Below are 114,150 nucleotides of genomic sequence, written 5' to 3' on the forward strand. Positions count from 1 at the left end.
CCCGGCAGCGCACCAGATCGTCCCGGCAGCGCGCCAGGTGGCCCCGGCAGCGCACCAGATCGTCCCGGCAGCGCGCCAGGTGGCCCCGGCAGCGCACCAGATCGTCCCGGCAGCGCGCCAGGTGGCCCCGGCAGCGCGCCAGGAGGTGCCGGCTCACGGGCGGCGGCGCAGCACCCACCACAGGCCGCCCGCCGCGAACACCGCCAGCCCGGCCGCCACCGACGCGGCCGGCAGGGTGAGCGCCAGCACCACGCACAGCGCCAGCCCCACCACCGGTACCGCCCGCGGCGGCGCGCCCTCGTCGCGGGTCAGGGTGAGCGCCGCCGCGTTGGCCACCGCGTAGTAGACGAGCACCCCGAACGACGAGAACCCGATGGCTCCCCGCAGGTCGACCGCCAGCACCAGCACGATCACCGCCGCGGCCACCGCGAGCTCCGCCCGGTACGGCACCTGCCGCACGGGATGCACGGCGTCGAGGAATCCGGGCAGGTCGCGCTCCCTCGCCATCGCGAAGGTGGTCCGCGACACCCCGAGGATCAGCGCGAGCAGCGCGCCGAGGGCCGCCACCGCCGCGCCGGCCCTGACCACCGGCGCGAGCCATCCGGCGCCCGCCCCGATCACGGTGTCGACCAGCGGGGCGTGGGACGTGCCGAGCCTGGCAGGACCGAGCACGCGCAACGTGGCCAGCGCGACAAGCGTGTAGACGACGAGGGTGATGCCGAGGGCGATCGGGACGGCCCTGGGAATGGTCCGCTCGGGATCGCGCACCTCCTCGCCCAGCGTGGCGATGCGGGCGTAGCCGGCGAAGGCGAAGAACAGCAGCCCGGCGGCCTGCAGCACCTCCCAGGGGGCCACGGGGGCCTGCGGGACGGCAGGCAACGCGGTCGACGGCGCCTTGCCGCCGGTCAGGCCGGCGACCACCACGGCCGCCAGCACGGCGAGGACCAGCGCCACCATGATCCGTGCCGCCATGGCCGAGCGCTGGACGCCGAGGAGGTTGAGCACCGTCAACGCCACCACCGCGCCGACCGCCAGCGGGACGGCCAGGCCGGGGGCGACGTACGCGCCGAAGGTCAGCGCCATCGCCGCGCACGACGCCGTCTTGCCGACCACGAAGCCCCACCCGGCCAGGTATCCCCAGAACGGGCCGAGCCGCCGCCTGCCGTACACGTAGGTGCCGCCGGACTCGGGGTGGCGGGCGGCGAGCCTGGCCGAGGAGGTCGCGTTGCAGTAGGCGACGACGGCGGCGAGCGCGAGCGCGAGCAGCAGCAGGGGGCCCGCGGCGGAGGCGGCGGGCGCGAAGGCGGCGAAGACCCCCGCGCCGATCATGGCGCTGAGCCCCACGACGACCGCGTCGCCGGTGCCCAGCCGCCGCGCCAGTCCTGACGTCATCCGCCGTCCCTTCCGCAGAGCCCGCGACAGCACCCGAGGTCCGGGCGGGAACCACTGTGCCTCATCGCGTCTCACCGCCCCGGAGGCGGGGCGGGGTCAGGCCGTGGTCCCCGGCGGCTCCGCCGACGACACGCCGGACTTCGGGGACTCCTTCGACGGCACACCGCTCTCCCGGGACTCCGCCGACGGCACGCCGCTCTCCGCGCCCTCCGGGGACGGCACGCCGCTCTCCGCGCCCTCCGGGGACGGCACGATCAGCACGGGCCGTCCGGCGTGGTGCAGCACCCGGTCGGAGGTGCTGCCCAGCAGCAGCGACCGCACCCCGCCCAGCCCCCTGGTCCCGGTCACGATCAACGTGGCGTCCAGTTCCTGCGCCACGTCCACGATCGTCGACCACACCGCCGGCGAGTCGGGCTCGCAGCGCGCGGTGGCCTCCAGCCCCGCCTGTCTGGCCAGCTGCGCCCCCTGCTCGGCCAGTTCCCTGGTGGCCTCCTGGATCGCCGCGTCCTCGGCCGTGGTGTCGATCGGCACCATCATCCCCGCCGAACCCCTCATCGAGGCGAGCGCCAGCCGTTCCCACACGCTGAGCACGACGGCCCGCTGCCCCTTCAGCAGGCTGCCCGCGTAGGCGATGGCCGCCTTGGCGTCGTCCGAACCGTCATAGGCCACCAGAATGGTCATGTCCGTCTCCTCCCCATGTGGATCTCCACTCCTCCTATCCCGCGCTCCCCCTTTCACGCGCACGGCGGGCGTTCGTTTCAGGCGTGGTCGGGGGGTAGGCGACCTCCATGACCGTGACACAGTTCCGCGACCTCCCCCTCGCCGACCGCGACAGAGAATGGGACGCCGACGAGGCCGACAAGCGCGTCCGCGCCTGGGCGAAGGCCGAGGACGAGCCGAACGCGCAGTACCGCCAGGCCTTCGTCTGGTACGACGGGGACAACGCCGACGAGTTCGGCGCCTACAAGCTGCCCGTCGCGGACGTCATCGGTGGCTCGCTGAAGGCCGTCCCCAGGGCGGTCATGGCGGCCGGCGCCGTCGTCCAGGGTGCCAGGGGCGGGGTGAAGATACCGAAGGGCGAGGTGGACCGGGTCAAGTCACACCTCGCCAAGTACTACGCCTCGATGGGGGAGACGCCCCCGTGGGAGCGCTGACCATCTACGCGGCCAGCGACCGCGACGTCTGGACGGGAGCCGGCGCCGCCGGAGCGGCGTGCTGGACGGACACCAGCCGGTGAGCGCGGTGGCCGGTCGCGTGCGGCAGCCGTACCAGGTGGAGGCTCAGGAGCAGCAGCAGGCCGACCTCGGAGACCACCACGAGCCGCTGGGTGAGCCCGGCGGGGATCTCGGCGTTGCTCAGCGGGATCCCGAGCGTCCTGACCACGTAGGGGATGACGACCAGCACCAGCGCGGCCAGCGCGACGCCGCTGAGCGCCTTCATCGCCCGCGGGTAGCACACCTTGGCCCTGGCCAGCAGCAGGCCCGCCGCCGGCATCACGAGGAAGGCGACGAATCCCGCGTAGCGGTGGATCCCGCCGGACAGGGACAGCGGCAGTCCCGGCCGGTCGGTCGGGAAGACACCGATGAGGAACATGCACACGCCCCATGCCGCCACCAGGGCCACGACCCTGCGGTCGGCGCCCGACCTGCGCAGCGCGGCGGCGACGAAGGCCGCCCCCACGGCGAACAGCGTCAGCGACGCGGGGAGCAGCCACCCGATCGGGTGGAAGGCGTACTCGCTGATCAAGGTGTGCATCGGGTCGAGCCCGGCCTCGGTCTGCAGCGTGAGCATCGCGCCGGCGCCCGTGCCGAGCGCCGCGAATCCACCGATGAGCAATCCCTTCATGCCCTTTACGCTCGCGGAACACGGCTCCGCCGAGTATCGGAGATCGGCCCCACGCGGCCCCTGAACCGACCCTTACGACCGAGGGAGGATCATCCCCCGCATCACCCCGATGACCTGGTGCGAGGCGACCCTGGGTAGGGTCCGCCCCCTCAGGGTGGGTACAGCCGGCCACCGGCGGTTTGACTTCGAGCGCACTCGAAGGGCGACCCTGGAGTCATGACGGCGTCGCCTCCCGGATCGCCGAGCTGACCCAGGACCTCGAGGTCCTGGACTACAAGATCAACCTCTACCAGGAGATGTCATGACCTCCAGGATCGGGCTCGGCTGCATGGGCATGTCCGAGTTCTACGGCACGGCCGACGACGACGAGTCGATCGCCGTCATCCACCGCGCCCTCGACCTTGACGTGAACTTTCTCGACACCGCCGACATGTACGGCATGGGGCACAACGAGGAGCTCGTCGGCCGAGCCATCAAGGGCCGCCGCGACGAGGTGTTCCTCGGCACCAAGTTCGGCGTCAGGCGCGAGGGCGGCACGCGCAGCATCGACAACACCCCCGCCTACATCCGCCAGGCCTGCGACGCGTCGCTGCGGCGTCTCGGAGTCGACCACATCGACCTCTACTACATGCACCGCCGTCACCCGGACGTCCCGATCGAGGAGTCGGTCGGCGCCATGGCGGAGCTGGTCGAGCAGGGCAAGGTGCGCCGTCTGGGCCTGTCGGAGGTGACGGCCGACACCCTGCGCAGGGCGCACGCCACGCACCCGATCCACGCCCTGCAGAGCGAGTACTCCCTGTTCACCAGGGGCATCGAGGCGGAGATCCTGCCCACCGCGCGCGAGCTGGGCGTCAAGCTGGTGGCCTACTCCCCCATCAGCCGCGGCCTGCTGAGCGGCGCGCTGCCGCCCGCCGACCAGCTCGCCGCCGACGACTTCCGCAGGGTCAACCCCCGGACCTCGGGCGAGGCCGCCGCGCACAACGCGCGGCTGGTCGAGCGCGTCGCCGCGGTCGCCGCCGAGGTGGGCTGCACGCCCGCGCAGCTCTCGCTCGCCTGGCTGCTGGCCCAGGGCGAGGACGTCATCCCCATCCCCGGCACCAAGCGGCTGAGGTATCTGGAGGAGAACGCCGCGGCGGCGGCCGTCACGCTCACCGCCGGCCAGATCGACGCGCTGTCGGGTCTGGCGGAGGCCGTCGAGGGCGCCCGTTATGCCGATATGTCATCGGTAGAGAACTAATGTCCGTCTAGCGGGTGATGTCGGCCCCTGGAGCAGCGCCTTACAGTCGGGACCCATGAGGCTCGACTGGGCGATCGCCGCCATTGTGGCCGTGTTCTCGCTGGCCGAGGAGATCGGCGGCCGTACCGGCGAGCCCGACCGCACCCACCCGGCGCTGTGGATCGGGCTCGCCCTCGCGAGCGCGGTCCTGGTGGCCGTACGGCGCCGCATCCCGTTCACCGCGCTGGCCGTCTACAGCGTGGCCGGTGGCCTGGCCATCCCGCTGTCACAGGAGATGCTCGGCGCCTGGCAGTTCTACGTGGAGCTGGTGCTGCTCTTCACCGTGATGGCGGAGGTCCCGCGCGCGAACTGGCGCGCGCCCGCGGCGCTCGCGCTGGCGCTCGGCTTCCTCAGCCTCATGGTCTTCGCCGACACCGCGCCCGTCGGTCCAGGCGATGTGGCCATCGCCCTGGTGATGACCGGCGTGGCGGCGGGAGCGGGCGTGGCGGTCCAGCGTTACCGGGAGGTCGCCGCCCAGGCACAGGAGCGCGGGGCCCTGCTGGCCAGGGAGGCGGTCAACGAGGAGCGCAACAGGATCGCCCGCGAGCTGCACGACATCGTCGCCCACAGCGTCAGCGTCATGGTGATGCAGTCGGGTGCGGTACGCCGCCGCCTGCTCGAGGAGCAGGCGCGCGAGCGGGAGGCGCTGACGGCCGTCGAGGAGGCCGGTCGCGAGGCCGTCCACGAACTGCGACGCATGCTGGACGTGCTGCGGTCGGGCCCCGAGAGCGCGGTCAACGTCCCGCAGCCCAGCCTCGCCCGGCTGGAGGAGCTGGTGGAGCAGGTTCGCGTGGCGGGCCTCGACGTGAAGCTCGACGTGCGCGGCGCGCCGGTGCCGCTGTCGGCGGGGCTCGAGCTGTCGGCCTACCGGATCATCCAGGAGGCGCTGACCAACACGCTCAAGCACGCCGGACCGACCAGGGTGCTGGTCGCGGTCGCGCACCGGCGCGGGGAGCTGGCCCTCGAGGTCACCGACGAGGGGCCGGCGCCGGGCCACGAGCCGCCCGAGCGGCGCGGGCTCGGTCAGGGGCTCATCGGCATGCGGGAGCGGGTGGCGCTGTTCGACGGGCGGCTGGAGGCTCGTCCGGTGCCCGGCGGCGGGTTCACCGTCCGGGCCACGCTGCCCGCCTGATCAGGCTCGTCGCCGCCACCAGCCCGGCTGTGACGGCCGCGATCAGCGGCACGGCGACGGGGGTGGCCGCGGCCAGGAGCACCAGGACCGCGGCCAGGAGGAAGGCGGCGCTGTCGGCGCGGCCGTAGCGGTGCGGGCGGATGTGCAGCGCCCACACCGCGATCAGGAAGATCGCGACGGGGACGGCCATCGCCAGGCCGGCCTGCGTGCGGGTCAGCGCGCTCTCGCCGGTGACGAAGGCGACCATCACCTCGATGCCCCCGCCGACGGCCCCCACCGAGGCGAAGATCACGTAGTGGCCGTAGCCCCAGCGGAGCGCCGCCTTGCTGGAGGTGAGGATCTCGTGGGTCTCGGGCTCGAAGTAGATCCACCACAGCGAGAAGACGATCACCAGCGCGGCGGCGGCCACCACGATCAGCGACGGCTTGGCGCCCTCGTGGGACAGCGCGTTCTGCACCGAGACGGTGGCACCCAGGACGTTCTCGCCCATCATGATGATCGTGAACAGGCCATAGCGCTCGGCGATGTGGTGCGGGTGCCAGGAGGTGCGGGTCCCCCGCTCCCCCCACACCGGTACGGCCAGCTCGATCACCACACCGAGCGCGAACACCGGCAGCACCAGCGTCGCGGGCGTCACGAACAGGACGGCCCAGTAGACCATCGCCAGGCAGATGCCGAGCGCGTAGCGCCGCGCCGCCCGCCGGTGCGGAAGGTCTCCGGCGGCCGCGCGCAGCCACTGGCAGGCCATGGCCGCCCGCATGATCAGATAGCCGAACCAGACGATCCGGTAGTCGTGCCGCTCGAAGGCCGCCGGTACACCGGCCGCCAGCACCAGCACGCCCGACATCTGCACCAGCGTCATGACGCGGTAGACCCAGTCGTCGGTGTCGTAGGCGGAGGCGAACCAGGTGAAGTTCATCCACGCCCACCAGATGGCGAAGAACGCCGTCAGGTAGCCGGTGAGCGCCTCACCCAGGTGCCCGGCCGACAGCGCGTGCGCCAGCTCGCTGACCGCGAAGGAGACCGCGACGACGAAGAACAGGTCGAAGAACAGCTCCAGCGGGGTGGCGACGCGGTGCGGCTCGTCGGTCGCGCGTCCTCGCATGGAGCGCAGCAGGATCATGCCGCCGCCCTACCAGGTCACCCCGGCCGGTCGAAATAGGCGCGTACCACGGTCGCGCCCTCGCGCGTGTGGATGCGGACCAGGTCGCTGAGCAGGTTGACGATCAGCAGGCCGCGCGAGCCGGGGGTGCTGGGATCCACGGGCCGCCGGCCGGCGAGCGGGTCGGTGATGTGCCCCGCGTCGCTGACCTCGCAGACCATGCGGCCCTCTTCGTGCCACAGCCGCAGCACGCCCGCGCCGCCCCCGTGGTCGAGACTGTTGGCGCCCAGCTCGGAGACCGTCAGCTGGACGTCGTCGAGGCGGGTGCCGGTCAGGCCGGCCGCCGTCGCCCACTCGTTGGCCAGGTGCCGTACCTGGCCCAGGTTGGTGCTGTCGAAGCTGAGCGCGACGGCGGCGGGCGGCTCGTAGAGCGGCACGTTGTAGCCCTCGATCACGCGCATGGGGGCGTAGGCGGTGCTCGCCCGCTCCCCTTCGGCGTCCTGGAGCAGGGGGTGGGTGAGCGCGGCGTCGTCGAGGATCTCGGGCTCGAGCCGCTTGGCGTCGTAGGGGCAGACGATGGTGGCGCGGCGCCCCTGGAAGGCCAGGTTGATCAGCGCCTCGTGCTGGGCGCAGGCGGGGTACTCGGTGCCGGTGCGGCCCGCCCAGATGGGCTCGCCGACGATCCGTACGTGCCGGTCCGGATAGTGGTCGGCGAACTCGCGCAGCACCCCGGGAATGATCCGGCCCGGATTGCGCCCCACGACGGTCATGTCCAGCATGCGCACCCGCTGCGCCTCGTCGCCCAGCTCGTCCCTGATCAGCTCGAGGTTGGGGCCAGGTACGGAGACCGCGACCGGCTCACCGGCCGCCAGCCCAGCGCGGATGAACGGTACGGTGCCCGAGAGGTACTCCCGGTCGTCCTCGTAGAAGAACGCCGGGTGCACGAACGCCATACCTGTGACGTTACCGCGAGAGGGTGAGTTACACCTGATCATCGGGTAATACAGTGGTACGTCCCACTGGAAGGATTCCACTAGGTGAAGAAGCTCCAGCTGGTCCCCCGGCCGCGGCCCCCACGCCGCCCCCTCCCCCTCGACCTGCGCACTCCCTCCGGCAGGCCCCTCCCCTTCTGACCCCCGAGCGATCCGATGACCGATCGACGGATACGCGCGCCCGACGCCGGTCGCGAGCGGGTCGCGCGTGGCGGTCGCGGTCAGCGCGGCCGGCACGAGCGCGAGGGGGAATGACCGCCATGTCACGGCGTCCAGCCGTGGCGTAAGTCGGTGTGACGGGTGATGTAAGCGCGATGTAAGTGAATATCAAGTCTGCCCCCATAATGTCCCTTCTGCTGGTCATCCAACGAAGGGCACAGAATGCGTTTCCTCAAGCGGGCCATCACCGTTTCCGCGGCCACGCTGACCCTCGCGGGGCTCACCGCCTGCGGCGCCGTGGGCACCGCCGTGGACTGCACCACGGCGTCGAACGAGGCCACCAAGATCATGAACGAGTGGTCCGGCAGCCTCGCCAAGGCCGTCACCGACCCGGCCGCCATGGAGAAGGCGTCCACCGAGGCCGCCGACAAGACCAAGGCGCTCGCGGCCAAGTACGACGGCGAACTCGCGTCGGCCCTCAACGACCTGGCCTCCAGCTTCGACAGCATCAAGGGGCTCCAGGACGCCTCGAAGCTCACCGAGTTCACCACCAAGATCAACGGCTTCAGCACCAAGATCCAGAGCGCCTGCTCCTGATGAAGCTCCCGGCCGCCGCACCGCCTGCGGGGGGCAGTGCGGCGCGGCGGCCGCGGTCCGGCGCCCTGCTTGTCTACCCTTGTCCGCTGTGCTGTCCCTTGTGCGCCTGACGACCCCTCCCCGCCTGTGGCTGTCCCTGCTCTGCGCGGCCGCGGCCGCCGCCTACTCCCTGCTCGGACTGGTCAGGCTCGCCACCTTCCACGCCACCACGTTCGACCTGGTCATCGTGGACCAGGCGGTGCGCGGCTACTCCCGTCTCGGCCCGCCGTACATCCCCGCGGTGGGCAGCTTCCACGGCCGCGGCCTCGACTACCTGCAGCTCGCCGACCACTTCTCGCCGATCTACGCGCTGCTGGCGCCGCTGTACTGGATCCATGACGGCCCGGCCACGCTGATCATCGCCCAGGCCGTCCTGTTCGCCGCCGCCATCCCCTTCCTGTGGATGTTCACCCGCAGGGTCCTCGGGACGGTTCCCGCCTACCTCGTCGCCTTCGCCTACGCCGTGTCGTGGCCGATCGCCCAGGCCGCCGCGTTCGACGCGCACGAGGTGATGTTCGTCCCGCTGCTGACCGCGATCATGATCGAGCGCTACCACGCGGGCCGGCCGCTGCCCGCGTTCCTGGCGCTGCTGGCCCTCCTGCTGGTCAAGGAGGACATGGGCCTGGTGGCCATCGGCGCCGGCCTGTGCCTGGTGGTGCTCGGCGACCGGCTGCGCGGCCTGCTGTGCGTCACGGTCGGCCTGGCCTGGACCGTGCTGGTGCGCGGCGTGCTGATCCGGCTGGTCGGCGGCGACACCGGCGACTTCTGGGCCTACGGGCACCTGGGGCCCGACGTGCCGAGCGCCCTGCTGCACATGCTGGGCGACCCGCTCGGCACGCTGGCGCTGCCGTTCAGCGAGGAGGCCAAGGTCGACACGCTCCTCCTGCTGGCCTGGCCGACGCTCATGCTGTGCCTGCTGTCGCCGATCTCGCTCATGGCGCTGCCGCACATCCTCGAACGCATGCTGTCCGACAGGTCGCCGTGGTGGCAGGCCGACTTCCAGTACAGCGCCTTCACCGTGATCATCCTCTTCTGCGCCGGCGTCGACGGGCTCTCCCGGCTGCTGCGCTGGATCAAGGGCCCGGACGCGCTGAAACTCGCGTGGTCGGTCGGCGTCGCCGCCGTCGCCCTCACCCTGGTCCCCCGCTTCGCCCTGGATCAGCTCGCCCGCCCGGCCTTCTACCGCGCCGACCCCGAACACGTGCGGGCCGCCGCCGAGGCCGTCTCCCGGGTGCCGTCGGGCGTGGTCGTCGAGGCCGCCAACTCGCTCGGCCCCGCCCTGACCTCGCGGGCCACCGTCCTGCTGTGGGACCACCAGCCCCGCTGGGCGCCGTGGGTGGTGGCCGACGTGGCCCGCTGGGAGTATCCCCACGGCTCCCCCGCCGCCCAGGCCGAGCGCGTCGCGCTGCTGCTGTCGTCGGGCTACGAGAAGGTCTTCGAGCGCAACGGCTTCGTCGTGCTGCGCAAGACGGACGGCACTCAGCCGATGGCCGACGAGTAGCAGCGCTCGAAGCCCTCCAGGATCAGCGGCCACGATCCGGCCGTGGGCGGCGTGGCGCGGTTGTGCTCGGCGATGGACTCGCGCAGTGCGGTGTCGGTCGACAGGCGGACCACGGCCGACACCAGGTCGTCGAAGGAGCGGCCGAGCAGCCCTTCCTTGCCGTGCTTGACGAAGTCGGCCACGCCGCTCTGGCTGCGCGCCACCACGGGCAGGCCCGCCGCCCGCGCCTCCAGGGCGGCGATCCCGAACGACTCGCGGGGCGCGGGGGCGATGAACAGGTCGGCCGAGGCGAGCACCTTGGCGATCTGCGCGCGGGTGTGACGGCCGGGCAGCGAGACCCAGGTGTTCATGCGGTTCGCGGCGAGGAAACGCTCCATGGAGCCGCGCGCCGGGCCCTCGCCGATGACCGTGGCCCGCATCGGGACGTGGGCGGGCACCCTGGCGCGCGCCTCCCGCAGCAGCCTCAGCAGGCGGACGGGCTGCTTGCGGGGCGCGAACCTGCCGACCGCCACGATGTGCACCTCGCCGTCCTGCGGCGGGCCGCCGCCCACGGGGCGCCAGCCCGAGACGTCGAGCCCGTTGGAGACGACGTGGACGGGCGTGCCCCGCCCCGCCACCGCGCGGATCGGGGCGGCCGCCGCGTTGCTGACGGTGGTGGCGACCAGCCCCCACCGATGCCACTCGAAGACGAACCTGAGCGCGGTGTAGAGGGCGCGGGTGGCCGGGTCCCACATGCTGTGCACCGTCACCACGACGGGCAGGCCCGCCCTGACGGCCGCGCGCACCCCCATCCACGCGAACGGCGAGACGGCGCCGGCGTGCACGTGCACCACGTCCGGCCGGCTCGCCGTCATGAGCCTGGTGAGCTTGCCCACACCTCGAGGGTGCACGGGCAGGTCGAACGGCATCCTCGCGACGATCCTGTGGACGCCGGGAAGCGCCTCCCCCCTGGTCGCGGTGGCCACCTCGACGGTGTCGCCGGCCTCGCGCTGCATCCTGACGAGGTCCGCGACCTGCACCTCGATGCCCCCGAGCCGTGGAAGGTAACAGTCGCTGACGTGAAGGATCCGCACCCGTCCCACACTAATCTGACCTTGTGCCACCACGTACCGCTGTGTTCTTCCACGCACACCCCGACGACGAGGCCCTGCTGACAGCAGGCACGATGGCGATGCTCGCGGCCGAGGGCCACCGGGTGGTGCTGGTCGTGGCCACCGCCGGAGAGCGCGGCCTGGCCGACACCGAGAAGGGCGAAGCGCTCGGCGAGAGGCGGATCAAGGAGCTGTACGAGTCCGCCGCGGTGCTCGGCTGCGCCCGCGTGGTGTGCCTCGGCTACGGCGACTCGGGGCTGAGCCCCACGGGCGGCATCGCCGAGGAACGCCCCGACAACGCCTTCATCGACGCCGACTCCGAGGCGGCCGCCGAGGCACTGGCCGCCGTGCTGGAGGAGGAGAAGGCCGACCTGCTGTCGATCTACGACCCGGCGGGCGGCTACGGCCATCCCGACCACGTGCAGGTGCACCGGGTGGGCAGGCGGGCCGCGCAGATCGCGGGCACGCCCATCGTGCTGGAGGCCACCGTCAACAGGGACCCGCTCCTTCGGGCGCTGCGGCTGGCCGGCAAGGTCTACACCTTCCCTCCCGAGTTCGACCTCAGGACCTTCGAGAGCGCCTACACCGCGGGCGACCAGATCACCCACCGGGTCAACGTCAGGAAGTTCGCCCGGCAGAAGAGGGCCAGCATGACCGCCCACGCCTCGCAGGCCAGCGGCGGCGACAGCGACAGGACGCTGGCCGTCCTGCTGAAGATCCCCGGGCCGCTCTACCGGCTGGTCTTCGGCACCGAGTGGTTCGTCCGCCGCGACCTGCCTCCGGGCACCCGGCTCAAGCACCCCTTCGACGAGGCACCGTGAGAGACGAAGCATCGTGAGAATCGCCCGTTTCCTCCTTCAGGACGACGCTCAGCACCCGCGAGCCGGGGCAGGGTGGTATCGATGAAGAACTCATGGCTCCGGATCACCCTGTCGGTCGTCTCGCTGGGGCTGGCGGCGACGCTCGTCGTCTACCTGCCGCAGATCGTCCAGACGCTCACCGGCAAGAAGGTCTCGTGGGCGGAGATCGGCGCGATCTTCGCGGCGATGCACCCCGGTGTGATCGCGCTGATGGCCGCGGTGTGGCTGGCGAGCCTGTTCGCCTACACCTTCGTGCTGACGAACTCGCTGCCCGGCCTGAACAACCTGCAGGGCCTCACGCTCAACGCCGCGGGCAGCGCGGTCAGCAACCTGCTGCCCTTCGGCGGGGCCGCGGGGGTGGCGCTGACCTTCGCCATGGCCAGGAGCTGGGGTTTCGGCAACCGGGCCATCGTGGTGATGACGCTGGTCAGCGGCATCTGGAACACCATGTTCAGGTTCCTGCTGCCCGCCGTCGGCATCATCGCGCTGCTGATCGCGGGCGAGGCGCCCAACCCGACCGTGGCCAACGCCGGGTGGATCGGCGCCCTGTCGATCCTCTCCCTCGTCGCGGTCGTGGCGGCCGCGCTGTACTGGGATCGCGCCGCCGCGCTGCTCGGCCGCGCCCTCGACGCGCTGGTACGGCCGACCCATCTCAAGTTCTCGGCGTCCGCCGCGCTGGAGCGGCTCCGCAGGGACACCGCGGGCGTCGTCAGGACCCGGTGGGCGCGCCTGTCAGCCGGCATGACCGCCTTCCTGGTGCTGCAGTGGCTGATCATGATCTGCTGTATGCAGGCCACCGGCGCGTATCCTGGTCTTGCACAATCGATCGCAGTCTTCGCGCTGTCCCGGGTTCTCACCGCGGTCCTGGTCACACCCAGTGGCGCGGGGCTCATGGAGGGGGGTGTCGTGTTGCTGCTGACGACCGCCTTCGGCGTGGACGTCGCCGCCGCCACGGCCACCGCGCTGCTGTTCGGTTTCTGGACGTACACTGTCGAAATCCCTTTCGGCGGGCTGGCTCTCGGCGCATGGGCACTGCTGGGCAGGAACCGCAGGACTCGTCAGGAGAGCCGACACACGAACATGGAAACGCAGCCGTGACCATCGCGAACATGACAAAGACCTTGTGCGTGATTCGGAAGCACACATAGCGTGGCGGCTGACATGGTGGCGTTCCGGGTTCTGGGGCCAGTCGAGGCGTACGAAAGCACCAGCGACGACGAACTCGACCTCGGCGGGTTGCGGCAGCGGGCCGTACTCGCCCGCCTTCTCGTGGCCAGAGGGCAGGTCGTGCCTGTTGACACCCTGCTCTACGACCTGTGGGACGACGACGCGGCCAAGGGCGCGCAGTCGGGCCTGCAGGTCTACATCTCCCGCCTGCGCAGGGTGCTCGAGCCGGGCAGGCCGCGCGGCGGGCCCAACAGGCTGCTGGTGACCGTCGCCTCGGGCTACGCGCTGCGGGTGGCGCCTGAGCAGGTCGACGCGCTGCGCTTCGAGCAGCTGGTCAGGGCGGCGGGCGAGTACCTCGACACCGACGACCCGCAGTCGGCCAGGGCCAGCCTCGGCAAGGCGCTCGGGCTGTGGCGCGGCACGCCGTACTCCGACTTCGCCGACCAGCCGTGGGCGGAGGCCGAGGTCAACAGGCTAGCCGAGCTGCGGCTGGTGGCGCGCGAGCGCTACGCCGACACGGGCCTGCGCCTGGGCATGCACGCCGAGACGGTGCCGGACCTGGAGGCGATGACCGGCGAGAACCCGCTGCGTGAGGAGGGCTGGCGGCTGCTCGCCCTCGGCCTCTACCGGTGCGGCCGGCAGGGTGACGCGCTGGCGGCGCTGCGCAGGGCGCGCGGCATCCTCGCCGACGAGCTGGGCATCGACCCGGGTCCCGCGCTGCGCAAGCTGGAGTCCGACATCCTGGCCCAGGCGCCCGACCTCGAACTGGCCGCCGTGCCGCGGCCCGCCAGGCAACCGGCGCCGGTCGCCGACACGTGGCCGCCGCGGGCGACCACGGCGGTCGAGCCGCCCCCGCTGGAGCCCGAGCCGTTCATCGGCCGTGACGCCGAGCTGTCCAGGCTGACCGGCGCGGCCGCCAGGACCGGGCGCTTCGAGGTGGCGATCGTCGCCGGCGACGCGGGCGCGGGCAAGACGACGCTGCTGCGCCAGCTGGAGAGCAAGCTCAAGGGCGACGGCTGGACCACCGCGTCGGGCGCCTGTCCCGACTCCAGCGCGACCCCGCCCGGCTGGGCGTGGGTGGAGATCCTGCGCAGCCTGGTCGAGGAGAACGGCGCCGGCGAGTACGGCCAGCTCCTCGCGCCGCTGCTCGACGACAGCGAGAGCGACCCCGACGAGGACGAGGCGTCGGGCGGGTTCCGGCTGCACCGCGCGGTCGGCGGCTACATCGCGGGCGTGGCTCGCCGCTCGCCCGTGCTGCTCACGGTGGAGGACCTCCACTGGGCCGACGACCAGACGCTCGCGCTGCTCAGGGCGCTGCCGAGCCTGCTGGCCACCAGCAGGGTGCTGCTGGTGGTGACCTGCCGCGACAGCGAGCTCGACGACCGGCAGTCCGACGTGCTGGCCGCGCTGGCCCGGCTGGGGCCGGTCAGGGTGAGCCTGTCGGGTCTCGACCCGAAGGCGGTGGCCGAGCTGGTGCGGGCCACCTGCATACGCGAGGTCGACGAGGACGCCGTCGAGTCGATCGTCGAGCGCACCAGGGGCAACCCGTTCTTCGTGCGTGAGACCGTGCGGCTGCTCGACGCCGAGGCGGTCGGCGAGCGCGCGACCGCCGCCGAGGTGGCCTCCCAGGTTCCCTCGGGCGTGCGCGACGTGCTGCGGCGGCGCATCTCGCGGCTGCCGGAGCGGGCTCAGCAGATCCTGCTGCAGGCCGCGGTGATCGGCCGCGACGTGGACGTCGACGTGCTCGTGGAGGTGTCGGGCGACGAGGACGCGGTCGTCGACGCCGTCGAGGCGGCGCTGCTGGCCGGCCTGGTCACCGAGCCGGGCCCCGGGATGCTGCGCTTCGACCACGACCTGGTGCGCGACACCGTCTACTCCGACGCCTCCCGGCTGCGCCGCACCAGGCTGCACGCCGCCGTCGCCAACGTCATCGAGCAGCGCAGGCCCGCCGAGGTGGCGGCGCTGGCGCACCACTTCTTCGTCGCCGACGTCGCCGACAAGGCCGTCCACTACGCGGGGCTGGCCGCGGAGCAGGCGGAGCGGCGCTACGCCCACCGCGAGGCCGCGACGCTGTGGGAGCAGGCCATCGCCGCCTTCGACCGCACCGGCAGTCGCGACACGGCCGAGCGGCTCAAGCTGATGCTCGCCCAGATCAAGGCGCTGGCGCTGTGCGGCGACATGACGGCGGCCAGGCTGAAGCGGCGCGAGGCGATGGACCTGGCGCTGCCGCTGAACAACCCGGTGCTGACGGCCAAGGTGGCCGCGGCGCTGGCCGTACCGCACAAGGGCATGGCCCGCGACTTCACCCGGACGGCGTGGGAGATCGTCGACGTCACCGAGCGGGCGCTGATCGAGCTGCCGGAGGGCGAGCAGACGCTGCGCGCCAGCCTGCTGACCACCCTCGCGCTGGAGCTCGAGGGATCGTCGGCGCCCGAGCGCGGCCGGCAGGCGTCGCTGGAGGCCCTGGAGCTGGCCAGGCAGAGCGGCGACCCGACGCTGCTGGCCGCGGCGCTGAGCGGCCGGCTGCGCCAGTCCTACGACATCCCCGCGGTCGACACCCGCGAGAGCATCGGCCGCGAGCTGCTGGAGGTCGCCCAGCGCTCGGGGCAGATGGCGGTGCAGGCGCTGGCCCACCTGGTGCTGCTGGAGTGCGCCGCGGCGCGCGGCGAGTTCTCGGTCTCCGACGAGCACGCGCGGGCCGCCGAACGGCTGGCCAAGCAGTACGACCTGTCCGCTCCGGCCGCGGTCGTGGCCTGGTACGAAGGGCAGCGGCTGATGATCGCCGGCGACTACGCCGGCGCCGAGCGGGCCTACCGCGAGGCGGCCAGGATGACGGCGCGGGCCGGCATGCTGGAGGGCCGCCAGGACCTGCCGCTGATCACCACGTTCTGCCTGCACCTGGTCGACGGCAGGGCCGCGGAGACGGTCGACCTCCTCGGCGAGGCCCACCAGCGCGGCGCCAAGTGGACCCTCGACGCCTACGCGCTGGCCCTGGCTTCGGCGGGCCATCTCAAGGACGCCAAGGCGGTGGCCGCGACCAAGCCGCCGGTGCGGCCCGACTTCCTGTACGAGCTGGCCATGACCTGGCGGGCGCTGGCGGGCATGCTGCTCGACGACCGCGAGCGGATGGTCGACTGCTACGACAAGCTGAAGCCGTTCGCCGACCGCATCGCGGGCGCCGGCACGGGCGTGGTGGCCCTGTGGCCGGTGGCGCTGACCCTCGGCGACCTGGCGGTCAGGCTCGACCATCCCGCCGCGGCCCGCGACCACTACCACAAGGCCCTGGAGGTGGCCAGGAGGGTCGGGGTGCAGCGGTGGGTGGAGGCGGCGCAGCGGGCCGTCAGCAACTCACCAGGATCCGATCCGACCTGATCGGCCGTTCCGTGCCGGCGACGCGCAGCTCGATGCGGTACCAGCCCGGGTTGTCCTGGACGCTGAGCTGCCACTTGACGGTCCTGCGCGCGCCGGCGAAGCCGGCGTGCTCGGCCTGGTAGGTCCTCCACGATCTGGTGGCCGCGCTCCATCTGGTCAGCCGCCAGTGGTACATGAGGGTGCGACCCGCCTCGGGGTTGATCACCACGGAGCGGGCCAGGAAGTCCCTGTCGCAGGCGGCGCCCCTGCCGCTGAGCGGGCTGACGGTGATGGTGCCCGCCTCCGGATCGGCCTGCTCGACGATCGGCAGGACGGTGGCCGAGAGGGCCACGGTGGTCGTGGGTCGCGGCGTGGAGTTCGCGATGCCGTAGGCCGATGCGCCGGCGTAGGCGGCGGTGAAGGCGAGCGCGCCCACCAGGAGCCTGGCCGCCGTGGAGGATCCGGTTCCCAGGACCGCCTTGCTTCGCGTCCCCATGATCGCACCTCTTCTCGTTCAACCCTTTTGTACGGGAGAAGGGTTGAGATCGACTTGATGGCGGCTTGCAGGTGTCAGGGCGCTCCCCCTCGGCAGGTCCAGGGCGCGAGCCCGGGTAGCGTGGGAGGCGGGTGGCGCGGGTCGGCCAGATGACCTAAGGTTAGGCTGGCCTAAGAAATCTTTCGGGTGGTGGTGTCTGGTTATGCGGCAGATTGCGATCGCCATCCCCGACCCGACCCGCGCCTCGCTGTTCGGCCTGCCGTACTGGCTGATCGTGGTGGTCGGGGCGGTCGCGCTGTTCGGCGCGTTCCAGGCCTACTACTGGATCGGATTCAAGCTCGGCGACAAGCTGTACGAGTCGAGGTTCGGCGCGAAGCTTCCCCGCGAGCGCATCCGCGCCGTCGAGAGGGTCGTCGAGAAGTGGGGGGCGCTCGCCGTCTACGCATGCTTCTGGGTCCCCGTCCTGCGCCACACCCTGCCCTGGGTGGCGGGGGTGTTGCGCATCTCCTATCCCTGGTACGTCGTGGCCAGCGCGCTGGGCTGCCTGACCTGGGTGCCGGTGACCTCGTTCGCGCTCTACTCGGTGATCTGGGGCTGGCTGGAGCTGGCCACGCACTCCCCCCTCGCCGCCGCCGTCGCCGCGGTGATCGTGGTGAGCGCCGTCACGGCCTTCGTCATGTGGCGCAGGCGCCGCAGGAGCGAGAAGGCCCTCGCCGCCTGACGAGGGCCGGGCGCTCAGACCGCGGCGAGCGTCGTGTCGTCCACCGTCGCGTCGGGGGCGTTCTTGCGGACCGACTCGATGCCGTTGATGCAGGCCGCCTTGGTGGTGTACCCCTCGCTGACCGCGATGGTCTGGCCGTTGCCCGCGACCAGCTTGAAGCGGAACTCCCCGCGCCCGTCCTTGGTGATGACGAACTTGCCTGCCATGGCGATCTCCCCCGATATGACGGTTCTAGGGGTCAATTACCCGCGTCTCCGACCGCGTTTTCCCGCCATAGGGTCAAGTTCCGCATATCAACCGGTGATCACCTGTCACGATGTCTGTCATGCGTATAGGGGGTATTCGACTACTGACCGCCGCCGCGGCGCTCACCCTGCTCGTGGGGTTCTCCCCGCCGACTCAGGCGGCGACACGTGCGGCCGGCGCGCCGCAGGTGAAGGCGCGGATCGGCTACGTCGTGGACTCGGCGGGGACCGTCCACGTCGCCAAGCGGGAGACCCGCAGGGTGCCCGTCGCCAGCCTGGTCAAGGTCATGACCGCCTACGTCGTCCTGCGCGAGGGCGACCTGGGCGACGTGGTCACCATCACCAAGGCCGACGTACGGCACGCCGCCGACAACGGCGCCACCAGCGCGAGGCTGCGCACCGGCGAGAAGGTGACGGTCAGGGATCTGCTCTACGGGTTGATGCTGCCCTCGGGGGCCGACGCCGCCAACGCGCTCGCCCGCACCTACGGCCCCGGCACGGCCGCCTTCGTCGCCAAGATGAACGCCGCCGCCCGCGGCCTGGGCCTGGCCGACACCCTCTACACCAACGCCGACGGCCTGCCGGCGCCCAGGAACGGCGGCTACTCCACCGCCGTCGACCAGGCCAGGCTCGCGAAGGTCGCGCTGGAAAACGCGACGTTCAGGACCGTCGTGTCCCAGAAGACCTACAAGCTCGCCAAGACCGCCGTCCACCGCGCCCACACCTGGACGAACACCAACAAGCTGCTGGGTGAGAGCGAGGGTGTGATCGGCGTGAAGACCGGCTACACCGCCAAGGCCGGCTTCTGCCTGCTGTTCGCCGCCGAACGCCAGGGCCGGCGCGTCATCGGCGTGCTCCTGGGCGACCAGGACTCCCGCCGCTTCGCCACGGCGGCCTCGCTGCTCGACTACGCGAGCGAGCAGATCGCCACCACGAGCCCCTGACGGATGACGGCGCGGCGGCGGCACCGAGCGGGTCGCCGCCGCGCCGGGACCTCCACGGGCGATCGTCATGCCGAGCGACCGCCGCGACGGCACCCGGCGCCATAATCTGGAGACAGCTCAAGCGCACGCCATCGGGATCCTGGAGACGCGGCCGGAGGAAGACGTGCCATTGGGAGCGCGCAAGCAGTCGTCGAGGAGCTCGGGATGGAGCGCTCCCCGCAGGCAGTGGCCGGACCGGGTGGCCGCTGTCGTGATCTCACCCTTCAGCGTCATCTGGATCTCACGGGGCCCGTCACGGCGGGTGCGGCTGGGGCGCTTCCTCGTCGTCCTCTACATCACCAACGTGATGTGGAAGGTCTGGGAGATCTACCAGAGCAACCCGGCGGGGTTCATGCCGTACGTGCGGGGAGAGAAGGACGTGCTGCCGCTCCTCTATCTCCCGCCGCCGCTGGTCACGAAGTCAAACTTATCGCCCTGGATCGACCGGCCGCTGCTGGCGATCATGCTCGTGGTCCTCTTCTGGGCGGTCGGTCCGCACAACGTGCTGAAGGTGGCCCTCTATCTGCTGATCGTGCTCGGCATCGCGATGGCCGCGCCGATCAGCCGCGTGTCGGTCAACGCCGCCGTCGAGTCGGCGATGGCGTGGTGGCTCCAGACCGCGTGGCCGTGGCTCGCGCAGGCCGCCGTGAGTTCCTGGACGGCGCTCGCCCTCGGCCTGCTGCTGGCGGCCGCCTGCCTGGTGGGCTTCACCGCCACCTGCCTCGCGGTCGTCCACCTGGCCAGGGAGCTGATCGCGGACGAGATGCACCCGCGGGACGTGGCGCGGTGTTTCGGCGTCGTCGTCGCGGGCGCGATCGCCGCCGGTGTCATCGTCGAGCTGGCCGCCTGGTCGGTGCACCTCATGCGGCACGTCTACGCCTTTCCCGACTGGCTGCCCTTCCTCTGGACCGTCTTCCTGGCGGGCCTGGCCGCCACCACCGCCGTGACCGCGGACATGGTCGCCGGCCAGGGGCCCGGCGACGGCGACCGTTCCGCCGGCGCCGCGACCCCCGCCCGGCGTCGCCGCGCATGAGCCCGTGGCCGGGTGTCCGCCTTCCTGATCTCTTTCGACCGCGCTAGCCGGAAACGCCGGCCCGGCCGTTCTCGAGGTGACCCATCAGCCGGCGGTGAAAGGACGGGTCCTCGGCGACGGTCAGCCGCAGGTCGTACCAGCCTGACGTGGTGTCCCAGGAGATGACCGTCCGCTCTCCCGGCGCGACCGCCGCGTCCCGCCGACCGGCGTCGTAGGCGAGCGCTTCGAGGGTGAACGTCAGCGGGGCAGGGCCCGGGTTGCGGATCGTCATCGTGAGCCGGTGCCCGTCACCGCGGGAGGACACCGCCACGTCGGCGGCCGGGCCCGCGCCCGACCCGGCGAACTCGCGCCGGAAGCCGTTCGGGCCGGTGAGAAGCAGCCGGTAGGCGCCGCTCTCGACGGGGACGGTGAGGGACAGCGTGCCGAGCACGTCGCAGTGGCGCGGGAACCGGAACTCCCCGGCGTACGGGTAGAGGGCGAAATGGCTGCCCCGCTCGCCGGCGTCGGTCATGGTGACGATCAGCTCGTCCCCCGCCAGGACGGCGGACGCCTCCGGCCGGTAGGGCAGTGGCCGGGCAGGCCGGGTGCCGGGCTCCTGCGTGGCGAGCCGTCCCACGGTGGGCGGCGTGGCAGGCCAGCGCACCCGGAACGGTGGCACGACGACTCCCGCACCCGCCTGCGGCGCTTCCCCGGCCGCGCCGGCTTCCGGCAGGACGGCCTGCGGCACCCCCGCGCCGGTGCCCGCGTCCGGTGTGGGGGGCGCGGGCGCGTCGAAGTCGAAGGCCGAGGTGAGGTCGCCGGCGACGCGGCGTCGCCACGAGGTGATGTTGGGCTCCGCGACGCCGAGCCAGCGTTCCACGAAACGGATCGTGGACGTGTGGTCGAACACCTCCGAGCAGACGTGCCCGCCGATCGTCCACGGTGACACGACCGTCATCGGCACCCGGTAGCCGAGCCCGATCGGAAGCCCGTCGACGAACTCGTCCTCGGTGCCCTCCGGGGGCAACGGTGGCGGCACGTGGTCGAAGAAGCCGTCGTTCTCGTCGAAGGTGAGGAAGAGCGCGGTCCGCTCCCACACCGAGGGATGCGAGGCGAGCGCGTCCAGGATGTCGTAGACGAGGTTGGCGCTGTGGGCCGGGCTGGACGGGTCCGGGTGCTCGGAGTACGCCTCCGGCGCGACGATGTAGGAGACCTGCGGGAGCCGTCCCTCGGCCACGTCCGCGCGGAAGGAGGCGGCGAGCCGCCCGGGCTCGACCCTGGACAGCCCGCGCTCGTAGGCGTCGAGGTCGGCAGGGGACAACTCCGCGACCCCCTTCCGCAACGCCCCGAGCATCTCCTCCCGATCGGTCGCGGGGAGCCGGAGCAGGGAGGTGTAGAAGGAGTGCAGGCTCCGGTGGGGTGTGTGCGCCAGGGCCCTGCGCGCGACCTCCTTGAAGGAGACGAAGTAGTCCAGCGAGTTGCACTGGTAGTTGTCCCACTCCTGGTAGACCCGCCAGGTACGGCCCGCCGCCGTCAGCCTCTCCGGGTAGGACGTGTGCGTGTAGCCGGGATGGGTGTCCTCCTCGCAGGCGTCGTTGCCGGTGGTGCGCCGCCCTGACGGCTCGATCCCCGCGGTGCCTGACCAGTGGTAGAGCCGGTTGGGGTTCGTCGGCCCGAACATCGAGCAGTGGTAGGCGTCGCACAGGGTGAAGGCGTCGGCCAACTCGAACTGGAACGGCAGATCGCCGCGGTCGAAGTGGACCATCGCGCCGGGCCCCTTGCCCGCGATCCAGCCGTCCTGCCAGCCGCCGCCCCGCGTCCGCTGCCCCGTGTCCCACTCGTGGTCGACGCCCTGCACGTACTGGAGGTCGCCCTCGGTCAGGTCCCGGCCGCCGGTCCCGGCGCGCACCGGGAAGGGCAGCACGCCGGACTGGTCGAACACCGGTCGGCCGTCCGGCAGCGTGATGGCGTTACGGTCACCGAACCCGCGCACTCCACGCAGTGTGCCGAAATAGTGGTCGAAGGAGCGGTTCTCCTGCATGAAGAACACGACGTGCTGGAGGGAGCCGAGCCCGCCGGGCGGCACCGGCCGGGCCAGCGCCGCCCGCAGGGAGGGGGGAAGAGCGGACAAGGGACAGCGGCCTTTCAGAGTTTGCGGCAGTACAGGGCGTCCGGCGTGCCGTAGCGTCCGACGCTGTAGGAGAATGCGATCCCGGCGGCGTACTCGTCGGAGGCGCACTGCGCCTTGCGGTAGCCGTAAGCGTAGTCGCCGCCCTCACCGGAGGCGGGACGGCTGTCGCCCCGGTCGTCCCACAGCGTCCGTCCTGCCCCGGCGAGCGGGACCCGCCCGGGAGCGCAGAGGACGGCCGAGACCCGGTCGCCGCGCAGGCTGTAGCCGTTCATGAACTGGCCCGCGGGGCACTGGTACTTGGTGAACCCCGACGCCCAGTCGGTCGTGACGTTCTCACTGGTCACCACGGTCGCCGGGCCGGAGGCCCACAGGTCCGCCGCTCCGGCGTCGGTGCACAGGCCGCCCTGGCCCTTCTGGCTGACGCCGATCAGGCGCTGGTCGTCAGGGCATGACAGCTTGCGCGCGCCCGAGTCCCAGTCTCCCTGGGCCCGCATCCGCGCCGACTGGTTCGCGTCGTCGTGGATGGCCCGCAGCATGGACCAGGTGCGGACAGGGGCGACCGCCCCGGTGTGTCCCGCGGCGGCGATCAGGCGACGCCAGTGCGCGCCCCGCCAGTCGCCGGTGTCGAGCACGCTGCGCAGCCCGCCGTCGGCCGAGTAGCGGACGAGGCCCCAGGTGTTGCCCTGGTCGTTCTCCTGGAAGCCGACCATCGGCCAGTACGCGAACTCCACGTCGGTGTCGATGAGGAAGTCGACCATGGCGGCGAACCAGGCCTTGTCCTTGTCGGTGGCGGACTTGCCGACGCCGAACTCGCTGATCCACACGGGGGCGGTGAAATGCCGGTCCGGCGTGGTCGCCACGTAGGTGGAGGTGTCGCGCATGACGGCGAACAGGTCGGAGCGGCTCAGATCGCGGTAGCGGGGGTCGTGGGTCTCCCCGAGGCCTTCGGCGCCGGTGTGCTGCGGGCCGGTGTAGCCGTAGAAGTGCGCGGCGTAGACCAGTTTGTGCGAGCGGACGAGGGTCTGCGAGAGCGTGCTGACCGGCTTGAGGAGCGGTCTGTCGTGCCAGACCCCGTCGAGCGGGATCCCCGACCAGTTGATCCCTTCGATCATGATGAGCAGATCCGGGTTGGCCTCGGCGAGGATGCGATCACCGGCCCGCTGGGCGGCGGCGGCCCAGTCGTGGTCGTCGCCCGAGCCCCAGTTGGGATTGTCCCAGGTGTCCCGGCGCACCTCGTTGCGCAGGTCGGCGCCGACGACCCGGTTGTTGGCACGGTACCGCCTGGCCATGAACACCCAGTCGTCCAGCCACTTCTGGGTGCTCTGGCTGCTGTTCCACCGCTCGTTGCCGTCGACGCCGCAGCACCAGCGGGTGGTGGTCGTGTGGTTGTTGAGGATGACGGCGAGCCCGTCGGCGGTGAGCGCCTCGACGACCTTGTCGTAGACCTGGAGCGGGGTGAGGCCGCGCAGGTCCGGGTTGGCCGCCACGCCGGCGTCGGTGACGGGTCGCGCGTCGTTGATCATCGCGTTGGAGAACGGCAGGCGGACGCTGTTGACGCCGAGCGCGCGGAAGTCCGCGATCAGCCTGCTCATCGGGACGCGGTCCAGGCCGAGCGGGACCCGGTGGGAGGTCTCCGAGGCGTAGTTGTTGGCGGGGTCCTCGTCGTCGCCGCTGCCGGTCCAGGTGCCGCTGGCGCCGTGCCAGTTGCCGGACCGCAGCTTGAACCGCTTGCCCGTGGCGTCCACGATGTAGCGGCCCCGGGTGCTGAGCGGTCCCTCCCAGGACGCCGCGAGGGGAACCGGCTCGGCGGCGGACGCGGAGGAGGGGATCACGGCCAGGCCGCTGACAGCGGTGGCGAGGACGGCTAACAGTGCTCTGATTCTCATGAGGCACCTCGGAGGGGAGAGTGACGCGCGAGGACCGCGGCGTCGCGGGGGTGGAGGGGGCTCGCTAGTCCTTCATGCCGGTGGCGGCGATGCCCTGGACGATGTGACGTTGCGCGATGAGGAAGACCACGATCAGCGGGAGGATCGTGACGACGGCTCCGGCGAACAGCGCCGGCAGGTTGATCGTCTGCGAGGTGAGGAAGGTGGACAGCGCGATCTGGGCGGTCCACGACTCGGGGTCCTGGCCGATGACGAGGGGCCAGAGGAAGGCGTTCCAGCTCTCCAGGAACGACAGCGCGCCCAATGAGGCGAGCATGGCGCCCGAGTTGGGCAGCGCGACCCGCCAGTACACGCCCAGATGGCCCAGGCCGTCCAGGCGGCCCGCCTCCTCGATCTCCTGGGGGAACTTCAGGTAGAAGTTGCGGAACAGCAGCACCGAGAACGCGTTGAACAGGCCCGGCGCGATGACGCCCCACAGCGTGTCGACCCCGCCCATCGCGCTGACCAGCACGAAGGTCGGCACGAACGTGGCCGAGGTGGGGATCATCAGCGTGACGACGATGAAGGTCATGACCACGCCGCGGCCGGGCACGGGAATGCGGGCCAGGGCGTAGCCGGCCATGGAGCCGAGCATGGTCGAGACCGGCGCGGTGACGATCGCGATGACGAAGGAGTTCCAGAGCGCGTTGCCCATCGGCACCGACGGGTCGTCGAACACGTCCTTGAAGCCCTGCAGGCTGAAGGGGTCGGGCAGCCAGTGCCAGTCCAGGTCGGTGATCTGCGTGCCGGACATCAGGGCGGCGCGCAGCATGAAGTAGAACGGGGCGAGGAACAGCGCGGCTGCGACGCCCAGGGCCAGGTACGCCAGGGCCGTCCCGAGGTTCTTGCGCATGTCAGTCCCTCCGGCCGAACCCGACGAGGCGGCCCTGCAGCAGGGTCACCAGGACGATCAGCAGGGTCAGCAGGAACGCCCCCGCCGAGCCCACGCCGTAGTTCTGGTCCTTGAGCGCGGAGTCGTACAGGAAGACCAGCGGCGGCCGCACCGGGGCGGCGGAGCTTCCGGCGGCGGTGACGAAGATGTTGTAGAACTCGTCGAAGGCCTGGAACGCGGCGATGAGGATGAGCATGAGTATCGCCACCGAGGTGTTGCGCAGCATCGGCAGGGTGACGTGCCGGAACTGGCGCCACCGGGACGCGCCGTCCAGCGCGGCCGCTTCGTACAGGTGGCCCGGGATGGCCTGCAGGCCCGCCAGGAAGAGGATCATGTAGAGCCCCACCTGGAGCCAGAGCCGCAGGGTGACGATCACGATCCAGTACAGGGGCGGGTCGCTGCTGGCGATCCAGGGCCGGACGTCCCAGCCGAAGAGCCCGCCGATGGTGTTGGCGACGCCGGACGGCAGGCCGTTGAACAGGCTCATCTTCCAGATCAGGGCGGCGACGACGTAGGAGACGGCGGCCGGGAGGAGGAAGGTCGTGCGGAAGAAGGCCCGGCCGCGGCGCAGCCCGTTCAGCAGGACGGCGAGCCCGAGCGAGATGCCGAAGGTCACCGGCACGATGAAGATCGTGAACAGCACGATCCCGGCCATCGAGGACCGGAACGCCTCGTCCTCCAGCAGGAACGCGTAGTTGTCCAGGCCGACCCACGAGCCCAGGTCGACGGAGCCGCGCGCGTCGCTGAAGCTCAGCAGGAAGCTCCAGCCGATGGCGATGTACTTGAACAGGCCGAGGCCGACGAGCATGGGCGCGGTCAGCAGGGCGAACGCCCCGAAGGCCGACCAGTCGGTCCGCCGCGCGCGGCGGACCGGCCGGGCCTCAGCCGGTCGCGAGGCGGTGGCCGCGCGCCCGGTCGTGACGGTGTCGGGCATCGTCAGGCCAGCTGCTTGTCGAGTTCGGCCTGGCACTTGGCGGCGGCCTGGTCGAGCAGCGTCTTGGCGTCGCCGCCGTTCTTGGCGACCTCACGTACGGCCTGCGCGAACGCCGAGTCCATCGCGGTGTTCCACAGGTTCGGGTACGCCCTGCCGGTGTTCGCCAGGATGTCGGCGGCGTCCTTGGCCGGGCCCGAACCGAACTCGGTGGTCTGCGCGGCGACGCTCTTCCGCGCCGGGACGTGGAACCCGTAGCTGACGCACCAGTCCTTCTGCAGGTCCGCCTGCTTGATCCAGAGCCATTCGATGAACTTCTTGGCCTCGTCGACGTGCTTGCCCCTGGCGCCGGCGACGGCGAACCAGCCGCCCACGCGGGAGACGGCCTGGCCGGTGTCGCCGAACTTCGGCCACGCGACGACGCCGAAGTCGTCGCCGAGCGCCTTCTTGATGGCGGGCATGGCCCACAGGCCGCACCACTGCATGGCGGTGGCGCCCTGGATGAACGCGCCCGGGTCGTACCAGTCGGTGGTGAAGTCCTGCAGCAGCGACTTGTCGTCGTGCAGTTGCTTGAGGCCGGCGATCGCGGCGACGCCTTCGGCCGAGTTGAAGGCGACCTTCCTGCCTTCGGGGTCGAGCAGGTCGCCGCCGTTCGACCACAGCAGCAGGTAGGGGGCGTTGCCGAGGCCGTCGGAGCCGACGAACAGACCCTTGCGCTCGCGGCTGGTGAGCTTCTTGGCCGCGGCGGCCAGCTCGGTGAACGTGGTGGGCGGCGTGACCCCGGCCTGCTGCAGGACGCTCTTGCGGTAGTACAGGACCATCGCGTCGTCCATCATCTTCAGGCCGTAGAGCTTGCCGTCGGAGGAGGCGGAGTCCAGCGCCACCTTGGTGTACTCACCCTGCTGGCCCTTGACGATGTCGTCGAGCGGCGCGAACAGGCCGTTCTTCACATCGATGTACTGGAAGTCGCCGATCTCGAACAGGTCGGGCGCCTGCGGGGTGAGCAGCGTCGAGTGCAGCTTCGCCGAGTAGTCACCCGCGATCCAGGTGACCTTGATGGCGACGTCCGGGTTGGCCTTGGTGTACTCCTTGGCGTATCGGATCGCGGCCTGCTGGGTGCCGGCCTCGCCGTAGGCGTGGTACCACTGCTCCAGCATGATCTTGGCTCCGGCCTTGGCGGCGTCGTCCTTGCCGCAGGCCGCCAGCGCCATGCCGCCGACGAAGAGGAGCGACCCGCCCAGGAAGGCGCGGCGGGAGGTGGTGAAGGTGTTCATCGGGGGGTTGGTTCCTTTCTGCAGGGCTGCAGGGGCGGAGGCGCCCTGTCGGCCACGGGGTGGGCCTTCTCTTGGCGGCCGCGGGGTGGGCCCTTCTCCGGGGACCGCGGTGTGGGCCTTTTCTGGGGTACGGCTTCTGGGGTACGGCGCTAGCCGGCGGGGGTGACGAGGGACTGGACGGCGACGGCCGCCGCGCCGCGCGCCCACTCCTCGAACGGCAGCGGGCGGATGATCAGGCCGCACCGCCCCGCGCTGCCGTAGGCCTGGGCCGCGAACGCCTCGCGGATCGACTCCTCGAGCAGGTCGTAGGCGTCGAGCCCTTCGCCGGAGACCACGAGACGTTCGGGGCCGAAGAGGTTGGCCACCACGGCCAGCCCGAGCCCGATGGCCTGGCCGACGGTGCCGAAGACCTTGCGGAGCACCTGGTCGCCGGAGCGGGCCCGCTCGACGGCCTGGCTGATCGTGAGGTCCTCGACGCCGGTGGCCCGGCGGGCTTCGGTGATCAGGGCCTGGGTGGAGGCCAGCGCCTCCAGGCAGCCCATCGCGCCGCAGTGGCACTGCGGCCCCTCGATCCCGATCGGCACATGACCGATCTCGCCGGACACGCCGAACGCGCCGGAGATGAGACCGCCGTTGGCGACGAACGCGCTGCCGATTCCGGTGCCGACGGTGACCAGGGCGAAGGAGGAGGCGCCGATGCCCTCGCCGAACCACTGCTCGGCGACCGCGAGGGCCTTGACGTCGTTCTCCAGGGTCGTGGTGAGCCCGGTGGCCTCCTCGAGGAGGGCGGCGAGCGGGACGTCCCGCCAGCCGAGGAACGGTGAGTAGCGGACGGTGCCGGTGTCGCGGTCGGCGTCGCCGGGGATGGCGACGCCGAGCCTGCGGGTCCGCTGCCGGAAGTCGGGGTGCTGGTCCAGCAGCTCCGTGACGAGCGCGGCGATGGCCGCGACGACGTCGGCGGGTTCCATGGGGGCGCCCGGGGCGTCGGTCCGCACGTCGAAGCCGGGGACGGGGTGGTGACGGGCGGCCACGACCCGGGCGCCGAGGTCGGTGACCACGCCGATGAGATCGTCACCGGTGATCTTGATGCCGACGAAGTACTCGCGTTCCGGCACGATCGCCAGAGGGCTGGCGGGCCTGCCCGCTCCGGGGGCGGTCCGCTCGACGGGCGCCAGTTCCTTCAGGTATCCCGCGTCGATCAGCGGCCGCGCGGTCTTGGTCACCGCGGCCGGTGACAGACCGGCCAGCCGGGCGAGGTCCACCCTGCTCACCGGGCCGAGGGTGAGGACCATGGTGAAGATCGCGGCGGCGGTGGGGCCGGTGATGGGCGTCCCGGGGTCCTGGCTTCTCGGCATGCCGGTCACCGTAGAGTCAACTAATTAATGTCGTCAAGAATTTAATTCCGAGCGTTCACGCCCTACACTTCCCGCATCGTCGCCGATCGTGCGAGGAACGCCCCGTCATGCCCGAGTACGCCGCCCGGGTTACGGTTGTTGCCCACCTGGACGGATGGAGGTGCCGCGCATGAGCCCGTGGCAGGCGATCGCCGCGGCGGCCACCACGTTCAGCGAGTCCACCCCCGCCTCCATCGCGGCCGGGCTCATCGGGATGCACACCTGCTCGTCGGCCTCTCGCAACCAGCGCGAGGACAGCCCGTCCCCCTCTGACCCGAGCAGCAGCGCCACCCGATCACGCATCTCGACAGCATCTATAGGTATGACCTTCTGATCAGGAGTCAACGCCAGCGTCTGGTAGCCCGCCGCGCGGATCTCCTTCAACCCCTCGTACCAGTTGTCCATCCGCGCGTAGGGGATCGCGAAGACGGCGCCCATCGACACCTTGACCGACCTTCTATAGAGAGGGTCAGCACAGCGCGGCGAGAGGATGATCGCGTCAACCCCGAGAGCGGCCGCGCACCGGAAGATCGCCCCGACGTTTCCGTGGTCGACCAGATCCTCCAGGACCACGATCCGCGACGCGCCCGTGAGCGTCTCGGCCACCGGCGCCACGGGCAGCCGCTCCATCGAGGCCAGCGCTCCCCTGTGCACCTGGAAGCCGGCCACACCCTGCATGACCTCCTCGGAGACCACGTAGACGGTCGCGCCGCCGAGCACGTCGGCCAGCGACTCGAGCCAGCGTTCGGTGGTGAGGACGGAGCGCACGGGATAGCCCGCGCCGATCGCCCTCCTGATCACCTTCTCCCCTTCGGCGACGAACAGGCCCTGCTCGGCCTCCAGGCTCTTGCGCAGTTCCACGTCGCGCAGGCCGGTGAAGTCGGACAGGCGGGGGTCGTGGGCGTCGGATACGTACTCAGGCACCGTCGAATACTGCCATGAGCCGCCTGAGCTGCCAGATCCCGGCATAGACGATGAGCACCAGGCACGACCCGACGAGCGTTCCCGCGCCGAGTCTGGTGACCAGGGAGGCCAGCCCGCCGTCCGGCGGGTTCAGCAGGGGCCAGCAGACCGCGCCCGCCACGGACCCGGCCACGCCCGCCCACAGCACCGCCCGCCGTACCCGCTCGGGCAGGACCAGCCCCTCGGGCGGGGGCACGTCGGCCATCCGCGACAGGCCGCGCCACGCCCACCAGGTCACGAAGGCCAGGCCGACGACCGAGGAGATGTACTGCAGCAGCCGGAAGACGGTGACCACGCCCAGCACCTCGTGGTCGAGCCACGTCCACCCCCAGATCGCCGAGCTGTAGGAGTGGGTGAAGGAGTCCCAGAACACGTGGGTCGCCGCCCCGGCCGCCGCGCCCGCCACGAGGGGCAGGATCCGCGGGGCGGGGCGCAGTGAGGCGGCCCTGCCCACCAGGTCCGGCGGCAGCAGCGCGACGAGCGGCAGCCGGAACAGGCCCGCGAAGGCGGCCACCAGCACGCACACCACGAGCGGGTCGACCGTGACGACCCAGGCCGGGGAGTGCCAGAGCGAGTAGTCGGGAAGGAAGGGCAGGAAGATCGGCAGGTCGGGCACCATCGCGCCGAGCGCGAGCGCCCACGGATCGAGCCACCGCACCCTGAACAGCGGGACGACGGCGGCGACATGGCTCGGTGTGAACGGCACGGACACTCCCCTGTGATGTTTGACCGAGCTTTGCACAGAAACGCCACCATAACGGAGGGTAGTGAGTAGTGTACGGAGCGCTGTCATTGACCGCGTGATAGGGAGATCATGATGCCTGACTGTCTGGTTTCCGCACCGGCCCCGTCAGCCGCCTGGCTCCGCGACGCGGCGCGGGCCCGCGTCCTGTCGGTCGTCACGCTGGTGTGGCTCGGCCTGGAGAGCACGCTCGGCCTGGCGGCCGGGCTGTCCGCACACTCCGTCGCGCTGATCGGATGGGGGCTGTCCTCCCTCGTCGAGGCGCTGGCCAGCCTGATCGTGGTGTGGCGTTTCACCGGCTCGCGGACGCTGTCGCCCCATGCGGAGGAGCGGGCCAGGCGCGCGGTGGCGGTGAGCTTCTGGCTGCTGGCGCCGTACCTGGTCGCGCACGTGTTGTACGACCTCGACGCGGGCCACCGCGCGGCGCCGACGGTGCTCGGCGTCGTGGTCACGTCGGTGAGCCTGGTGAGCATGCCCGTGCTGGGGCTGGCCAAGCGACGGCTGGGCGCCCGGCTACGTTCGCCGGCCACCCGCGGGGAGGGCGCCCAGAACCTCATCTGCGCGGCGATGGCCGCCGGTGTCCTGGCGGGTCTGTGGCTCAACTCCTTCGGCGTCTGGTGGGCCGATCCCGCGGTGGCGACGGCTCTCGCGGTGGTCGCGGTGCGCGAGGGAACGCGCGCGTGGCGTGGTCACGACTGCTGCCACTGACCGGCACGCTGGGTAATCGATGCACCACATCACTGGTTTTGCCACACCAAGCGCACCGAGTATCGTTCGGTCAGCGCCGCGGAGTTTCTCCCGGTATGGTGACCCGAACTTATCGACACCAAAGAGGGCAACGTGGGGCGACACCGTACAGACGAGCTCGATGACGGCTACACCTCCCCGCGCCGGCGCCCCAGCAGAGGGCGCGGCAGAGTACTGGTCCCCCTGGCGGGTGCCGTGGCACTCGCCGTCCTGCTGGGTGTCGCCGCCTTCGTCCTGTTCACCAGGGAGCGCGGCTGTTCGGGCGATCCGCTCGCGCTGCGCGTCGTGGCCACCCCTGACATCGCGCCCGCGCTGAACAAGATCGCCGGTTCGTTCAACGAGACGGGCAAGGCCGTGGACGGCAAGTGCGTCGGCGTGACCGTCGTCAAGGAGTCGGCCGCCAAGTCGGCCAACAGCTTCGCCAACGGCAAGCTCGACGCCGACATGTGGATCGCCGACTCCAGCCTGCTGGTCGACATGCTGCGCGAGGCCGAGTCGGGCGTCACGCTGCCCGCGCCCACCGGATCGGTCGCCAGTTCCCCCATCGTGCTGGTCGCCGCCAAGAGCGCCGCCGCCAACCTGACCAAGAGCCTGAAGCCGAGCTGGCAGAGCCTCATCAGCGTGACGAACGTGGCCAACGCCGACGGCGTCGCCAAGAAGATCCGTGTCCTGGCGCTCGATCCGGCCAAGAACTCGGCCGGGCTGGGCGCGCTCGTGGCCGCCGCGGGCGCGGCGAAGAAGGCGGGGCTGGGTGACGAGCAGCTCGTCGGCGCGCTGAAGAAGCTGTCGGAGCAGATCGCCGCCGACCCGAGCGCGCTGCTGGCCAGCCTGACCGTCAAGTCGGGCAGCAGGGTGCCGATCGGCGTCGCCTCCGAGCAGAGCATCTGGGCGCACAACAACAAGAAGTCCGCCTCACCCGTCGTCCCGCTCTATCCCGAGGACGGCACGCTGAGCCTCGACTACCCCGTCGTCGTCACCGCGAAGGACGCCGCCACGCAGAAGGCCGCCGCCGCCTTCACCCAGCAGCTCGCCACGGACCCCGCCAAGAAGACCCTGCGCGACCACGGCTTCCGCACGCCCGACGGCAAGGGCGGCGGCGCGCTGGCCGCCGACAAGGGCTTCGAGCAGGCCGCTCCCCAGGCGCTGCCCTCGCCCGACACCAGGAACGTGGCGAGCATGCGGCAGACCTGGTCGCGCCTCAACCTGGGCACCAGGATGCTGGCGCTGCTCGACGTCTCCGGCACCATGGCACTGCCCGTCCCGGGCGCGGGCATGACCCGCATGCAGGCGATCACCAAGATCGCCGGCGAGGGTCTCGCGCTGTTCCCCGCCGACAGCGAGATCGGCGTCTGGAGCTTCTCGACGCTGCTCGACGGCCAGAAGGACTACAAGGAGCTGGTGTCGGTCGGACCGTTGAGCGAGATGGTCGACGGCGTGCCCCGCAAGCAGATCCTCGGCCAGCAGCTGGCCACGGTGCAGGCCAAGGCCACCGGCGACACCGGCCTCAACGACACGCTGATGGCCGCCTACCAGGAGATGAAGGACACCTACGAGCGCGACAAGATCAACACGATCCTGATCCTGACCGACGGCGCCGGCAACGACGACCCGACGGGCAAGGTCACCAACGCGCAGATGGTGGAGTTCCTGGAGAAGGAGTACGACCCCAAGCGCCCGGTCAACCTGCTGATCATCGCCTTCGGGCCGGACGCGCCCAAGGGCAGGAAGCAGATGGACGCGCTGGCCGCGGCCAGCGGCGGCGAGGCCTACATCGCGGAGAACATCCTCGATGTCCGCAAGTTCTTCGTGCAGGGCATGAAGCGGCGCCTGTGCGCGCCCGACTGCCGCTGACACAGGCACCGATACCCGGTCGTTATGCCAGGGCAACCCCCCTCCAGGAGGGGACGTCCTACCCGCGTGGGGCTGTGAGAAGGAGCTCGCCCGCGGGGAGGAAGATCCGTGCCCGGATGGCCTACTGTCGACCGCGCCGACGATCACCGGCTGGTGATGGCGCTGCGCCGGGCCGACCCCGACGCTCCCGCCCACCTCTACGACGCCTACGCCGAGCGGCTCCACGACTACGCCTGCTCGCTGACCGGCGACCGCGCCGCCGCCGCCGAGGCCGTGCACGACGCGCTGGTGACCGCGCAGGGCCGTACCGACCAGCTGAAGGAGAGCGGCAGGCTGCGGGCATGGCTGTACGCCCTGACCCGCTTCCAGAGCGTGGCCAAGACCCCCCGGACGCCTGGCACCCCGCCCCCCGTGCTCGACGACCCCGAGGACCCCGAGCTGGCCGAGCTGGTGCACGAGGCGCTCGGCGAGCTGAGCAGGGGCGAGCGTGAGGTCCTCGAGCTCTCGTTGCGGCACGGGCTGACCCCTTCGGAGGTGGGGGCGGTGCTCGGGCTGACCTCCAGGCAGGCCGCGACCAGGCTGGGCAGGGCGCGCGACCATCTGGAGAACGCGGCCGCGGCGGTCGTGCTGGCCAGGACGGGACGCGCCCACTGCCCCGACCTGTCGGCGATGGTCGACTCGTGGGAAGGGCCGCTCACGCCGATCCTGCGCCGCCGCCTGTCGGGGCACATCGGCGGCTGCGAGGTCTGCACCGAGGGCAGGCACCGGCACGTCTCGGCGGGCAGGCTCCTCGACATGGTGCCCGTCGCCTTCCCGCCGATCTCGCTGCGCCGCAGGGTGATCGAGACCTGCACCAGCCCGGAGCGCGACCAGACCCGCACGTTGATCACCGAGCGCGGCGACAGCTTCGACAGGACGGGTTTCCCCGTGATGGCCGAGCGCCGCTCCCGCCGCAGGCCGCGCCGCCTGGCGCCGGTCCTGACCGTCGGGGCGTGCGTGCTGGCCGCCACCGGGGCGATGATCGTGATGAACGGCCAGGCCGAGCCCGCCGCCCTGCGCATCGCGCCCACCACCGCCCTTTCCGCCGATCCCTCCGCCGCTCCCTCCGCCGACGAGCCGGCGCCTGCCGACCCCTCGGCTGAGCCGCTGGCCGAACCCGAAGCGCTGGGCGACGGCGAGGAGACGGTCGAGCCGACGCCCTCGGCGGGCCGTACGGAGGAGCGGGCGCCCCGGTCGCGGACGGCGGCCAGGCCGGTGCGAACCCCCGCCGCCCTGCCGTCGGCCCGGCGCCCGGCTCCGTCGGTCACCCGCACCAGGCCGCCCGCGCCCGCGGCCAGGCTGTCGGTCACCTGCCCGGGAACGGTCGCGGGAGCGGGCACGGTACGGCTGGCCGCGCGCGACGCCGCCGTCACCTGGACCGCGGGCGCGTCGGACGGGCTCGACGTCTTCCCCTCCGGCGGGTCGATCAAGGCGGGCCGGTCGGTGTCGATCTGGGTGACGGTCAACGATCCCGGCTCCGGCGGCGCGGGAACCGTCACGATCAGGTCCAACGGCGGCGGTGGTTCCTGCGCCGTCTCCTGGAGCGGGCAGGACGGCCATGTCCCCGAGCCGACCGACGATCCGCCCTCTTCTGTACCGTCCGAAACACCGGACCCAGGTGTGGCGCACAGCACGGCGACGCATGAGGCGCAAGGTGATTAAGAGCTCAATTTGGCGACAATGACCAACAAACCCGACTTCGCGCGATGATGATCTCCCGCGATAGGGCAAGCTAGTGGGCCTGGGGGCCACGCAGTGTGGGACGCTCTTGACAGTGTGTTGAACAACACATTGGAATCTTGGCATGTCCGGTAAACCTGGAGCTGCCGTCAGACGTCGGCATTGACGAGCCCGAGACATGGTTGATCCCATGAACTATGTGATCAGTCACGTCTACGCCAGCTAGCAACCGGGAGTGGGGAGATGATCAGCAAGTGGAGGGCGCTCACGTGGGTGCTCGCGGCCGCGTGCATCGCGGGGGCGGTGATCGCGCTCGCCGATATCCAGACGCCATTGCGTCCACTTCTGATCTCTTTGTTCCTCTTGGTCGTTCCTGGTGCTGCGGTAGTCGGACTGTTGCGTGATCGTGACCCTCTTGCCGCACTATCAGTAGGAGCCGCGGCGAGTCTCGTCCTTAACGTTCTCCTTGCCCAAGCCATGCTTCTGTTCGACGCATGGTCCCCACGGGCCGGCGTTGCGACAGTCGCCGTGCTCGCTGGGTTCATGTACGTACTGCGCGTGTTGTATCGGGGGAAGAACATGCAAAGCGATCTGGGGGCGAGGTCACGGTGAGAATCTCGATCGTTCGCCCCGGCGAACTCGGCGACCCCGAGCGGGTTCGATGGCGGGAGCTGCAGAAGGCGGACCCCTCGCTGGACAACCCCTTCCTGTCGATCGAGTTCGCGCTCGCCATGGATCGCCTGCGTGACTACGTGAGAGTGGCCGTCATCCACGACGGCGACTCGATCGCCGGTTTCTTCCCCTACGAACGGCACAGCTTCGGCATCGGCAAGCCGCTCGGCGGCTTCCTCACCACGTGTCATGGCCTGATCTCGGCCCCCGGGCTGAAGATGGACACGAAGGCCCTCCTACGGGCCGCCAAGCTGAGCGTCTTCGACTTCGACCACATGGTCGCCGGTCAGCCGACGTTCGCGCCGTACGAGACCGACGTCCGGCCCGCTCCGATCATGGACTTCTCCGACGGCTTCGACGCCTGGATCGAGCAGGTCAAGAGCAACTCGCCGAAGAACCTGAAGACCGTGCGCTACAAGGAGCGCAAGCTCGGCAGGGAGCAGGGCGAACTGCGCTTCGAGTACGGCACGGCCGATCCCGAGGTGCTGCGCGTGCTTCTGAACTGGAAGTCCGACCAGTACCGCAGGACCGGCAGGGTCGACAGGTTCGCCCAGCCGTGGATCGTGGAGCTCATCGACCTGATGCACGCCGAGCGTTCCGCCGACTTCTCCGGTGTCCTCACCATGCTCTACGCCGGTGACACTCCGGTGGCAGGCCATTTCGGACTGCGCACGGCGACCACCCTGGTCGGCTGGTTCCCCGCCTACGACACCGAGTTCGCCCGCTACTCCCCCGGCATCGTGCACCACCTGCAGATGGCCGAGCACGCGGCGCGAGCCGGACTGCTCGCCGTGGACATGGGCAAGGGCGGCAAGGAGTACAAGGACTGGCTGAAGAGCGGAGTCCTCTACGTCTCCGAGGGACGGGTGTCCCGCCCGTCCGCGGCCGCCGCCGTCCACTGGATCGGCAGGACTCCCGTGAACAAGGCGCGAACAATCGTGCTGGACCGACCGTCTCTCTATAAGGTGGCCGATCGCGTACTGAAGGGATTCGGGCGGGTGCGCACGACTCTGCAGTCCGATTCGTCATCGGAACGAGTGGCCAAGGAACCCACGGGAGCGCGCTGAGCGCTCTCGTCCCTCGGCAGTACAGCACCACCAGCACGAGCACCAGCACCATTTGCACCACCAGCACCACCAGCAGCACCAATGGCACCCTCACTCCACTTGGACCCTTCATGCACCGTTCGTCACTTCTGCCATTCCTGACGATCCGTGTGATCGCGGATGGCCCCGGGTCCGTACGGCAGCGACAGGTCCCGGAAGGAACTAGCGCACCATGAGTCCCGACATCATCAAGACCAACGGCCACAAGGTCCAGGGCGCGGCCCTGCGATCGATGCCGCCGATCGAGCGGTTCACACCGCTCACGCCTCACCTGGCCATCTCCCCGACCGTCAGCGTGGTGGTGCCCGCGATGAACGAGGCGGAGAACCTGCCGCACGTCTTCGCCACCATCCCGCAGTGGATCGACGAGATCGTGCTCGTCGACGGCAACTCCGTCGACGACACCGTGGCCGTGGCCCGCAGGCTCAGGCCGAACGTCAAGATCGTCACCCAGACCGGCAAGGGCAAGGGCGACGCCCTGGCGGCCGGGTTCGCCGCGTGCACCAGCGACATCATCGTGATGATCGACGCCGACGGCTCCACCGACGGCCACGAGATCATCTCGTTCGTGGGCGCGCTCGTCACCGGGGCCGACTTCGTCAAGGGCTCGCGCTACATCTCCGGCGGCGGCAGCGACGACCTGACCTTCAGCCGCTACTTCGGCAACAAGGTGCTGACCACGCTGGTCAACGTCTTCTACCGGACCAAGTACACCGACCTGTGCTACGGCTACAACGCCTTCTGGACCCGTCACCTGCCGGTGCTCGACCTCGACTGCGACGGCTTCGAGGTGGAGACGCTGATGAACGTGCGCGCCGCCAAGGCGGGCCTGCGCGTGCACGAGGTGCCCAGTCACGAGCGCTGCCGGATCCACGGTGAGAGCAACCTGCACGCCGTCCGCGACGGCATCAGGGTGCTGAAGACCATCCTGCGCGAGCGGCGCCGCCGTCCCGCGCGGCCCGTGCCCGAGCCCGCCACTCGCCCGGCGGCTGATCGGGGCGTCGCGTAAAGGTCCGTCATGAAAAGTTCGGTCGTCATCTGCGTCTACACCGAGGACCGCTGGGAGGACATCAGGGAAGCGGTGGAGTCCGTCGAACGCCAGCGGCGTCCCGCGCATGAGCTGATCCTGGTCGTCGACTACAACCCGGATCTGCTGCTCAAGCTGAAGCGGGCCTATCCACGCGCCATCGTGGTGGAGAACGCCCACGACAAGGGGTTGTCGGGCGGCAAGAACACCGGGGCCGACGTGGCGACCGGCGACATCGTCGCCTATCTCGACGACGACGCCGTGGCCGACGCGGGGTGGTTGGAGGCTTTGGAGGAGGGCTTCCAGGACCCCGCGGTGGTCGGCGTGGGAGGCAGGACCGACCCACTCTGGCAGACCGGCAGGCGCCCCGGCTGGTTCCCCCACGAGTTCGACTGGACCGTGGGGTGCAGCTACCGGGGCATGCCCGCCGTACGGTCGCCCATCCGCAACGTCATGGGCGGCAACGCCGCGTTCAGGCGTCAGGCCGTCGGCGAGGTCGGCGGCTTCCACAGCGGCATCGGCCGCAGCGTGCAGGGCCGCAAGAGCCGCCCGCTGGGCTGCGAGGAGACCGAGTTCTGCATCAGGCTCGCCCAGCGCAGACCCGGTTCCGTCATGCTGTACGAGCCCGCCGCGGTGATCGGCCACAAGGTGCCGGCCCAGCGGGCCACCTTCGCCTACTTCCGTTCCCGCTGCTACGCCGAGGGCCTGTCCAAGGCCCTGGTCACGCAGAGCGTCGGCACGCAGGACGGGCTGAAGAGCGAGCGCGCGCACGCGCTGAAGGCGCTGCCGCTGGGCGCGTTGCGCGGCCTGGGCGACGCGGTGCGCGGTGACGCGTCGGGGCTCGGCAGGGCCTTCGCGATCGTGATCGGGCTGGCCTGGACGACCTGGGGTTACGTGGTCGGCTCGGCCCGGCTGAAGGCGGTGCGCGCATGATCAGGGTGCCGATCCTGATGTACCACTCGATCACCGAGCGGCCCAACCAGGACACCAGGCCGCACGCGGTGCGCACCTCCGACTTCGCCGAGCAGGTCGACTACCTGTCGACGCGGGGCTTCACCCCGCTGACGGTGGCCGACCTGGTCGCCGCCGTCCACAAGAACAACGGCCGGTCGCTGCCCGACAAGCCGGTCGTGCTCACCTTCGACGACGGCTACGCCGACTTCCACGCCAACGCGCTGCCGATCCTCGAGCAGTACGACTTCCCCGCCACGGTCTTCCTGACCAGCGGCTGGGTCGCCGACGCGGGCAAGGACGCCGCGGGCCGCCCGCTCGACGACATGCTCACCTGGGGCCAGGCGCGCGAGATCGCGCAGTCCGGCATCGAGATCGGCGGCCACAGCCACAGCCACCCCCAGCTCGACCAGCTGCCCGACGCCGAGCTGCGGCAGGAGCTGCGCAGGAACAAGGGGCTGCTCGAAGACAGGATCGGCGCGCCGGTCGCCACGATGGCCTACCCCTACGGCTACTCCAGCGCCAGGGTGCGCCGCGAGGTGCGCAGAGCGGGCTACTGGGCGGCCTGCGCGGTCAACAACGCGCTGGCCGCCGACCGCCACGACCTGCTGGCCATCCCGCGGCTCACCGTGGGCAGGCAGACGTCGATGAGCATGTTCAGGCGCGCCGTCGAGGGCTCCGCGGTGCCGTTGATCTACCTGCGGGAAAGGGTGCTCACCAAGGGCTACGCCGTGGTGCGGCGGACCAGATACGGGCTGCAGCGGGTACGCGGGAATGTCTGAGCGAACGGTCCTGCACAAGCTCCTGCAGGACCTGCGCAACCCGCTGTTCCGCAACGGCTACGCGCTCATGGCCAACACGGCGATCACCGCCACCCTCGGCATGGGCTACTGGCTGCTGGCCACCCGCTTCTACACCCCCGAGGAGTTCGGCAGGGGCCAGGCGCTCATCACCGCGATGCGGCTGTTCGCCTCGCTGACCGCGCTCGGCTTCGTGGGCGCGCTGGCCAGGTACATCCCCGTCGCGGGCCGCGGCACCGGCGCCGTCATCCTGCGCGGGTACGGCATGGCGGCCGCCACGGGCGGCGCCGCCGCCGTCGGCTTCCTGCTGACGCTGCCGGTGTGGGGCGACATCTACGCGGTGCTCGGCACTCCCGCCATGAGCCTGTTCTTCCTCGGCTCGGTGCTGGTGTGGTCGGTGTTCACCCTGCAGGACGTGGCGCTCACCGGGCTGCGCCAGGCCACCTGGGTGCCGGTGAACAACCTGGTCTTCGGCGTGGTCAAGATGGCCCTGCTGGCGGTTCTGGCGAGCCGGCTGCCCGACGGAGGCATCTTCGTCTCCTGGATGATCCCGACGGCGATCGCGCTCGTCCCGATCAACTTCCTGATCTTCGGCATCCAGGTGCCGCGGCACATCCGCGCGACGGCCGAGCAGAACGCCGATCCGCCGCGGCTGCGCGAGATGGGCAGGTTCCTGGCCGGCGACTTCCCCGGCACGCTGTCGATGCTGGCGATCGTCTACCTGGTGCCCGTGCTGGTCGCGGCCAGGCTGGGCGAGGCCGCCTTCGGGCGCTTCTCCATGGCGCACACGCTGGGCTGCATGATCGAGCTGCTGGCGATGAACATGGCGGTCTCGCTGACGGTGGAGGGCTCGTTCGACCGTTCGAGCCTGGCGGCCAACGCGAGGAGGTCGCTGAAGCGCGCCCTGATGATCATCGGACCGATCATCGGCGTGGCGCTGGTCGCCGCCCCGCTCATCCTGACCATCTTCGGCTCGGAGTTCGCCGTCGAGGGCACCACGCTGCTGCGGCTGATGGCGCTGGCGGTCCTGCCGAGGGTGCTCATCGAGGTCTACCTGAGCTCGTTGCGCGCGCTCGGGCAGGCGCGGAAGCTGGCGGTGGTGCAGATCGGGTTGGCGGTGCTCGTGCTCGCCTCGATCATGGCGCTCTTCCCGGTCGCAGGCGTGAACGCCGTGGGATACGGTCTTCTCTTCAGCGAGATTTTGGTAGCGTTGTTGATCTTCAGAAGTCTCCGTAAAATTCTCAGACATGGCGATACCGGGCAACCACGCGTCACGCAAGCGTCGCCCGAGGTCGCATGATGGTCAACGTGAGGCAACCGGCGGGCGAGGCGATGGCAAGGGACACGACCGGCACGTCCGCGGCTTCTGACGCCGCGGAGGTGGAGGAGAGCGACGTGTCGGAGGAGCCCGGCTTCGACCCCGACGCCACCGGCGTGATCCCCCGGATCACGATCCCCCTGGACGAGCCCGCCACTCCCGAGGCCGGTGCCCGTGAGCCGGGCGCCCCGGACGAGGACGCCGCCCCGCCACCCGGCGACCCGGAGGCCGACGACCCGGAGATCGCCGAGGACGAGGCCACCCAGGAGAGCGCCCTCCCGCAGGCGGCGCAGGCCTCCGACGACGAGACCACCGGGGAGAGCGCCCTGCCGCAGGCGGCGCAGGACGACGACGAGGACGACGTCACCCTGGAGACCGCCCTGCCCGGGCGGGACGAGGGCGACGGCGACGAGACCAACCCCGTCATCCGGCCGCCCGATCCGGAGCCGGAGCTCGACGACGTCACCGAGGTCACCCAGGTCGTACGCCTGCCCTCGCCTGCGCCCCGGACCGGCGCGCAGCCCGAGGAGGCCGCTGACGAGCAGGAGGACGGCACCGAGGCCACGACCGTCGCCAAGCGCGTCCCCGTCGCCGAGTTCGCGCACGTCGGCCGCGCCCCCGAAGCCCTAGAAGCCCCCGAAGCCCCCGAAGCCCCTGAAGCCCCTGAAGCCCCCGGAGTCCCCGAAGCTCCAGACGCGCCCAGGACGCCTGCCGTACCGCAGCGGAAGCCCGCCGCCCCGGGGTGGGGCGCGCGGCTGGCGGCGCTGGCGCAGAGCGCGCCCCGCTGGCTGCCGGTCGTGCTGGTCATCGAGGGCCTGCTCATGTACGTCCTGGCGCTGCGGGTCTCGCCGGGGCCGCTGCGGGGCGTCGACCCCGCCGACATCAGCGGGCTCGGGCTGATCTCCGCGATGCCGTTGAGCGCGTTCTTCGCGATCATCCTCATGATCGTCTCGTTCTTCATGACGGTCACGCAGAGCACCGACCGCAAGTTCCTGCTGCTGTTCCAGATCGCCGCGATCACGTTCGCCCTGCACGGAGCGGGGGCGATCGTGGCCGAGGCGCCACGCTTCCCCACCGCGTACGTGCACGCCGGCTTCGTCGACTTCATCTCCAGGACCGGCGAGACGGCCATCTCCCTCGACGCCCGGATGGCCTGGCCCGGCTTCTTCGCGCTCTTCGCGTTCGTCGGCAAGGCGGCGGGCATCACCGACTTCACGACGATCCTCAACTGGACGCCGCTGCTGTCGAACCTGCTCTACCTGCTGCCCTTCGTGCTGATCCTGCGCCAGGTGGTGGCGACCACGCGGGCCAGGTGGTTCGCGGCACTGCTGTTCATCCTCGTGCAGTGGATCGGCCAGGACTACTTCTCGCCCCAGGGCTTCACCTTCGCCCTCTATCTGGCCTTCGTGGCGATCCTGCTGCGCTGGTTCGGCAAGGTGGAGACGCGCGCCAGGCCGCTGCCGGCCAAGGGCCGCATCCGCAGGCTGCTGGCCAAGCTCGACACGATGCTGCCCGGCGAGCTGGCCTACACCGGCACCTTCAGGGCCGACAAGCTGCTGATGCTGCTCATGCTGATCGCGCTGTTCTTCGCCGCGACGGCCTCGCACCAGATCACCCCGTTCATGATGCTGGGCGTGCTGACCGCCTTCCTGCTGGTCAAGCGGACCTCGCTGACGTGGGCGCTGCCGTTCTTCTTCGGCCTGGTGGTGCTGGCGTGGATCAGCTACCAGACGGTCGGGTTCTGGCAGGGCAACATGGACGCCATCTTCGGCGGCATCGGCCGGCTGCTGGAGAACCTGCAGCGCGGCACCGGTGACCGGATCGCGGGTAGCGACCCCATCCACGCGCTGGTCCTCAAGACGCGTCTCGGCATCTGCGCGGTCGTGCTGCTGCTGGCGGCGGCGGGTCTGTTCAGGCGGCTGCGCCGGGGCGTGTTCGACAGGGCGGCGCTCGTCCTGCTGTGCGTGCCGGTGCTGGCCATGGGCCTGCAGAGCTACGGCGGCGAGATGGGCCTGCGGGTCTACATGTTCATGCTGCCCGGCGCCTGCCTGCTGGCCGCCTACGCCTTCTTCCCCAACCTGCCCGCCGACGGCGAGGACGCCTCCGACGAGACGGTGCCCTTCCGCAAGCGCAACGTCAGGTTCCACCCGCGGACCACCAGGATCGTCTCGATCGTGCTGGCCGCGTGCGTGGCGGTCGCCCTGTCGATGGCCTTCCTCATCGCCCGCTACGGCAACGAGAAGTTCGAGCGGGTGACCGCGGGCGAGGTCGCCGCGATGCGCTACGTCTACGAGCACGACCAGCCGAGCGCCAGGGTGCTCTACCTGACGCCCAAGCTCGGCCCCGAGGTCACGCCGATCCTGCCGTGGGGCGAGAAGGACTTCGAGAAGGTCGACTTCACCCAGCAGGCGCTGGTCCACAAGGACCCGACCGACATCAAGGGCGTGGTCGACAAGCTCAAGAGCAGCGAGCGCAACACCTTCCTGGCCGTCACCCGGGGGCAGGCCGCCTACCTGCAGCTGAACGAGGGCTACCCGGACGACTGGTACCAGCGGTTCGTGGCCGCGCTCGACGGCTCCAAGGAGATCAAGAAGGTTTACTCCAACGAGAGCGCCGCGCTCTACACGTGGAAGAAGTTCGTCAAGGGCACCGAGATCCCGTCGCCCCGTTACGCCAGCGGCGGTCCCGGCGATCCTGGCTCTCCTTGGAGCGTCGTCGGCGTGCTGGCCCTGGCCGTCACCTGGCTGGCCCTGTTCTCCTACGAGGTGATCCGCCTGCACGGCAGGGACAAGGCGCCGCGAGCCCGCCGCAGGCTGCTGTGGGTGGCGGTGCCGGCGTTCGTGATCGCGCTCGCCGTGATCGTGGAGCGATTCCTCTACATCGGTCTAAATATGTTCCACTAAATTCTGAAAAGTCACAGCAAACCCTTAGGTTGCGAGATGATGTCCCCTTGATGTGGACATCATCTCGCGCGTCCGGAGACCGGATCGCCGCCGTCGACGCGCTGCGTGGCTTCGCGCTGCTCGGCATCCTTGCCGTCAACATCGCCTTCCTCGGCTCCGGCTACCGGATGGCGGGCCTGCCGGAACCAGGGTTCGACGGCCCCCTCGACTGGGGGGTGCGCTGGTTCGTCACCATGTTCCTGGAGAACAAGTTCTACCTGCTGTTCTCCTTCCTGTTCGGCTACAGCCTCACCCTGCAACTCGACTCGGCCGCCAGGCGCGGCGCGGCGTTCTCGCCGATGTTCCTGCGCCGGCTGGCCGGGCTGTTCCTGTTAGGCCTCGCGCACGGCGTGCTGCTGTTCCCCGGTGACATCCTGGCCACCTACGCCGTGGTCGGGCTCGCGCTGCTGGCGTTACGGACGCTCCCGGCGCGGACCGCGCTGATCGCGGCCGTCACGCTGACGTCGTTGCTCGCCGTCGCCTTCGTCCTCGCCGCCGTGGCGGCCGGCCTCGGCTTCCATGTGCCGGGCACGGGTTCGGGCGGGGTGGCCGAGGCGCTCAGGACCGACATGCTGCTGCGCGGAGGACCCGGGATGATCATCGCCGAGCACCTGCACGAGCTGTCGATGATCGCCGTACTGCGTGTGCTGTTCCAGGGGCCCGCCGTCCTGGCCGCGTGCCTGGTCGGGCTCGCCCTCGGCAAGCAGGGCGCGTTGCGCGCGCCGAACCCGGCGACGCTGCGCACGCTCCAGCGCTACGGCTTCACGGTGGGGATCGCCGGCCAGGCCATCCACGCCTACTCGACCTGGGGCGGCTCGAGCGGGGTGCTGCGCCTGCTCGGCCAGGCGGTCGACCTCGTCACCGCGCCCCTGCTGGCCGCCGCCTACGCGGCCACGCTGCTGCGCCTGCTGCCGCACCTGCCGCGCCTGGGCCGGCTGCTGGCCGCTCCCGGCCGGATGGCGCTGACCAACTACCTCGGGCAGTCGGCCATCTGCTCGCTGATCTTCACCGGGTACGGCCTGGCGCTCGTCGACCGGGTCAGCCCGCCCGCCGAGATGCTCGTCGCGCTCGCCGTCTTCGCCTTCCAGGCGGCCGCCAGCCACTGGTGGCTGCACCGCCATCGTTACGGCCCCGTGGAGTGGCTCCTGCGCGCGCTCACCTACTGGAAGATTCCCGCGAAAAAAGTGCAACCGACCTGAGGGGGCCGGTGTTTCAGGGGATGTATCGACATTCACTGAAAGGTTCACTCATGGATCTGCAGCTCTCCGGCCGCGTGGCCGTCGTCACCGGGGCCTCCAAGGGCATCGGCCTCGCCACCGTCGCCACCCTCCTTCAGGAGGGGGCGAAGGTCGTGGCCGTCTCCCGCAAGAGCAACCCCGAGCTCGACGCGCTGGCCGGACCCAACCTGACGCACGCCGCCATCGACCTGATGGACCCCGACGGGCCCGCCGCCGCGGTGCAGCGTGCCGTCGAGGTCTACGGCGGGCTCGACATCCTGGTGAACAACGCCGGCGGCCCGCCGCCCGGCGTGAAGCTCCCCCGTTTCAGCTTCCTGGCGCCGACGGACGCCGACTGGCGGGAGATGTTCGAGTTCAACCTGTTCGCGGTCGTGCGGGCCGTACGGGCGGCGATCCCGCACCTGCTGGAGCGCGGCGGCGGCGCGATCGTGAACGTCACCACCGGCGCGGTGCGGCAGCCCGGCGCGATGAACGTCGACTACCAGGCGGCCAAGGCGGGCCTGCTGAACGTGTCGAAGGCGCTGTCGGAGGAGTACGCGCCGCAGGGCATCAGGGTCAACACCGTGGCCCCCGGCCCGGTCAGGACCGCGTGGTGGACGGAGGAGGGCGGCGCCGCCGACATCCTCGCCGGAGTCACGGGCGCCGACCGTGACAGCGTGATGGACACGGTGGCGCCGCAGATGATGAACCTGGCGACGGGCCGGCTCGTCGAGCCGCAGGAGGTCGCCGACGTGATCGCCCTGCTGGCCTCACCCCGCTCGGCCAGCACGACGGGCGCGGAGTTCGTCGTCGACGGCGGGTTCCTCAAGGCCGTCTAGCCGGTGCTGCCGCGCTGGCTCCACTTGATCTCGTAGGGCCCGAAGGTGAACTGCTGCCCGTCCACCGTCGCCGTCAGCTGCGCATCGGTGGTGTTGACCATCACCATCTGCTGCGGCTGGGCGAGCACGCGCACCTTCGGGTCGCTCGAGGTCACCTGCTCGAGCCGCACGTCCGCGGGGAACCACTTGACGAACCCGCTCAGCAGGCCCGCCATCGGCATCTCCTCGCCGGTGCCGGGCACCCACAGGCAGGCGTGGCACGCGCCGGCGTCCTTCTTGTGCGGGTTCCAGTAGAGCGCGGTGGTCACGCCGCTCTTGGCGAACTCCATCATCGCGGTGGCCTGCACCGCGGCGGTCCGCTCCTCGGTCCAGCCGGTGTTCTCCGGCTCCATGTAGTACTCGGCCCACCAGACGGGCAGGTCGGGGGCCTGCTGCCGCAACCACGCGGTGATCGCGGTGAACTTGGCCGTCGCGCTGAACTCGTTGGGGGTGGGCGGCTGGTCCCTGGTCATGGTGGCGCCGTCGATGACGACGAAGTCGGCGCCCTTCTTGTTCTTGATCCAGTACTCGATGGCGCCGAGCACCCGCCGGTCGACGGTGCCCCACGGGCCGGTGACGGGCGATTCGCCCGCCGTCGGCGCGTGATGGTCGATCGGCACGTACGGCCCGCCGACCTTGATCTCGGGGTTGACCTGCTTCAGCGCGTCGTAGACCTTGTTGTAGAGGTCGGTGTAGGACTCGGCGTCCCAGGTGTTGGTGGTCTGGTTCCAGAAGCCCTTGAACTCGTTCCAGACCATGAAGTGCTTGACGGTCGGGTAGCGCTTGGCGACGGTCGCGGCCAGCTTGGCGTAGTCGTCGAAGTGCTCGCGCCGGGGGGCGGTGGTGGCGTTCTTCGTCCAGTCGGTACGGCCCGGCGTGCCGCCCCTCATCCAGTCGGGGGCGCAGCACAGCGTGATGATCGGGATGCCCCGCGTCTCGGAGATCAGCTTCATCCGCCGGTCGAGGTCACGGAAGTCGTACCGGCCGGGGCTCGGTTCCGGGTTGCCCGCTCCCCAGCCCATGACGTGCTGGTTCTGCAGCATCGGCTCGCGGCCGAGCACGTTGGCCGCGCCGTTCTTGCCCTCGTCGGTGTCCTGGTCGGCGCTGTACTGGGTGTGGGTGACGCCCCAGCGCGGCCAGCCCTCCGTGACGGGCGGCGCCGCCAGCGTGGGCGCCGCCTGCGACGGCGGGATGGTGGCCGGTTCGCCCGAGGCGCCCCTGGTCCTGGTGCCCGCGTAGATCATGATGCCGGCGACGAGGATCACCGCGACGACTCCGGCGGCCAGGGCGATCGGCCACGGGGAGCGCCGTTGCGCGTGACGGCCGTTCGTCGGTATCACCGGGGTCCTCCTGAAGCGTTCCAACATGACGGAGCCGGGTCGATGTGCCCGGCTTTCCACCAAAGGTAACCGGCTCGGTTACAGAACGCTTGAATGTTGCTCTACCGATTAGCTGGGAGTCGGCGGCCGCTGCCCTCCGGCGGGCCCCGGCACGCCAGCATATCGGTAGGGCACCGGCGGCCTGCCTGGCTGGACGATCAGCAGGGTACCGGGGTCATTGGTGTAGAAGGCCGCTTCCACGGCGCCCGCGACGTCCTCCGCCGTGAGCAGCGGGAAGCCCGCGCCGACGAACATGTCGCGCTGCCCGGCGACGAGCGGGGTGTCGGTGAAGCCGGGACACACCGCGCTGATCCTGATCCCCGTCCTGGCCAGCGGTTCGGCCAGCGCCCTGACCAGGCCGACGACGGCGTGCTTGGTCATCGTGTAGACGGGGTCGCCGTCGTAGCCGACCAGGCCGGCCAGCGAGGCGGTGACGACGATCGCGCCGCCGCCCGAGCCCGCCAGCACGGGCACGGCGGCGTTGACGCCGAAGACGACACCGTCGACGTTGACGCCCATGGCGCGGCGGTAGCGCTCCAGGTCGAAGGCGGCCAGGTCGACGCCGCCGGCGATGCCCGCGTTGAGGTGGACGAGGTCGAGCCTGCCGTACCTCTCGACGGCCAGGTCCACCGCGCGCCGCGAGGTCTCGGGGTCGCTGACGTCGCCGGCCAGCCACGCCCCGCCGACCTCCTTGGCGACGCGTTCGACGCCCGCCTCGTCGAGGTCGACGAGGAGGCATCGCGCCCCTCCCGCCGCCATCCTGCGCGCCACCGCGGCGCCGATGCCGCTGGCGGCTCCGGTGATGAGGACAACGCTGCTCATCGGATCTCCTTCGCTGTCGCTGGTGCGCCCTGCCCGGGCCGGATCACGAGATGCCGTGGTCGAGCGTGCGGTGGTCGAGCGTGCGGTGGGCGCGGGCGAGCAGGAGGGGCACGGCGTCGCCGATGCGGTCGAACCCCTCCCCCACGGTCTTACCCTGCCGGAACCTGGCGTGGATACCCTGCACGATGACCGCGAGCTTGAAGTTGCCGAACGCCACGTAGAAGTCCAGGTCGGCGAGGTCCCTGCCGGACACCTTGGCGTAATGGGCGGCGAACTCGGCGGCGCTGAGGAAGCCGGGGGCGAGCGTGACGTCGCCCGCCACCGGGATCGAGGCGCGCTCGTCGTCCCCGTGGTCGTGCCAGTAGGTGAGCGTGAGACCCAGGTCGGCCAGCGGGTCGCCGAGCGTCGACATCTCCCAGTCGACGACCGCGCGGATCTCCGGTGGGGCGAGCCGTACCAGCGTGTTGTCGAGGCGGTAGTCGCCGTGCACGAGCGTGGCGGCCGAGGTGGCGGGCATGCGCTCGCGCAGGCGGGCCACGAGGCGGTCGTAGACGGGGTCCTCGCGGTCCGCGGAACGGGCCCACTGCTGGCACCAGCGATCGAGCTGTCTGGCCAGGTAGCCGTCGGGGCGGCCGAAGTCGCCGAGGCCCACGGCCGTGTAGTCGACCGCGTGGATCTCGGCCAGCACCTCGGCCAGCCGCTGCGACAGCCGCCTGGTCTCCTCCACCCCCGGGGCGCCCAGCTCGTCCCTGTCGCGGACGGCCGCGCCGTCGACGTGGCCCATGAGGTAGAACGGCACCCCGATCACGTCCTCGTCGGGGCAGAAGGCGAGCGGCGGGGGGACCGGTACCGGCGTGCCGTCCAGGGCGGAGATGACCCGCCACTCGCGGCGCATGTCGTGCGCGGTCGGCAGGACGTGGCCGAGCGGAGGGCGGCGCAGCACCACCCGCTGTTCGGTCGCCTCGATCAGATAGGTCAGGTTGGACCTGCCGCCGGAGATCAGCGACACCGAGACGGGCGCGCCCGCCGCCGGCACGTGCTCGCCCATCCACGCGGCCAGACGCGGCCAGTCAATGCCAGGTACCGTCATGGAACCACATTAGAACCTGGTTCTGTTCACGCCACCAACATGAGAACTCCCTAAATTTGCCAGCAGTGGCGGCCCACCACTCCCCCATATCCCTTAACGTTTGCTGTGAACCGCCATGCATGGTCTGCTCAGGAAGTACCCCCGACACCCGACCATGCCGCACGGCGGGCGGGGACCGCACACCCCAGTAGGAGCCCATGCGCATCACTCTTGTTCACCCCCGTGACCTGGGGCGCCCGGAAGTGGACCGATGGAGGGCCTTGCAGGAGGCCGACCCGTCCTTCGACAATCCCTTCCTCTCGCCGGAGTTCACGATCGCGGTAGGCGAGTCGCGCGACCAGACACGCGTCGCCGTCCTCGAGGACGGAACCGACGTGGTCGGATTCTTCCCCTTCGAGCGGCATCCGCTCGGCATCGGCAGGCCGGTGGCCGCCGGCCTGACCGACGCCCAGGGCATGGTCATGCACACCAAGGCGGAGATCGACGCGCAGAAGCTGATCAAGAGCTGCGGGCTGGGCGTCTTCGAGTTCGACCATCTGGTGGCCGGGCAGCCGATGCTGGCCGAACGACACGAGCTGCACCCCTCGCCGGTCATCGACCTGAGCGACGGCTGGGCGCCGTACACCGACTACCTCATGGCCAACTCCGGCAAGACGTACAAGAGCACGCTGGCCAAGTCGCGCAAGCTCCAGCGCGACGTCGGGCCGCTGCGCCACGACTACGCCGTCACCGATCCGGCGCCCCTCCACACGCTGCTGGCCTGGAAGACCGACCAGTACCGCCGCACGGGCCGCACCGACAGGTTCGCCACCCGCTGGATCGTCGAGCTGGTCGAGCGGCTGCTCGCCACACAGACCGAGGCGTTCGCCGGCGTGCTCGACATGGTCTACGTCGACGGCGTCCCGATGGCGGGCCATTTCGGCCTGCGCACCAGGCACACGCTCGTGGGCTGGTTCCCCGCCTACGACACCGCCTACGCCAAGTCGTCGCCCGGCCTGATCCACCACCTGGCCATGGCCGAGGCCGCGGCGGCCGCCGGGATCAGGCTCATCGACATGGGCCGGGGGCCCAAGGAGTACAAGGAGAAGCTCAAGACCGGCGACCTCCACGTCGCCGAGGGCAGGGTCGCGCGCGCCAGCGCGGGGGCCGGCGTCCACTGGATGATCAGGGTTCCGGTGCGCAAGGCGCGCGGCGCGGTCATGGCCAACCCGCTCCTGCTCAAGACCGCCGACCGCGCGCTGAAGACCTACGGCCGCCTGCGCACGGCCCTGCAGGCGTGAGCGCCGTCCGGGCGCTCGAGGAGCGCACCGGCCGACACTGTCTTGAGCTGCCGTCCAACCGGCTGGGCCTCTACCTCGCGCTGCGCCACTTCTGCGCGCCGGGGCAGCGGCTGCTGATGTCGCCGATCTCCGCCGACGAGATCCTCTTCCTCGTCCTCGCGGCGGGGCTGGTGCCGGTGATCGCGCCGCTGTCGCGCCGTACCGGCAACATCGACCCCGCCCGCGCGGACCTGTCCGGCGTCGACGCCGTGCTCACCACCAACCTGTACGGCCTGCCCGACGATCTGCCCGCCTTCGACGGCAAGCTCCTCATCGAGGACGTCGCCCACGCGATGGAGACCACGGTCGGCGGCCGGCCGCTCGGGACGTTCGGCGCGGCGGGGGTCTACAGCCTCTCCAAGCACGCGGGCGCGGGCTCGGGCGGCGTGCTGGCCGTCGCGGACGCCGCCGACGCCAAGGCGCTGGCGCAGGCACGCGACCTGCTGCTGCAGCCCGGGTCCTGGCGTGCCGAGCTGCTGAGCGTGGCCAGCTCGATGGCCCGCCAGGCGGCCCTCACCTTCGACCTGGTCCGTCCCGCGCTGAGGCTGATGCGGGCCCTCGGCATGGAGGAGGAGCGCGAGGGCTACCGCATCGCGCTGCGCGCCCCCGAGCTGCGGGCGGCCATGGCGGGCGGGCCCGCGCTGCCGCCCTTCGACCCGTGGGTGCGCGCCGACCTCCACTCCTACCGCACCAGGCGTGGCGGGCCGGCCCGGTGGTACCAGGGCCGCAAGGTGGCCAAGGTGGCGCGCGTGCGGCCACGGCGGCTGGCCGGGGTGCGGCGGCTGGCCGAGCTGCCGAGCGTGGCCGAGGGTGTCCTCGACCACCTGGACCAGCCCCTGTTCAGGGTGCCGCTGCTGGTGGAGGAGCGGGATCGGGCCATCGCCGCGCTCGAACGCCACGGCGTGGCCACCGGCTACCTCTACGCGCCGCCCTACGACGACTACGCCCCCGGGTTCACGACCCCCTCGCCCGCTCCCGCCGACGCCCGCTGGTGGGCCGAGCACGTGCTGCCCGTCGATCCGGTCTACGCCGACCGCGCCCTGCCCGTGCTGAGGGAGCTCACTCCAGCCCGCGGATGAGGTCGGCCAGGATCTGGCAGCCGCGCCGCACGTCGGAGAGCGAGGCGGAGCCGTACCCGATGACCAGGCCGTGCACCCGTGGCGCCCCGTGGTGGTGGCGGGCGGTGGTGTCGAGCAGGACGCCCGCCGCGGCCGCCGCCGTCACGACACCGGCCACCGCCGAGGGTCGCAGCTCGGCCAGGACGTGCAGGCCCGCCGTGTCGCCGTGCAGGCGGCAGACCGGGCCGAGGAGCTCCACCACGGCCGCGCGGCGTCGGGCGTACTCCAGGCGCATCCTGCGCAGGTGCCGGTCGAGGTCGCCGCGCTCCAGCAGGGTGGCGACGGCCTGCTGGACCGGGCCGCTGGTGCGATCGGACAGGTCGTTCCTGATGGCGGCGATCCGCCGCAGCAGCTCCGGTTCGCCGACCAGCCAGCCCACCCCCACGTCGGGGGCCAGCGACTTCGACAGCGTGCCGAGCAGCACCACGCGGGCCGGGTCGAGGCCGTACAGGGCGGGCAGCGGGGCCACGTCGTAGCGGAACTCCGCGTCGTAGTCGTCCTCCACGACCGTCGCCCCGGTGCGCCGCGCCCAGGCCAGCAGCCGTTCCCTGCGCGGGATCGGCAGGCGCCCGCCCATCGGGTACTGGTGGGCGGGAGTGGTGTAGAGGACGCGCAGATCGCCGGGCAGGTCGTCGACGATCACGCCGTCCTCGTCCACGGGGCACGGCACGATCGTCGCGCCCCTGGCGGCGAAGACGGCGCGGGCCACCCGGTAGCCGGGCTCCTCGACGCCCGCCCGCGCCCCGTGGCCGAGCAGGGCCATGGCGACCAGGTCGAGGCCGTTGCCGGTGCCCCTGGTGACCAGGACATTCTCCGGGCCCACCGCGATCGCCCGCGTCCTGCGCAGGTGCTCGGCCAGCAGCTCCCGCAGGAACGGCAGGCCGTAGGGGTCGGGGTCGGCGCCCGGTGGCAGGTCGGCGGCCCTGCGCCAGGCCCGCTTCCACGCCGCCGCGTCGTAGTCCTTGACCCACGGCTCGCCGGGGGTGAGGTCGATCAGCGGGGCGGCCCGCCGTACCGGGGGGACCACGGCGGGGGCGGGCGCGGGTGCGGGGCGGGGCGTCTCCTGCGACAGGTCGGCCACGTAGGTGCCCGAGCCGTGGCGGCCGTCGAGCCAGCCCTCGGCGTAGAGCTGCTGGTAGGCCTCCGTGACCACGGTACGGCTGACGCCGAGCTGCGCGGCCAGCCCCCGCGAGGACGGCAGGCGGATCCCCGCGGTGAGGGCGCCCGCGCGCATGGCGTCGCGCAGCCAGTCGCCGAGCTGCACGGACAGCGGCACCGCCGAATCCCTGGTCAGGACGACGGGCAGGTCGACGAGGGTGCGCACGGAAGTGGTCTCCAAGAAGCGGTTATTAGTGGACATTAACGACAGGTCCACTATCTCAATAGCGTGACGGCATGCTCTCCACCACACCCCGCACGACGCTCGGACGCGAGAAGCACCGCGGCAGCACCGACAGGAACGACCTCTACGAGGTGCTCGACTCCGGCCTCATCTGCCATCTGGGCGTGGTGGTGAACGGTCACCCCATGGTCGTGCCCACCGGCTACGGCCGCATCGGCGACACCCTCTACCTGCACGGCTCCACCGGCGCCCGCTCGCTGCGGGCGGGGTCGGGCGAGCAGGTCTGCGTCACCGTCACCCACCTCGACGGCCTGGTGCTGGCCCGCTCGGTCTTCAACCACTCCGTCAACTACCGATCGGCGATCATCTACGGCGCGGCCAGGCTGGTCACCGACGAGGAGGAGCGCATGGCCGGCCTGCGGGCGCTGACCGAGCAGCTCGCCCCCGGCCAGTGGGACTACGCCAGGCAGCCGACCCGCAAGGAACTGGCTGCCACGGCGGTGCTCGCGCTGTCGCTGGAGGAGGCGTCGGTCAAGGTGCGCGGCGGCGCGCCCGTCGACGAGGACGAGGACTACGCGCTGCCGGTCTGGGCCGGGGTGCTCCCGCTGGTCACCTCGTGGGGGGCGCCCGTGCCGGACCCGGTGCTGCCCGAGGGGATCGACACACCGGGCCATATCAAGGAGCGTTGACCGCCAACCAGAACGGCGGATCGTACGTCTCATCAGGTGGGCCAGACTCCTGATGGGAGAGCGCCATGGTTTGGAGCGCCCCCGGCTACACCGAGATACGGCAACTCGGGGCGGGCGGAAGCGGCAGGGTCGTGCTCGCCGTGCACGACGACACGGGCGTCAGCGTCGCCGTCAAGTACCTGTCGGAGCGGGTGCGCCACGAGCCCGGGGCGCTGGCCGCCTTCAGGGCCGAGGCCGAGGTGCTGACCACGCTGGTGGATCCGCACATCGCCAGGATGTGGGAGTACATCCAGGAGCCCGACGGCGCCGCCATCGTCATGGAGCTGGTCAACGGCGTGTCGCTGCGGGCGCTGCTGCGCGAGCACGGCACGACCGGGCCCGAGGCGGCGCTGGTGGTGCTCAAGGGTTCCCTCCTCGGCCTGGAGCGGGCGCACGCGGCCCACCTCGTCCACCGTGACTACAAGCCGGAGAACGTCATCGTCAGGGACGACGGCGTCAGCAAGCTGGTCGACTTCGGCATCGCCGTACGGCACGGCACCGCCACGCGGGCGACAGGCACCCCGCCGTACATGGCCCCCGAGCTGTGGTCGGGCCGGCCCGCCTCTCCCGCGACCGACGTCTACGCGGCCACCGTGGTGTTCTACGAATGCCTGACCGGGCACCGGCCGTACCGCTCGACGGAGTCGCACGTCCTCGGCTACCAGCACCTGCACGCGCCCGTCCCCCTCCACGACGCGCCAGAGGGCGTGCGGGAGTTGATGGCGCGCGGCCTGGCCAAGGACCCCGCCGACCGCCCGCCGAGCGCGGCCGCGTTCGTGGGCGAGGTGGAGCGGGCGGCGCTGGCCGCCTACGGCGAGGAATGGGAGGAGGACGGCAGGCGCCGGCTGGCCGCCCTGGTGGGGCTGCTGGCGCTGCTGCTGCCACAGCCGGCGACCCCGCCGCCCGCCACGAGCTCGTCCTTCTTCCGGACCGTCTTCAGGAACACCGCACGTACGGCCCGGCGGCACGGCAAGCGGCTGCTGATCGGCACCACGGCGGTCGCGGTGGCCGCGGGCGTGACCGGCTACGTGCTGGCCGGCAGGGACCGGCCGCCCGCCGCGACGATCGACGTGGTGGCGTCCGAACCCTCGACCGCGGCCGTGCCGCCGAGTCCGGCGACGCTGGCGACCGGCACGCCGGAGGCCGGCGGCGAGCCGACCGGCGAGCCGGACGTCGGCGCCGGATCGAACACCGGCCAGGAGACGCAGGCCCCGCCCTCTCCCACCGGTTCACCGGCGGGGCCGCCCTCCGCCTCACCGTCGCCGAAGCCGCCCACAACGACTCCCACGCCGCGGCCGTCCACCCCGACCCCGACCCCGACACCGACGCCGACCCGCACTCCGACACCCACGCCCTCCCCCACTCCCACACCGACGCCGACACCCGGCACCCCGACGCCGCGGCCGGTGACGAACGTGTCGGCGCTGAACGTCGGCGCCCTGTCGGTCGACGCGGCCGGGCGGGCCGCCGCCACCGTCTCCCTGCGCACCACGGGCACCGGGCCCGTCACGCTCACCACCCGCCTGGCCGTCGACGGCCAGGTCGTGCGCACCGCACGCAACCGGGTCAGCGGCGCGACCACCTACACCCACCCCGTCGGCCACGACCTCGGCGAGCGGCGCTGCGGCAGGATCGTCACGCTCACGGTCACCACCTCACCCGCCGCGCCGGGCGGCGCGAAGACCGTCAGCGCGCCGCTGCCCGCGTGCCCGACGACCGTCACCGGGCTGCGGGTCTCCCTCGCCGTGGCGCAGGCGCCCGAACGGGCCGCGCGCGCCAGGATCGCCGTCGAGACCAGCGGCACGGGCGAGGTGCCCGTCACCGCCACGATGGCGCTCGACGGCGACCAGGTCGCCGCCAAGACGCTCTCGCTGTCGGGGGACACCTCCTACACCGGCGCGTTCGACCACACCTTCGGCGAGCGGCCCTGCGGCGGGACGGTCACGGTGACCGTACGGGCGGGCGACAGGCAGGACAGCGCCAGCGCCGGCGTGCCGTGCCCCGCCGCGGTGCGGCAGGTCTCGATCGCCAGGGCCGCGCTGAACGCGCGCGGCCGTGCCACCGCGATCGTCACCGTCGCCGCCGCGAACACCCAGCCGGTACGGCTGAGCGTCGCCTTCGGCGTCGCCGGCCAGGTCCGGCACACCGAGTCGGTCGAGCTGTCCGGCCAGACCGCCTATACCGCGACGGTCGGCTTCACCGTCCCCGACCTGCCCTGCGGATCGTCCTGGACGGTGACGGCGGGCACCAGCCCGGCCGCCGCGAACGGCACCGCCTCCGCCGGCGGCAAGACGCCCACGTGCGAACCGCCGGCCGAGACGCCCTCTCCACAGCCGGGCGAGAGTGATGATCACTCATGAGAATCGTGGCCCCTGGACCGCCGATACGGCGCTGAGCTGCGAAAAGAAATGGCCGGAAGTCCGATAGCCACGTTTCTCCTGAGTAAGCTACGATCCGTTCTGATGTGGGTGGGGGCCCAGAGGATTCAGAGGTGATCTGATGGACCGGTGGGGGGTCCCCGGCTACACCGAGGTGCGCGAGCTCGGCTCCGGCGCCTCGGGACGGGTGATGCTGGCCAGGCGTGACCACGACGGTGTCGAGGTCGCGATCAAGTACCTGTCCGACCGGCTGCGTGACGACGTCGGGTTCGTGGCCAGGTTCCGGCACGAGGCCCGGATGCTCGGCAGCATGCGCAGCCCGTACAACGTCCGCCTGCTCGGCTACGTCGAGGACGGCCAGGGCGCGGCGATCATCATGGAGCTCGTCGACGGCGTCTCGCTGCGGGCGCTGCTCGACTCCGAGGGGCCGACGGGGCCTGAGGCGGCCCTGGCCGTGCTCAAGGGGGCGCTGAAGGGTCTGGCCGCGGCGCACGCGATCGGCGTCGTGCACCGCGACTTCAAGCCCGAGAACGTGATGGTGCAGGGCGACGGCAGCAGCAAGCTGGTCGACTTCGGCATCGCCGTCCGGCAGGGCGAGGGCGCCAACTCCGCGGGGACCCCCGCCTACATGGCCCCCGAGCAGTGGTCGGGCGGGCCCGCCACCGCCGCGAGCGACGTCTACGCGGCCACGATCGTCTTCTTCGAGTGCCTGACCGGCATGCGGCCCTTCCGCGCCGCCACGGTCGCCGCGCTGGCCCGGCAGCACCACGCCACCCCGCCACCGGTCGACGAGGTGCCCGAGGCGCTCCAGCCGCTGGTGGAGCGCGGGCTGTCCAAGCACCCGGTCGAGCGTCCGGCCTCGGCCGACGACTTCCTCGACGAGCTGGAGGTCGTGGCCGCCCGCGCCTACGGCCCCGACTGGGAGGAGCGGGGCAGGCGCCGCCTGGCCAGGCTCGCGGGCCTGCTGCTGGTGCTCTTCCCCGGCACCCGCGAGGAGACGCTGGAGACCAGCACGACGCTGGCCGAGAGCGAGTTCGCCGAGCCGCGCGGGATCGTCTCGAGGCTGGGCGTGAAGACGCTGGTGTGCGTCGGCCTCGTCGTCGTGATCGGCACGGTCACCACCATGCTGCTCACCTCGGGCGACGACGACCCGGCGCTGAGGGCGCAGACCTCGCCCGCGACGCCGGCGATGTCGCTGATCGAGGCGCCGTCGCCGACGGAGTCCGCCACGGAGGAGCCCACGACCGAGGAACCGTCCGCCGAGGAGACGGTCGCGCCGGCCACCATCTCGACGCCGACGCCGACGCCCTCGCCGACCGTCGCCGCACCCAAGAAGACCACCGCGACGCCGAAGCCGCCGAAGCCGTCGAAGCAGCCGGTGCGCCGGTCCACCCCGCCGCCCCCGCCGCCCACCGCGAGCAAGAAGCCGACGCCCACTCCTGAGCCGGACGTGACGCTGCGCGGCAGGTCCGACAACGACCCCGCGCCGTCGCGGACGCCCTCGCAGTCGGCGACCACGTCCGCGCCGCCGCCTCCGGAGAACACCCCGTCGGAGACGCCCAGGGAGACGACCTCCTCCGAGCCGTCCCCGTCCAACTCCGACGACGGCGGGGAGACGCCCAGGGTCACCGAGACCCCGTCGGCGACGGCGGTCCCGGGGCTGCTGGCGATCGGCCTGATGACGTCCGGCGCGGTACCGGTCACACTTGCGGTGAAGCGCCGTGTCGCTGGACGGCACAGGAAGCAGAGGTAGCGGGGGCGAGGCACCGGGGGAACTGATGAGCATGATCGCCGGCTTCCTGCTCACGGACCGGAAACGGATCACCGAGCTCGGTACGTGGATCGAGGCGACGGGCCCCGGCGGCAGCCGCGGCGGGGCCCTGCGGTTCGACTCCCGGCTCGTGTCCGTGCCCGGCGCCCGCGAGCGCCTGGTCGAGGCCGTGCTGGCCGACCGCGGGCTGGCCGCAGGCGGGATGACGGGGCTCGTCCCGGTCGCCGACCTGGTCACCGCCGGGCCCGAGGTGTGGCTGCTGACCGGCCACGGGATCTCGCCCGTCCTGTCGGACCTGCTGACCACGCCCGCGATGGACGCGGCCGGCGCCGCCGCCGTCCTCGTCGAGACGGCGCAGACCCTCGCCGCGCTCCACGCGGCGGGACTGGCCCACGGCTCGCTCCATCCCGGCACCGTGGTGATCGCGGAGGACGGGGCGGCGCTGCTGTCCGAGCGCGGGCTCGCCGACGCCGTCCGGGGCCTGCCGCCCGCCCCCGACCGGGACGTCGCGGCCTGGGCCGCGCTGGCCCGCGGCCTGGCCGCCACGTGGGCCGCGGCCTCCCCCGGCGCGGCGGACCTGCTGGAGAGGGTCGCGACCACCGCCACCACGCACGGGCTGGCCGCGGCCAGAGACACCCTGCTCGCCGGACGGGACGCCCTGCCCGGCGGGCTGATCAGCCGCGACGTGCTCGCCGAGACCGCACGCCGCTGGGCGACCCCGGCGACACCGGGCACGTCCCCGGTCAGGGACGAAGGCGAGATCGTCACCATGCTGCGGGTCCCCGGGCCGACTCACGAGCCGGCCCGTTTCGGCCCCGGTGTCACCTCCTCCGGCACCCACGGCCAGACCACCGCGGAGAAGATCTGGCGGGACGGCAACCGCCCCGGCCCTCCCACGTACGGCGAGCGGGCGCGCAAGGCCGCCCGGGCACGCCGCCGCAGGACAGTGGTGTCAGCGGCGGTGCTCGCGCTGGTCATCGCGGGCGCCGTGCTGGCGTGGTTCTCCGTGCGCTCCCCCGCCGACCTGGTCGTGCAGTCCGCGACGGTGAGCGCGCCCAAGACGCTGGGCTGCCGCAAGACCGCCACCATCACAGGAAACCTGGTCACCAACGGCTCGGGCGGCAGCGTCAGGTTCCAGTGGCTGCGCAGCGACAGGAAGGAGCCGATCGAGCAGACCGAGACCGTCCCGTCGGGCAAGACGACCCACACGGTGTTGCTGAAGTGGACGGTCAAGGGAGAGGCGACGGCCAAGCTGACGGCCCGGCTGCGGGTCCTGTCTCCCGTGCCCCAGGGACAGAAGATCGAGGATAAGGCGACATTCACCTACAAGTGCTGATCTACCCACTGCCAAGCGGTTGTCATTAGTCTGGCGGCCATGACCACGCAGACCCCCGCAGGCTGGTATCCCGACCCCTACGGCTCGCCGCAGCTGCGGTGGTGGGACGGCACCCAGTGGACCGACGCCACACACCCGACCGAGCCCGGCGCGCGTCCTCAGGCGCACGGCGGCGGCCCTACCCAGACGGCCGGGCCGGGTCCCATCGTGGGAAGCACGCCGTACCACGGGGCGGACGGGCCGGGTGCCGGGCAGCCCGACAGCGGCCCCGGACCGGCGTACCAGGCGCCCTCCGGGGGGCATGAGGCGGGGCAGGGAGCGTGGGATACGCCCGGCGGTGGTCCTGCTGCCGGCGGGGACCAGGGTTCCGGTCCGTGGGCGCCGCCTCAGGGGCCGGGAGCGGGCCCTGACGCGGGGCCTGAGCACGGGCAGGGCTTCGGCCCGCAGTACCAGCCGCCAGGACCGGGCCCGCAGTTCCAGCCGCCGGGATCCGGCCCTCAGTACCAGGCGCCCGGCCCCGGTCCGGGCCCGCAGTACCAGCCGCCGGGACCGGGCCCGCAGTTCCAGGCGCCGGCACCGGGCGCGCAGTTCCAGGCGCCCGGATCAGGTCCGGGCCCGCAGTACCAGCAGCCGCCGGGTCCCGGTGCGCAGTACCAGGGGCCGGGACCGGGTGGGCAGTACCAGGGGCCGGGACCGGGTGGGCAGTACCAGGGGCCGGGGCAGCAGTACGGGCAGCAGCCCTACGGCGGCGCCACGATGCGGCTGCCCGCGCCCGACTTCGGGCCGCCGCCGAAGTCGGGCGGCGCGATGCCGTGGATCCTCGGCGGCATCGGCGCGGTGCTGGTGATCGCGCTGATCGCGACGGCCGCGATCTTCATCGCCAACCGGGGCGGCCAGACGACGACCATGCCGAGCCCCACCCCCACGAGCGAGCCGCCGACCGCCGAGACACCCACCGAGTCCCCCACTGAGTCCCCTACTGAGTCGCCTACCGAGTCACCCACGGACTCGCCCACCCAGGGGGCCGGCGCCGACCTGCCCACCCCGGCCGACGGGCGCATCACCGACCCCACGACCGGGCTGTCCTACCCGGCGCCGGGCGAGCCGTGGAGCGTGCCCTCGTCCGCCGAGATCAACCCCAACCCGAACGCCCAGCAGTGGTCGGCCGGGATGAGCGCCGTCTCGCAGGAGAAGTACGACGGCGAGAGCGACTGGACGGGCAGCCTCTACTCCGGCGAGCTCGACGAGAGCTACCCCTACCAGGGTGAGGCCGACCTGCGCTCGGCCATGGGCACTGTCTTCATCGACTTCGCCCGCTTCTACCCGATCAAGCACGAGCGGAAGATCCTCCAGGACAAGGCGATCACCGTCGGCGGCCACGCGGGCCGCGTTCTGGAGTTCGAGATGGACTTCAGCGCCGAGTCGGCCAAGAAGAGCTACCAGTGGAAGAAGGAGCGCGCGGCCATCGTCCTCGTCGACAGGGGCGAGGGCAAGCGCCCCGCGCTGCTCTACGTCTCGGTGCCGGACAATCTGGATACCGGTCTCGTCACTCAGACGCTGAACTCTCTCAAGCTCTCCTGACCTGGGCACTACGCTGGAGTCAATGAGCAAGCGGGCGGGTAGCTCCGAGCCGCTGGGCGAGGAGATTGATCGTATGAGTGAGTTGCTGGTCTGGATCGACTGTGAGATGACGGGGCTCGACCTCGGGCGCGATGCGCTCATCGAGGTGGCCTGTGTCGTCACCGACAGCGAGCTCCGGCAGCTGGATGAAGGCGTCGACGTGGTCATCAAGCCGCCGTCCGAAGCGTTGGAGCAGATGTCGGAAGTGGTCCGCGAGATGCACACCGCCTCGGGTCTGCTGCCGGAGCTGGCCGAGGGGGTCACGCTCGCGGAGGCCGAGTCGCTCGTGCTCGACCACATCCGCGGCCACATCCCCGAGCCGAAGAAGGCGCCGTTGTGCGGCAACTCCATCGGCACGGACCGCACGTTCATCTCCCGTGACATGCCGGCCGTGGACGCCTACCTGCACTACCGGATGATCGACGTGTCCTCGATCAAGGAGCTGGTCCGCCGCTGGTACCCGCGTGTCTACTTCGCGGCGCCCGAGAAGCAGGGCGGGCACCGGGCGCTGGCCGACATCACCGAGAGCGTCAGGGAGCTCCGCTACTACCGCGCGGCGGTGTTCGTGGGCCAGCCCGGACCCGACTCGGCGACCGCGAGGACCCTCGCGGACAGTGTGTCACTCGGCTGAGTGGCGCAAAGGGTCCCGAAGACCGCTACACTTTTCCATGTGCTGCCGCGGCAGTGCGCATGGTGGGTGTAGCTCAGTTGGCAGAGCGCCAGGTTGTGGTCCTGGATGTCGGGGGTTCAAGTCCCCTCACTCACCCCACATCAGAAAGGCCGGTCCCGTACGGGATCGGCCTTCTGCTTTTCTCCGATGACTTTGGCCCCAAATCAGGACAATGCGAGTTATGCTCGCTGTCAACCGCTGACGCCGGGAGCACGGGGGCCAATCGGCGATCTGACCGACTTCGCTGTTCCGGAGGCCGGATGAGAGTCGACCACGTCGCACGCTTGAGCAAGCGTGAGGCTGAGGTGATGGACCTGATCGCGACCGGTCAGTCCAACGGGGAGATCGCGCAACGACTGTTTCTCAGTGAGAAGACGGTCAAGAACCACGTCAACAGGATCTACGCCAAGCTCGGCGCCGACTGCCGGGTCACCGCCATAGGTTTATGGCTCAACAGGGACACGTAGAGGCTCGGCCTGTTGCGGGACCGGCGTTTCCCGCTGCCGGGAAGCGCCGGTGATCACGCGGTCCGCCGTACGGTGACGAACATCACAGCAAGCCGCCGGGCCGGATGTCGCCGTGCCGTTCCCCACCGCATTCGCAAGGCGTGCCGCCCGTTCCCGGCCTCGCGATGTCGTGCAGGGGCCCGCCGAAGGGCGGGGGTTACTCCGCGGCGATCCGCGCCAGGATCTCGTCCTGATAGGCGAACGCCGCGAAATGCCCGCCGGGCACGAATCGCGCGGTCCCGCCGGGCAGCCGGTCGGCCAGCCGGCGCGCCAGCGCCACCGGCACCTTCGGGTCCTCCAGCCCGTGCCACAGGTGCACGGGCCCCCGTATGCCGGCCGGGTCGAACCCCCACGGCCGCAGGTAGTCCAGCAGGTCGCCGGCCATGGCCGGCCCACCCTGCCCGCAGCTCTCCTTGACGTCCGCGACGAAGGCCGCCTTCGCGGCGTCTCCCCCGTCGGCGAGCAGCCGGCGGAAGACGCGCAGGTCCGCCGGGATCAGCGACCGCTCGACCCGCCCGACGAGCCGGTCGGCGTCGCCGCGGGCGCCTGCCGACATCGTCGTGGCCGCCAGCGAACACAGCCGGCGCAGCAGCCGCGGAGCCCGCCGTGCCAGCCGCCAGTAGAAGGCGTCGGCCCGGCTGTCGGGGGCCCAGCGGCCCACGCCGTCCACGGGGGCCATCCCGCCCAGGATCGTCGTGCTGGTGACGAGGTCGGGTCGCTTGGCCGCCAGCGCCAGGACGGGCCCCGCCCCCATCGACACGCCGATCGTCGCGACCCGGTCGAGCCCCAGGTGGCCGGCGAGCGCCGCGGCGTCGTCGGCCCACCCGGGGAAGCCCGCCCCCGGAGCGGCCGTGGACCTGCCGTACCCGGGCCGGTCCACGGAGACGACCCGCAGGCCGTGGCGGCGCAGCACGGTGTCGGACAGCGCCCACCCGGCCACCCACCTGGACGAGCCGTATCCGTGGACGAGCAGGCACGACCGCCCCGCCGGGTCGCCGAAGACGGCGTAGCCGATCCGCCTGCCGTCCGCGAGGGTGAGGCTCTCCTCCGCGGTCGTGCCCATCGGCGCCCTCAGTTCCTCGGTCATGAAGCCGCCGCCTCGCCGGTGGCGGGCCAGGTCCCCACGACGTCGATCGCCCATGCGGCCCAGGAGATCATCGCCTCCAGCCGCCGCACGCCCGCCTCGAGGCCGAGCAGCGACGCCCGGTCGGCGGGCCGGCTGAGGTCGAGCCCCTTCATCAGGACCCGCATGCCCCGCAGCCGCGCCCGGTGATACTCCATCTCCTCCCGGAGGAAGGCCTGGGCCTCCTCCGGTTCGACCAGCCACAGCGCGAAGGACCTGAGCACCGTCTCGTTGCGCTGGCTGTGGTCGGCCGACGTGCTCGTCAGCCACTCCCGCAGCAGCCGCTCACCCTCCTCGGTGATCTCGTACGGCCGGCGACCGCGCGCCCCTTCGCCTTGCTCCCTGATGAGCCCCTCGGACGCCAGCCGCTTGAGCTCGGGATAGACCTGGGTGGGTTTGGCGTGCCAGACGAACTTCAGGACGCCGTCGAACTCCTGCCCGATGTCGTAACCGCTGCGCGGCGCCCCCGCGATCAGGGTGAGCAGCGCCATGCGAAGCGACATGCCGATCTCCCTCCTTCACCAGACGAAGGTTACAGTAGCACACTAAAAAATTTTAGTGTCACAAGCCAGGTGAAAGGAGGACACGACGGGCGGTCGGCCGGAGGAGGGTGTCAGAGCGGGCGGGAGAGCGCGTGGCCGATGGCGGCCAGGCCGTGTTCGAGATCCTCGTCGGGGATGTTGAGCGCGGGCCTGAGCCGTACCGACCGCTCGCCGCACGGCAGCACCACGACGCCCTCCTCCTCGCGCAGCCGGGTGATCAGCGCGCTCCTGCGCGCGCCGTCGGGCAGGTCGAAGGCGCACATGAAGCCGCGCCCGCGCACGTTCGACACCAGCGCCGGATGCTCGGCCTGGAGCTTGCCCAGCCCTTCGACCAGCCGGGCGCCGGCCTCGGCGGTGCGCGGGATGAGCCCGTCACGCTCGATGATCTCCAGCATGGCGCGCGAGCGGACCATGTCGACGAGCCCGCCGCCCCAGGTGGAGTTGATGCGCCCGCTGACGGTGAAGACGTTGTCGGGGACGAGGTCCACCCGCCGGCCCGCCATGATGCCGCCGACCTGCACCTTCTTGGCGAAGGCGACGATGTCGGGGGCCAGGCCGAGCTGCTGGTAGGCCCAGGGGGTGCCGGTGGTGCCGCCGCCGGTCTGCACCTCGTCGAGGACGAACAGGGCGTCGTGCTCGTGGCAGAGGTCCTGCATGGCCTGGAGGAACTCGGCGCGCATGTGGTTGTCGCCGCCCTCGCCCTGGATGGGCTCGGCGATGAAGCAGGCGATGTCGTGGGGATGGCGTTCGAAAGCGGCGACGGCCTGGGCGAGCGCCCTGGCCTCGAGGTCCTCGACGTCGCCCAGGTGGGTGGCCGGCACCTCGATGCGCGGCCAGTCGAACAGGGGGAAGCGCTCCGTCTTGAGCGGCTCGGTGTTGGTGAGGGACAGGGTGTAGCCGGAGCGGCCGTGGAAGGCCCTGGTCAGGTGCATGACGCGGCTGCCGAGCTCGCGGGGGCGCCCCTCCGCCTCGTTGCGGCGGCTCTTCCAGTCGAAGGCGGTCTTGAGCGCGTTCTCGACGGCGAGGGCGCCGCCTTCGACGAAGAACAGCCGCGGCAGGTCGGGGTCGCCGAGGACGCGGGTGAAGGTCTCGACGAAGTCGGCCAGGTGCTCGCTGTACATGTCGGGGTTGGCCGGCTTGTTGAGCGCGATCCTGCCGAGGAGTTCCTGGTCGAGCGGCGGGTTCACGCCGAGCGGCGCGGAGGCGAAGAAGGTGTAGAAGTCCAGGTAGCGGCGGCCGGTGCGGGCGTCGACGAGCCAGGATCCCCGGCTTCTGTCGAGATCCAGAACCAGCCGGTAGCCGTCGACGAGTAGGTGGCGGGCGAGCCGGTCATGGACGTCCATGTGCCCTCCTCTGTGAGCTGGATCACGACATACATTCCCCATATTTATGTGCCTATGTAAAGACTTTCCGCCCACGAGGCTTGATCACACAAGGTTCTCCGGATCCGCGGCCGAATAGGACGGCGGCCTCACGCGAGGCTCTTCACCTTGACCGACAGGATGATGATCGCGATCCCGTAGATGATCGCGAAGGCGCCGATCAGCCAGGTCAACGCCACCGCGCCGGAGGCCGGCCAGATCAGCAGCAGCACACCGAACACCACCGACAGCAGACCGCCGATGATCAGCATCCACTCGTTGTCGATGAGCTTGCGCAGCCGGATCCCCGCGATCACCTCCGCGATGCCCGTGAAGATGGCCCAGAACGCGATGATGTACAGCAGGGCGAGCGTCGTGACCCCCGGCCAGACGAAGGTGACGATTCCGGCCAGGATCCCGAGCACGCCGGACAGAATGAGCCATGCCCGGGACTCGACGTTGTGCCGGAAGGCGGAGATCAGCGAGAAGATGCCGTTGACGAGCGCGTAGGCACCGAAGAAGATCACAAGCACGAGGACCGTCATCCCCGGCCAGATGATCGCCAGGATGCCGAAGATCACCGCACAGATGCCCCGAATGAGGATGAGCCACCAGGTGCTTGCCAATTGCTCCATACCTGGTCTGCTATCCCAAAGCCTGGCGAATACAGACCAGGCCGGAGTCAAATATCGGTGATCCGGACACCGACCGTGCCGGTGCGGCCCCTGCGCAGCAGGCTGCCGAGGATCACCAGCCTGCCCTGCAGGCCGTACTTGGCCCGCAGCAATCCCCTGACGCGCTCGGTCTGCCCGGCGGAGAGGATCTCGGCGCGGCCCCGCACCGGCTCGCCGCGCAGCCGGCCGCGCACGTCGCAGGGGGTGACGGTCACCGCCGGGTTGGCCCGCATGCGTTTGACCTTGCCGGAGTCGGCGACGGTCCAGATCACGACGGCGTCGCCGTCCTGCGCCGCCCAGACGGGGGTGGGCACGGGGGTGCCGTCCTTGCGATAGGTCGTCACGGAGACGTACTGCTCATGGCCGAGGTTCACGTCTGCGAGTAGACCACGATCGAGACGGCGATGTACTGCACCAGGTAGGCGGCGATCGTGAAGGCGTGGAAGACCTCGTGGAAGCCGAACCACCGAGGGGACGGGTCGGGCCTGCGCAGGCCGTACACGACGGCCCCGGCGCTGTAGAGGACGCCGCCGACGGCCACGAGCGCGACGGCCACCGGGCCGGCGCCCCGCAGGAGCTGGGGCATCACGAAGATCGCGGTCCAGCCCAGCGCCAGGTACAGGACGGTGTAGAGCCAGCGGGGCGCCGACATCCACAGCACCCGGAACAGCACGCCCGCCAGCGCGCCGCCCCAGGTGACGGCCAGCACGAGGATCCTGGGCAGCCCGTCGAGGGCCAGCAGCGCGAAGGGGGTGTAGGTGCCCGCGATGATCAGGTAGATGTTCGCGTGGTCGAACCGGCGCAGGACCTCGGCCACACGCGGGCCGAGCGTGCTGCGGTGGTAGGTGGCCGAGATGCCGAACAGCAGGCCCGAGGTGATCGCGTAGACGGCCGAGGCGAGCCTGGCCTGGACGGTCGGACCGAGGGCGACCAGGACGAAACCGGCGATCAGCGCCACGGGCAGGGCGCCGGTGTGCAGCCAGCCGCGGAGCCGAGGCTTGGGGAAGGTGGCGACACTCGTCATGAAACCTACGGTAGCGTAGGTTAGAGCGCCCCGAGGAAGCGGGCGGCTATGGGAACGGCCACTTTCGCCCCGGATCCGCCGTTCCTGACGAAGACGCAGAAGGCCAGATCGCCCTGGTAGCCGACGAACCAGGCGTGCGGCCTGCCCGTCGGCACTTCGGCCGTGCCGGTCTTGCCCGCGACGTCGGCGGCGAGCCCGGCGTCCTTGGCGGTGCCCTCGCTGACCACCTGCCGCATCATCGAGCGCAGGTCCTGGACGATCCGCTGGTCCAGGGTGACCTCGGCGGGCGGCGTCTCGTCGAGGCTCCTCGCCGCCTTGGCGGTCACCAGGCGCGGCGTCCGCCAGGTGCCGCTGTCGACGGCGGCGGCCAGCGCCGCCATGCACAGCGGCGAGGCCTCGACCGTGCCCTGGCCGATGGAGTTGAGCGCCAGCACGCTCCGGTCGGCCCCCGGCTCCAGCCGTCCGCAACGCCCGCCCACGCCGGTCGCGAGGTTCCTGCCGTCGAACCCCCAGTCGCGCGCCGCCTGCTCCAGCCGCGCGGCGCCCAGCCTGTCCAGCGCCTGCTGGACGAAGGTGGTGTTGCAGGAGACCGCGAACGCGCCGGCGAGGGTGGTGGCCGTCTGGTCGCCCGAGTTGACGATGCCCGCGTGGCTCGGCGGGCAGCTGATCGGGCTGGAGGCCGTCATCCCCGCCTTGAGCAGTCCCGCCGCCGTCACCACCTTGAACGTCGAGCCCGGCGGGAACAGCCGCTCGAAGGCGCCCGCCGCGTCCAGCCGGTCGGCCACGGCCAGGATCTCCCCGGTGCTCGCCTTGACCGCGATGATCGCGGCCTGCTCAGGCACCCCGTCCAGCGCCCTGGCCGCCGCCGCCTGCACCGGGCGCGAGAGCGTGACGTGCACGTGCCGCGCGGGCGGCGGCTGGAAGACGACCAACGGCCTGGGGGCCGCGCCCCGCGCGGTCGCCTTGATCGTCCAGCCGGTGTTCGTCTCGTCGAGCCGTTCCTTGAGCCGGTCGAGGTACGGCTCGGCGGCGCTGTCGCGCGGTAACGCCGCCCCCGACCTGGTGACCAGTTCGACGCCGGACACCTCGGTCTCCTCCAGCGACAGCACGCCGCCGTCGCGCAGCGCGGGGTGCAGGGTTTCGGGCCCCCAGAGCACCTTCCACGCGCCGTTCCGCACGGCCAGCCGCAGCGTCCCGGTGAACGCCCACGGCCCCATCCCCGTCAGCTCCCTGGTGCCGCTGAACGGCAGTTCGGCCGTCTCCTCGCCGGTGACCCTGAGACCGCCGGGCCGGAGGGTGAGCGCGTTGACCTTGAACTGCTCGCTGAAGGCGAGGTGCCGGTCGGCGAAGTCGGCGGGCGGGTCGGCCACCAGTCCTTCCATGGAGGTGACGTCGCTGCGCTGCCAGGCGGCCAGGTAGGCGTCGGCGGTGGCCATGGCGCTGCCGTGCACCCCTGAGGAGGCCACGAACGCGAAGGCGCCCGCGCCCCCCACCGCGCCCAGTGCGACGAGCAGCCCGACCAGCCTTCGCCTACGCATACGGTTCTCCCAGGGACAACTTCCACCTCGATATACCAGACAGGGAGCCGAACGTGACACGTGGACCGCGGGAGCCGATGCCCGGCCGCTATCCGGTGACCTTCGGCGAAGTCGAACTGTTGAAAGATCTGGACCGGCCGAACGGATGGATACTGTCCAAGGATGGCGTACCGCAGTCGTATGTGGATCTAGAAGATCCGACATATTTGGATTTTGAGTATGTACGGCTCATGGCGGATGTCATCGACGTCCTGCCGGAAGGGCCGCTGAACTGCGTGCACGTCGGAGGCGGGGCCTGTACGGTCCCCCGCTACGTCAGCGCCACCCGCCCCGGCTCCCGGCACATCGTCATCGAGCCCGACGCGGCGCTGGTCGAGCTCGTGCGTTCCCAGCTCGACCTGCGCTCGGTGCCCAAGCTGAAGGTGCGACCGCAGGGCGGCCGCGAGGGGACGGCGGACATCTGGGACGGTTCCACCGACCTGTTCGTGCTCGACGCCTTCTCCGGCGCCGCGATGCCCGTCGAACTGGCGACGGCCGAGTACATCGCCGACGTCACCCGCGTGCTGCGCGCGACGGGCACGCTGCTGGTCAACCTGGCCGACGGCAAGGGTCTGGCCTTCGCCAGGCGGGTGGTGGCGACCGTCCGCGACGCGTTCGGGCACGTCGCGCTGCTGGCCGACCCCGGTGTCATGCGCGGCCGCAGGTTCGGCAACCTGATCATCGCCGCCTCTCCCGTCGAGCTGCCCGTCGACCTGCTGACCAGGCGCGCGGCGGGCGGCCTCACCCAGGCACGCTGCGTGTACGGCGAGGCGCTGACCAACTTCGTCGCCGGCGCCTCCCCCATCCACGACGGCGACGCGGTTCTCGCCCCGGCCCCTCCCCCTGCGGTCTTCGGGCTGGAATAGTTGAATCCTAAACTTGGTTAGGGCAGTCGAACACCGCAGGAAAGGAGCGCGACATGCCCGCCGTCACCGTAGAGAACCTGCTCACACTGCCCCGCCTGCCCCAGCCCGACGTGACCGTGCCCGAGCGCAAGGTCCTGACGGTCGCCACCGCGCCCAGCGGGTTCGAGGGCGAGGGCTTCCCGGTGCGCAAGGCCCTGGCGACGATCAAGCCGGCCTACCTCGACCCGTTCGTGATGATGGACCAGATGGGCGAGGTGGACTACGCCCCTGGCGAGCCGAAGGGCACGCCGTGGCACCCGCACCGCGGCTTCGAGACCGTCACGTACATGATCGACGGGGTCATGGACCACACCGACTCCCACGGCGGCGGCGGCACCATCACCGACGGCGACACCCAGTGGATGACGGCGGGCAGCGGCATCCTGCACAAGGAGGCCCCGCCCGAGTGGCTGGTCCAGAAGGGCGGCCTGTTCCACGGCATCCAGCTGTGGGTCAACCTGCCCGGCAAGGACAAGATGATGGCGCCGAAGTACCAGGACATCGGACGCTCCAACGTGGTCCTGCTGAGCAGCCACGACGGCGGCGCGCTGGTCCGCCTCATCGCCGGCGACGTGGCGGGGAACGTCGGTCCCGGCAGCACGCACACCCCGATCACGCTCCTGCACGCGACCGTCAGCCCCGGTGCGCAGCTCACGCTGCCGTGGCGCAAGGACTTCAACGCCCTCGCCTACGTCCTGTCCGGACACGGCACGGCGGGCGCCGACCGGCAGCCGATCACCAGCGGCCAGCTGGCGGTGTTCGACGGCTTCGGCGCCAGGCCGGGGCTGACCACCGACGGCGAGTGGCTGCGGATCGCCGCGCGGCCGAAGGACACGCTGGAGGTCATCGTGCTGGGCGGGCAGCCGATCGGCGAGCCGGTGGCGCACTACGGCCCGTTCGTGATGAACACCCGCGCCGAACTGGTCCAGGCCTTCGAGGACTACCAGTCCGGCAGGTTCGGCAGCATCCCCGCCGGTCACTGACCGCCCCGCCGCACGCGGCCCCCGGGTCGCGTCCGGCGAGCACGGCCCCGCGCCACGCGAAAGCGCGGGGCCGCGGCTTCCGCGGCTCTGCCGATCCTGCGGCTTGCGCCGATTCTGCGGCTACGGCGTGGAACCGTGCCGTCAGTCGGGGAAGTGGCAGGCCACCTCCCTGTCCCGGTGGATCCGCAGCAACGGGCGTTCGGCCGAGCACACCTCCTGGGCCTTCGGGCAGCGCGGGTGGAACGAGCAGCCCGGGGGCGGCGCGGCCGGGGACGGCGGGTCGCCCCTGAGCACGATCCGCTCCCGCTTGCGCTCCACCCGGGGATCCGGCACCGGCACGGCCGACAGCAACGCCTGGGTGTAGGGGTGGGCCGGGCTCTCGTAGAGGTGCCGCCGGTCGCCGATCTCCACGATCCTGCCGAGGTACATCACCGCGACGCGGTCGCTGACCCTGCGCACCACCGACAGGTCGTGGGCGATGAAGACGTAGGTCAGGCCGAGCTCGCGCTGGAGCTCCTCCAGCAGGTTGACGATCTGCGCCTGCACGGAGACGTCGAGTGCGGACACCGGCTCGTCGGCGATGACCAGCTTGGGCCGGGTGGCCAGGGCGCGCGCGATGCCGATCCGCTGGGCCTGCCCGCCGGAGAACTCGTGCGGGTAGCGATTGGCGTGCTCGGGGATCAGGCCGACCATGTCGAGCAGCTCGCCCACCTTCGCCTTGACCCCGTCGACGCCCTGGACGACCAGCGGGTTGGCGATGATCTGCCCCACGGTCTGGCGCGGGTTCAGCGACGAGTAGGGGTCCTGGAAGATCATCTGAAGGTCGCGGCGCAGCGGGCGCATCTCACTCTGGCTGATGTGGGTGATGTCCCGGCCGTCGAACGTCATCGATCCCGCGGTCGGTTCGAGCAACCGGACGATCATGCGCCCCGTGGTCGACTTCCCGCAGCCGGACTCGCCCACCAGGCCGAGCGTCTCGCCGCTGCCGACGGTGAACGACACCCCGTCCACGGCACGCACGGCCACGCCGCGCCGTACCTTGAACCGCATCTCCAGATCGGACACCGTCAGCATCAGGAACCTCCCAGGTGGCAGGCGGCGAGGTGGCCGGGAAGCGGCTCGGTCAGGGGCGGCAGGGTCGTCTCGCAGACGTCCATCCGGTGCGGGCACCTCGGGTGGAACGGGCAGCCGGGCGGCGGCGCGAGCAGCGAGGGCGGCGAACCCGGGATCGTCCACATGGGGTCGTCGTCCGCCTCGTCCAGCCGGGGCAGCGAGTCGAGCAGGCCGCGGGTGTAGGGGTGGCGGGAGGCGTCGAAGAGCGCGTCGGCGCCGGCCCGCTCGGCCACCCGCCCGCCGTACATGACCAGCACCTCGTCGGCCACGCGGGCGATCACGCCCAGGTCGTGCGTGACCATGATCACCGCCAGGCCGCGGTCCGCCTGAAGCCGGCTGATCAGCTCGAGGATCTGGGCCTGGACGGTCACGTCGAGCGCGGTCGTCGGCTCGTCGGCGATGAGCAGGTCGGGCTCGCAGGCCAGGGCCATGGCGATCATGACGCGCTGGCGCATGCCGCCGGAGAACCGGTGCGGGTGGTCCCCGGCCCGCTCGCGCGGGGAGGGGATGCCGACCTCGGCCAGCGTCTCGACCGCGCGCGCCGCCGCCACCCTCCTGGAGGCCCCGAAGTGCAGCCGGTACGCCTCGGCGATCTGCTCGCCCACCGTGTAGTACGGGTGCAGCGACGACAGCGGGTCCTGGAAGATCATCGCCATCCGGCGGCCGCGCAGCCGCCGCAGCGTCTCCTCCTGCGCTCCCACCAGTTCCTGCCCGTCGAAGACGACGGACCCGGTCACCTCGGCGCCCAGGTGCAGGCCCATCAGGGCGAGGCTGGTGACCGACTTGCCGGAGCCGGACTCGCCCACGATGCCGAGAGTCCGGCCCCGGTCCAGGCTGAAGCCGACATCCTGGACGGCGCGCAGGCCCCCGAAGGACACGCCGAGTCCTCTGACGTCAAGAAGCATGGCGCACCCTCGGGTCCACGACGCCGTAGAGCAGGTCCACGACCAGGTTGGCGATGACGATGAAGAACGCGGCCAGCAGCGTGGTGCCGAGGATCACCGGGTAGTCCTGGCCCGTGATGCTGGACGCGGTGATCTTGCCGATGCCGGGGAGGCTGAAGATGCTCTCGGTGATGATCGCGCCACCGAGCAGCGCGCCCAGGTCCATCCCGAAGATGGTGACGATCGGCGTCAGCGCGGCGCGCAGGCCGTGCTTGACCACGACGGTACGGCGGCGCAGCCCCTTGGCCCTGGCGGTGCGGATGTACGGCTCCGCCATCGTCTCGATCATCGAGGAACGGCTCTGCCTGGCGTACATGGCGGCCGACAGCATGGCCAGCGCGATCCAGGCGAGCAGCAGGTTCTGCGCCCACAGCAGCGGGTCCTCGCTGAAGGCCACGTAGGTCGGGTAGGGAATGAGCTCGAGCCAGCGCACCGTGACGAACAGCAGCATGGGCCCGACGAAGTAGATCGGCAGGGCGGCGGTGATCACGGTCGAGCCGACCAGCAGCCGGTCCGCGACGGTGTCCTTGCGCAGCGCCGAGATCACGCCGACGGCCAGCCCGCCGACGAGCCAGAGCGCGGCGGCGCCGATCGCCAGCGAGAAGGTGATGGGCAGGCCCTCCAGCAGGATGTCCCAGACGAGCTGGCCGGTCTGCCAGGAGTAGCCCAGGCAGGGGAAGCCGCACTCGATCGCGTACTGCCCGCTGCCCATCGACCGTCCGGCGAAGATGCCGGTGACGTAGTCGGTGAACTGCGCCAGGACCGGCTGGTTCAGGCCCATCTGGTTGCTGATCTCGGCCAGCCGTTCGGCCGTGCAGCTCTTGCCGCAGGCGATGAGCGCCGGGTTGCTGGGCAGCAGGGTGAAGATGACAAAGGTCACCATGCAGATCACCAGCAGGACGGCCGCCGCCGCGACCAGCCGCCGCAGGATGTAGAGGATCATGTCCGCGCGCCCTTGGGGTCGATGGCGTCCCGCAGCCCGTCACCCAGCAGGCTGAAGCCGAGGATGACGAGGAACAGGCAGAGGCTGGGGATGGCGAAGTAGGTCGGGACGATGTCGTAGTAGAGGACCGCGTCGGACAGGATCTGCCCCCACGACGGGGTGGGCGGGCGGATGCCCACCCCGAGGAACGACAGCGCGGCCTCGGCGCTGATCAGCCCGGGGATCAGCAGCGCGCCGAAGGCGATGATCGGCCCCGACACGTTCGGCAGGATCTCCCGCAGCAGGATGCGGCCGGGACGGGCGCCGCTGGTGCGGGCCGCGTCGACGAACTCCCGGTGCCTGACCGACAGGGTTTCACCCCGGACGATGCGGGCGATGCCCGGCCAGCCGAAGAACCCGATGACCGAGATCAGCATGACGACCCGGTTGACGTCCGGGGTCACCGACATGATCGCGATCATGAAGATCAGGCCGGGGAACGACATCAGCAGGTCCATGAACCGGCTGATCAGCACGTCCACCCAGCCGCCGAAGTAGCCGGCGGCGATCCCGAACAGCACGCCGAGCGTCAGCACCACCGTGGCGCCGGCGAAGGCGATGAACATCGAGACCTGGGTGCCCATCACGACCCGGGAGAACAGGTCCCGGCCGCTGACCGGCTCGACGCCGAACCAGTGCTCGGCGCCGATCCCGCCCCAGGACCCCCGGGGGATCCCCGCCAGGGCGGCGTCGACGGCGGTGGGGTCGCGCTGGGCGGGGTCCCAGCCGTTGAGCAGCACCAGCAGCGGGGCCGTCAGCGCCACCAGGACGAAGAAGATCACCAGGCCGAGGCCGACCATCGCGGACCTGTTGCGGCGCAGCCGGGCGAAGGCCTGCCGCCAGGGGCCGCGTGCCGCCGGGGTGGCCGGATCGGCCGCCCCGGTCTGTCGCGTGATCGTGCTCACCTGGCGATGCTCGGGTCCTTGAGCCCGATCTCGGCGAAGTCGGGGTTGCCCTCCCACACCGGGTGGCCCTTGACGTTGGCCACGTTGGAGCCGAAGAGGTTGTTCTGCTTGTTGAGCTGGAACGGGATGTAGGCACCGGTGGCCATGACCTGGGACTCCAGCGTCAGCCAGCCCTGGTCGGAGGCGATGGGGTCGACGAGCGCCTCGATCTCGTCGATCTTGGCGTCGATCGCGGGGTCCTTGAGCAGCGCCGCGTTGCCGCCGTGGTAGCCCTCGCCGATCAGCCGGCTGTCGGTGATCAGCGGCAGGAACGTGGAGCCGGACGGATAGTCGGGGCACCAGCCGCCGATCTGCAGTTCGGGCATCTTGGACGGCGTGCCGTTGATGCCGCCCACCGCTGAGGCGTCGATCGTGTCGACCTGGAGCTCGAAGCCGGCCCGCTTGAGGCCGGCCTGCAGGGCCTCGGCCTGCGGCTTGCCGCCGGGCGTGGTGACGAGGCGGATCTTCACGGGGAGCGGGACGCCCGACTCGGCCAGCAGCGCCTTGGCCTTCGCCACGTCGCCGGTCTGCGGGATCTTCAGGATGTCGCGCGGCACGCCGCCGGTGAGGCTGGGCGGCAGGATCGCGCCGACGATCTCGGCCACCTGCGGGCCGCCGCCCGCGGTCTGCATGGCGACCTTGTCCACCGCGTACTGCGCCGCCATGCGGACCTTCTGGTTGTCGAAGGGCGGCTTGGCGGTGTTGAGGTAGACGATGCCGGTGCAGCCGTCGACCATGCTGCTCATCCGCGCCTTGACCTTCGGGTTGGTGAAGATCTTCGGCAGGACGGCGAGCGAGACGTCGATGTACCCGAGGGCGGAGCGGTCGGCGCCCTGGTCGGCGATGAGCCGGGTGTCGGTCGTGGCGCTCCCGGCGGCCATCTTGACGACGATCCTGTCGGGGTAGGCCTTGCGGACGGAGTCGGTGGCCGGGTCCCAGTGCTCGTTGCGGACCAGGACCATCTCGGTCTTGCGCTGGTACTTCTCGATCTTGTAGGGGCCGGAGGAGAACGGCCGGTCGTCGTACCTGACGCCCGCCTCCTTGGCCTCCGGGACCGGGGCGAAGGTCGGCAGCGTCACGGTCTGCGCGAACTCGGCGACCGGCCGCTTGAGGCGGAAGATGATCGTCTTGTCGTCCGGCGTCTCGATCGAGTCCAGGTGCTTGCCGGACAGCGGGCCCTCGTACTTGTCGCTGACGAGGTACTTGCGAGCGTAGTCCGGGCCGCCGGTGAGGTCGGGCGAGAACGAGCGCTCGACGTTGTACTTGATGTCCTGTGCCCTGACGGGGGTGCCGTCCTCGTACTTGAGGCCGACCTTGAGGGTGAACTTCCAGGTCTTGCCGTTGTCGGAGGGCGTGCCCAGATCCGTGGCCAGGTCGGGGACGATCTCCGAGCTGTTGGCCTTGAAGGTGGTGAGCGTCCGGTAGAGGAGCCGGGCGCCGAAGCCCATGTCCCGCATGGTCCAGTTGCGGGCCGGATCGAGGTGGTTGAAGTCGGCGCTGTTGAAGACGGTGAGGGTACCGCCCTTCACCGGCCCGCCGCCGGCCGTGGCCGCGGCGCCGGGCGGGGGCGACGATCCCCCACCGCCGCAGGCGGTCAGCCCTGCCACAAGCGTCGCGCATAACGCGAGCACGCCCTTGTTCCTCTTCATATGGCCCTCCGAGCGCGAATGGTCCAAGTCGCCCCGTAACTTAAATGTGTGACATAGCACTGACAACCCCTCGTTACCGAGCTGTTGTCTACTCGCTGGCCGACTGAAGTTGACCGTTCAAATGACTCAAAGGTGGACCTTTCGCTGATGCATGAAATATGACACATTATGCGCCGATCTTTCTCTCGGAAGGAAGGCCACTCATGCGCACGCTGTCCGCCGTGCTCGCGGCCGGGCTGACCCTGGCGTTATCGCCGGGGCTCGCCGCGGCCGATCCCGCCCCGTCCCCCGCCACGAGCGCCTCCCCCGTGGCCGGCCCCGCGCCCGGCCCTGTCAAGAGCGGCCCCGCCGAGGACGGCCGCCGGGAGCAGCCCGTCAACCCCATCGCCGCCGAGCAACGCGCGTTACGCACCAAGGCCATGGAGCAGGTTCTCGCCGCAGGACCGCAGGCGCGCGGCCGCGGCGGCAAGCCCAGGGTCGGCAGGCAGTACGTCGAGCTGGCCTTAGAAAGAAAAGACCGGATATTCACCGTCCTGTCCGAATTCGGCGACCGCATTGACAACACCACGACGCACAACGGCCAGATCAGGTACGGCGGGACGCCCGGCCCGCTGCACAACACCATTCCCCGGCCGGATCCGCGCCACGACAACCACACCCTGTGGCGGAAGGACTTCGACCGGGCCTACTACCAGGACACCTACTTCGGGTCCGGCAACTCCCTGCGCAGCTTCTACCGCCTCCAGTCCTCCGGCCGGTACGACATCGACGGCTACGTCTCCGACTGGGTGAAGGTCCCGTACAACGAGGCCCGGTACGGCACGCCGCGCTGCTCGGGCGGGCTGGACTGCGACACCCCGCTCTTCGACTTCGTCCGCGACTCGGTCGGCGCCTGGTACGAGGGCGAGCGGGCCAGGGGCCGCAGCGTCGCCGACATCACCGCCCAGCTCAAGACCTTCGACGTCTGGGACCGTGACGACTTCGACAACGACGGCGACTTCGACGAGCCGGACGGCTACCTCGACCGGTTCCAGGTGATCCACGCCGGCGTCGACGAGACCTGGGGCGGCGGCGCGCAGGGCGCCGACGCGCTGTGGGCGGTCAGCCACGACGCCTACTGGAACCTGCGCGGCCAGGCGGGACCGCCCGGCAACCCGCGCGGCGGCGTGCAGATCGGCGACACGGGGATCTGGGTCGGCAAGTTCCTCACCGCGGGCGAGAACAGCGGCGTCGGCCTCATCGCCCACGAGTACGGCCACGACCTGGGCCTGCCCGACCTCTACGCGTACGGCACGGGCGGCGACAACGGCGTGAAGTTCTGGTCGCTGATGTCGGACGCCTCCTACCTGGGCGACAGGAACGGGCCGACCGCCGAGTACCCCGGTGACCTCGACGCCTGGAGCAAGCTGCGGCTGGGCTGGCTCAGCCACGACCGGGCCAGGGCCGCCACCGACTCCACCCACACCCTGGGCGTCAGCTCGTACAACACCGACGACCCGCAGGCCGTCCTGGTCGACCTGCCGCCGCGCACGGTCAGCACGGAGCTGACCGACCCGGCGCAGGGCGCCTTCCAGTGGTGGAGCGGGAAGGGCGACTATCTCAACGAGACGCTCACCCGGCAGCTCGACCTCACCTCGGTGTCGTCGGCCGTGCTGACCGCCAAGGTCTGGTACCGGATCGAGCAGGACTTCGACTACCTCTACACCGAGGTGTCCGAGGACGGCACGACGTGGACCCGCGTCGGCCCGAGCCTGACCGGCACCTCGGACTGGACCGACCTGCGCGTGGACGTGGGCGCCTACACCGGGAAGAAGATCTGGTTCCGCTTCCGGTACTCCACCGACACCAACACGGTCGAGAACGGGTTCCTGGTGGACGCCATCGACCTGCCGGGCGTGTTCTCCGATGACGCGGAGAACGGCGACAACGGGTGGACCGCGGTGGGCTTCAGCCGCGTCGGCCGGGTCGGCACCAAGGACCATCCGCGGGCCTACCTCGTGGAGAACCGGCGTTACGTGGGCTACGGGTCGTACCTGAAGACCGGCCCGTACAGCGCGGGCTTCCGCAACGACCCGAAGCGGGCGGAGATCTACGAGCGGTTCCCCTACCAGGACGGCGTGCTGGTCTGGCTCTGGGACACCTTCTACACCGACAACAACACCCAGCAGCATCTCGGCGAGGGCATGATCCTGCCGATCGACGCCCGCGCCGTCCCCCTCCAGTGGAACGACCACACCCGCGTGGGCGGGCGCACGCAGGTCTTCGACGCCACCTTCGGGCTCACCGCGACCGACCGCCTGCGCCTGCACAAGGACGGCGCCGCCACGGTCTTCCCGTCCGTGCCCGGCGTCCCCGCCTTCGACGACCGCACCGGCGTCTACTGGTACAGCACCTATCCGACCCTCGGTGTCCGTCTGCCGGACACCAACACCAGGATCGAGGTGACCGGGCAGGCCCGGCGCGGCCTGCGGACCACGATCCACGTGGGACCCGCCTCCTGACCGACCCGCGGGATGCCGCATCGGTCCTCGGTGCCGGAGATCGATGCGGCATCTCTACCAGGAGCAAAAATATGATATGTCACACTGTGTGGCAGACCTAACTCTTCTCTCTCGCACCGGCCGTTTCACCTACGGCTCGCCCCGGGCGCTGACCGCCTTCGCGGACCGGGTCCTCTTCCTGCGGTCGACGGGCCCCGAGGACCCGGTCGAACGCCTGTGGTCCCTCGACCTCCCCAGCGGCGAGGAACGCCTGCTGGCCGACCCCACCGCCCTCACCGGCCGCCCCCTCGACCTCCCGGCGGAGGAGCGCGCGCTGCGTGAACGGCTGCGCCTGTGGGCTCCGGGGATCGGCTCCTACGACTCCGACGGCGTCCACGCGGTCTTCGCCCTCGGCGGCGAGCTGTTCCGCACCGACCTGGCCACCGGCGTCACCGAGGAGCTCGCGACCGCGAGCCCCGCCTTCGACCCGCGGGTCAAGGACGACAAGGTCGCCTACGTCTCCTCCGGCCGCCTCCACGTCCTGGACGGCGCCACGACCAGGGTCCTGGCCACCGAACCCGGCATCTCCTGGGGCACCGCCGAGTTCGTGGCCGCCGAGGAGCTGGGCCGTACCAGGGGGCACTGGTGGTCCCCCGGCGGCGACGCGCTGCTGGTCACCAGGGTCGACGAGCGACTGGTGCCGCGCCGCCGCCTGGCCGACCCCGCCGACCCCGAACGCGAGGCCGAGCCCCTGGCCTACCCCCAGGCGGGCGGCCACAACGCGATCGTCGAGCTGCACCTGCTCGGACTGGACGGCACCCGCAGGCAGATCATGTGGGACGACCGCCGCTTCCCCTACCTGTCCGCCGTGGACTGGGCCGAGCGTGACCGGCCGGTGATCACCGTGCTGGACCGGCTGCAGCAGCACGGCCGGCTGCTCGCGGTCGACCCGGCCACCGGCGCCACCACGGAGCTGCACGCGTTCGCCCACCCCCAGTGGATCGAGAACGCGCCCTTCCTGCACGAGGGCCGGATCCTGGAGATCGTCGAGGTGGACGACACCCAGGCCCTGGCCATCGACGGCGTCGTCGTCACCCCGACGTCGCTGTACGTCCGGCGGGTGGCCGGCTCCCACGGCGACGACCTCCTCCTCGAGGCCGCCGAGGAAGAACCGGCCGAGCAGCACGTCTACCGCCTGGCCCGCGACGGCGCCCTGACCAGGATCACCGGCGAGCCCGGCGTGCACAGCGCCCTGACCGGCGGCCCGACGATGGTGCTGACCAGCGGCACCGTGGAGACCATGCGGACCCGCCGGATCGTCGGCGATCTCGAGCTGCGCGACCTGTCGGCGGCCGTGCCGTACCGCCCCCGCCCGGTCCTGGACCGCGTCACCGAGCACCGGCTCCCCTCCTCCGTGCTCTACCCGACCGGCCACGTTCCCGGCGAGAAGCTGCCCGTGCTGCTCGACGTGTACGGCGGGCCCGGGTACCAGGCGGTCGCCCTCGAGCCGGGACGGTGGATCCGCCGCCAGTGGTGGGCCGACCAGGGCTTCGCCGTCGTCACGGTCGACAACAGGGGCACGCCCCACGTGTCGGTCTCCTTCGGCCGGGCGATCTTCCGGCGCTTCTCCCAGGTGGCGCTGGACGACCAGGTGGCGGCCCTGCGCGAGCTGGCGGGCAAGCACCCCGACCTCGACCTGTCCCGGGTGGGCGTGCGCGGCTGGTCCTACGGCGGCTACTTCGCCGCGCTGGCCGTCCTGCGGCGGCCCGACGTCTTCCACGCGGCCTGCGCGGGCGCCCCGCCCACCGACTTCCGCTGGTACGACACCGCCTACACCGAGCGTTACCTGGGCCTGCCGGAGGACAACCCCGACGGCTACGCGGCGGACTCGCTGATCCCCGACGCGCCGGGGCTGGAGCGGCCGCTGCTCCTGCTGCACGGCCTGGCCGACGACAACGTCTACCCCCTGCACACCCTTCGCCTGTCGGCGGCGCTGACCCGTGCCGGGCGGCCGCACGCCACCGTGCTGCTGCCCGGCGTGAGCCACATGACCCCGGACGGCGTCGCCGAGAACCTCATGGCGATGGAGCTGGACTTTCTCCGGCGCGAGCTCCAGAGGGGGTGATCGAGGCGGGCTCCCCGGAAGGGCGCCGGCGGCCGGCGCCCCAGCGATTTGAACGCTCAAATTCGCTCTCCGTTCGCCCGCAACTAACGATCTTGAAAGGTTCGCCCGGCGAAATGGGAACCCCGGGCAGCCCGCCCGGGACCCAAGGGAGGGGAACCATGAGAAAGATCGTCATCGGCGCGGCGCTCGCCGGCGTGTTCGCCGTCGCCGCCCCCGTGGCCGCCTCGGCCTCGACCACCGCGACGCTCACCACGTGCAGCGCCTGGAAGCCGGTGGGCAACCGCTACTTCCAGTCCTGCATCGAGGTCACCGGCACCCAGGTCACCACGTACGGCCTGGTCAGCTCGGCCGGCGCCACCGCGCCGAGCGACACCGGCGTCGGCCTCACCAGCCGCGACGAGAACGGCGGCGGCGGGCACCTGGGCCGCAAGGAAGGAACGGTCCACGTCGACAACAACACGGTGCGCTTCGACGGGTACACCACCACGGTCACGGCGGGCGCCCGCGTCCGTTCCACCGTGTACGTCCCCGGCGTGATCGGCACCGGCACCCTGGTCGGCACCGACGGCGCCACGTTCTTCGACTCCGACGTCCCGCAGGGCCCCAGCGGCCCGGTGGGACCCGGCGGCTACCCGACCCCGACACACCAGGCCCAGATCACCACCTGGGTCACCGTCGCGGGCTGACGTTCCCTGACCGGATCGCCCGGACCAACCGGTCCGGGCGATCCCGGCAGTCCGGGTGCGGCGGTGCAGGCTGTCCAGGTGGCCCGGACCGACCCGGCGATCCTGGTGGTCTGGACTGTCCCGGCGATCCTGTTGATCCGGCGAGACCCCGCGACCAGGGCGATCCCTGCGGTCCGGGTGGACCCGGCGGTGCGGGCCGGCGGGGTGTCAGGCCCTCGTCGGGGCGGCACCCGTGCGGGCGGGTCCGGCAGCCGACGCACCGCGGCCTTCGTCCATGAGGACGGACCGCTCGGCGGCACGGCAGGCGGCCCGCGATGGCCGTGGCCGTGCCGCCGCCGTACGGGTGGATCACTTGAGGGTGAGGCAGGCGACGCGGCCACCCGCGGTGCCGTCGGGCGCGGTGGCCTTCTCGTGAATGACCAGGGAGTGCGGCACCCGGTCGGGTGACAGCGCCCACGGCTGGCGCGCGGTCGACGTGGCCGCCCCCGAGCCGTCGGTCTTGATGTCGAGCCACACCTCGTTGGACGCGTTGACGGTGCCGTGGGTGTGCTGGAAGTGCGGGCCCGAGTCGTCCGGCTTGGACCCGCACGGGTTGGCGTGCAGGTGCACGCCGTAGGCCCGGTTGGGCAGCAGCCCCTCCGCGACGAAGGACGACCGGGTCTGCCCGTCGGCCGACTCGACCGTGACGCTGGCCTTCGCCCCCTCGGGCACCAGCTTGGTGTTGTAGACGATGGCCGAGGGGTCCTTGGCGCCGAACTCGCCGCCGCCGGACAGCCGCACCCCGATCTGGGGCGTCGGCGTCGGCGCGACGGCGGTGGTGGGCGCGGCACAGGCCCCGGCGGTCAGCAGGGCGAGAAGGAGTGCTGGCAGGCGCATGACGAACTCTCCAGAAGCGAGCGGCGGAGGCCCACTCTACTGAGTAGTCGTACGCTTACGCGCCGTGTTCGCGAGCGATGTCGTCGATGATGGCCGCCAGCGTATGGTCGAGTTCGGTGAGATGGCCCGCGTCGTGCGTGGTCAGCGCGAGATGCAGGGTCCGCCAGCGGATGTCGATGTCGGGGTGGTGGTTGAGTTCCTCGGCCTTGACCGCGATCGCGTCGACGATGCGGATGGCCGTGGGGAAGTCCGGCGCGACGATGCTGCGCCGGAGCACCTCCCCCTCTTGCTTCCAGTCGCTCATACGGGCCACGTTACTTCAGGGCGCCCGCCCCGAGCCCCGACTGGATCTGGCGCTGGAAGATGATGTAGATCACCAGGACCGGAATGATCGCCAGGTTCAGGGCGGCGAACAGGGCGGGCCAGTCGGCCTCGTAGCCCGCGATGGTGGAGATGTCCGCGATGCCCTGCGTGATGACCCACTTCTCCTTGTCGCCCGGCACCAGCGCCAGCGGCAGCAGGTACTGGTTCCACTGGCCCAGCACGTTGAAGATCGTGATGCTGACGATGCCCGGCCTGGCCATCGGCAGCATGACCTGGAAGAACGTGCGGGTGTGCGAGGCGCCGTCGATCCGCGCGGCCTCGGCGACGGCCTCGGGCAGCGTCCTGAAGAACGCCGCGAGGAAGAAGACCGTGAAGGGCAGCGAGTAGGCGATGTAGACGATGACCAGGCCGACGTGCGAGTCGAGCAGGCCGAACTGCTTGACGATGAAGAACAGCGGGCCGATGGCAAGGAACACGGGGAAGGCCATGCCCGCCACGAACAGCAGGTAGATCAGGCGCCGGCCGGGGAAGGTGTAGCGGGCCAGGACGTAGGCGGCCATGGAGCCGAACAGCATGGTGCCCGCCGTACCGAAGAACACCACGATGGCGGTGTTGATCATGTAGGTGCCGACGCGGGCCTTGTCCCACGCCCGCGCCCAGTTGTCCCAGCGCACCGCGCCGGGGAGCTGGAGCGCGTCGCCGAAGATCTCGGTGTTGTTCTTGAAGGCCGCCAGGAACGTCCACAGCAGCGGCAGGACGATCAGCAGGGCCCAGATGGCGAGCGCGAGGTGCGAAAGCCCGCTGAAGACGTTGCGCCCGCCGCGGACGGCCTGGCGGGCAGACGTCGAGGGGCGGGCCTGCGACGAGCGCATCGGCTCCTGCACGGTCTTGTTCGGCATGTCAGAGCTCGATCTTCTCGCGCCTGGAGACGCGCAGGGTCAGCATCGCGAAGGTGATGGTCAGGAAGAACAGCGCGACGCCCATCGCGGAGGCGTAGCCGACCTTGTTGTAGGAGAAGGCGGTCTTGTAGATCTCCACGGGAAGCACGGTGGTGGCGCCGTCAGGGCCGCCCGCGTCCACCGACAGCACCTGGACGAGCGCGAAGCAGTCGAACGCGGCGATCCCGAGATAGACCCAGCCGACCTGGATGGTGTCGCGCAGCAGCGGCAGCGTGATGGAGAAGAACAGCCGCAGGCGGCCGGCCCCGTCGAGCGCGGCGGCCTCGAAGTAGTCCTTCGGGATGGCCGCCATGCCGGCGGAGAACAGCACCACGTAGAAGCCGACCGCCTGCCAGATCATCACCGCCAGCAGGGACCAGAGGGCCAGGCTGGGCTCGGTGAGCCAGCCGACGGGGTCGACGCCCATCTTGATCAACGCGCCGTTGACGACGCCGCTCTCGTCCGGCCGGTAGATCGCCTTCCAGAGCACGCCGACGACGGCGACCGCGAGGACCTGGGGGGCGAAGAAGACCACCTTGTAGAAGGTCGACCCCCACACCCCCCTCATGCCCGCCCCGCGCGACCCGCCGCCCAGGTTGATCAGGAAGGCGAACAGCAGCGCGAGGGCGATCGTCACGAGCGGCAGCACGAGCAGGATCACCGCGTGGTTGCGTATCGCCTGCCAGAAGATCTCGTCGTCGAACAGCCGGCCGAAGTTGGCCAGGCCGATGTAGGCCGGGTTCCGCTGGTAGCCGTTCCAGCTCGTCAGCGAGAGCTGGAACGCCTGGATGTACGGACTGATCACGAAGACCAGGTAGAGGGCCAGGGGGACGACGAGGAACCCGGCGACGAACCCGTACTTGCGCAACCGCTCCGTGTTCATTGGCCGCCCACCGCTCCTCTCTCGCCACGTCGGGTTCGCTCCGTGCCCATGAGTCCTAGACGTTCCTCGTCTGCTTCGCGATGGAGGAGTCGGCCTTGACCGCGTCGGCCTTCTTCTGGACCCGGTCCAGGTACTCGTCGACGGTCAGCCGACCGGCCATCAGCGTGTTCTGCTGCTGCCAGGCGTAGTCGAACAGCTGCTTGTACCAGCCCTCGAAGCGCGCGTCGGTGATGATGTCCTGGCCCGCGGCGTCCTGCGCCTTCGCCGCGCTGACCAGGCCGGGGGTCAGGTCGAGGCCCTCCGCGGCGCCGTTGACGACGGTGAGGTTCTTGGTCTTCTCGGTGAAGCCCCTCGCGCCTTCCTTGGAGAGCATGAGGCGGAAGTACTCCAGGCCGCCCTGCGGGTTCTTGCCCTTGGCGGCGACGACGAAGTTCTCGCCCACGCCGACCTGGATCGCCCCGTAGGGCATCTTGTCGGAGGCGGTCACGCTTGGAAAGGGCGCGATGGCGTACTCGAAGGTCTTGGGCTTGTCCTTGGCCATCTCGTTCTCGAGCCAGGAGCCGCACGGGTAGAACAGCACCTTGTGCTGCAGGTGCTTGATCTGCGTCTGGGTGTGGTCGAGGCCCAGGTAGGCCTTGTCGCCGTAGGCCGTCTGGATCTCCAGCCACGCGGTGACCGACGCCTTGACCGCCGGGGACTTCCACGCGTTGTCGACGAGGTTGTCGATGTCGATGATGACCTGGTTCCCGCCGATCTTGGCGGCGGTGTAGAGCATGTTCCAGAGCTGGTAGTACGGACCCTTCTGGCCCGGGTAGGCGAACAGGACGATGCCTTCCTTCTTCGCCGTCTCGCCGAGCGCCTTGAACTCCTCCCAGGTGGTCGGCAGCGTCCAGCCCTTCTCGGCGAAGAGCTTGGCGTCGTACCAGAGGGCGCGGTGCGACACCGTGTAGTTCAGCACCAGGTCCTGGCCGTTGAGCTTGGCGTTCTCGATGGCCGCGGGGGTGATGGTGTCGCGGACCTTCTTGTTCGGGTCGTCGACCGACGGGGCGTCCCACAGCGGGGTCAGGTCGGCCAGATGTCCCTCCGCGGCGAGGGCGGCCAGGTCGAGCGCCTCGGGTCCGGAGTTGTTGACCACGTCGGGCACCTCGCCGCTGAGGAAGCGGGGACGCAGCTGGGTGCCGATGTTCTGGGTGCCGACGTGCTTGATCTGGGCGCCGGCGTGCGCCTTGACGTAGAGGCCCTCGTGGATGTCCTTGGCGTAGGAGTCGCCGTAACCGCCGCTGAAGATGACCACTTCGAGAGGCTTCTTGGCGTCCACGCCCAGCGGGTTGGCGGCCGACACCAGGTTGGAGGCGGCCGCGCTCGCACCGGCCGACGCGGCCGGCTCGGCGCCGCCGCCGGTCGCGCAGGCGGACAGGAGGCCCGCGCCGGGGCCTGCGGCGAGAGCGGTGATGCCGATCCGGCGCAGGAGCTGGCGCCTGGTGATCTCTCCCGGGTGGGTCATGAGGTCTCCCGTGGATCAATTAGGAAAGTTTCCTAAACGTTTGCCTGAAGGTACGGACGGCCGGCGACCTGGGTCAAGACCTCGAGACGCAGCTGTGACCTTGAGAGGCCACACCGTGATTTCCGGGGGCGGGGGCAGCATCCGCGATCGAGGGCGTACGGCAGGGCGGCGGGGTTGCCAGCATCCTCGACAACGGCATGGACGGCAAGGGTGTCGGGACGATCTTCGACAGCCGGCCAGGCCTCTTGTGGGCCGGCCCAACCGCCCGCCAGGGAAGCCGGGCGGAATGGGCATCGAGCCGAAGCCGGTCACCGGAGGCGCCCGTCCTGGGACACCGGCCCGACGGGCAGCCACCGGGGCGGACGGCGCGTGCTCAAGAGCGGTGCACGAAGGGGCCCGTGCGGTGGCGACCTGCGGGGTCCTTTCGGGCGCGGCCTGGCGACGCCCCAGAAGCGAAAGGTCGCGCGGGGTGCGGGGTGCGCGTTACACGGGGCGGCTTGCGCGGAGGCGGGGGTCGGGTTGCGTGGGGCGGGGGTGCGCGTTACCCGGTGCGGGTTGCGCGGGGCGGCCGGGGAGCGCCGTCCCGCGCCGGGTCGTCAGCCGCCGAAGTGGGCGCGGGTCTCGGCGAAGGCCCGGTCGGTGCCCTCCAGAGCGCGGGCCACGTCGGCCTCAGTGTGGGCCGCCGACATGAACCAGTTGTGCCACGGGTGCAGGTAGACGCCGTTGCGCAGGCAGGCGTCGCTCCAGTGCACCGCCACCGACAGGTCGGCGTCGCCCTCGAAGCTCAGCCACGGGATGGTCACAGGCCCGGTCTGGTTGACGGTGAAGCCGTGGGCGCCGGCCTGGGCGTACAGGCCCTCGCGCAGCAGGGTCCCCGACGTGACCATGGTCGCGATGCCGTCGGTGTCGCGCAACGTCTCGATCGTCGCCTTCGCGGCGGCCATCGCGACCGCCGAGAACCAGAACGAGCCGGTGGAGTACAGCGTCTGGGCGGGCCCGCGCAGCGCGTCGGTGCCGGTGACGGCGGCGATCGGGTAGCCGTTGCCCATGGCCTTCGACCAGGCCGTCAGGTCGGGGCGCACGCCGTACTGCTCCCACGAGCCGCGCAGGTCGATGCGGAAGCCGGCCCGCACGTCGTCGATGACCAGGGCGGCGCCGAGGCGGTCGGCGAGGGCGCGGGCGCCGCGGGCGAAGGCGGGCTCGACGAGTTCCTGGTCCTCGAAGGAGTCGTGCTTGAACGGGGTGACGATGATCGCGGCCACGTCACCGTCGACGGTGGCGGCGGCGGCCTCCAGCGACTCCAGCGAGTTGTAGGTGAACTCGACCAGGTCGGCCCGCTCGTTGGGCGTCGTGCCTGCGGGCGAGGGCGTGCACCAGGGGTCGGCGCCGTGGTAGGCGCCGTGCGCCATCAGCACCTTGGTACGGCCGGTCGCCGCGCGGGCCACCATGAGCGCCTGGGTGGTGGCGTCGGTGCCGTTCTTGGAGAACATCGCCCAGTCGGCGCTCGGGATGGTGTCGACGAGCAGTTCGGCCAGCTCGACCATGACGGGGCCGGGGCCGTTGAGGCAGTCGCCGAGGGCGAGCTGGCGGGCGGCGGCCGACTCGACGGCGGGATGCCGGTGGCCCAGCACGACCGGGCCCCACGAGCACATGAGGTCGACGTATTCGCGGCCGTCCACGTCCCACTGCCGGCAGCCTTCGGCGCGGGCGAAGAACTGGGGGTAGCCGGGGGCGAAGATGGCGGCGTTGAGGTGGCCGTACATGCCGCCGGGGATGACCTGCTGGGCGCGCTTGCGCAGCTCGGCGTCCTTCACGACAGTCCTTTCAGGGTCGAGTCGAGGTCGGTGAGCCCGGCGTCGGAGCCGAGGCCGGTGGCGACGCGGGCGGCGGCGGCCGTGCCCCAGCGGGCGGCGGTGGGGACGTCCTGGCCGTGCAGGAGGCCGGTGAGGAATCCGGCGCAGTAGGCGTCGCCGCATCCCGTGGTGTCGCTGACCTCCACGGGCAGGGCAGGGACGCGGGTCGCGCCGTCGGCGGTGACGACCAGGCTGCCCTCCGCCCCGAGCGTCACCAGCACGCCGGTGGCCCCGTCGGCCAGGAGCGCCGCGGCGGCGGCCTCGACGGTGCCGGCGCCGGTCATGGCGAGGGCCTGGGCGGCGTTGGGCAGCACGTAGTCGACGTGCGGCACGAACGCCCGCGCCATGGCCAGCAGGTCGGGCAGCTCGGACAGCAGGTCCATGGTGACGACGGTGCCGCCCTGCCGCAGCTCGTCGAGGAGGGCGAAGAAGGCGGGCTCGCCCAGCGCGAAGGTGACGTCCATGCCGCCCAGGTGGACGGCCCGCGCGCGGCGCAGCACCTCGAGGTCGAGGTCGGCGAGGGTGACGCTCAGGTTGGCGCCCGGCACGTGGAAGCTGGGCCGGCCGCCGTCCGGCCTGATGGGCAGGATGGAGGCGGCGGTCTGCTCCCCCGTACGGCGGGCGAGCCCCGACACGTCCACGCCGTGCCTCGCCATGATCATGAGGAGGAAGTCGCCCAGCTCGTCGTCGCCGATCGCGCCCATGGAGGTGACCTCGTTGCCGAGCTTCACCAGGTCGACGGCGGTGCCGGCGGCCGAGCCCGCGGCCGTGAGACGGATCTGGTCGACCAGGACGGTGTCCTGTCCGGTGGGGATGGCCTCGACCGGCCGGGTCAGGACGTCCACGATGTGCACACCGACGGTCACAACGGTCATGGCCGGTAGTAGACAGACGTCCGACTAAAAAGTCAATATGCTGGAGGCATGCCGAAGATCGTTGACCACGACGAGCGCCGCCGCGAGGTGCTGTCCGCCGCGAGCACCGTCATCGTGCGCGACGGGATCGACGCCGCCACCAGCCGCGCCATCGCGAAGGAGGCGGGGCTGTCCAACGGCGTGCTCGGCCACTACTTCACCGACAAGGACGAGATCCTGCTGTCGGCGCTGCGCCACTCGCACCAGCGCATCCGCGAGCGCATCACCCGCCGGGTCGAGGGCCTGACCGGCCTGGCGGCGCTGCGCGAGGTGCTGCTGGACAACCTGCCCCTCGACGACGAGCGCGACCAGGAGACGCGGCTCGAGATCAGCTTCTGGAGCCGGAGCCTGGCGGTGGACCGGCTGGCCGAGGTGCAGCGCGCCGAGGCGGCCGAGCTGCGCGCCGCCGTACGGCTTCTGCTGGAGCAGGCGCGCGATGAGGGTGAGATCGGCGCGGACGGCGACCTCGACGTGGCCGCGGAGCGGCTGCTGGCCCTGGTCGACGGGCTGAGCCTGCGGGCGCTGCTCTACCCTGATCAACTGGGCCGGGCCGAGATGGAGCGCATCATGATCACGACGCTGGAGGCATTGTGAGCGCCGTCGACCTCCTCAGGCGGGAGATCTGCGAGTACGGCAGGCGAGCCGTCGAGCTCGGCCTGGTGCTCGGCACGTCGGGCAACCTGAGCGCCCGCGACGGCGATCTGGTGGCGGTCACCCCCGCGGGTGCCGCGCTCGACCGGCTGACCCCGGAGATGTGCCCGGTCGTGGACGTCGAGGGTCACCTGGTGGAGGGTGACCTGCAGCCGTCGTCCGAGACGCCCATGCATCTGGCGATCTACGACTCGACCGCGGCGCGGGCCGTCGTGCACACGCACTCGGTGTTCGGGACCGTGGTGGCCACCACGATGACCGAGCTGCCGCCCGTCCACTACAACGCGCTGCTGCTGGGCGGCGCGGTGAGGGTCGCCGAGTACGCCACCTACGGCACGCCCGAGCTGGCCGCCAACATCAGGGCCGCGATGGAGGGCAGGCAGGCGGCGCTGATGGCCAACCACGGAGGGGTGACCATCGGCGCCACGATGGAGCAGGCCTTCGAGGCGGCCCGGCTGCTGGAGTGGCTGTGCGAGGTCTACGTGCGCGGGCTGTCGGTCGGCAAGCCCGTGGTGCTCACCGACGAGCAGCTCGCGGCGGTGGTCGAGCGCTCGCTCAACCCCCCGACGTTCCCGCGCCGCCCTCGCTGACGGACCCTGCGGTCACGGGCCGCGCTCACCGGCACGGACGGCGGTCCCGCGCCGCCCTCGCCGACGGGAGCGGCGGTCACGGGCTCGCCGTGACCGCCGCCGTCGCCTCACGCCCGTCCGAGCGCGGCCTTCTCCGCCAGTCCGAGCGGCAGGCTGCCCGAGCCCGCGATCCGGTCGTGGAACTCCTTCAGCGAGCCGGTGAACGCGCCACTGATCCGGTCGATCTCCAGCGCGCCCGTCAGGTAGGAGGGCGCCTGCGTGGGCCAGGCGCAGTAGCGGTTGACCTCGCCCTTGGCCGTCTCGGGCGAGAGCGAGGAGTTGGCCAGCATGTACGCCTCGGCGTCGGCGATCGACATGTCCTCGCAGTGGAGGGCGGTGTCGACGACCATGCGGGCGGCGCGGAAGATGCGCGCGTCGAGGAAGCCCAGCTCGGTGGCCGGGGTGTCGAAGTACCCCTGCTCACTGATCATCTTCTCGACGTAGAGGCCCCAGCCCTCGTTGAAGTAGGGCGTGCTGAACACCTTGCGGATGGTCCTGGGGTTGCCCGCCTTGTGCGCCAGGTGCCAGTGGTGTCCCGGGTAGGCCTCGTGCACGGAGATCGCGGGCATCTGGAAGCGGCTGTTGGTGCGCAGGCGCTGCCGTACCTGCTCGTCGGTGAAGCCGTCGGGGGTGTAGGGCACGAAGAAGTAGCCGCGCCGCGAGCTGGTCAGCGGCGGCGGCGCGATGTAGTGGGCGACGGACAGGATCGGCCTGTTGTACTCCGCCGAGGGCAGGACCAGGCACTCCTCGCCTTCGGGGAAGGTGACGAGATCGCGCTCGCGCACGAACTCCCTGGCCCTCTGGGTCTCCGCCTCGTACTCGGCGCGCATGGCCTCCAGGGTCGGCGGGTGGTCGTCGGCGAGGATCGCCAGCGCGGCGCGCCAGTCGGCGGAACCGTCGAACCTGCGCGCCGCCTCCTGCATCTGGCCGTCCAGCAGCGCGACCTGCTGCCTGCCGCGCTCGTGCAGCCCCGCGGCGCCGTACCCGAGCAGCTCCTTCTCGGTCAGCAGCGTGGAGTAGAGCTTCTCCCCCATGCGCCAGGTGCCGCCCGCGGTGAAGTTCTCCAGGAAGGTGACGAAGGCGTCGAAGGCGTCGGCGGCGGGCTCGGCCGCCGCGAGGAACCTGGCGCGCGCCGCCTCGTCGGCGATCATCGCGGGGATGGTGCGGGTGACCAGCCCCCTGGCCGTGCGCGCCTGGCCGAGGGCGCGCTGCACCTGCAGGTCGGAGGCCAGGTCGGGGTCGAGGTTGGTACGGCAGGCCGCCAGCACGCCCGGCACCTCGCCGAGCTGGGCCACCGCGGCCTCGACCAGCTCGTGCTCGGGCTTGAGCGCGCGCTGGAACGGCACGAACAGCGAGGAGAAGATCCCGCCGAGGTAGGCGGTGGGGTCGCGGCGCCACCACGGCCAGGTGGCCAGCGCCAGCTCGCCGCGCAGGTGGGAGGCGGCCAGGTCGCGGTCGATCTCGTCGTCGAGCGTGGGGGTCTCCCACGTCGCGAGCCGTTCGAGCCACGCCGCCTGCTCGCGCTCGTAGGCGAGCAGGCCCTGCTCGGTGTAGTCGCCGAGCGTCCGGTCGTGGCCCTCGGCGCCGAGAAGGGTGGCGGAGACGGGGTTACGGTTGAAGTACCAGGTCAGAAACTCGTCCACGCTCGCACCATATCCTGGTCAAATGCCGCTACAGATCACCGGCGCCCTCGGCGACCCCGACCTCATCAGACTCCCGTGGGAGCTGCCGCTCGCGGAGTGGCCCGCCCGTCACCTGGTGGACCTGCCGCGCGGCATCTCCCGCCATGTCGTGCGCTTCGCCCGGCTGGGCGGGAAGGTGTACGCGATCAAGGAGATCAGCGAGCGGTACGCCAAGCGGGAGTACAGGCTGCTGTGGGACCTGGCCAGGCTCGACGCTCCGGCCGTCGAGCCCGTGGCGTACGTGACGGGCAGGGATGAGGGGCTCGATTCCGCGCTCATCACCCGGCACCTGCAGTTCTCGCTGCCCTACCGGGCCGTCATGTCGGGGACGCTGCGCCCCGACACGCTCACCAGGCTGCTGGACGCGCTGGCCGTGCTGCTGGTGCGGCTGCACCTCAACGGCTTCTACTGGGGCGACTGCTCGCTGTCGAACACGCTGTTCCGCAGGGACGCGGGCGCCTTCGCCGCCTACCTGGTCGACGCGGAGACCGGCGAGATGCACCCGATGATCAGCGAGGGTCAGCGGCTACAGGACATCGAGGTCGCCTACACCAATCTGTTCGGCGAGATGCTCGACCTGGAGGCGGGTGGGTTGCTGCACCCGTCGATCGACCCGTACGACACCGCCGAGCAGATCACCTCGCGCTACCACCGGCTCTGGGAGGAGATCACCCAGGACGAGATCATCGAGGAGGTCGACTGGCACAAGGTGGAGAACCGCATCCGCCGGCTCAACCTGCTCGGCTTCGACGTGGCCGAGATGATGGTGCGCCGCAAGGTCGGCACCGGGCGGCTGATCGTCCGGCCCAAGGTCGTGGACGCCGGTCACCACCAGCGCAGGCTGCTGCGCCTGACCGGGCTCGACACCGAGGAGAACCAGGCCCGGCGGCTGCTGAACGATCTCGACGGCTTCCGCGTGGCCAAGGGCCTGCGCCACGAGGACGAGGCGATCGTGGCCCACAGGTGGCTGGCCGAGGTCTTCCAGCCGACGATAGAGGCCATTCCCGACGAGTTGCGGCGCAAGCTGGAGCCCGCGCAGCTCTTCCACGAGGTGCTCGACCACCGCTGGTTCCTGTCGGAGAAGGCCGGGAGCGACATGGGGCTCCCGGCCGCCGTCCGTTCGTACGTCGAGACCGTCCTGGTCCACAAGCCCGACGAGAAGGCGTTGCTGCCCGACGAGCCTCAGTACTGATGAGAAACGTGGCCATCAGACTGCCGAGCCGCTCTTTTCGCAGGTCAGCGCCGTATCGGCAGTCCAGCGGCCACGTTTTTCATCAGTAGGCGACGGTGAACCTGCGCCGCACGTGCTCGGCCTTCTCGATCTCGTCGGCGACGGCCACGGCGTAGTCCTCAGCGCTGATGACGCTGTTGCCCTGCTCGTCGGCGAGCAGCCGGTCGCCGCCGAGGCGGAAGGTGCCGGTGCGCTCCCCCGGCTGGATGATCGCGGCGGGGGCGACGTAGGTCCAGTCGAGGTCGGTGACCTCCCGGTAGAGCCCGAGCGCGGCCCGCTGGGACAGCGCCTCCTTCTTGTAGATCTGCGGGAAGTCGGGCGTGTCGACGAGGTCGAGGCCGGGCGCCACCTCGAGGCCGCCGGCGCCGCCCACGGTGATCAGGCGCCGGACGCCGGCCTCGCGGACACCGTCGATCAGGGCCCTGGTGGCGGCGAGGAAGGGCGCCTCGGGCTCGGTGCCGTCGCGCGGCGGGGCGATCGCCGAGATCACCACGTCGTGGCCGGCGGCGAGCTCGGCCGCCTGCGTGACGTCGCCCTTGACCGGGCCCGACCTGCTCACTCCGGTGACGTCGTAGCCGCGGTTGACGAGTTCGGTGACGATGCGCTGACCGATCATGCCGGTGGCGCCGAAAACCAGGATCTTCTTCATGACATCGATAGTATCCATTGGATACTGGTTACTTCATCGTGCTATAGGTACCTTATGGATACTGGCGACGCCTTCGACCCCAACTGCCCGACCCGACTGGTCCTCGACCGCATCGGCGACAAGTGGTCGGTCCTCGTCCTGCTGAGCCTGTCCCGCGGGCCTATGCGCTTCACCGAGCTGCGCGATCGCATCGGCGGCGTCACCCCGAAGGTGCTGACCCAGACACTGCGGGCCATGGAGTACGACGGGCTGCTGACCAGGAAGGTCTACGCCGAGGTGCCGCCCAGGGTGGAGTACACGCTCACCGACCTGGGCCACTCGCTGCACCAGCCGCTCGCCGAGGTCACCCGCTGGGCGGAGAGGAACGTCCACCTCATCCTCAACAGCCGGGAGGCAGCCGATCACGTGGTGTGATCCTTACTCCCCGGAGAAAAGTTTCTCCGCCCGGGATGAAGATATCCACCACCGGTCTCTTCCCGTACGGCCCGCGCCTTCATAGCCTGACTCGGTGCGTCCGCTGGAAAGCCTCCTCACCGGGCTGGCGGGGGTGTGCTCGTCCGGCGCCCTGCGCGTGGGCGGCTCCGGGGTGGTCTACCTGCTCGAGGGCAAGGTGACCTACATGGAGAGCGCCGAGACGCCCGGCATCGAGGAGCTGCTCACCGGCGGCGGGCGGGTGAGCCGGGCCGACGTGGACCGGGCGGTGACCCGGCGCGAGGGCGGCGAGCCGCTGTTCGGCGAAGGCCTGCTGAGCCGCGACGAACTGGCCGAGCAGCTGCGCAGGGCGGTGCTCGACGCCGCGCTCGTGCTCTTCGGCACCGACGCCGCCCGGCCCACCTTCCAGCCGAGCGAGCGCCACTGGCTGGGCCCGCACTGGCACTTCGAGGTCGACGAGCTCATCGCCGAATGCGTCCGCAGGAGCACCCGGCTGGACGAGGTCTGGCCGTCGGACGAGCTCGACGCCGCGCCCGTGGTCCCGGTCTCCCGCCTGCCGGGCGATCGCGTCACGCTGAGCGCCCGGCAGTGGGAGGTGCTGGTCCACGCCGACGGCACCGCGACACCGCTGCAACTGGCCAGGCGGCTGGACACCACGGCCTACACGGTGCTGCTCGCCGTACGGGAACTGGCGGCGGCCGACCTGCTCGTCAAGCCCAGGAGGGCGCCCGCGCTGCCCAAGCGGGTCCCCGCGCCGCCCGGCACCGAGATGCGGCACGAACCGGCGGACCTCAGCCTGCTGCGGCGGCTGCGGAGCGCGCTTGAAGATCTGTGATCGCGTCCATGACCTGCTCCCACAGCGGGCGGGGCAGGTCGTGGCCCATGCCCTCGAAGGTCATCAGCCGCGCGCCGGGGATCGCGGCGGCGGTGGCCCGGCCGCCGGAGACCTGGACCAGCGGGTCGGCCTCGCCGTGGACCACCAGGGTGGGCACCCGCACGCCCGCCAACCCCTCGCTACGGTCGCCTGAGGCGAGGATCGCGGCCAGTTGCCTGGTGGTCCCGGCGGGATCGTGGTCGCGGTCGAAGGCCAGGCCCGCCAGCCGGGCGACGCGCTCGCGGTCGAGGGGGTAGCCGGGCGAGCCGATCACCGACCAGACCTCCAGGGCCCGCTCGATCGCGCCCTGCCGGTCGGCGGCGGGCGGGCCGAACAGCGCGGCCATCGCCTCGGGGGTGGGCGGCCCGGCCTCGGGGCTGGGCGTCGACATGATGGAGGTCAGCGTCAGCACCCTGCCGGGGTGCCCGATGGCGAGCGCCTGGGCGATCATGCCGCCCATCGAGATGCCCACCACGTGCGCGGCGGGCCAGCCGAGCGCGTCCATCAGGCCCGCCGCGTCGCCGGCCATGTCGCTCAGCAGGTACGGCGCCGCCGCGCCGGGGGTGAGGTCGGGCACGCCCGCCTCGCGGAAGTGGGTGGAGAGCCCCACGTCGCGGTTGTCGAAGCGGACGACGTGGTGGCCCCTCCTGGAGAGCAGTTCGCAGAACTCGTCGTCCCAGTGGACGAGCTGGGAGCCGAGCCCCATGATCAGCAGAAGGGGCCGGTCTTGGGGGTCACCGATGGGGTCGTAGGCGATGTCGATGCCGTTGGCGCGCGCCATGAGCGTCATGCGAAGCAGAATCTCATTCTGTTTCGCATGACGACAAGAGGGAGATCAGCGGGAGACGACCTTGCGCAGGTGGTCGCGGCCCAGGTAGCCGACGCCGCCGACGATCGCGAGACCGCCGATGAGGGCCAGCGCGGTGCCGGTGTGGCTGTCGTCCTCGGTCGCGCTCCGGGCGGCGGTGGTGCGCACCGGGCCGTCGAAGGAGGCGGGCCTGACCGACGCGGCGGCGGCCGTCGTCCCCTTGGACTCCTGCTCGTCCGCCTCACGGGCGGCGACCAGCTCGGCCTTCTTGGCGGCCTGCGCCTTCTTGGCGGCCTCGGCCTTCTTCTTCTCGGCCAGGGCCAGGTAGTCGACCGGCGGCTTGGCCGGGTTGTGGTCCATACGACCCCACGCGCCGGTGGAGAAGGCGACGGGGTGGTTCTTCTTGCCCACGCCGTCACCCCACTTGGTGATGACGTACTGGACCTTGATGTGGCCCTGACCGCCGTTGCCGTTCACCATCAGCGTGTCGGAGTTGAACTCGCCGCCGGTGAGGTAGGCGAAGGTCTTGGCGTCGAGGTCGAGCATGACGCCGCTGCTGGAGGGCACGCCAGGACCACGGTCACCCACGAAGAAGGGGGCCTTCTTACCCTTGTAGACGACGTAGCCTTCGGTCATGAGGGGCCAGCTCGGGCTGGCTGCCAGGCCCTTGCGCATCGAGATGCCGCTCGCGGGCAGGCCGGTGTCGCCGGCGCGGCCGGAGGAGTCGTCCCAGAAGTAGGAGGCGGTGGTGCCTCCCTGGAGGAGGGTCCGCTGCTGGGTGGTCCGGGCGAGGTCGGGCTCCGTGGGCTCGGCGAGAGCGGCGGCGGCGCCGGAACCGACGGCGAGGGCGGTGGTGACGAGCAGGGCGGAAGCGCGCATGCCAAAGCGGCGGGTCATGAAAGTCCTTTGTGCGAGGGATAGGAAATCCGCGCTCACATGAAGATCAGGCAAAGGCGTAGCCGGGCATGGGCCTAGCAGTCGCTACGCGAAAAGACAGAGCGCGAAAGGAAGCGGGGGGAAGCGCCGCTCAGTTCGGGGGGCTGTCGTACAAGGGTGGTGTCCTCTCCATCTCGCCTACCGGGTTAGCTGACGGGTTCGGGCGTGGAGATGCCCTACCGGCACGAGGCCGGATTCACCCCAAAGAGATGGGTCCCCGGTTCCCGCAGTCGCGGGATTCGGCGCCGACCGGCCGACTCTTCCCTGGTGAAGAGCACGGTCACCGCTCGGTAACGCAAAGGACTCTATGGGCAAATCACCCCAAAGGCAAAAGCAAACCCATGAATCGGAAAGAGGATCTACCCTTTATCGTCACGATTCAGCAGGCGCGGAGAGCGCGGAAACCCCTGAAAAACAACGGGTTGCGCGGGCGCGGCAGGAAAGCCGATCAAGGGGATAAAAATCATGAAATCGGCAGCGGCGCCGGGGTAAAGCCGGAGTACACACGGCTGAAGAAGGCGCGGGCCGGTCGTACGGCACGCCCCGTGCCCGCCGCGCCGCGGACACGGGGCGTGGTCCGTCAGACCTCGAGCTTCTCCTCGATGCCGCGCAGCTGGTGGCGCGCCAGCGCCAGGTTCGCCCTGGTGCGGTCCAGCGCCAGGTAAAGGAAGAGTCCCTTGCCGCCCCTGCCGGTCATCGGCCTGATGATGTGGTACTGACCGGTCAGCGTGATGAGGATGTCCTCGATGACCTCCTTGAGGCCGAGCGACTCCATCGTGCGCATCTTCGCCTTGACGACCTCGGTGTTGCCCGCGGCGGCCACCTGCAGGTCCAGGTCCTTGGAGCCGCCGAGGGCGCCGAGCGCCATGCCGCTGCCGTAGTCGACCACGACGGCCCCGAGCGCGCCGTCGATCGCCATCATCTCCTTGAGAGAGACGTCCATGCTGGCCATGCGTTTCCTCCGTGTGAATGCGAGTCACTTTCGCGATGCGATGGCGGCGACGCTCGCCGCCGTCTTGCGACCCTCCAGCCGCAGCAGCCCGAGATTGGTGCCGGGCTCGGCCAGGACTGTGAGGACGATCGTGGGGCCGGCCGTGTAGAAGGCGGCGAAGCCCGCGCTGCCCGAGATGAGGGTCTCCTCCAGGGCACCCTTGCCGGCCATGACGGCCATGCGTCTGCTGAGGGCCAGCAGCGCCGCCGACAGCGCGGCGGTCTGCTCGACGTTGCCGCCCGTCAGGTCGCTGGCGATGGTCAGCCCGTCCACGCTGCAGGCGATGCTTCCGCTGACGTCGGGCGTACGCTCGCGCAACAGGATCATCTCCTTCAGCACCTCGTCCCGCAGCTCCACCGGTGGCCTCCTTCTGAGTGAGGGGAACCTCACGACAGCTCCTCCAGCGCCTTCTTCAGCCGCAACAGCAGGTTCACGTCGGTCGGGTCCGCGGTCACCACGGGCCCCAGGGGCAGAGCAGGAGCGTCGGGGTCGTGGCGCGGCCCGGCCTCCGGAACCCGGTCGACCCGTCGCGGCAGCGGCGGCGCCGTACCCTCCGGACGGGTGAGCAGCCCCGCCGCCGCCAGCCGCCGTACGGCCAGCAGCGTCGCGTAGCCGGGCCGGCCGAGCCTCATGGCCAGTTCCAGGGGGGTGGCCGCGCGGTCGGCGTGGACGAGGATCTCCCACTGCAGGTCGCTCAGCACGACACGGTGGCCCGGCGGCCGCCTGACCGGCGCGACCGGGGCGGTGTCCACGTCCGCCGACGGCCAGACGCGCTCCAGCTGGGCCCGCCTCCTGCCGCACTCGCGGACGATCTCCTCGACCTCGAAGAACCAGTGGGAGCCGAGCCAGTGCCGCTCGCCGGGCCGGAACTTGGGCCTGGTCCCGGTGACCGGCAGGAGGAAGTACGCCGCGTCGAGGACCGCGCCGAGCACGCAGTGCTGCAGCTCGCCCTTGGTGAGCATGCCGTAGTCGACCAGGCGCGCGCCGCCCTCGCGCTGGGCCCTGCGCAGGGCGGGCGCCGAGACCCTGCCGCTGGCCATCAGCACGTCCTCGGCCCTCGGCGTGTCCGCGCACTCCATGTAGGTGACCCGGCCGGCGTCCATGAAGATCGCGCCGGCCCGCCCCACCCGCAGGGCGCCCGTCGAGCGTTCTCTCGCCAGCCCGGCGAGCAGCGTGTCCAGTGCCGGCATGTCACGAGGTCAACTGTCCTGAGATGGCCTGCAGGCGGTAGCGGGCCAAGGCGAGGTTGGCCCGCTCCTTGTCCAGCCGCACGTAGATGACCAGCGGGCCCTCGAACGGCGTCACCACGTGGCGCACGAGATGGTGGCCCTTGTCGGTGGTGACGAGCATCTCGTCGATCCGGATCGTTCCATCGGGGGAGGTCTGGGCGAGCCCGTCCGTGGTGTGGCGCAGTGCCTCGCTCAGCGCCGCCGCGGAGCGCTCGGCGTCCAGGCCCTCGCTCCCGTTCGCGACCACCGCCATGCCGCTCGTGTGCTCGACCACCATCGCGTCGAGCGCTCCGGGTATGGCCATGACCTCGGCCAGGCAGTCATCGAGTCCCAGCACGAGACCTCCCTCACCGTCGCGCTGACCGGGACAGCGTAGGAGGCGGAGGAGCCCCCAAAAAGACGGAGAAGACGGCGGTTATGGATATTTATAGCTAGAGGAGCGAAAAAGCTCTCCAGAGTGGCAAGGCTATTCCGCCAGGCGCTATTGAGAATGTTTCTCACATTCTCCCACCAGCCGCATCTCCGCAGCTCAGCGCCACAATGCGGGAAAAAGAAGGGAGGGTACGGCAGGTGCCGTACCCTCCCTTCGACGTCGTGGCGTCAGCCGCCGCTCTTACGACGGAAGGTCCGCTTGTTCGAGGCGGGACCGTGGGCACCGTGAATCTTCGAGGGGCCTTTCCCCTGCCCGCCCGCGACCGAGTCTGCGTGCGCGTTGTTCTTGCGCTCGAGCGCCTCGCGGAACTTCCGCTTCAGCTCATCCTCGGGAGCCTCGATCGGCTCGGGTTCCGCCGGTGTTTCAGCCATCAGGACCTCCTGGTCTTGGGGACACTGACAGCTTCGCACGACCCCGCGCACCACGTGAAACCGGTCTACGCTTTACCCATGAGCACCCCCCTGCCCGACCGTGACCCCCAGGACATGCGCGCCGCCGACCTCGACCGCGAACGCACCGCCGAGATCCTCCGCGCCGCCGCGGGAGACGGGCGGCTGGGCATGGAGGAGTTCCACGAGCGCCTCGACCAGGTCTACTCCGCCAAGACCTACGCGGAGCTCGACCTCCTCACCCACGACCTGCCCACCACCGTCCACTCCCCCGCCGCCTCGACGGCGCCGGGCAAGGAGAGCGGGGTGGCGATCGCCGTCATGGGCGGATACCACCGCAAAGGCATCTGGCGGGCGCCCCGGCTGTTCACCACGGTGGCCTTCTGGGGCGGCGGCAAGATCGACCTGCGCGAGGCCGTGCTGACCGGCGGGGAGATCACGATCAGGGCGTTCGCCGTGATGGGCGGGGTCGAGATCGTCGTGCCCGACGACGCCGACGTCGACGTGACCGGCATCGGCATCATGGGCGGCTTCGACCACGCCGCCAGCGGCGCCGGAGCACCGGGCGCGCCGCGGATCAGGGTCACCGGGTTCGCGTTCTGGGGCGGCGTCGACGTCCGCCGCAAGCGCCGCAAGCAGCGATAGCCACCGCCCTCAACCCGGTCACCGCAAGTCACCGACCAGTGCCGCGAGGAGCCGCTCCTCCATCACAGCCCGCCCGGCAGCCGTCATGCACCGCGCCAGCTCAGGCTCCCACGGACTCGGCACGACGGCGCCCTTCAGCTGTTCGGACTCGCCCCGACCCAACGCCTCGACATAGGTGGGCACATCCATCCGCCACGGCACGGCACCAAAGCGGGTGATGGCCGCGGCCGTGGTCCGCAGACCGGTCCAGTCGAAATCGCCCCGCCACCACACACGTCCGGCCAAGCCTTCCAGCAGCCGCGCACAGGCCAGTGAGGGGACGCCTTCGGTGCAGATCAGCGGCGCGGTCGTGGTCCTCACTGCCGCCCGCAGCACCGCGGGGTTCTCGCACACGTACACCTCGGGCGAGGTGACCCGCAGCGGCATGGCCACAAGCTGGTACAAGGTGATCCGGAACGGCGTGGCGTGGTCGGCGGCGGAGGTCAGCCACTCCGCCAGCGGCGAGCCTGTCGCCCGTATCCCAAGCACCAGCACCTGGCTGGCCAAGTCGTCCACGATCACCCCCGCGGACTCCCACAGCTCGCGCCGTTCGCGCGCCGAGCCGGGCACGGGCGTGCTCTCGCGGGTGGCCAGAGCGCGCATCACCAACCTGGCCAGTGGCGTCCCGGACAGCGCTTTGGTATCGCCAGTGGCCTGCTCGGCCAGCACGCTGATAGGCAGAGTCGCAGTCGGCAGGAGGTCGAGCACCGCACGCGCCCGGCGGATGAGCGTCCCGCCCTGCCGTACCGCCTTGGTCAGGGTGCCGTCGGCGCGGAGCGCCGACACCCACGCGTCGAACCACGGCTCGCCCGCATGCCGGCACCCGGCGAGTACGGCATGCAGCTCAGCCCTGGCATCCTCCTCCTGGGCAAGCACGTCAGCGCGGATCGGCACAGCCCCGGTCAAGGCCTGCACCGCGTCCCGCAGGTCGTCGCAGATCCCGGCGCGAGCGAGCATGGACTCCAGCGCCCGCGGATCCACGCTCAGCGTGCCGCTCCCGCCACGATCGCGGCGGCCGAGCAGAGCGGCGACGGCACGGCGCTCGGCGTCGGTGGGTTCGCGAAGGACGAGTGGCGCGTAAAGGTCACGGCCGTGTTCCAGCCGCTCGGCGAAGCGTGCCACGACGCGGGCGAGTCCGACCGCGCCCAGGGTGCGCCGCAGCCGCGCCGGGTCGCTCACCACAGGCCGTCTTCCTCCGGCTCGCTCGCCACGGGCTGGTCCCCCGCCGACTCGCGAGGAGTGCGAGCGGAGGCGTCGCGTTCGACAGTCTCCGCGCGAACCCCGTCCCATTCCCAGGTGGTCACGTGGACCGCGTCGATCCCGTCACGCCGGACGAGCTGGTGCGTGGCGATACCGGGCACGGTGGCGTAGAACCCCCACTCGCGTTCGCTGGTCATCGCCACGTCCAAGTCGAACGTGGTGAGCAGGCCGAGGCACTTGGCACGGGCGTCGTCGTCCACTCCCGCGAAAGCCTCATCCAGCGTCACCAGGCGCGGCGCGTGCGGATGCGCGGAGCGGTAGTGCGAGGAGGCGGCGGCGAACAGCGGCAGCGAGACGGTCAGCACCCGCTCGCCGCCCGAGGCCGGCCCGGTGGCCGGCCGCCAGCGGCCATCCTGGTAGCGCTCGATGACGAAGGTATGCCACGCGCGATAGTCCAGTGCCCTGCGCAGGTGCTCGGCCCACGTGCCGTGCGGGTCCTTGGCACGCTCGGCCTCGATCTGGGCCTGCAGGAAGTCGGCGACCGCGGCCCGGTCGGCGGGCGACCACAGTTCGGCGCCCTGCCGCAGCAGCCTCGCGCGGGCCTCCGGAAGTCCTGCGGGGGCGTCCTTGTCCGGCATCCAGGACATGCGCAGCCGCATCCCCGTCGAAGTGGGCCGCTCCTCCAGTTCCTTGTTCATCTCGGCGACCTGGATGTCGGCGTCGGCGATGAGCTGCTGCAGATGCGCCGCCACGTCGTTGACCAGGTGCTCTTCGACGATCTCGCGTTGGCGCGCGGTCAGGGTGCGCTCCCGGTAGTCCAGTTCGGCGGACAGCAGGGCGGTCAGCTCCCCCGGCGGCCGTTCTCTGCCCTGGAACTGGATCATCACCGTGAACCAGTCCGACAGTCCGGCGACGGCGTGGTGTCCGTGCCGGGTGAGCGCTTCAGACAGCTCGCTGTAGCGGCGCGTGATCTCGTCCTGGACCCGTCGCCACGCCTCGTCGGAGTCGTCGACCTCAGACAGCGCCTGCTCGACGCGGCGCGCGAGCCGTACCGCCGGGTCCGGCGCCCATGAGCCGGACTGCTCCATCTGGCAGGCCACCTCCAGCAACCCGGTGTCGGCGAAGCGGCGCAGAGCGTCGATCGCCTGCTCGCGGGTGGCCACGGCCTCCGCCAGATTCGTCTGGAGCTGCTCCTGACGGCCTTCGGCCTTGGCGCGGGCCGTGACCGCGTCCCTGTGCGCGCCGTCCAGGCGTTTGATCTCGGCGGTCAGCTCATTGATGCGGGTCCTGGTCACGGCGAGGCGTTCACGCAGCTCGTCGACCGAGGCGCCGATGGCCTCCCGGAGCGTGTCCAGCCTGGCGCGCTCCTGCGCCGCCCGCCTGGCGGCCTCGCGCTCACCTTCCTCCGCCCGGCGCAGCGTGCCCTCCGCGATGGCCAGTTCCTCGGCCCACGTCTGGACCTCCGCCAGCCGCGCGGCATGCGACCGTCCGGCCGCCACCAGCTCGGTAAGCGCCTGCCGGTAGGTGGCCAGGTCCTCCCTGACCTGGGCCAGGTCGCTGAGATCGGCGGGCAGGGCGAGATCGTCCGCGGCACGATCGCGGTCGGCTCGTGCCGCGGCCAGGTCGTCTTCGGCCCAGCGCAGCTGCTCGGCCTGCTCCTCGACGGCGGTGCCGGTCTCCGCGTGCCGTTCCTCGGCTCCCGCGAGGGCGGCGTGCGCCGACCTGAGCTGGTCATCGAGTGGATGATCGGTCAGCTCGTCGGCGAGCCTGTCCTGGCGCGCGGTCAGGCCGGCGACCGCCTGCCGAGCGGCGTCGACCTGCTCTTCGGCCGCGGCGATGAGCGTCGCCAACTCGGCCAGCCGCCGCAACCTGGCTTCTTCCCGCGTGGCCGCGCCCACGTACTCCGCATCCGGCTTGGCCCAGGCGCCGTGCAGCGGCCCGAGCCGCCACCGCCCATCGGAGCAGACGTAGGTTCCCGGCTGCTCCCCCCATCCGATGCCGTCCAGTACGGCACGCGCCGCGTCGTCGCCGGCGACCAGCACGCGGCTGAGCGAGGTGCCGACCGGCTCACCCGGCAGCGCGATCACGTCGTGCGTGTGCGGGTCGAGCAGCCTCCCCTCCGGAGTGACCCAGGCATCCAGCAGGCCGGAGGCTTCGAGCGCCGCCTCCAGTCCCGCGCGGTCGCGCGGGCCGACCTCCTCGCGGAAGTCCACGAGGGCCCACAGCGGCGCGCCCGGCCGTCCCTCCCGCACTCCTTCACCCCGCGTGTACGGCACGCGCGGCCGGGCGAGCTCACCCGCGGCCAACCGGTCTCGTTCCGCGGCCAGCTCGTCCAGCGCGCCGCGGCGGTGCTCCAAGCGCTGGGTGGCGGCCGCGACGGCGTGCGCCAATTCCCGGGCGGCGCGACTGGCCGCCTCCCGCAGCGCCGCCCCAGCCGGATGCGACCCTGCCAAGGTCTGCGCCCAGCCGGACAGGTCGAGGTCGTCGGGATCGGGCAGGGCGATCTCGCGCAGGCTGAGGCCGTACTGCCGCCAGGCGCTTATATGCGCGGTGCAGGCCGAGGCCACCTCGGCGCGCGTCTGCTCCAGCCGTTCCGCCGCCCGGTCACGCTCGCCTTCCCGCTGGACAAGCAGGGTGCGTGCGGCGATGACCTCCCGGTCACGGGCCGCGGCCGTCTCGGCCAGCTTGGCCACGTGGGCGACGGCCTGTCCGCGGGTGTCCACGGCGGCGCGGGCGCGGGCCTCGGCGACCGGATCGGTGAGCGCGGCCAGCAGCTCTCCATGCACCGTGGCCAGGCCGGCGCGTTCGGCCGGCGGCGCGGCCTCCTGGGTGCGGGCCAGCAGCGCCTGCTCGGCGAGGCCGGCCTCGGACACCGCTTCGGCGTGCTTGCCGCGCCGCTTGGCCACGGTGGCCTGTGCCGTCTCGACCGCCTCCGCGGCGGCGGCCAGCGCCTTGTCCGCCTCGTCGGCGTAGCGTTCGGCGGTGTCGAGGTCCTTGATGCGGGTGTCTCCGGCCAGTTCCTCCCGTACGGCCTGCTGCTCGGCCAGCAGTGTGGCCGCCGTCTCCAGGCGTTCGGCGCTCTCGGCCTCCTCACGCGTGGCCCGCTCGATCGACTCGGCGACCGTGGACAGATCACGGTTGACGTGTTCGTAGGCCGAGTGCGCCAGCCGTACCCCTCGGCTCTGCCTGCGCGCGGCGACCGCCGCGTAGCGCTGGTAACGGGACAGGAAGCGGTCCACGTGCTCGCGGGTGTCACGCAGCGCGGCCAGTTCCTCTCGCTGCTGCTCCAGGTCGTGGAAGGCGGCGGCGACGTCCGAGATGAGCGCCTGGTCCATGGGAGCGAGCGCCTGCGAGAGCGCGCCGGACAGCTTCTTCTCATCCGGCTTCTTGGTCAGATGCGGCTGGCGGAGCTGGATGAGCAGACTGACCAGCGCCTCGTAGCGCTCGACCCCCAGATGGAACAGGCGCTCGTCCAGCAGCCGCCGGTACGCCGACGCCTGGGTGACGACCTGGCCGCGCGTGCCTATGGCTTCAGTGAGGCGGTCCTTGGTCAGGACGGTCCCGTTCGACCCGATGAGGAAGAGTTCCTCCCCCACCCGCCGATCGGTGACGAAGAACCACCGGTCGGCGATGCCCTTGCCTTTGACGGCTTTCAGCCCGCATCCCACAGTGAGGAAGACCTGCTCACCGTCGCCGACCACCCGTCCGAACTCCAGCCAGCTGTACCCGGTCCGCTCCTCATAGCGCCCGCCGAGCAGCAGGTTCCACTCCATGCGCTTGGCCGGGTCGCCGTCGGGCTCCACCCGGCTCGGCGACAACTCGCCGTCCAGCAGGAACGGCAGTGTCAGCGCCAGCACCTTGGACTTGCCCGTGCCGTTGTTGCCGCGGAACAGGATCCGGCCGTCGCGGAACCAGAACTCCTGATCGTCGTAGAAGAACAGATCCACGAGCCCGGTACGCAGCGGCTGCCAGCGCGCGGTGGCGGCGGTGGGGAGGCTCATTCGCTCTTCTTTCCGATGATGGTCGGCTCGCCGAAGCCGAAGCGGGCCAGCGCGGGCAGCGGGATCAGCACCTCGCCGCGGACGTGGATCAGCCCCAAGGCGTCCAGGCGGTGGATCGCGCCCGCGGTCAGCTCGGCCGCCGAGGCGTTCTTGCGCCACAGTCCGCGATGCCGTACGGCAAGCCGTTCCATCTCCGCCCTCGCCGCAGCGACCTCCACCGGCGCCTCCGGGTACATCCGCAGGTGTCGGGCCAGAAAATCGGCAAGCAGGAGGGTAGCGTGGCCATCGGTGCCCTCTTCCGGCATGCCGAGATCTGTGGCCTCTCTGGTCGGGTCAAGCAACGCGATACCCTCCGCCCGGACCTCGGCGACGAGCCCGGTGCCCTCGGTGATCCGCTTGAGCAGTGGGCCGCGCTGGCGTTCCAGATAGGTGCGTTCGGCCTCGGTCAGCTCCCGGTAGTACAGCACGGGGTCGTCCAGCAGGCGGCGGGTCAGTGTGTGGCGGATCAGCCGGTTGCGCCCGTCGTCGGTGTCGGGTAGCGCATCCTCCGTGATCGCTGCCAGCCGCTCGTGCAGGTCTTCGGCCTCGACAGTGGACGGCCCGCGCCTGGTGACCAGCAAGACGGCCAGCACCTTGCGGTTGACGTCGTAGAGCGCGTCGCCGGCGCCGCTGACGAATGCCGCCTCCTCTCCGGCAACCTTGCCGAGCACGCCCTCGTTGATCAGCAGCGCCGCGACGGTGGCCAGGTCTGCGCGCTCCTCGCGGGTGCCGAGTGTGAACACCATCCCGGCTTCGACCAGGCCGGGATCACCGGCGATGGCCAGCATCCGCTCTGCCAGCCAGCCCAGCGTGACCTGCCCGTCGGCACGTTCCAGCACCGCCAGTGCCAGGCATGCCAGGGAGTAACGGCGGCGGCTGAACGGGATGTTCTTCTTCACCTGCGCGGAGCGGGTGCCATCGCCGTGCCTCGCGGGGATCTTACGGAGCCTGGCCACCGCGGTGTCGGCATGCACAGTCCAGCCGGTTTCCCGGGCGAACCAGTCGGTCAGCCAGCCCTGGTGGGTACGGACCAGGCGGAAGTCCGGATGCGCCGGGGTGAACAGCGGATGGCGCAGCAGCGCGCGGACGGCCCGGCGTCGGCCTTCCTCTCTGTCGGCTTCGAGAACGTCATGAAACTCCTCAGCCATGCACTCCCGCCACCCGGTCGATGATCGTCAGCTCGTGGTCGGGGCCACGGAGCACGCCTTCCTCGGTGCGGATCTCCGCCCAACCGTCTCGTGGCCGTAACCTGATCTCCAGCGCGCCGTCGGCGGTCCTGGTCGCCACCTCACCTGGGCCAAGCGCCAGCGCTTCACCCAGCAGCCGCAAGAACAGGCGGAACTCCACCGGGTCCAGCTCGGGGAAAGCGCTGAGCAGCGTGGGGCGGCCGGTGGCCAGGCGCTTTCTGGCCAGCTCGGTCTGCTCACGCTCGGCGGCCACGAACGCGGCCAGTTCCCCCCGCTCCGCGCTGCGGTCGACGACCCTGCGGGGAGCACCGCGCTTGGCGTAGTGGCCGGTGGCGCGCAGCCGTACCGAAATCTCCGCCTTCGGCGCGTCCAGCCAGCTCGTGCCGGAGGTGACGGAGCCGTCGTCCTCGGCTTCGACGGTCAGGTGCCGCGCAGAGGTGAGACCGAACGCCGCACGCCACAACCGATGCGCGTCGGCTTCGGTAGGGCACTGCGCGAACCAGCGCGCCAGCGTGCGGAAGTCGGCCGAGCGGTCGCTGCGCCCGGAACGCCGCTCCTGCAGCACGCTGATGGTCGCCAGCAGCTCCGGAATGGCCTGCCGGGTCCTCATCCGCAGCAGTTCCGCCTGGCAGGGATGCGTACGGTCACCGACGAACCACGACCGCAGCCCCGACCAGCGGTCGCGCCACCCGGCCAGCTTCGCCGCAGCGGCCTCACCCGGCTGCTCCTCCTCACCTGGCGCGACGTCGGCCGCCTCACGCTCGGCCGCCAGCCGCAACAGGTCGTCCACATGCGTCAGCCCGCGAATCGTGTCGGCGATGTCGAACGCCTTGACCACCAGCTCGGAGACGAACCGCTCCAGGTAGGCGATGAGCCGGTCCTTGTAGGCCAGGAACGCCTCTTCCTCGACATCCTGCAGATCGATCGTGCGCTGCAGGCCGCCCATGAAGGCGCTGGCGTTGGCCGCCAGGCTGTCCAGACGGCTCATGATCTCCAGCAGCAGGTTGTGCACGACGGCCGGATCCTGCTCGCCGTCCATACCGGCCAGGGCGCGTAGGCGCACCCTGATGTCCTCCAGCGCGACCGCCTGCAGCTCGCCCCTGCGGCCCAGCTCGCGGTCGAACAGCTCCAGCGCGCGCTCGGCGGCTTCGCCTTCCTGGCTGAGCTGGTAGAGGAAGCGGGCGCGGTAGAAGTCGTCGACCGTGGTGACCCGGCCGGTGTCAGGGTCGGCGCGCAGGTTGCCCCACTCGTCGAGCCTTTTCAGCGCGTCGTCCGCTTGCGCCTGCGTGACCGGCTCGCCTCCGTCGGCGTGCAGCACTTCCGCTACGTCCTCCGGACGCAGATGCACCACGAAGCGGCGCTTGTTGGCCATGAAGACGGCCATGATGCGGCGATAGATGGAAGCGTTGGGGGCAGAGAGGTGCGCGAAAACCTGTGTACGCGGATGAGACATGACAATACGTCAGTATGCCATCACCCGGCGGCGCACAATATCGAATTCCCCGCGACTCACCGGCACAAACCGGCCGAGCACACCACCCCTATCTTCCGGCGTTATCGAAAAAGCACAGAGGGGGCGCCCGCAACCTGGGCGGATACATCGCAGGGTCGATCACCTGAAGCCGACTCGCCACCGTCGGATCGACTCCTCGCAACCTGATCAAGCGCGGTCCGCCGTCCTGGTTCTCCGAGACCGAGGCCGCCCAGATGATGACAGCCAGGCCAAGCGCGTCCGTGGCGACGCCCCGCTTGTGACCCACGATCTTCTTGGCGGGCCGTGCCCTGCATGATCGCGGGTGGATTGGTGGAGGTCTTGACAGCCTGGGCGTCGATGACGGCCGCGGTCGGCTCGCTGTCTCGTTCTTCCCTAGCGCGGGCCTGAACGGTCAGAGCTTATGGTGCGTGCCACCTCAAACCACACCCAAACGCCCCCTGGCGAGGTGGGTTTCGCTCGGGATGTAACGGTCGGTATGGAGTCGTGATAACAAGGAAGGCGTCGTGTCCGGAGTGCCCTTCTCCAGGCACGGCAGGTCGATAGGGTGCTCCTCCACAAGCTTTCGAAGATCGCAGAATACGGGCGGAATGGACGTCTTCAAGGTTCACGAGCAGCTGATCGCCGATTACGCGACGTTCACCTCGGGGTTCACTGAGATCGAGGACGAGCGCATCAAGAAGCACATCCGCGAGCGCCTTGAGCATGGCGAGCAGTGGCCGGATCCGTACCTGTCGTTGAACCCTAACTTCGAGCCCGGCGGTTCCGTTACCGAACTCGTCCAGCGCGGCATGCTCAACGCGGAGTGCGAGCGCATCTTCCGCGTGGGCAAGAGCGCAGAGTCCGCAGGTCAGGTGCTGAATCTCCACCGCCACCAGCGTGAAGCGGTGGAGATCGCGCGGACCGGGGCGAGTTATGTGCTCACCACCGGCACCGGCTCGGGTAAGAGTCTCAGCTACATCGTGCCGATCGTGGACTGGGTGCTCCGGCAGAAGGCCGGCGGTGCCTACCAGTCAGGCGTAAAAGCGATCATCGTCTACCCGATGAACGCCCTGGCCAACAGTCAGGTGCACGAGCTCGACAAGTTCCTGAAAGAAGGCTATGGACGAGGTGGCGAGCCGGTCACCTTCCGCCGATACACCGGCCAGGAGAAGACCCGCGAGCGGCAGGAGATCCTCGCGGACCCGCCGGACATCCTGCTGACCAACTACGTCATGCTCGACCTCGTGCTGACCCGCCCGGGCGAGCGCGACAGCTTGATCACGGCGGCGCGGGGACTGCGCTGGCTTGTTCTGGATGAGCTGCACACCTATCGAGGTCGCCAGGGTGCAGACGTGGCGATGCTGGTGCGTCGCGTCAGGGACGCCTGCGAGGCGGATGAGATCCAGTGCGTGGGCACGTCAGCGACGATGACCACGGAGGGCAGTGAGGGGCAGCGCCGCGCGAAGGTTGCCGAGACAGCAAGCAGGCTGTTCGGGCTGCCGGTGTCCCGTGCGCATGTCATCGGAGAGACGCTGGAGCGTGCCACAACCGCTGATTCGGCTGCCGTGACCAGCCTCAAGATCCCCGAGCCGGAATATGAGTCCTTCGTGGCGGACCCGCTGGCCGCGTGGGTGGAGGCTCAATTCGGTGTCCTGGCGGATCCGGCTTCCGGCAAGCTGGTCCGCCCGCCCCGGCCGCGGACGGTCCGCGAGGCAGCACAGGAACTGGCCGCGTTGATCAAGCAGGATCCACCGGGCTGCGCTGACGCCATTCAGGAGACTCTCAAACGTGGTGCGACAATCGAACATCCGCGAACTCGGCGCCCCGTATTCGCCTTCCGCCTCCACCAGTTTCTGTCCAAGGGCGACGATGTCTACCTCAGCATCGAGCCGGAGGCGGAGCGCTACATCACCAGCCGCTACCAGACGGTCGTCCCCGAGGCTGGCAAGGAAGATCACATCCTTGTTCCGGCCTCATTCTGTCGGGAGTGCGGCCAGGAGTATCTGACTGTCCGGAAGGCGGACGAGCGCTTCACCTCCCGCAGGGACAGCGACACCACTGGTGACGAGGCGGACGGCTATCTGTACATTTCGACGAACTTTCCCTGGCCGGACAGCACGAAGATCGCGATAGACGATCAGCGCGTGCCCGAGTCGTGGTTGGAGACCCGCGCCGACGGTTCGGCTGGCGTCGTCACGGCCAAGCGCAAGTATCTGCCAGAAGTAGTTCGGGTCGCCCCCAACGGCCACCTGCACGAGGAAGGCACCCGCGCCGCGTTCATCGCCGCGCCGTTCACTTTCTGTCTCGCCTGCCGTACGTCATACGAGCAGGTGCGAGGGAGCGACTTCGCGAAGCTGGGGTCGCTGGCTGTGGAAGGTCGCAGTTCCGCGACAAGTGTGATCAGCTCGAGCGTAGTGCGCACTCTCCGCGAAGACGACACCCTCCGTAAGCCGGAGCGCAAGCTGCTGGCGTTCACCGACAACCGTCAGGATGCCAGCCTGCAGGCGGGGCACTTCAACGACTTCATTCAGATCGTTCAGCTCAGAGGGGCGCTCTATCGGGCCCTGCGGGATGCGCCGGGCGGCCTGACCCATGAGGTGATCGCACAAAAGGTGACCGAGGCACTGAATCTCGACTTCGCCGACTTCGCCGAGAAGCCCGAGGCCAGATTCTCCGCCGAGCGCAACACGTGGAGAGCGCTGCGCCAGCTGATCAACTACCGGCTCTACCTGGATCTGGAGCGCGGCTGGCGAATCACCATGCCCAACCTGGAGCAGACCGGGCTCCTCAAAGTCGACTATCTGGATCTTCCCGATATCGCTGCCGCTCAGGACCTGTGGGACGATGCCCACTACGCGCTCCGGGACGATGCGCCGCAGCTGCGGGAAGAGCTCTTGCGGACTCTGATGGACGAGCTGCGCCGGGTTCTGGCGATCGACGCTGACTGCCTGACCGAACCGGGGTTCGTGCAGCTCAAGGAGGAGAGCAGGCACTACCTCAAGAATCCGTGGGCGATGGAACCGACGGAGAACGTGGCTTACGCCGCAGTCGCCTACCCCCGCGCGGGCACCCAGGGAGGTCAGAGGGCCAGCAAGGATTTGCACCTGACCGGCTTCGGCGCCTACGGCAAGTACCTGCTGCGCGAACATGATGGGCTCTCCCGGGATGACGCCCACGCGATGATCCGGGACATGCTCGCCGTGACCGAACGCTGCGGCATCCTCACCAGGGAACGCGAGGGTTACCAGCTCAAAGCCTCGTCGATCATTTGGCGGCTGGGCGATGGCAAGTCGGGCGTGGAAGACCGCATCCGCAAGCACGTCGCGACCGACAAGGGGCCCCGGGTGAATCCCTTCTTCCAGCGCCTCTACATGGAGAAGGCGGCGAACCTGGCCGGCCTCCAAGCGCGCGAACACACGGCACAGGTGCTGAACGAGGTTCGCGCCCTTCGGGAAGAACAGTTCCGTGACGGCGACCTGCAGGTGCTCTACTGCTCACCGACCATGGAGCTTGGCATCGACATCGCCAGCCTCAACGCGGTCGGGATGCGCAATGTGCCGCCGACCCCGGCCAACTACGCCCAGCGAGCCGGGCGAGCAGGCCGCTCCGGGCAGCCTGCACTGGTGGTCACCTACTGCGCCACGGGGAACGCTCACGACCAGTACTACTTCCGCCACCGTGACCAAATGGTCGGCGGGTCCGTCGCCGCGCCGCGGTTGGATCTCACGAACGAAGACCTGATCAGCTCACACGTCAACGCGATCTGGCTCGCCGAGACGGGGTTGGCCCTCGACAGTTCGATCGGCGGCGTCCTCGACATCGACAGCCCCGGATTCCCGCTCCTGCCCAGGATCGCGACTGCCACGGTCAGCCGCGGCGCACAGCTAAAGGCAGCCGAGCGGGCGCGTGCCATTCTTGCGGAACGCGACACCGAACTGAAAATCACCTCGTGGTGGCATGACGAGTGGATCGACCGGACGGTCGAGGACGCGCCGAAGCAGTTCGATGCCGCCTTCGACCGCTGGCGGGAGCTCTACCGCACCGCCCAGGCGGAGCGTGAGGAGCAGCACCGCATCATCGGCGACCACTCCACCGGAAAGAAAGCCAGAGAGGTCGCGACCGCTCGCCGCAGGGAAGCGGAGAACCAGCTCAAGCTGCTTCGCAACGAGGATTCGGAGGACTTCCAGACCGACTTCTACTCCTACCGCTACCTGGCCTCTGAAGGGTTCCTGCCCGGCTACTCCTTTCCCCGGTTGCCCCTGCGCGCCTACATCGCCGCTCGTAAGGGCAAGCAGACTGAGGTCGAGTTCATCCACCGTCCGCGGTTCATTGCCATCCGCGAGTTCGGTCCGGACGCCCTCATCTACCACGAGGGCTCGCGCTACCAGGTCAAAGAGGTGCAGCTCGCCCCAAACGAGCAGGGCGGAAGCGGGTTGGACACCAAGTCCGCCCGCCGTTGCGAGTACTGCGGCTATCTGCACGACTCGGTCGTCGGGATCGATGTGTGTGAGTCATGCGAGGGCCGCCTCGGCAAGACCATGCATCGCCTGCTGCGTCTCCAAACCGTCAAAACGGTCCGTCGTGACCGGATCTCCTCTGACGAGGAGGAGCGTCGTCGAGCCGGATACGACCTGATCACTTCCTATCGCTTCAACAACCACGGTGTACGGCCCGGCCGCCTGGACGCGACTGCCGTACGAGGGATGCGCAAGGTTCTGGAGCTGCAGTACGGGGACACGGCGACGGTCCGGGTCACCAACATGGGGCGCAAGCGCCACACCAGCGACGGGTTCTGGATCAACGTTCAGACCGGCCGCTGGCTGACAGAGAAGAACGCTCTGACGCCCGAGCCCCACGTGCTCGACGACGCCGACCGGGTTCAGGCCAAGCAGCAGGTCATCCCCTACGTCGAGGACCGCCGCAACATCCTGATCACCCGCATGACCGACTCGGTGAGTGATGAGGCGGCGATCAGCTTCATGTACGCCCTGGAGCGCGGCATCGAGGCCGAGTTTCAATTGGAGGACAGCGAGCTCGCCAGCGAGCTGCTGCCCGACGAGGCGCACCGCGGGAGGGCGCTCTTCATCGAAAGTTCCGAGGGCGGAGCCGGAGTACTCCGGCGGCTGGTCATGGAAGACGACGCGCTCGCCAGGGCAGCGCGGAAGGCTTTGGAGATCGCCCACTTCAACCCGTTCACCGGAGAAGACACCGGCGGCGCGGTTAACAACGAACGCTGTGCCAAGGCTTGCTACGACTGTCTGCTGTCCTTCGGCAACCAGGGAAAGCACGAGCAGATCGACCGCCATCTCACCCGTGACCTGCTGCTGGAGCTCGCCATGGCCGAGGTCCCCAAGCCGCCTGTCGCCTCCCCCCAGGACATCTGGGAGCCGGTCCGCTACGACGCCGAACCGAACAACCCGCTGCGTGCCTTCGTGCGCTGGTTGGAAGAGTGGGAGTACGCCGCGCCGGAGTCACTCAACGCGGAGATCGGCGAAGCCCGGCCGGAGATGGTCTACGGCGGGCAGGTCGCGATTTTCGTGGACGGCCCGGACAACGGCGATGCACTCGGCCGGGATGACGATGCGGAGGATGAGCTTCGCGATCTGGGCTGGAGTGTCGTACGCATCCCGTACGGTGGCGAGTACTCGCAGATCGTCAAGAGATACCCGAGTGTCTTCGGGACGAGCCGGAGGGAACAGCGTTGACCGTTTACAGCCCTGGATCGCTGGTCAGCGCGCGAGGTCGAGACTGGGTGGTGCTCCCGGAGAGCACCGAAGGCTTCCTGGTCGCCCGTCCGCTCGGTGGCGGCGACGACGAGATCGCCGGCATCCTGACGGACCTTGAGACGGTCACCCCGGCCACCTTCGCGCCGCCGCAGATCACCGATGCGGGCAACTCTGTGAGCGCGGGGTTGTTGCGTACGGCCCTGCGGGTCGGGTTCCGGGCCACCGCCGGGCCGTTCCGTTCCCTGGCGAACCTCGCGGTCGAACCCAGGCCGTATCAACTCGTCCCGCTGTTGATGGCGCTCCGCCAGGAGACCGTCAGGCTGCTCATCGCCGACGACGTCGGCATCGGTAAGACAATCGAGGCATCGCTGATCGCCGCCGAACTGCTGGAGCAGGGCTCCGCTACCGGCCTCACCGTGCTGTGCAGCCCGGCGCTGGCCGAACAGTGGCAGGAAGAGCTGGCCGACAAGTTCCGCATCAATGCCGAGCTGGTGCTCCCCAGCACGATCAAGCGCCTGCAGAAGAACCTCATCGGCGACGACCAATCGGTCTTTCAGTTCTACAAGCACACCGTGGTCTCCACCGACTTCATCAAGGCGCCCGCCCGGATGAAGGAGTTTCTTACCTCCTGCCGCGATCTCGTGATCGTCGACGAGGCCCACACCTGTGTCGCCGACGGCTCGACCGGCGGCAATCGCACCCAGCGCTACAACCTCGTCCGTGAGCTCGCCGCGAAGAAGGACCGACATCTGCTGCTGGTCACCGCAACTCCGCACAGCGGCAAGGACGAAGGCTTCCGCAATCTGATCGGCCTGCTCGACCCGGCGCTGCCGAACCTCGATCTGGACGATGCGAGGGGCCGTGATGAACTGGCCCGATACATGGTCCAGCGCAGGCGCGGCGACATCCGGGGATATCTCGACGAGGAGACCAGGTTCCCCTCCGACCGAGAGACGCACGAAGAGCGCTACTACCTCACCG

General features: G+C 70.7%; 98 protein-coding genes, 1 tRNA gene and 1 riboswitch (1 of these 100 cut by a window edge). Of the genes, 47 read left to right on the forward strand and 52 right to left on the reverse strand.

Annotation, left to right across the window (positions count from 1 at the left end; translation table 11 throughout):
- Positions 1-153 precede the first annotated feature (153 nt).
- Positions 154-1,392, reverse strand: a complete 1,239-nt coding sequence (locus tag ACWEVS_RS26650) for an APC family permease (protein ID WP_452553890.1) — start codon at positions 1,390-1,392, stop codon at positions 154-156.
- Between the two features lie 96 nt (positions 1,393-1,488).
- Positions 1,489-2,073, reverse strand: a complete 585-nt coding sequence (locus ACWEVS_RS26655; protein WP_452553891.1) for a universal stress protein — start codon at positions 2,071-2,073, stop codon at positions 1,489-1,491.
- Positions 2,074-2,180: 107 nt separating this feature from the next.
- Between ACWEVS_RS26655 and ACWEVS_RS26660 the strand changes: the two genes are divergently transcribed.
- Entirely contained in the window at positions 2,181-2,546 is a 366-nt protein-coding gene (locus ACWEVS_RS26660; RefSeq protein WP_354913545.1) for a hypothetical protein, read from the forward strand.
- 4 nt (positions 2,547-2,550) lie between these two features.
- Here the strand turns inward: ACWEVS_RS26660 and ACWEVS_RS26665 are convergent, their stop codons facing one another.
- On the reverse strand, positions 2,551-3,237 hold the full coding sequence (locus ACWEVS_RS26665) for a DUF998 domain-containing protein (RefSeq protein ID WP_354913547.1): 687 nt from the start codon (positions 3,235-3,237) through the stop codon (positions 2,551-2,553).
- A gap of 179 nt (positions 3,238-3,416) precedes the next feature.
- On the opposite strand from ACWEVS_RS26665, the gene ACWEVS_RS26670 reads away from it, so the two are divergent.
- From ACWEVS_RS26670 to ACWEVS_RS26680, 3 genes are read left to right on the forward strand one after another with little or no spacing between them, the layout of a single operon-like run.
- Entirely contained in the window at positions 3,417-3,542 is a 126-nt protein-coding gene (locus ACWEVS_RS26670) for a hypothetical protein (protein ID WP_452553892.1), read from the forward strand.
- Entirely contained in the window at positions 3,539-4,474 is a 936-nt protein-coding gene (locus tag ACWEVS_RS26675; RefSeq protein ID WP_449917278.1) for an aldo/keto reductase, read from the forward strand. Before ACWEVS_RS26670 ends, ACWEVS_RS26675 begins: the two co-directional genes overlap by 4 nt.
- Before the next feature lie 55 nt (positions 4,475-4,529).
- A complete protein-coding gene (locus tag ACWEVS_RS26680; protein WP_449917280.1) occupies positions 4,530-5,645 on the forward strand; it encodes a sensor histidine kinase in 1,116 nt (371 codons plus the stop codon).
- On the opposite strand, the gene ACWEVS_RS26685 is transcribed toward ACWEVS_RS26680, so the two are convergent.
- Both ACWEVS_RS26685 and ACWEVS_RS26690 read right to left on the reverse strand, forming a co-directional pair.
- Positions 5,617-6,768, reverse strand: coding sequence for a low temperature requirement protein A (locus tag ACWEVS_RS26685; RefSeq protein WP_452412612.1), 1,152 nt, complete (start codon positions 6,766-6,768; stop codon positions 5,617-5,619). The genes ACWEVS_RS26680 and ACWEVS_RS26685 overlap by 29 nt on opposite strands.
- A 17-nt stretch (positions 6,769-6,785) precedes the next feature.
- On the reverse strand, positions 6,786-7,700 hold the full coding sequence (locus ACWEVS_RS26690) for an anti-sigma factor RsbA family regulatory protein (protein ID WP_449917285.1): 915 nt from the start codon (positions 7,698-7,700) through the stop codon (positions 6,786-6,788).
- A gap of 420 nt (positions 7,701-8,120) precedes the next feature.
- Here ACWEVS_RS26690 and ACWEVS_RS26695 point away from each other — a divergent pair, with 420 nt between their 5' ends.
- Positions 8,121-8,495, forward strand: a complete 375-nt coding sequence (locus ACWEVS_RS26695; RefSeq protein WP_354913559.1) for a hypothetical protein — start codon at positions 8,121-8,123, stop codon at positions 8,493-8,495.
- Between the two features lie 88 nt (positions 8,496-8,583).
- Positions 8,584-10,035, forward strand: coding sequence for a DUF2079 domain-containing protein (locus ACWEVS_RS26700; protein WP_452412611.1), 1,452 nt, complete (start codon positions 8,584-8,586; stop codon positions 10,033-10,035).
- Here ACWEVS_RS26700 and ACWEVS_RS26705 read toward each other — a convergent pair.
- On the reverse strand, positions 10,014-11,108 hold the full coding sequence (locus ACWEVS_RS26705) for a glycosyltransferase family 4 protein (RefSeq protein WP_452553893.1): 1,095 nt from the start codon (positions 11,106-11,108) through the stop codon (positions 10,014-10,016). The two genes, ACWEVS_RS26700 and ACWEVS_RS26705, sit on opposite strands and share 22 nt — an antisense overlap.
- 23 nt (positions 11,109-11,131) lie before the next feature.
- Between ACWEVS_RS26705 and ACWEVS_RS26710 the strand changes: the two genes are divergently transcribed.
- From ACWEVS_RS26710 to ACWEVS_RS26720, 3 genes are all read left to right on the forward strand, one after another.
- Positions 11,132-11,947, forward strand: a complete 816-nt coding sequence (locus ACWEVS_RS26710; protein WP_449917292.1) for a PIG-L deacetylase family protein — start codon at positions 11,132-11,134, stop codon at positions 11,945-11,947.
- Between the two features lie 81 nt (positions 11,948-12,028).
- A complete protein-coding gene (locus tag ACWEVS_RS26715; RefSeq protein ID WP_354913567.1) occupies positions 12,029-13,084 on the forward strand; it encodes a lysylphosphatidylglycerol synthase domain-containing protein in 1,056 nt (351 codons plus the stop codon).
- A gap of 51 nt (positions 13,085-13,135) precedes the next feature.
- The gene (locus ACWEVS_RS26720) at positions 13,136-16,525 is read left to right on the forward strand and encodes a BTAD domain-containing putative transcriptional regulator (protein WP_449917296.1); all 3,390 of its coding nucleotides are present in this window, start codon (positions 13,136-13,138) and stop codon (positions 16,523-16,525) included.
- Here the strand turns inward: ACWEVS_RS26720 and ACWEVS_RS26725 are convergent.
- A complete protein-coding gene (locus tag ACWEVS_RS26725) occupies positions 16,494-17,000 on the reverse strand; it encodes a hypothetical protein (RefSeq protein WP_449917299.1) in 507 nt (168 codons plus the stop codon). The two genes, ACWEVS_RS26720 and ACWEVS_RS26725, sit on opposite strands and share 32 nt — an antisense overlap.
- Before the next feature lie 202 nt (positions 17,001-17,202).
- Between ACWEVS_RS26725 and ACWEVS_RS26730 the strand changes: the two genes are divergently transcribed.
- Entirely contained in the window at positions 17,203-17,721 is a 519-nt protein-coding gene (locus ACWEVS_RS26730; RefSeq protein ID WP_354913573.1) for a DedA family protein, read from the forward strand.
- Positions 17,722-17,735: 14 nt separating this feature from the next.
- On the opposite strand, the gene ACWEVS_RS26735 is transcribed toward ACWEVS_RS26730, so the two are convergent.
- A complete protein-coding gene (locus tag ACWEVS_RS26735) occupies positions 17,736-17,927 on the reverse strand; it encodes a YegP family protein (RefSeq protein WP_449917302.1) in 192 nt (63 codons plus the stop codon).
- Between the two features lie 119 nt (positions 17,928-18,046).
- On the opposite strand from ACWEVS_RS26735, the gene ACWEVS_RS26740 reads away from it, so the two are divergent.
- On the forward strand, positions 18,047-18,910 hold the full coding sequence (locus tag ACWEVS_RS26740) for a D-alanyl-D-alanine carboxypeptidase family protein (protein ID WP_354913577.1): 864 nt from the start codon (positions 18,047-18,049) through the stop codon (positions 18,908-18,910).
- Positions 18,911-18,977: 67 nt separating this feature from the next.
- Positions 18,978-19,982 (forward strand): hypothetical protein, encoded by a 1,005-nt coding sequence (locus ACWEVS_RS26745; protein ID WP_449917305.1) that lies wholly within the window; start codon positions 18,978-18,980, stop codon positions 19,980-19,982.
- Positions 19,983-20,025: 43 nt separating this feature from the next.
- On the opposite strand, the gene ACWEVS_RS26750 is transcribed toward ACWEVS_RS26745, so the two are convergent.
- From ACWEVS_RS26750 to ACWEVS_RS26785, 8 genes are all read right to left on the reverse strand, one after another.
- Positions 20,026-22,092: a phosphocholine-specific phospholipase C gene (locus tag ACWEVS_RS26750; protein ID WP_452553894.1), complete on the reverse strand. Its 2,067-nt coding sequence runs from the start codon at positions 22,090-22,092 to the stop codon at positions 20,026-20,028.
- A gap of 14 nt (positions 22,093-22,106) precedes the next feature.
- Positions 22,107-23,978: a glycoside hydrolase family 5 protein gene (locus ACWEVS_RS26755; RefSeq protein WP_452553895.1), complete on the reverse strand. Its 1,872-nt coding sequence runs from the start codon at positions 23,976-23,978 to the stop codon at positions 22,107-22,109.
- Positions 23,979-24,042: 64 nt separating this feature from the next.
- Entirely contained in the window at positions 24,043-24,870 is an 828-nt protein-coding gene (locus tag ACWEVS_RS26760) for a carbohydrate ABC transporter permease (protein WP_449917312.1), read from the reverse strand.
- A 1-nt stretch (position 24,871) separates the two neighbouring features.
- Positions 24,872-25,843, reverse strand: a complete 972-nt coding sequence (locus ACWEVS_RS26765; RefSeq protein WP_449917314.1) for a carbohydrate ABC transporter permease — start codon at positions 25,841-25,843, stop codon at positions 24,872-24,874.
- 2 nt (positions 25,844-25,845) lie between these two features.
- A complete protein-coding gene (locus ACWEVS_RS26770; RefSeq protein WP_452412603.1) occupies positions 25,846-27,114 on the reverse strand; it encodes an ABC transporter substrate-binding protein in 1,269 nt (422 codons plus the stop codon).
- A gap of 149 nt (positions 27,115-27,263) precedes the next feature.
- Positions 27,264-28,469, reverse strand: coding sequence for an ROK family protein (locus ACWEVS_RS26775; protein WP_452553896.1), 1,206 nt, complete (start codon positions 28,467-28,469; stop codon positions 27,264-27,266).
- 129 nt (positions 28,470-28,598) lie between these two features.
- Entirely contained in the window at positions 28,599-29,432 is an 834-nt protein-coding gene (locus ACWEVS_RS26780) for a TrmH family RNA methyltransferase (protein ID WP_452553897.1), read from the reverse strand.
- A complete protein-coding gene (locus ACWEVS_RS26785) occupies positions 29,425-30,177 on the reverse strand; it encodes a DUF4184 family protein (protein WP_452553898.1) in 753 nt (250 codons plus the stop codon). Before ACWEVS_RS26785 ends, ACWEVS_RS26780 begins: the two co-directional genes overlap by 8 nt.
- 108 nt (positions 30,178-30,285) lie before the next feature.
- On the opposite strand from ACWEVS_RS26785, the gene ACWEVS_RS26790 reads away from it, so the two are divergent.
- The 12 genes from ACWEVS_RS26790 to ACWEVS_RS26845 all read left to right on the forward strand — a co-directional run bounded on the left by ACWEVS_RS26790 (position 30,286) and on the right by ACWEVS_RS26845 (position 45,402).
- Positions 30,286-30,921, forward strand: coding sequence for a cation transporter (locus tag ACWEVS_RS26790; RefSeq protein ID WP_452553899.1), 636 nt, complete (start codon positions 30,286-30,288; stop codon positions 30,919-30,921).
- A 132-nt stretch (positions 30,922-31,053) separates the two neighbouring features.
- Entirely contained in the window at positions 31,054-32,811 is a 1,758-nt protein-coding gene (locus tag ACWEVS_RS26795) for a substrate-binding domain-containing protein (RefSeq protein ID WP_449917327.1), read from the forward strand.
- A 108-nt stretch (positions 32,812-32,919) separates the two neighbouring features.
- Positions 32,920-34,512 (forward strand): sigma-70 family RNA polymerase sigma factor, encoded by a 1,593-nt coding sequence (locus ACWEVS_RS26800; protein ID WP_452553900.1) that lies wholly within the window; start codon positions 32,920-32,922, stop codon positions 34,510-34,512.
- A gap of 261 nt (positions 34,513-34,773) precedes the next feature.
- Positions 34,774-35,142, forward strand: coding sequence for a hypothetical protein (locus ACWEVS_RS26805; RefSeq protein WP_354913599.1), 369 nt, complete (start codon positions 34,774-34,776; stop codon positions 35,140-35,142).
- Entirely contained in the window at positions 35,139-36,269 is a 1,131-nt protein-coding gene (locus ACWEVS_RS26810) for a GNAT family N-acetyltransferase (protein ID WP_354913600.1), read from the forward strand. Before ACWEVS_RS26805 ends, ACWEVS_RS26810 begins: the two co-directional genes overlap by 4 nt.
- Positions 36,270-36,480: 211 nt before the next feature.
- Positions 36,481-37,317: a glycosyltransferase family 2 protein gene (locus tag ACWEVS_RS26815; RefSeq protein WP_354913602.1), complete on the forward strand. Its 837-nt coding sequence runs from the start codon at positions 36,481-36,483 to the stop codon at positions 37,315-37,317.
- A gap of 9 nt (positions 37,318-37,326) precedes the next feature.
- On the forward strand, positions 37,327-38,268 hold the full coding sequence (locus tag ACWEVS_RS26820; protein WP_449917332.1) for a glycosyltransferase family 2 protein: 942 nt from the start codon (positions 37,327-37,329) through the stop codon (positions 38,266-38,268).
- The gene (locus tag ACWEVS_RS26825; protein ID WP_449917334.1) at positions 38,265-39,068 is read left to right on the forward strand and encodes a polysaccharide deacetylase family protein; all 804 of its coding nucleotides are present in this window, start codon (positions 38,265-38,267) and stop codon (positions 39,066-39,068) included. The genes ACWEVS_RS26820 and ACWEVS_RS26825 overlap by 4 nt, the downstream gene beginning before the upstream one ends.
- A complete protein-coding gene (locus tag ACWEVS_RS26830) occupies positions 39,061-40,386 on the forward strand; it encodes a lipopolysaccharide biosynthesis protein (RefSeq protein WP_354913607.1) in 1,326 nt (441 codons plus the stop codon). The genes ACWEVS_RS26825 and ACWEVS_RS26830 overlap by 8 nt, the downstream gene beginning before the upstream one ends.
- Before the next feature lie 8 nt (positions 40,387-40,394).
- Positions 40,395-43,307 carry a hypothetical protein gene (locus ACWEVS_RS26835; protein ID WP_452553901.1) on the forward strand — a complete coding sequence of 971 codons (2,913 nt, stop codon included), beginning with the start codon at positions 40,395-40,397 and terminating at the stop codon, positions 43,305-43,307.
- Between the two features lie 50 nt (positions 43,308-43,357).
- The gene (locus tag ACWEVS_RS26840; protein ID WP_452412596.1) at positions 43,358-44,545 is read left to right on the forward strand and encodes a DUF418 domain-containing protein; all 1,188 of its coding nucleotides are present in this window, start codon (positions 43,358-43,360) and stop codon (positions 44,543-44,545) included.
- 50 nt (positions 44,546-44,595) lie between these two features.
- On the forward strand, positions 44,596-45,402 hold the full coding sequence (locus tag ACWEVS_RS26845) for an SDR family NAD(P)-dependent oxidoreductase (RefSeq protein WP_354913612.1): 807 nt from the start codon (positions 44,596-44,598) through the stop codon (positions 45,400-45,402).
- Here the strand turns inward: ACWEVS_RS26845 and ACWEVS_RS26850 are convergent.
- The 3 genes from ACWEVS_RS26850 to ACWEVS_RS26860 all read right to left on the reverse strand — a co-directional run bounded on the left by ACWEVS_RS26850 (position 45,399) and on the right by ACWEVS_RS26860 (position 48,732).
- Positions 45,399-46,781 (reverse strand): GH39 family glycosyl hydrolase, encoded by a 1,383-nt coding sequence (locus tag ACWEVS_RS26850; protein WP_452553902.1) that lies wholly within the window; start codon positions 46,779-46,781, stop codon positions 45,399-45,401. The genes ACWEVS_RS26845 and ACWEVS_RS26850 overlap by 4 nt on opposite strands.
- A gap of 108 nt (positions 46,782-46,889) precedes the next feature.
- Positions 46,890-47,642 carry an SDR family oxidoreductase gene (locus ACWEVS_RS26855; RefSeq protein WP_449917347.1) on the reverse strand — a complete coding sequence of 251 codons (753 nt, stop codon included), beginning with the start codon at positions 47,640-47,642 and terminating at the stop codon, positions 46,890-46,892.
- A gap of 43 nt (positions 47,643-47,685) precedes the next feature.
- Positions 47,686-48,732 carry a phosphotransferase family protein gene (locus tag ACWEVS_RS26860; protein ID WP_452553903.1) on the reverse strand — a complete coding sequence of 349 codons (1,047 nt, stop codon included), beginning with the start codon at positions 48,730-48,732 and terminating at the stop codon, positions 47,686-47,688.
- A 260-nt stretch (positions 48,733-48,992) separates the two neighbouring features.
- Between ACWEVS_RS26860 and ACWEVS_RS26865 the strand changes: the two genes are divergently transcribed.
- Positions 48,993-50,012 carry a GNAT family N-acetyltransferase gene (locus ACWEVS_RS26865; protein ID WP_354913619.1) on the forward strand — a complete coding sequence of 340 codons (1,020 nt, stop codon included), beginning with the start codon at positions 48,993-48,995 and terminating at the stop codon, positions 50,010-50,012.
- Positions 50,009-51,130: a DegT/DnrJ/EryC1/StrS family aminotransferase gene (locus ACWEVS_RS26870; protein WP_452553904.1), complete on the forward strand. Its 1,122-nt coding sequence runs from the start codon at positions 50,009-50,011 to the stop codon at positions 51,128-51,130. Before ACWEVS_RS26865 ends, ACWEVS_RS26870 begins: the two co-directional genes overlap by 4 nt.
- Here ACWEVS_RS26870 and pdxR read toward each other — a convergent pair.
- Entirely contained in the window at positions 51,111-52,508 is a 1,398-nt protein-coding gene (gene pdxR / locus ACWEVS_RS26875) for a MocR-like pyridoxine biosynthesis transcription factor PdxR (protein ID WP_452553905.1), read from the reverse strand. The two genes, ACWEVS_RS26870 and pdxR, sit on opposite strands and share 20 nt — an antisense overlap.
- A gap of 56 nt (positions 52,509-52,564) precedes the next feature.
- Here pdxR and ACWEVS_RS26880 point away from each other — a divergent pair, with 56 nt between their 5' ends.
- The 8 genes from ACWEVS_RS26880 to ACWEVS_RS26915 all read left to right on the forward strand — a co-directional run bounded on the left by ACWEVS_RS26880 (position 52,565) and on the right by ACWEVS_RS26915 (position 61,481).
- The gene (locus tag ACWEVS_RS26880) at positions 52,565-53,200 is read left to right on the forward strand and encodes a pyridoxamine 5'-phosphate oxidase family protein (RefSeq protein ID WP_452412591.1); all 636 of its coding nucleotides are present in this window, start codon (positions 52,565-52,567) and stop codon (positions 53,198-53,200) included.
- A gap of 65 nt (positions 53,201-53,265) precedes the next feature.
- The gene (locus ACWEVS_RS26885) at positions 53,266-55,599 is read left to right on the forward strand and encodes a protein kinase domain-containing protein (RefSeq protein WP_452553906.1); all 2,334 of its coding nucleotides are present in this window, start codon (positions 53,266-53,268) and stop codon (positions 55,597-55,599) included.
- Positions 55,600-55,738: 139 nt separating this feature from the next.
- Positions 55,739-57,370: a protein kinase domain-containing protein gene (locus ACWEVS_RS26890; RefSeq protein WP_452553907.1), complete on the forward strand. Its 1,632-nt coding sequence runs from the start codon at positions 55,739-55,741 to the stop codon at positions 57,368-57,370.
- Between the two features lie 25 nt (positions 57,371-57,395).
- A complete protein-coding gene (locus ACWEVS_RS26895) occupies positions 57,396-58,724 on the forward strand; it encodes a hypothetical protein (protein WP_452553908.1) in 1,329 nt (442 codons plus the stop codon).
- A gap of 39 nt (positions 58,725-58,763) precedes the next feature.
- Positions 58,764-60,305, forward strand: a complete 1,542-nt coding sequence (locus tag ACWEVS_RS26900; RefSeq protein WP_452553909.1) for a DUF2510 domain-containing protein — start codon at positions 58,764-58,766, stop codon at positions 60,303-60,305.
- Between the two features lie 73 nt (positions 60,306-60,378).
- Complete coding sequence (gene orn, locus ACWEVS_RS26905) at positions 60,379-60,975, forward strand: oligoribonuclease (protein WP_452553910.1); 597 nt, start codon at positions 60,379-60,381, stop codon at positions 60,973-60,975.
- A 62-nt stretch (positions 60,976-61,037) separates the two neighbouring features.
- Positions 61,038-61,113 (forward strand) — tRNA-His (locus ACWEVS_RS26910).
- A 161-nt stretch (positions 61,114-61,274) separates the two neighbouring features.
- On the forward strand, positions 61,275-61,481 hold the full coding sequence (locus ACWEVS_RS26915) for a helix-turn-helix domain-containing protein (RefSeq protein WP_449917370.1): 207 nt from the start codon (positions 61,275-61,277) through the stop codon (positions 61,479-61,481).
- 196 nt (positions 61,482-61,677) lie between these two features.
- Here the strand turns inward: ACWEVS_RS26915 and ACWEVS_RS26920 are convergent, their stop codons facing one another.
- The 7 genes from ACWEVS_RS26920 to ACWEVS_RS26950 all read right to left on the reverse strand — a co-directional run bounded on the left by ACWEVS_RS26920 (position 61,678) and on the right by ACWEVS_RS26950 (position 67,782).
- Positions 61,678-62,607: an alpha/beta fold hydrolase gene (locus tag ACWEVS_RS26920; protein WP_452553911.1), complete on the reverse strand. Its 930-nt coding sequence runs from the start codon at positions 62,605-62,607 to the stop codon at positions 61,678-61,680.
- On the reverse strand, positions 62,604-63,146 hold the full coding sequence (locus ACWEVS_RS26925) for a PadR family transcriptional regulator (RefSeq protein WP_449917376.1): 543 nt from the start codon (positions 63,144-63,146) through the stop codon (positions 62,604-62,606). The genes ACWEVS_RS26920 and ACWEVS_RS26925 overlap by 4 nt, the downstream gene beginning before the upstream one ends.
- Before the next feature lie 110 nt (positions 63,147-63,256).
- Complete coding sequence (gene lat, locus ACWEVS_RS26930) at positions 63,257-64,528, reverse strand: L-lysine 6-transaminase (RefSeq protein WP_452553912.1); 1,272 nt, start codon at positions 64,526-64,528, stop codon at positions 63,257-63,259.
- 128 nt (positions 64,529-64,656) lie between these two features.
- The gene (locus ACWEVS_RS26935) at positions 64,657-65,181 is read right to left on the reverse strand and encodes an HdeD family acid-resistance protein (RefSeq protein ID WP_449917381.1); all 525 of its coding nucleotides are present in this window, start codon (positions 65,179-65,181) and stop codon (positions 64,657-64,659) included.
- Between the two features lie 47 nt (positions 65,182-65,228).
- Positions 65,229-65,594 (reverse strand): PPOX class F420-dependent oxidoreductase, encoded by a 366-nt coding sequence (locus ACWEVS_RS26940; protein ID WP_449917383.1) that lies wholly within the window; start codon positions 65,592-65,594, stop codon positions 65,229-65,231.
- Positions 65,591-66,244, reverse strand: a complete 654-nt coding sequence (trhA, locus tag ACWEVS_RS26945) for a PAQR family membrane homeostasis protein TrhA (RefSeq protein WP_452412585.1) — start codon at positions 66,242-66,244, stop codon at positions 65,591-65,593. Before trhA ends, ACWEVS_RS26940 begins: the two co-directional genes overlap by 4 nt.
- 20 nt (positions 66,245-66,264) lie before the next feature.
- Complete coding sequence (locus ACWEVS_RS26950; protein WP_452553913.1) at positions 66,265-67,782, reverse strand: penicillin-binding transpeptidase domain-containing protein; 1,518 nt, start codon at positions 67,780-67,782, stop codon at positions 66,265-66,267.
- A gap of 77 nt (positions 67,783-67,859) precedes the next feature.
- Between ACWEVS_RS26950 and ACWEVS_RS26955 the strand changes: the two genes are divergently transcribed.
- Together ACWEVS_RS26955 and ACWEVS_RS26960 are read left to right on the forward strand one after the other, a co-directional pair.
- Positions 67,860-68,687: a spermidine synthase gene (locus ACWEVS_RS26955; protein WP_452553938.1), complete on the forward strand. Its 828-nt coding sequence runs from the start codon at positions 67,860-67,862 to the stop codon at positions 68,685-68,687.
- Positions 68,688-68,740: 53 nt separating this feature from the next.
- On the forward strand, positions 68,741-69,709 hold the full coding sequence (locus ACWEVS_RS26960) for a pirin family protein (protein WP_354913645.1): 969 nt from the start codon (positions 68,741-68,743) through the stop codon (positions 69,707-69,709).
- A 141-nt stretch (positions 69,710-69,850) separates the two neighbouring features.
- Here ACWEVS_RS26960 and ACWEVS_RS26965 read toward each other — a convergent pair whose 3' ends face one another.
- The 5 genes from ACWEVS_RS26965 to ACWEVS_RS26985 are packed head-to-tail and all read right to left on the reverse strand — an operon-like array spanning position 69,851 to position 75,341.
- The gene (locus ACWEVS_RS26965) at positions 69,851-70,783 is read right to left on the reverse strand and encodes an ABC transporter ATP-binding protein (protein ID WP_452553914.1); all 933 of its coding nucleotides are present in this window, start codon (positions 70,781-70,783) and stop codon (positions 69,851-69,853) included.
- A complete protein-coding gene (locus ACWEVS_RS26970) occupies positions 70,783-71,727 on the reverse strand; it encodes an ABC transporter ATP-binding protein (protein ID WP_354913649.1) in 945 nt (314 codons plus the stop codon). The genes ACWEVS_RS26965 and ACWEVS_RS26970 overlap by 1 nt, the downstream gene beginning before the upstream one ends.
- Positions 71,717-72,709 carry an ABC transporter permease gene (locus ACWEVS_RS26975; protein WP_452553915.1) on the reverse strand — a complete coding sequence of 331 codons (993 nt, stop codon included), beginning with the start codon at positions 72,707-72,709 and terminating at the stop codon, positions 71,717-71,719. Before ACWEVS_RS26975 ends, ACWEVS_RS26970 begins: the two co-directional genes overlap by 11 nt.
- Complete coding sequence (locus ACWEVS_RS26980; RefSeq protein ID WP_354913651.1) at positions 72,706-73,653, reverse strand: ABC transporter permease; 948 nt, start codon at positions 73,651-73,653, stop codon at positions 72,706-72,708. Before ACWEVS_RS26980 ends, ACWEVS_RS26975 begins: the two co-directional genes overlap by 4 nt.
- Positions 73,650-75,341 carry an ABC transporter substrate-binding protein gene (locus tag ACWEVS_RS26985; protein ID WP_452412580.1) on the reverse strand — a complete coding sequence of 564 codons (1,692 nt, stop codon included), beginning with the start codon at positions 75,339-75,341 and terminating at the stop codon, positions 73,650-73,652. Before ACWEVS_RS26985 ends, ACWEVS_RS26980 begins: the two co-directional genes overlap by 4 nt.
- A gap of 203 nt (positions 75,342-75,544) precedes the next feature.
- On the opposite strand from ACWEVS_RS26985, the gene ACWEVS_RS26990 reads away from it, so the two are divergent.
- The 3 genes from ACWEVS_RS26990 (at position 75,545) to ACWEVS_RS27000 (ending at position 80,632) form a co-directional block, all read left to right on the forward strand.
- Positions 75,545-77,842 carry an immune inhibitor A domain-containing protein gene (locus tag ACWEVS_RS26990; protein ID WP_452553916.1) on the forward strand — a complete coding sequence of 766 codons (2,298 nt, stop codon included), beginning with the start codon at positions 75,545-75,547 and terminating at the stop codon, positions 77,840-77,842.
- Between the two features lie 88 nt (positions 77,843-77,930).
- On the forward strand, positions 77,931-79,946 hold the full coding sequence (locus ACWEVS_RS26995) for a prolyl oligopeptidase family serine peptidase (protein ID WP_452553917.1): 2,016 nt from the start codon (positions 77,931-77,933) through the stop codon (positions 79,944-79,946).
- A 158-nt stretch (positions 79,947-80,104) separates the two neighbouring features.
- The gene (locus tag ACWEVS_RS27000) at positions 80,105-80,632 is read left to right on the forward strand and encodes a hypothetical protein (RefSeq protein ID WP_452553918.1); all 528 of its coding nucleotides are present in this window, start codon (positions 80,105-80,107) and stop codon (positions 80,630-80,632) included.
- A 348-nt stretch (positions 80,633-80,980) separates the two neighbouring features.
- Here ACWEVS_RS27000 and ACWEVS_RS27005 read toward each other — a convergent pair whose 3' ends face one another.
- The 7 genes from ACWEVS_RS27005 to ACWEVS_RS27035 form a co-directional block, all read right to left on the reverse strand.
- Entirely contained in the window at positions 80,981-81,508 is a 528-nt protein-coding gene (locus ACWEVS_RS27005; RefSeq protein WP_449917404.1) for a superoxide dismutase family protein, read from the reverse strand.
- A 55-nt stretch (positions 81,509-81,563) separates the two neighbouring features.
- Entirely contained in the window at positions 81,564-81,812 is a 249-nt protein-coding gene (locus ACWEVS_RS27010; RefSeq protein ID WP_354913662.1) for a 4a-hydroxytetrahydrobiopterin dehydratase, read from the reverse strand.
- 10 nt (positions 81,813-81,822) lie between these two features.
- On the reverse strand, positions 81,823-82,731 hold the full coding sequence (locus tag ACWEVS_RS27015) for a carbohydrate ABC transporter permease (protein WP_452412576.1): 909 nt from the start codon (positions 82,729-82,731) through the stop codon (positions 81,823-81,825).
- A 1-nt stretch (position 82,732) separates the two neighbouring features.
- Complete coding sequence (locus tag ACWEVS_RS27020) at positions 82,733-83,653, reverse strand: carbohydrate ABC transporter permease (protein ID WP_452553919.1); 921 nt, start codon at positions 83,651-83,653, stop codon at positions 82,733-82,735.
- Between the two features lie 55 nt (positions 83,654-83,708).
- Complete coding sequence (ngcE, locus tag ACWEVS_RS27025) at positions 83,709-85,157, reverse strand: N-acetylglucosamine/diacetylchitobiose ABC transporter substrate-binding protein (RefSeq protein WP_452553920.1); 1,449 nt, start codon at positions 85,155-85,157, stop codon at positions 83,709-83,711.
- 596 nt (positions 85,158-85,753) lie between these two features.
- A complete protein-coding gene (locus ACWEVS_RS27030; RefSeq protein ID WP_354913670.1) occupies positions 85,754-86,971 on the reverse strand; it encodes an aminotransferase class III-fold pyridoxal phosphate-dependent enzyme in 1,218 nt (405 codons plus the stop codon).
- On the reverse strand, positions 86,968-87,885 hold the full coding sequence (locus tag ACWEVS_RS27035; RefSeq protein ID WP_452553921.1) for a carbohydrate kinase family protein: 918 nt from the start codon (positions 87,883-87,885) through the stop codon (positions 86,968-86,970). The genes ACWEVS_RS27030 and ACWEVS_RS27035 overlap by 4 nt, the downstream gene beginning before the upstream one ends.
- Positions 87,886-87,933: 48 nt before the next feature.
- On the opposite strand from ACWEVS_RS27035, the gene ACWEVS_RS27040 reads away from it, so the two are divergent.
- Together ACWEVS_RS27040 and ACWEVS_RS27045 are read left to right on the forward strand one after the other, a co-directional pair.
- The gene (locus ACWEVS_RS27040; RefSeq protein ID WP_452412574.1) at positions 87,934-88,518 is read left to right on the forward strand and encodes a TetR/AcrR family transcriptional regulator; all 585 of its coding nucleotides are present in this window, start codon (positions 87,934-87,936) and stop codon (positions 88,516-88,518) included.
- On the forward strand, positions 88,515-89,165 hold the full coding sequence (locus tag ACWEVS_RS27045) for a class II aldolase/adducin family protein (protein ID WP_452553922.1): 651 nt from the start codon (positions 88,515-88,517) through the stop codon (positions 89,163-89,165). Before ACWEVS_RS27040 ends, ACWEVS_RS27045 begins: the two co-directional genes overlap by 4 nt.
- 107 nt (positions 89,166-89,272) lie before the next feature.
- Here the strand turns inward: ACWEVS_RS27045 and ACWEVS_RS27050 are convergent, their stop codons facing one another.
- Entirely contained in the window at positions 89,273-90,847 is a 1,575-nt protein-coding gene (locus ACWEVS_RS27050) for a DUF885 domain-containing protein (RefSeq protein WP_452412572.1), read from the reverse strand.
- 22 nt (positions 90,848-90,869) lie between these two features.
- On the opposite strand from ACWEVS_RS27050, the gene ACWEVS_RS27055 reads away from it, so the two are divergent.
- Positions 90,870-92,078: a DUF4032 domain-containing protein gene (locus ACWEVS_RS27055; protein WP_449917422.1), complete on the forward strand. Its 1,209-nt coding sequence runs from the start codon at positions 90,870-90,872 to the stop codon at positions 92,076-92,078.
- A gap of 82 nt (positions 92,079-92,160) precedes the next feature.
- Here ACWEVS_RS27055 and ACWEVS_RS27060 read toward each other — a convergent pair whose 3' ends face one another.
- Positions 92,161-92,766 carry an NAD(P)-dependent oxidoreductase gene (locus tag ACWEVS_RS27060; protein ID WP_449917425.1) on the reverse strand — a complete coding sequence of 202 codons (606 nt, stop codon included), beginning with the start codon at positions 92,764-92,766 and terminating at the stop codon, positions 92,161-92,163.
- A 54-nt stretch (positions 92,767-92,820) separates the two neighbouring features.
- Here ACWEVS_RS27060 and ACWEVS_RS27065 point away from each other — a divergent pair, with 54 nt between their 5' ends.
- Positions 92,821-93,180 carry a winged helix-turn-helix transcriptional regulator gene (locus ACWEVS_RS27065; protein WP_452553923.1) on the forward strand — a complete coding sequence of 120 codons (360 nt, stop codon included), beginning with the start codon at positions 92,821-92,823 and terminating at the stop codon, positions 93,178-93,180.
- Positions 93,181-93,274: 94 nt separating this feature from the next.
- Positions 93,275-94,033, forward strand: a complete 759-nt coding sequence (locus tag ACWEVS_RS27070) for a hypothetical protein (protein WP_452553924.1) — start codon at positions 93,275-93,277, stop codon at positions 94,031-94,033.
- Here the strand turns inward: ACWEVS_RS27070 and ACWEVS_RS27075 are convergent.
- From ACWEVS_RS27075 to ACWEVS_RS27105, 7 genes are all read right to left on the reverse strand, one after another.
- Positions 93,990-94,862, reverse strand: coding sequence for an alpha/beta hydrolase (locus tag ACWEVS_RS27075; protein WP_449917429.1), 873 nt, complete (start codon positions 94,860-94,862; stop codon positions 93,990-93,992). The genes ACWEVS_RS27070 and ACWEVS_RS27075 overlap by 44 nt on opposite strands.
- A 45-nt stretch (positions 94,863-94,907) precedes the next feature.
- On the reverse strand, positions 94,908-95,777 hold the full coding sequence (locus tag ACWEVS_RS27080; RefSeq protein ID WP_452553925.1) for a hypothetical protein: 870 nt from the start codon (positions 95,775-95,777) through the stop codon (positions 94,908-94,910).
- A gap of 159 nt (positions 95,778-95,936) precedes the next feature.
- Positions 95,937-96,071, reverse strand: a riboswitch (cyclic di-AMP (ydaO/yuaA leader).
- A gap of 325 nt (positions 96,072-96,396) precedes the next feature.
- Positions 96,397-96,768 (reverse strand): hypothetical protein, encoded by a 372-nt coding sequence (locus tag ACWEVS_RS27085; RefSeq protein WP_449917434.1) that lies wholly within the window; start codon positions 96,766-96,768, stop codon positions 96,397-96,399.
- A 24-nt stretch (positions 96,769-96,792) separates the two neighbouring features.
- Complete coding sequence (locus ACWEVS_RS27090; protein WP_354913693.1) at positions 96,793-97,164, reverse strand: roadblock/LC7 domain-containing protein; 372 nt, start codon at positions 97,162-97,164, stop codon at positions 96,793-96,795.
- Positions 97,165-97,193: 29 nt separating this feature from the next.
- Positions 97,194-97,997, reverse strand: a complete 804-nt coding sequence (locus ACWEVS_RS27095) for a hypothetical protein (RefSeq protein WP_452412568.1) — start codon at positions 97,995-97,997, stop codon at positions 97,194-97,196.
- Between the two features lies 1 nt (position 97,998).
- A complete protein-coding gene (locus ACWEVS_RS27100; protein WP_449917440.1) occupies positions 97,999-98,373 on the reverse strand; it encodes a roadblock/LC7 domain-containing protein in 375 nt (124 codons plus the stop codon).
- Positions 98,374-98,636: 263 nt separating this feature from the next.
- Positions 98,637-98,840, reverse strand: coding sequence for a DUF5302 domain-containing protein (locus ACWEVS_RS27105; RefSeq protein ID WP_354913699.1), 204 nt, complete (start codon positions 98,838-98,840; stop codon positions 98,637-98,639).
- 78 nt (positions 98,841-98,918) lie between these two features.
- Here ACWEVS_RS27105 and ACWEVS_RS27110 point away from each other — a divergent pair, with 78 nt between their 5' ends.
- Complete coding sequence (locus tag ACWEVS_RS27110) at positions 98,919-99,503, forward strand: DUF1707 SHOCT-like domain-containing protein (RefSeq protein WP_452553926.1); 585 nt, start codon at positions 98,919-98,921, stop codon at positions 99,501-99,503.
- Between the two features lie 18 nt (positions 99,504-99,521).
- Here the strand turns inward: ACWEVS_RS27110 and ACWEVS_RS27115 are convergent, their stop codons facing one another.
- Genes ACWEVS_RS27115 through ACWEVS_RS27130 form a run of 4 tightly spaced genes read right to left on the reverse strand, consistent with a single transcriptional unit; the run spans position 99,522 to position 107,422 of the window.
- On the reverse strand, positions 99,522-100,721 hold the full coding sequence (locus ACWEVS_RS27115) for a TIGR02679 family protein (RefSeq protein WP_452553927.1): 1,200 nt from the start codon (positions 100,719-100,721) through the stop codon (positions 99,522-99,524).
- Complete coding sequence (locus ACWEVS_RS27120) at positions 100,718-104,743, reverse strand: TIGR02680 family protein (RefSeq protein WP_452553928.1); 4,026 nt, start codon at positions 104,741-104,743, stop codon at positions 100,718-100,720. Before ACWEVS_RS27120 ends, ACWEVS_RS27115 begins: the two co-directional genes overlap by 4 nt.
- Positions 104,740-105,930 (reverse strand): TIGR02678 family protein, encoded by a 1,191-nt coding sequence (locus ACWEVS_RS27125; protein WP_452553929.1) that lies wholly within the window; start codon positions 105,928-105,930, stop codon positions 104,740-104,742. The genes ACWEVS_RS27120 and ACWEVS_RS27125 overlap by 4 nt, the downstream gene beginning before the upstream one ends.
- Positions 105,923-107,422 (reverse strand): TIGR02677 family protein, encoded by a 1,500-nt coding sequence (locus ACWEVS_RS27130; protein ID WP_452553930.1) that lies wholly within the window; start codon positions 107,420-107,422, stop codon positions 105,923-105,925. The genes ACWEVS_RS27125 and ACWEVS_RS27130 overlap by 8 nt, the downstream gene beginning before the upstream one ends.
- Positions 107,423-108,051: 629 nt before the next feature.
- Between ACWEVS_RS27130 and ACWEVS_RS27135 the strand changes: the two genes are divergently transcribed.
- Both ACWEVS_RS27135 and ACWEVS_RS27140 read left to right on the forward strand, forming a co-directional pair.
- Positions 108,052-113,148 carry a DEAD/DEAH box helicase gene (locus tag ACWEVS_RS27135; protein ID WP_452553931.1) on the forward strand — a complete coding sequence of 1,699 codons (5,097 nt, stop codon included), beginning with the start codon at positions 108,052-108,054 and terminating at the stop codon, positions 113,146-113,148.
- A protein-coding gene (locus ACWEVS_RS27140; protein ID WP_452553932.1) for a helicase-related protein crosses the window boundary here: on the forward strand, positions 113,145-114,150 show its 5' portion. It continues 1,820 nt past the right edge of the window; 1,006 of the gene's 2,826 nt are visible here — the first part of the coding sequence; its start codon is at positions 113,145-113,147; its stop codon lies off the right edge, out of view. Before ACWEVS_RS27135 ends, ACWEVS_RS27140 begins: the two co-directional genes overlap by 4 nt.

It is taken from the genome of Nonomuraea sp. NPDC003754, from assembly GCF_053605785.1.

Bases quoted from the DNA above. Each gene is read 5' to 3' on its own strand.
- ACWEVS_RS26900 (WP_452553909.1), top strand. From the start codon at position 58,764: ATGACCACGCAGACCCCCGCAGGCTGGTATCCCGACCCCTACGGCTCG.
- ACWEVS_RS27080 (WP_452553925.1), bottom strand. From the start codon at position 95,777: ATGACCCGCCGCTTTGGCATGCGCGCTTCCGCCCTGCTCGTCACCACC.
- ACWEVS_RS26935 (WP_449917381.1), bottom strand. From the start codon at position 65,181: ATGGAGCAATTGGCAAGCACCTGGTGGCTCATCCTCATTCGGGGCATC.
- ACWEVS_RS26890 (WP_452553907.1), top strand. From the start codon at position 55,739: ATGGACCGGTGGGGGGTCCCCGGCTACACCGAGGTGCGCGAGCTCGGC.
- ACWEVS_RS26925 (WP_449917376.1), bottom strand. From the start codon at position 63,146: ATGTCGCTTCGCATGGCGCTGCTCACCCTGATCGCGGGGGCGCCGCGC.
- ACWEVS_RS26825 (WP_449917334.1), top strand. From the start codon at position 38,265: ATGATCAGGGTGCCGATCCTGATGTACCACTCGATCACCGAGCGGCCC.
- ACWEVS_RS26915 (WP_449917370.1), top strand. From the start codon at position 61,275: ATGAGAGTCGACCACGTCGCACGCTTGAGCAAGCGTGAGGCTGAGGTG.
- ACWEVS_RS26665 (WP_354913547.1), bottom strand. From the start codon at position 3,237: ATGAAGGGATTGCTCATCGGTGGATTCGCGGCGCTCGGCACGGGCGCC.
- ngcE (WP_452553920.1), bottom strand. From the start codon at position 85,157: ATGACCCACCCGGGAGAGATCACCAGGCGCCAGCTCCTGCGCCGGATC.
- ACWEVS_RS26715 (WP_354913567.1), top strand. From the start codon at position 12,029: ATGAAGAACTCATGGCTCCGGATCACCCTGTCGGTCGTCTCGCTGGGG.
- ACWEVS_RS26730 (WP_354913573.1), top strand. From the start codon at position 17,203: ATGCGGCAGATTGCGATCGCCATCCCCGACCCGACCCGCGCCTCGCTG.
- ACWEVS_RS26815 (WP_354913602.1), top strand. From the start codon at position 36,481: ATGAGTCCCGACATCATCAAGACCAACGGCCACAAGGTCCAGGGCGCG.
- ACWEVS_RS26805 (WP_354913599.1), top strand. From the start codon at position 34,774: ATGATCAGCAAGTGGAGGGCGCTCACGTGGGTGCTCGCGGCCGCGTGC.
- ACWEVS_RS26920 (WP_452553911.1), bottom strand. From the start codon at position 62,607: ATGACCGAGGAACTGAGGGCGCCGATGGGCACGACCGCGGAGGAGAGC.
- ACWEVS_RS26745 (WP_449917305.1), top strand. From the start codon at position 18,978: ATGCCGAGCGACCGCCGCGACGGCACCCGGCGCCATAATCTGGAGACA.
- ACWEVS_RS27130 (WP_452553930.1), bottom strand. From the start codon at position 107,422: ATGTCTCATCCGCGTACACAGGTTTTCGCGCACCTCTCTGCCCCCAAC.
- ACWEVS_RS26990 (WP_452553916.1), top strand. From the start codon at position 75,545: ATGCGCACGCTGTCCGCCGTGCTCGCGGCCGGGCTGACCCTGGCGTTA.
- ACWEVS_RS27020 (WP_452553919.1), bottom strand. From the start codon at position 83,653: ATGAACACGGAGCGGTTGCGCAAGTACGGGTTCGTCGCCGGGTTCCTC.
- ACWEVS_RS26690 (WP_449917285.1), bottom strand. From the start codon at position 7,700: ATGGCGTTCGTGCACCCGGCGTTCTTCTACGAGGACGACCGGGAGTAC.
- ACWEVS_RS27110 (WP_452553926.1), top strand. From the start codon at position 98,919: ATGAGCACCCCCCTGCCCGACCGTGACCCCCAGGACATGCGCGCCGCC.
- ACWEVS_RS26960 (WP_354913645.1), top strand. From the start codon at position 68,741: ATGCCCGCCGTCACCGTAGAGAACCTGCTCACACTGCCCCGCCTGCCC.
- ACWEVS_RS26755 (WP_452553895.1), bottom strand. From the start codon at position 23,978: ATGAGAATCAGAGCACTGTTAGCCGTCCTCGCCACCGCTGTCAGCGGC.
- ACWEVS_RS27060 (WP_449917425.1), bottom strand. From the start codon at position 92,766: ATGAAGAAGATCCTGGTTTTCGGCGCCACCGGCATGATCGGTCAGCGC.
- ACWEVS_RS27085 (WP_449917434.1), bottom strand. From the start codon at position 96,768: ATGGCCAGCATGGACGTCTCTCTCAAGGAGATGATGGCGATCGACGGC.
- ACWEVS_RS26790 (WP_452553899.1), top strand. From the start codon at position 30,286: ATGATGCCTGACTGTCTGGTTTCCGCACCGGCCCCGTCAGCCGCCTGG.
- ACWEVS_RS27005 (WP_449917404.1), bottom strand. From the start codon at position 81,508: ATGCGCCTGCCAGCACTCCTTCTCGCCCTGCTGACCGCCGGGGCCTGT.
- ACWEVS_RS26740 (WP_354913577.1), top strand. From the start codon at position 18,047: ATGCGTATAGGGGGTATTCGACTACTGACCGCCGCCGCGGCGCTCACC.
- ACWEVS_RS26840 (WP_452412596.1), top strand. From the start codon at position 43,358: ATGTGGACATCATCTCGCGCGTCCGGAGACCGGATCGCCGCCGTCGAC.
- ACWEVS_RS27075 (WP_449917429.1), bottom strand. From the start codon at position 94,862: ATGACGCTCATGGCGCGCGCCAACGGCATCGACATCGCCTACGACCCC.
- ACWEVS_RS26975 (WP_452553915.1), bottom strand. From the start codon at position 72,709: ATGATCCTCTACATCCTGCGGCGGCTGGTCGCGGCGGCGGCCGTCCTG.
- ACWEVS_RS26885 (WP_452553906.1), top strand. From the start codon at position 53,266: ATGGTTTGGAGCGCCCCCGGCTACACCGAGATACGGCAACTCGGGGCG.
- ACWEVS_RS26965 (WP_452553914.1), bottom strand. From the start codon at position 70,783: ATGCTGACGGTGTCCGATCTGGAGATGCGGTTCAAGGTACGGCGCGGC.
- ACWEVS_RS26855 (WP_449917347.1), bottom strand. From the start codon at position 47,642: ATGAGCAGCGTTGTCCTCATCACCGGAGCCGCCAGCGGCATCGGCGCC.
- ACWEVS_RS26675 (WP_449917278.1), top strand. From the start codon at position 3,539: ATGACCTCCAGGATCGGGCTCGGCTGCATGGGCATGTCCGAGTTCTAC.
- ACWEVS_RS27040 (WP_452412574.1), top strand. From the start codon at position 87,934: ATGCCGAAGATCGTTGACCACGACGAGCGCCGCCGCGAGGTGCTGTCC.
- ACWEVS_RS27125 (WP_452553929.1), bottom strand. From the start codon at position 105,930: ATGGCTGAGGAGTTTCATGACGTTCTCGAAGCCGACAGAGAGGAAGGC.
- ACWEVS_RS26760 (WP_449917312.1), bottom strand. From the start codon at position 24,870: ATGCGCAAGAACCTCGGGACGGCCCTGGCGTACCTGGCCCTGGGCGTC.
- ACWEVS_RS26685 (WP_452412612.1), bottom strand. From the start codon at position 6,768: ATGATCCTGCTGCGCTCCATGCGAGGACGCGCGACCGACGAGCCGCAC.
- ACWEVS_RS26770 (WP_452412603.1), bottom strand. From the start codon at position 27,114: ATGAACACCTTCACCACCTCCCGCCGCGCCTTCCTGGGCGGGTCGCTC.
- ACWEVS_RS27035 (WP_452553921.1), bottom strand. From the start codon at position 87,885: ATGACCGTTGTGACCGTCGGTGTGCACATCGTGGACGTCCTGACCCGG.
- ACWEVS_RS26695 (WP_354913559.1), top strand. From the start codon at position 8,121: ATGCGTTTCCTCAAGCGGGCCATCACCGTTTCCGCGGCCACGCTGACC.
- ACWEVS_RS26985 (WP_452412580.1), bottom strand. From the start codon at position 75,341: ATGAAGAGGAACAAGGGCGTGCTCGCGTTATGCGCGACGCTTGTGGCA.
- ACWEVS_RS26830 (WP_354913607.1), top strand. From the start codon at position 39,061: ATGTCTGAGCGAACGGTCCTGCACAAGCTCCTGCAGGACCTGCGCAAC.
- ACWEVS_RS26820 (WP_449917332.1), top strand. From the start codon at position 37,327: ATGAAAAGTTCGGTCGTCATCTGCGTCTACACCGAGGACCGCTGGGAG.
- ACWEVS_RS27010 (WP_354913662.1), bottom strand. From the start codon at position 81,812: ATGAGCGACTGGAAGCAAGAGGGGGAGGTGCTCCGGCGCAGCATCGTC.
- ACWEVS_RS26950 (WP_452553913.1), bottom strand. From the start codon at position 67,782: ATGCGTAGGCGAAGGCTGGTCGGGCTGCTCGTCGCACTGGGCGCGGTG.
- ACWEVS_RS26655 (WP_452553891.1), bottom strand. From the start codon at position 2,073: ATGACCATTCTGGTGGCCTATGACGGTTCGGACGACGCCAAGGCGGCC.
- ACWEVS_RS26970 (WP_354913649.1), bottom strand. From the start codon at position 71,727: ATGCTTCTTGACGTCAGAGGACTCGGCGTGTCCTTCGGGGGCCTGCGC.
- ACWEVS_RS26680 (WP_449917280.1), top strand. From the start codon at position 4,530: ATGAGGCTCGACTGGGCGATCGCCGCCATTGTGGCCGTGTTCTCGCTG.
- ACWEVS_RS26660 (WP_354913545.1), top strand. From the start codon at position 2,181: ATGACCGTGACACAGTTCCGCGACCTCCCCCTCGCCGACCGCGACAGA.
- ACWEVS_RS27000 (WP_452553918.1), top strand. From the start codon at position 80,105: ATGAGAAAGATCGTCATCGGCGCGGCGCTCGCCGGCGTGTTCGCCGTC.
- ACWEVS_RS26735 (WP_449917302.1), bottom strand. From the start codon at position 17,927: ATGGCAGGCAAGTTCGTCATCACCAAGGACGGGCGCGGGGAGTTCCGC.
- ACWEVS_RS26880 (WP_452412591.1), top strand. From the start codon at position 52,565: ATGCTCTCCACCACACCCCGCACGACGCTCGGACGCGAGAAGCACCGC.
- ACWEVS_RS26725 (WP_449917299.1), bottom strand. From the start codon at position 17,000: ATGGGGACGCGAAGCAAGGCGGTCCTGGGAACCGGATCCTCCACGGCG.
- ACWEVS_RS27055 (WP_449917422.1), top strand. From the start codon at position 90,870: ATGCCGCTACAGATCACCGGCGCCCTCGGCGACCCCGACCTCATCAGA.
- orn (WP_452553910.1), top strand. From the start codon at position 60,379: ATGAGTGAGTTGCTGGTCTGGATCGACTGTGAGATGACGGGGCTCGAC.
- trhA (WP_452412585.1), bottom strand. From the start codon at position 66,244: ATGACGAGTGTCGCCACCTTCCCCAAGCCTCGGCTCCGCGGCTGGCTG.
- ACWEVS_RS27095 (WP_452412568.1), bottom strand. From the start codon at position 97,997: ATGCCGGCACTGGACACGCTGCTCGCCGGGCTGGCGAGAGAACGCTCG.
- ACWEVS_RS26775 (WP_452553896.1), bottom strand. From the start codon at position 28,469: ATGCCGAGAAGCCAGGACCCCGGGACGCCCATCACCGGCCCCACCGCC.
- lat (WP_452553912.1), bottom strand. From the start codon at position 64,528: ATGGACGTCCATGACCGGCTCGCCCGCCACCTACTCGTCGACGGCTAC.
- ACWEVS_RS27065 (WP_452553923.1), top strand. From the start codon at position 92,821: ATGGATACTGGCGACGCCTTCGACCCCAACTGCCCGACCCGACTGGTC.
- ACWEVS_RS27135 (WP_452553931.1), top strand. From the start codon at position 108,052: ATGGACGTCTTCAAGGTTCACGAGCAGCTGATCGCCGATTACGCGACG.
- ACWEVS_RS26895 (WP_452553908.1), top strand. From the start codon at position 57,396: ATGAGCATGATCGCCGGCTTCCTGCTCACGGACCGGAAACGGATCACC.
- ACWEVS_RS27120 (WP_452553928.1), bottom strand. From the start codon at position 104,743: ATGAGCCTCCCCACCGCCGCCACCGCGCGCTGGCAGCCGCTGCGTACC.
- ACWEVS_RS27015 (WP_452412576.1), bottom strand. From the start codon at position 82,731: ATGCCGAACAAGACCGTGCAGGAGCCGATGCGCTCGTCGCAGGCCCGC.
- ACWEVS_RS26955 (WP_452553938.1), top strand. From the start codon at position 67,860: ATGCCCGGCCGCTATCCGGTGACCTTCGGCGAAGTCGAACTGTTGAAA.
- ACWEVS_RS26860 (WP_452553903.1), bottom strand. From the start codon at position 48,732: ATGACGGTACCTGGCATTGACTGGCCGCGTCTGGCCGCGTGGATGGGC.
- ACWEVS_RS26765 (WP_449917314.1), bottom strand. From the start codon at position 25,843: ATGCCCGACACCGTCACGACCGGGCGCGCGGCCACCGCCTCGCGACCG.
- ACWEVS_RS26650 (WP_452553890.1), bottom strand. From the start codon at position 1,392: ATGACGTCAGGACTGGCGCGGCGGCTGGGCACCGGCGACGCGGTCGTC.
- ACWEVS_RS27105 (WP_354913699.1), bottom strand. From the start codon at position 98,840: ATGGCTGAAACACCGGCGGAACCCGAGCCGATCGAGGCTCCCGAGGAT.
- ACWEVS_RS26845 (WP_354913612.1), top strand. From the start codon at position 44,596: ATGGATCTGCAGCTCTCCGGCCGCGTGGCCGTCGTCACCGGGGCCTCC.